Below are 115343 nucleotides of genomic sequence, written 5' to 3' on the forward strand. Positions count from 1 at the left end.
ATGGTACTGCCCTTTTAAGGGTGGGAGAGTAAGTCGACGCCACTTTTTAAAAACCTCATACATTCATTTGTGTGAGGTTTTTTGTTTTATATACTTTTTTTATTTGCGTTGATGATACTGTCCGTCAGCAGACGGATGGGCTAGTATTCCAATATAGATAACGAGTTTAGAAATCTTACATATTCTGATATAGGCGCTGATGAATTTGATACTGATTGGTCTATAATTTTTGACCTTTCTACGGACAGTATTATTAATCCGAATAATTTAAGTTGTAGTGATAACGATTCTATTTTGTTTATTTTCTCAAATAATTATACGGATACGATTACGAGCGCTATAATAGAATGGAGTATAAATGGAGGTACATCAAATTTATATAATTGGAATAATGTGCTTGCTCCTGGACTTAGTGATGCCGTATTTCTGGGCTTTGGAAACTTTATTCCAAATACTAATTATATCATAGATATCACTATTTCTGAACCAGACGGGATTGAAGACGCTTATTTTGCAAACAATGATTTAAGTGTACCTTTTTTATGCTATGTAAAACCTTCTATTGAATTAGATCAGAACTTTATTTGTGATGGAGATGCACTTGTTTTAAAGTCATCATTCTCCGATGCTACTTATAGCTATTCATGGTCGGGAGGCTCAACAAATGATTCAATAATTGCAAATGTAGGTGGAACTTATTGGTTAGAAACCATTGATACTTTTGGCTGTGTTGAGAATGACACCGTTGTTATTACAATATTTCCAGCACCAACACCTGTTTCAATTTTAGCCTCGGATACTGTTTTTTGTAGTGATGAATTTGCAACCTTAACAGCTGATCCCATCCTTTCAGGTAACACGCATACTTGGAACAGGAACTGGCCTGGAGGAAATCCAACAAGTATTACTGTGGATGAAGATGGCCGAAGTAATTCTCACAATTGAAGACCCGAATGGTTGTTTACAATACGATACAATTCAGCTAACGACTGTTCAGGTGCCCTATACCAATATATGGAGTGGTGGACCAAACATATATTGTGATAATATCCCTTCGGGTAGTACTTTTCAATGGTACTTGGATGGCGCTATAATTCCTGGGGCTGTTGGTCAAGTTTATACTCCAGTTGTTAATGGAGTTTATTCACTCGTGGTAACAAATGGAATTTGTTCATATACTACAGATAATTATCATTATTATAAGGTAGGTTTAACGGATGTAAATAAAAATGAAATATCCTTGACGCCTAATCCTGCAACTTCCAAAATCAAAATCAATACTTTGAATTTAAAATTCAGTTTTACGATATATGATGCGACAGGAAAAGTTGTAATGGAGGCAGAAGATGTTTATGATAACACGATTCCGATTATTGATTTAGTGAAAGGAATCTATATGATTGAATTGTTAATTGGTGAAGATTTTATAATGAAAAGATTTGTGAAGAATTGAGCTGGTTCCTTACAGGATTTTTTAAATACAAAAAAGGATTTGTCAATTGAATCTTAACAAACCCCTTCAATAAAAGTCATAATTTTTTATGATTTAGTATCACAATTATATGCTACAAAATATATTATATGTACCAAAAATAACTAACTGTATCCTTAAATATAAATAACTTCTTCCACCTTAATCACAGGCTTTAACTTGTATTGACCATTTCCAGTTTCTACGATTGAACTCCCTGCGTCAAAATCTAATGTTACAACCATTGTTTGATTTGAAACAACCTCTGAGTTTAAGTTAATTTTAATACCTGTTTTATCTTGACTAGATAATTCCAAAGGATGTTGCGTTGTGGTAGACGTAATACTGTCTTCTTCAACTGCATAATTTCCTTCTCCAAGGATAAGTCTAACCTGATTCACTTTCCCCGCTGGTATTGCAGTTGGATCTGCCAAAACATCTGTAACACCATTTTGTAATTCAAGTAAATCGTAAATTCCTGTATTTGCATCTAACTGAACCCAGTCTCCATCATAGTGAGCCCAAACTTCGATAATGTTAACATTAACTTCGGTAAAATCTGCAGGATCATCTGTAAGTAAAACCTTTATTTTACCTTCATCGTTTTTGTTACAAGAAAGTGTTAGACCTAATAGTATAATTAAAGAGATAATAAAAGTTGCTATGTTTTTCATAAGGGCATGTATTATATGATTTCTTTAAAACTATAACAAAGTAACTCTAAATCCAATTTATTTTTATTTGTTTAACAACTCTATTTAGAAAAACTCATTGTTAAGTTATTTTCCACCCCGGCGGAAACCGGTAGCTTTTTGAAACTCTTTTATTGTAGGAACATTTACTTGAGCGAGCGACCTTGTGAAGCTAACTCAAGAAATAAATTCCACATAAAAGAGTGAAGAAACTAAAGGATGTAGACGGATTAGGAGGCCAAAAAAAAGCCAGAAATCTCAATAAAGACCTGACTTTTTCAATGTTAAATTTAAATATATTGTTTAGAATGGATTTGTTGCATGTACCGTGACTTCTGGAATGTAAGCTCTTCTGTCCATTTGTAAAGTATTAATAATTGTTTCTGCAATGTCACTTGGAGTTAACTTGTTACTTTCCAATGGACGTTCCTCACGGTTTTCTTCATCTCCAAATGCTGTGGGTACTTCACTAGGATTCACTTGTATTACTCTAATGTTATTTTTTCGTAATTCTCCTTGCCATGCTTGAGTCATTCCTCTTAATGCAAATTTTGAAGAAGAATAAATTGATCCTGTTGGATAACCTTTGAGAGATGCAGTTGAAGCAATGTTAATGATATCACCATAGTTTTGATCAACGAATATTTTGGCAGCGCCTTGTGCAACCATTGCCGCACCGAAAACATTGACTTCGTAGACTTTTCTCAATTCTTCTCTTGTTAAGTCTACCAATTCATTTCTTAAGCCAATTCCCGCATTGTTCACCAAAACATCCAATTCACCTATTTCTGTTTTTATGTATTTATACAAAGCATCAATTTCTTCGTCTTTGGTAACATCACATTTGAAAGGCACCGCACCAATTTCTTTCGCTACAGTTTCTGTTTTTTCGTGATCTCGCCCAGTAATAATCACCTTAGCTCCTTTTTCAATGCAGGCAATTGCTGTAGCTTTTCCTAATCCTGAATTTCCTCCAGTTATAAGTATCACTTTATCTTTTAAGTCCATATTATCTGTTTTTATGCGTTTAAAAATATTAAGGTAACAAAAAAGGGAGTCTAAAAAAGACTCCCTTCAATATTTATAACAGAAAAGACTTACAATAGTTCAGCCATTTTTTCTCCAATTTTTGCAGGAGAATCAACAACGTGAATACCACAGTCTCTCATAATTGCTTTCTTTGCTTGAGCTGTATCGTCTGCACCACCAACAATTGCACCTGCGTGACCCATTGTTCTTCCAGCTGGAGCAGTTTCACCTGCGATAAATCCAACAACTGGCTTAGTACCATTTTCTTTGATCCATTTTGCAGCGTTAGCTTCTAAGTTACCTCCAATTTCACCAATCATAACGATTCCTTTTGTTTCAGGGTCGTTCATTAGTAATTCAACAGCTTCTTTTGTTGTAGTTCCAATAATTGGATCACCACCGATACCAATTGCAGTTGTAATACCTAATCCAGCTTTTACAACTTGATCAGCAGCTTCATACGTTAAAGTACCTGATTTAGATACAATACCGATTGAACCTTTTTCGAATACGAAACCTGGCATAATACCAACTTTTGCTTCACCTGCAGTAATTACACCTGGACAGTTAGGTCCAATTAATGTACATTCATAAGCAGAGATATATTCTTTTGCTTTAATCATGTCATTTACTGGAATACCTTCTGTAATACAGATTATCACTTTAATTCCCGCATTTGCAGCCTCCATGATTGCATCTCCAGCAAATGCCGGTGGAACAAAAATGATAGATACATCAGCAGCTGCTTTATCAACTGCCTCTTGAACTGTGTTAAATACTGGCTTGTCTAAGTGAGTTTGTCCACCTTTTCCTGGAGTTACACCTCCAACAACGTTGGTTCCAAACTCAATCATTTGACCTGCATGGAATGTTCCTTCGCTTCCTGTGAAACCTTGGACAATTACTTTTGAATCTTTATTTACTAATACGCTCATGTTCGCGAGTTTTCTACATTTGGTTAATGCCGTCAAAAATAGAATTTAGATTGGTTAATGGCAAGTAAATTGAATAAAATGTTTGTCAATAAGGACAGAAAATTGAATGAATTCTTTATTTCCTCCTTTTATATATATGGATATTGGATTCATTTATAAATTGAGTTATTTTCTTTAGAACTATTAAAAGGCGAGAAGTTTAATTCATAACCCAATTGTGTATAAAAACCGTCTTGAAGTAGGATTAAAAATTGAATAAAAGCATCATCTATACTTTATGAAATAAAAAAAATGAAAATAAATTGTTTTTCTTGCTTGATATTAGAATTATATCCTTAGATTTGTCACGAGATTACATAATGTAAAAAGTAATCAGGTTTTATAGTTTTAGCATGGTTTAGCAAAAAGAGGAATAAATGTAACGCATTTATTCCTCTTTTTAATTTATAGCTATTTTTATTTACACCTAATGAATGACACTTACTCGATTAGTAGCCATCATTCTTTGTTGATTATTTCTAAAATGAATAATGTAAATTCCACTTGCCCAATTTGAAACTTTTAATTGAGTCTTTTGACTATCTAAACTTACTTCCATCATTTTCTTCCCGTTCGTAGTGTAAATAATCGCATGCGTAATTTCTTTATTTGACTTTTCGATTGTAACGATATCCTTACTAGGATTAGGATAAATCACCAATTGGTTCTCCATTGCCTCATTCGTTGTACTAAGATTCAAGTCTTCAACCGTAACAGCTTTACATGTTACTGTTGTGTCACATGAACTCATCGCAGTTAAACATACGTTATAAATTCCCTCATTTGTATAGGTATGGGTAGGTTCAAAATCAATAGAAGAGTTCCCGTCGTCAAAATCCCATAAATATGCGATGGCATTTTGAGAGCTATTGTTGAATTCAATCGTTAAATTGTAATTATCATTGGTGAAATCCGCAATTGGTCGAATAACTGATGGGTTTTCGATAGTGAAGTTCTCAGTGATTTTACAACCTTGAACATCTTCTGCAGTGATTTGATAAGTTCCTGATGTAAGATTAGACCATGTATTTGAATTTGGTCCGTTTGCCCATTGATAAGTAAAGCCAGTACTTCCTGAAGCGCTTACAGAGATCTCTGCATCATTACTATTAACACAAGTAGGTGATGTGATGGTTTTACTTAAACTTAATTGAGTGACATAAGTTATAGGGAAATGTAGTGTTGTATCGCACCCAGTTGCATCGGTAATGGTTACTTGATAATTATTTGGAAATAGATTCGTAACAGTTGGTCCCGTCATTCCGTTATTCCAAGTGAAAGTATATCCAGGAGTTCCTCCAGTTACATTTAATGTGATGGAACCATTTTGTAATTCGTTACAGACAGGTTGATTTATACTTTCTGAAATATTGATGTTACAATTCAAATTTGATTTTATTTCAATACAATAATCTTCAACTTCACCTTGATCGAATATTCCACATGCCCCTGAAGTTCCTGTCGCAGTTGTTCCATTGTAAGCCATTTGGACCCTCATTCTAGTTTTACCCAGTGTTGCTCCTCCTGGAATTGTGAAATTACCACCAATAACACTAAGTCCAGCACTTGTTTGGTTAAATACAAGTTCGCTATTGTCAAATGTTCCATCCTGATTATAGTCAATCCAGATGTTTAACTTTTCCTCCAAAACTTGACCATCGAAACCTAAGGTGGCAACAAAAGGAATATTTTGATTGAGCTCTAAACTAAATGCGTTTTCATTAAAACGATAGCCATTATCATCTCCACTTGTAAATGTATTGCCATTGATTTGGAACTCCTCAATCCATTCATTTTGAATTCCTAAAATAGCTTCTGGTTGGTCACCGTTATTGATACTTGTTTTTAAAGTTAAGCCATCTGATTGTGAAATCATTACCGCAGGAATGGTTATTGAATTGTTGTTTCCTCCCATTTCTATTGTTCCTGCGACATTATTCACGACAATTACCGCAACCGCACCAGCATTTTGGGCATTCAATACTTTTGTTGTGAAGTTACAATTACCTCTGTCTACAATTGCAATGTTTCCATTGAGTTCAGTAGCGTTTAACAAAGTGTTGCAGCCTTCATTAGGAGATGCTGTTCCGTCATTAACCAAAATCAATTCACCTGTGACATAACCATTAGAAGGGTTTCCGCCGAAGTATGATGTGGCTTGAAAGGTGTAATTACCCGCTATTGAACTAGGACTATAAACCTGAAATTGGGCATTGGTATTGTTTGTCGCTTGATGATCACAATAGTTCAAATTGATGCAGTTTCCACAGCCATCTGTTTTAAATTTGTAGCTTCTTGAAGGAACTCCTATTTGTCCATTACAAATCGAAGAAACAGTATATTCATAAGTGGTACAATTGGTGAGTCCCGAGAAAACATAATTTGTGTCAGTTGTATTGTAACTAGACCAAATTCCTGATCCTTCAACTTGAATATTGATTTGATAGCTGCTGGCATTGCTGTTAGGATTGAATCTTATTTCGCTTGAATAATCACTTGTAGTTGCTGTAATTATTGAATCTGGAGGAATACATAAAGTACAAGTTGCATCCATAATGTTATCAAGTGCATTTTTTGAATTGATTCTTCCTCCAGTAATTGTTTTTGTTTGCAAATATGCTGTTTGATCAACACCGTCGAAGAGCGCTTTTTTAACGCGTTTTGCTGCTTCTTGAGGGTTGGTTCTGGATAGAGATTCTAATTTAAAACAAGGTATACTGTACATTAATCCGATTACGCCAGCTGTTAGAGGACAAGCAAAAGATGTTCCTGAAGTATATGTGTATCCGTTATTAGCTGCTGTAGTGTAAATTCCAGAACCCGGAGCAGCCACATCAATGGTTTGATCTCCATATCCTGCAAAGTCAACAATGTCTTGATTATTAGTCGCAGTAACGCTAATCATGTATTCACTTGCACAAGTTGTTGGGACATCACCGAATGTGTCAACATCTTGATCTTGATTCGTTGTTGCACCTACATTTAAAATTCCCGCTTCTCCTAAATCATCATAGAAACTACACCATATTGGATAGTTAGCAGGATCTCCACCATCAACACCCCATGAAGAACTTGTTGCTACAACAAAAGCCCCTTTATTTCCATTGCTTTGGTTGTATAATAGTCTTGCATTTAATGCATAATCGTAGGATGCAATGATATTTGCCTCTGTAAATGGATTTCCATAACCAGCAATATCCATAATTTTTATATTCCAATTGGCTCCTGTGACACCATTATCATTATTACCTATTGCTCCAATCATTCCTGCACAGTTAGTTCCGTGCGAGCCCGTTCCAATATTGTCGTCGTTTGAAGCTACATTCCATCCATTATAATCATCGATATAACCGTTACCGTCATCATCTATGCCGTTGTTTGGGATTTCATCTAAATTTTTCCAATGATTTCCTGAAAGATCATCGTGATTTAATAGGTCAGCGCTTTCTATTAAAGCCACCACAATTTCTTTTCCATTATCTGTTGTTCCACCAGTGGTAATATCCCAAGCTAATTCAGATTGAATCAAGTTATGATGCCATTGGTTGTTGAATTGTGGATCGTTCGGCGTAGCACGCAATTTGACAGGTCTGTTTGGTTGTGCAAATAAAATCTCTGGGTGTTTAATAAGTGATGAAATTACTTCATCTTTATTGGTAGTCAAACCATTAAAATTCAATAAATAGATGTCTGCATGTTTGGATAAACACTGTTCTATTTTTAATTCAAAACTTTCATGGACATTAAGAAGTAATTCTTCAGGTGAGTTGTCCTTTTGCATTTTGATTATGACTTGATCTTTATTGCTTTGATTCAGTTGGCCAAAAACGGAATGCGTAATTAAAAGAAAGAAAGTTATAAATCGTAAAATTGTTTTCATGAGTTATTTAATCTTTGTGCAATATACTTTAAAATAATGAATTAGAAAAAGCTATCATTTTGAATGATATTGTTTGTATAGATAATGTTGAAAATGCTAAAAAATCCTTTTATTGAATAATTGATTATCGAAACAACAAGAAGAAATTTATATATTTGTTCGCTCATGGACAAAAAAACTGAAATATCTATTGTTGTTCCACTCTATAATGAAGTGGAATCTTTACCAGAATTGCATAAATGGATTATTTCTGTAATGCAAAAGCATAATTTTTCTTACGAGATTATCTTCGTAGATGATGGAAGTAAGGATGGCTCTTGGGAGGTAGTTGAAAACCTTAAGGCGCAAGATGGCAATGTTCGTGGAATTAAGTTTCAACGTAATTATGGGAAGTCAGCAGCGCTCCAAAAAGGTTTTGAAGCGGTAAAAGGGGAGTATGTTATCACTATGGATGCAGATCTTCAAGATTCACCAGAGGAAATACCTGAAATGGTACGCATGATTAAAGAGGATGGTTTTGACATGATTTCTGGATGGAAAAAGAAAAGATACGACCCTTTATCTAAGACAATACCAACAAAATTATATAACTGGACAGCAAGAAAGCTTACAGGGATTTATCTTCATGATTTCAATTGTGGATTAAAGGCTTATCGTTCTATCGTTGTAAAAAGTATTGAGATTTATGGAGATATGCACCGATATATACCAGCCTTGGCAAAATATGCAGGTTTCAATAAGATTGGTGAAAAAGTTGTACAACATCAGGCCAGAAAGTTTGGTGTGACAAAATTTGGTTTGAATCGATTTATGAATGGACCTTTAGATTTACTATCAGTTGTCTTTATTGGAAAGTTTGGTAAAAAACCGATGCACTTTTTTGGTGCGATTGGTACATTGCTTTTCTTTATTGGTTTTGTTTTTGCACTTTATTTGGGGATCGACAAAATTGTAAGCTTTTTCTCAGATAGCTTGTCTCCTTTAATTGCGCAGCGAACTGAATTTTATATTGCGTTAACATCGATGATTATTGGAAGTCAATTTTTTCTTGCAGGGTTCATTGCGGAGTTAATCGGAAGAAATTCTTCTTCAAGAAATATGTATTTGATAGAAACTGAAATCTAGGCCATTGTTTTGGTTGGTCCAAAATTTAGAACTTCATTGACAATTTATTTTAAGAAGCGACGTTATGAAATTAACCTTGTAATTTTTCGCTGTATTCATTTGGAATAATCCTTGTTTTAAATAGCAGTGAATAAATCGAATTATGAAATCAAAAAAAAAGAGTTAACCTATGAATTTTATCAAGTTGAATATTGTTTTAAGCTTAATGTTTTTAACGAGTTCTTTTACTATTTTATTTTCACAAATTAATCAAGTCGATTCTCAAGGGAGGAAGCAAGGTAAGTGGGTAAAAACTTATGCAGATTCTGATGATATTCGTTATGAAGGCGAATTTAAAGATGATAAACCAGTAGGTAAGTTTGTGTATTATTATCCTGATAATAGTATTCGATCAATTATAAAGCACGACCCAAATAGTGATCGAAGTGAAGCTTATTTCTACCATCCATCCAAAGAGTTAATTGCGCACGGTATTTATAGAGGTAAAGAAAAGGACAGTGTTTGGTCTCATTTTTTAACTACTGGTCATTATAGTTATACTGAAACATACAAAAATGGAGTGCTTCATGGTGAGCGCATAACTTATTATGGTCAAGAAGCGGTAGAAGATCCAGAAGTTAAATTGGTTTTACGAAAAGCAAATTATGAAAATGGAAAGCCACATGGTGAATATGTAGAATACTTTGCTGATGGGTTAATTAAAGGGAAAGGTCAATATGTTCATGGCAAATTGAACGGTGTAATTATTAAGAATCATGCGAATGGTAACATTATGATTAAAGAACGATGGAAAAATAATGTGAAACATGGTTGGTGGGTTTCTTATGATGAAAGTGGTAAAGAAGATGGCCGTATTTTATACAGGAATGGAACTTTAATGGAAGGAAAGCAAAAGGATGAATATCTTGAAAAATTGAAAAAAGAAGGTGTTAGCCCAAATAAATAGTTTAATTTTATTTGCTCGTAGATTAAAATAAGATGTTGAAAAAACTTTGTTCTTCCTTATTCATCCTTTTGCTCATTGGATGTAAAGAATCTGAAACTGTAGATTTCGGATATGACTATTTTCCTCAAACTGAAGGGAACTTCGTAGAATATGATGTACTAGAGGTTTTTCATGACGTTAACGTAAATCCACAACACGATACGATGCAATACCGATTAAAAACAGTTGTTGGAGAAGAAATGATTGATAATACAGGTAGGGCTGTTCGAAAATTCTTTAGGTATAAATATGATCTTCAAAGTGGGGAGTTGTTTGATCAGCGCGTTTGGACTTCCGTGATTGATGATGGAAGGGGAGAACTCGTAGAAGAAAATCAACGTAAAATCAAATTGGTTTTTGCAGTGAAAGCAGATAAGGTTTGGGATGTAAATGCATTTAACGAATTTGAGTCTAAGGAGGTTTATTATAGTGGTGTTAATGAAGAAATGACATTTAACAATAATGAATTTGAACAGACGGTAACTGTAAATTATGAAGATTTTTTCTCATTGGTAGATTATCGAAAGCAATATGAGGTGTATGCCAAGGGAGTTGGTCTAGTGAAGAAAAGCTTCAAGGATTTTACGATAGAAAACTTTGATACCACTGCAATTCAAAAAGGAACAGAGCTTCATTATGAGTTGATTAATTATGGTGTAGAGTAGTCTTTTTAGTTTGGAAAATGTTAAAATCACATTTCAATAATAAAAAGTTAGTATGTTAAATGAATTTATGCTTGCATTTTATATATGATTGACTTATATTTGCAATCCATTAAGAAAAAGGGATTTGGATTTCTGTTTAAAAGCGAAAAAAAATCTTTTAAAACATTGGCTATTAAAGAAAAGTTTTCTTTCTTTGCAGCCGCTTTTGTAATTAGCATAAACTATTTTAAAATATGTCACGAGTTTGTCAGTTAACAGGGAAAAGAGTAATGGTTGGGAACAATGTTTCTCACTCCAACCAAAAAACAAAACGTAAGTTTTACCCTAATTTAGTAAAGAAGAAATTTTATCTTCCAGAAGAGAAAGAGTTTATAACCCTTCGAGTTTCAACTTCAGCGTTGCGTACTATCAATAAGAATGGTATTACAGCATGTGTTAAAGAGGCAAGAGCGAAAGGATATTTAAAATAGTAGATAGCCGAAAAGTTATACACTAGGAAAAAGAAATAAAATGGCAAAAAAAGGAAATAGAGTTCAGGTTATACTAGAGTGTACTGAGCACAAAGAATCAGGAAAGCCTGGTACATCAAGATATATTAGTACAAAGAATAGAAAAAATACGCCAGAGCGTTTAGAATTGAAAAAATTCAATCCTATTCTTAAGAAGATGACAATTCATAAAGAAATTAAATAGTTGAGTTATGGCAAAGAAATCAGTAGCATCTTTACAGACAGGTGGTGGTAAAGCCCACACTAAAGTAATTAAGATGGTGAAAAACGAAAGAGGATCTTACTCATTCCGTGAGGAAATGGTTCTAAATGGAGATGTTAAAGAATGGTTCGCAAAAACCAAATAGTATTCGCATTTTCAATTAAATAAATACTAATTATTAGCTTCTTGCCTTTCGGTAGGGAGCTTTTCTTTTTTTATATTATGGCATTATTTGGACTGTTTGGGAAGGATAAAAAGAAGAAGTTAGACCAAGGTTTGGAAAAAACTAAGGAAAGCTTTTTATCTAAATTAACGCGTACCGTTGTTGGTAAATCTAAGGTTGATGATGAGGTTTTAGATGATTTGGAAGAAGTGCTAATTACATCAGATGTTGGGGTAAAAACAACTTTGAAAATTATCGAACGTATTGAAGAACGTGTTGGAAGAGAAAAGTACGTAAGTACTTCAGAGTTGCAAAACGTCTTGCGTAGTGAAATAGCTTCTTTGTTGGAAGAGAATAACACCAGTGACGTTGAATATGATATTCCTAAACATCCCGATAATAATCCACATGTAATAATGGTGGTGGGTGTAAATGGTGTTGGTAAAACCACAACTATTGGAAAGTTAGCACATCAATTCAAAGGAATGGGAAAACAAGTGGTACTTGGTGCTGCAGATACATTCCGTGCTGCCGCCGTTGACCAATTAATAATCTGGTCTGAACGTGTTGGCGTACCAATTGTACAACAAGGTATGGAAGCAGACCCTGCATCTGTAGCTTTTGAAACGCTAGAAGTTGCTAAAGCAAAAGGAGCGGATGTTGCCATAATTGATACAGCAGGAAGGTTACACAATAAGGTGAACTTGATGAATGAGTTGACGAAGATTAAACGAGTAATGCAAAAAGTAGTACCTGGTGCACCTCATGAAATTTTATTGGTATTGGATGGTTCAACAGGGCAGAATGCTTTCGAACAAGCTAAACAATTCTCTCTAGCTACAGAAATTAACGCATTAGCAATTACTAAACTTGATGGTACTGCCAAAGGAGGAGTTGTTATTGGAATTTCTGACCAAATGAAAATACCGGTTAAATATATAGGTGTTGGTGAACAAATGAATGATCTTCAATCATTTAATAGAAGGGCTTTCGTTGATTCCCTATTTGGAGAGTAGATTTATTTCTTATCCACCTTACTTTTTTACCTTTGCATTGAATTTATAAATACAGTAAATAGAAATTTATACATGAAAAAATTATTGTTTATCCCATTGGCAGCACTTTTCGTGGGTTGTGGATCAAATCCAAAAAATGCTTCAGAAATTAATTTAGATGATTTCAAACAAAAGATTTCTTATTCGTTAGGTGCGGATATGGGAACGAACTTTTCAAATATACCAGAAAATATTTTCTCTGAATTAGATAAAAGTGAATTAGAAGAAGGATTCTATACTTTTTTGAAAGATGTAGAAATGTCTACTGATGATTGTAGAGAAGTACTAAGTACAGCACTTGGTAATCCATCTGGAATTGATACAACTGATTATAGTAGAGCTAGAGTATCACACTGTTATGGCGCTATTTTCGGAGAAATGTTGAGAAAGTCACTTGAGTCTAAAAATGCAATGGACGAAGTGAATTTTGATATTGCACGAATCGGTTTTGCAAATTCTTTGGTTCAAACTGATACTATAATTCCTCTTGAAGAACGTCACCAAATGATTATGGACTTTAACAATGATTTGAATAACATTGCTGGTGAAGACTATATGGTGGAATTATCTAAAAAGCATGAATCAGATGTTCAAGACGAAGGGTATATATTAATTGAAAATAAAGCTGGAAACGGTGAAGCAATTGATTTGTCAGGAGAATATAATATTGTTTATACAATGACAAATATTTCAGGTGATACTATTATTTCAACACTTCAAAGTCAAAAGCTTTCAGATCAAGAAAACGCTCAAATCGTTAATGTTGATGATATCGTTTTTCCAGAAGCTTGGAAATTAGCAGCAAAAAATATGGAAGTAGGTGGAGAATATACGATTCATACTTCTTATGATTTAGCATATGGTGAAGATGGGCTACAAGCTCCAAACTCTCAAAGTTATGTGATTCAACCATATTCTGCTTTAACTATTTATTCTAAGGTGTTGTCTCAAGGAGAGCGTTTTAGCTCTGTTAAAGAAAGTGGTGCCCAAATGCTTGAAGAAGCCAAAAATCAACCAAACACAGTGGTTGATCCTTCAGGATTTGTTTTAACGACTTTGGAAGAAGGAAAGGGAAATCAAGTGAATCCTGGTGATGATGTTCAAGCACATTACATTTTGTCTAACTCTAAAGGACAAGTGATTGAAAATAGTTATATGTCTTCTTCTCAAAATAATCAACCAGCACCTTCTTTTTCATTGAATGGTGTTGTGAAAGGATGGCAATTAGCTATTCCGAAAATGAAAGAAGGAGGGCGTTATAGATTAACTCTTCCATACGATTTAGCTTATGGAGCACAAGGAAACCAAACGATTCAACCTTATGAAACGCTTTCATTTGAGATTGAGGTATTGAAGGCTGGGGATCCGGGTACATTGGTTAAACCAAGACAACAACAATTTTCAGAAGAGCAATTAAAGCAACTTCAAGAAGAGTTTAAAAAACAACAACAGAAATAATATATTGAAGTGATAAGAACTTCTAATTCTATACTTGAAAAGGTTCGTCTTCCAATTGGAAAAGGCGAACCTTTTTCTTTTGAAGTCAAAAGAGATGACTTGATTCATTCTGTGATTTCAGGGAATAAATGGAGGAAATTAAAATACAATATTCTTCAAGTAGAACACCGTAAAAATCAAGGGGTACTTACTTTTGGTGGACCTTATTCAAATCATTTGATTGCTACTGCTAAAGCTACAAATATCGCTGGTTTAAAATCAATTGGAATTGTAAGAGGTGATGAGCTTAATAATGAAAGTAATGCAACTCTTAGACATTGTGCAGAATTAGGAATGCAATTGGTTTTTATTTCTCGATCAGAGTATCGATCAAAAGATGAACCTGCATATCTTAAAAATCTTCATTCACAATACCCTAATTTTTTCATTGTTCCAGAAGGAGGTAGGAATTATTATGGTGTAATCGGATGTCAGGAGATATTGACAGAAACCAATAATGATTATGACCATGTTTATTTGGCAGGAGGAACAGGTACAACAGGTGCTGGTTTGTTATTGGGTTCGAAACCAAATACAAAAATTCATGTTGTTTCTGCACTAAAGGGAGACTTTTTAAGGAATGAAACTAAACAATTGTTGTATTTAGTATTGAATGACTCAGAAATGGTTGAGTTGTACATGGACAGGCTGCTTGTACATAATGATAGTCATTTTGGAGGTTATGCAAAAGTCCCTTTAGAATTAACAGATTATATTAATAGTGTATATCATCGAAGCGCTTTAAAACTCGATCCTATTTATACCTCAAAAGCTTTTTATAAAATGGAGGAGGATTATAACTCAGGTTTAATATTAAATGGCGAAAAGGTGATATTTATTCATACAGGTGGTTTACAAGGGGCAGAACCATGGTCGAGTAAAATCGATTTTTTGTAATCCTAAGGTGAGAAGTGAAACTCCTTTTTTAATGAAGGTAATGTGATAAAAAAAAAGAGATTAACGCCGTTAATCTCTTTTCTGCTAAAATACCATAAAACTTTTGTTCCAATATCCTTCAAGTATCAAAAACATATCAGAATTATAGCGATAAACTGATTTAGGTGAGTTGTATCTTAAAATCATTTTGTTGCTCACTCTTCTACAAATGTAAGTTATTTTTTGTCAAAATGTAGCTAAAATGCTTGAAACTAGTGGTGTTCTTATCGAGTGACGTGTTTTAACCTGTGAAATGATGTTTTACAGCCTTGAATGACATTATTATCATAGATTCATTCAATTTTTCTATTGTCCTTGTTGTAATTCCTCAATAGAAGTCATTATTTCAGGGGCGTTTGTGGCAAAATACAAAAATGAAAGTACTGTTAAAGCAATCCCTATGGCTGTAACAATCCCTATGATTTTCCAGTATGTAACAAAGTTTTTAGCAAAGTTCGCTATATCAAAACTGTCTGATTTTACGTTGATGGACATATTAAGAAGTAGGGTGGATACATAGATTAATATTCCAAAACTAAGTATGTTAATGATTGTTTGAACAGGCAAAGCGAATAAGGCAAATAGTGAAATGAGTATACCTATTACACCGAATAAAACACCTAATATACCAACTAGTTTTAACCATATTGATGATTTCTCTAATTTTTCAATCACAGATTGATTGATCCTTTGTCCTTGAGGGATTTCTTGTAATTCTTGTTCTTCTATTGAGTCTGACATATTATTTTATTTTGAAGTTAATGCTCAAAATATAAATTATTCATCTCATAAAATATTTTATTTGAAAATCTTAGCATAAAAAAAGGCCGTCTATTTAAAGACAGCCTTCAATAATGATGTGTATTCAGAATTTAATCTTCTAAAATAACTACTTCTTCAATTTTATCACCAACTTTAATTTGATCAATTACATCTAAACCTTCAGTTACGATACCAAAACATGTGTGGTTTCCATCAAGGTGAGCTGTATTGTTTCTACTGTGACAAACGAAAAACTGAGAACCTCCTGTATTTCTTCCTGCATGTGCCATTGATAGAACTCCTCTTTCGTGGTGTTGTTTATCTCCATCTAGCTCACAGTCAATTGTGTATCCAGGTCCTCCTGTACCTGTTCCTTTTGGACATCCACCTTGAATTACGAAATCAGGAAGTACACGGTGCCAAGTTAATCCATTGTAAAATCCATCCTTTGCCAATTTTGTGAAATTCTCTACAGTTTTTGGTGCGTCTTTATCATAAAAGTCCACCTTCATTTCACCTTTATTCGTTTTTATTATTCCTTTCATAATCTTCAATTTTGCTGCAAAGATAATGAATGATATACTATATTCTAAATTTATCAACCATCAATTGATTACTTGACATATTTTAAGGGAGTTGAGTGATGAAACTATCATAAAATTGATGTCCATTTTAACTTGAGTTGGGTGGTGAATAGTTCACATTTTGAATACCATTTTTTCCATATCAATATTTCATTGAAATTTAAAACAATATCCTTTTATCTTTGTCATTATACAAAGTTAGACGATTAAGTAAATATGGAGAAACTAAAGATTAACCGTAGAAAAACCTCATTTTTTAGTGAATTAGCAAATCAAATTAATGATCAACAGAAGGATTTAAAAGAATTTGTGCAAGCACCGTTTAGTATTGAAAATTTTGGGGAAATCATTCAAACCAAAAAACAAGATTTCACTAGAGCTCAGCGTCAGGCTTTATCAGAAGTGGTCAATCAACAATTAGCGGATTATAAAGACTATTCTAAAGTGAAAAGTAATATTGATTTACTTGCTGAGGAGAATACCTTTACGGTAACAGCGGGACATCAATTAAACCTTTATGGAGGACCATTGTATGTGATTTATAAAATTATGGATGCCATTAAAATGGCTGAGGAATTAAAAGAAGCTTATCCTACAAATAACTTTGTACCTGTATTTTGGTTGGCTACTGAAGATCATGATTTTGAGGAAATTAATCACCTTCATTTATTTCATGATAAAATGACTTGGAATACTGATCAAAAAGGTCCTGTTGGAAGATTTTCTTTGGATGATATAGATACTTTTAAATCTGAAATACTAGATAAATTTGATAATAACCCAGAATATGCTAAGTTCTTAGATCAATTTTATAAAAAAGGTAATCTAGCAGAAGCGACTATTGAATTGATGATGTCTCTTTTTGGTGATTATGGTTTAATCGTTCTTGATGCCGATAACACCAAGTTAAAATCAACATTTAGTCCAATTGTTAAAAAAGAGATTGAAACACATTTTTCTGAACGAGAAGTTCTAAAAACCACAAATAAACTTGAAAATATTGGTTTTCACGGTCAAGCAATGGCCAGACCTATTAACTTGTTTTACATCAAAGATCAATTTAGAGAGCGTATAATTCCATTGGAAAATGAGACTTTCCAGATTGGAGAAGAAACAGTGTCAAAAGTAGATTTACTGAAAGACTTGGAACAAAATCCTGAGTGTTTTTCTCCAAATGTAATTTTGCGACCTTTATATCAAGAATTCATTTTGCCAAATCTATGTTACATTGGTGGAGGAGGAGAGATGTCCTATTGGTTGCAATTTAAGGCAATGTTTGAAGAGGTGAAAATTCCATTTCCTTTATTAAAAGTACGTAATTCTGTTCAATGGTTTGATAAAAGTACAACCAAAAAGTTTGATAAGTTAGGATTGAATTACTTAGATGTTTTTGAATCCATTCATGCGGTGAAAAAGCAGTATGTACTAGATAATGCAGAAGTAGAATTGGATTTCACCACATTGCAAGAGAAATCTGAAGCCTTGGTTACAGAATTAATTAAAACAGTTACCGATTTAGACAAAGGTCTGGAAGGATATTCGAAAAGTGAAGCCACAAAAATTCAAAAGCAGATTGATCAATTACAACAAAAGCTAATTCGTCATCAAAAGAAGAAAAGTGATGATGCGATGAAGCAAATTGATGGAATTTATAAGCGTTTATTTCCAAATAATGGCTTGCAAGAAAGGTATGAAACTATGGTTCCTTTTCTTGGAAAATATGGCGTTGAGGAATTTGTTGAAATGGTTTATAATCTAATAGAACCTTCCGAAGAAGATTTAATTGTAATGGTTGATAAATAAAAATATCGGACGAAAATTTTAATTATAAAAAAAGCTCCTTTGCTAAATGTAAAGGAGCTTTTTAGTTATCTAATAATGGTTAAATTTTACTCAACTAGTTTAAGGTCTAATACGATTTCGTCTTCCCAATCGTAACACGTTTCCTCACAATTTTTATAAGAAATCGCGCTTAATTTTTCACTGTCAATTACTGTGATTTCTTCTCCATTATCTTCGTATTTTGCTGTCGCGGTGTACCTTTGATCTACTGGCATTAAATAGTAAATTGCACCTTCAATTGTTGAGAATTCATCGATTATATTGCCCTCTTCATAGTAGCCTCTATAAAAGGTGACGTCGGCAGCATTATTTGGACTTGTAGATAATTCAAGTTTGACATATAGCTCATCAGGTTCCTCTGTATAACATATTTGATTATAATCGCAAATATCCTCTTTTCCTTTGCTACAAGCGTTAATAAGAAAAATAGATCCTAAGAGTACTGGTAAAATTATAAATCGCTTTTTCATTTTTTCTAGTTGTTATTGATGAACATACTGAATTTGATATTTATTGTATGTGGGTTAGAATAAGGATTTTGGTGGAGATTGAGGTAACCTAAGTTTAATCTTGATATCTTAGAAAACTGCCACGACAATCCAGCACCAGGTGTAATGGTATATAAATTATTACGTTCTTCTTTAAATCCTTTATACTTTCCATAAAAGTATCCAAGTTTTAAACCTCCATAAACACCTAATTTCGTATCATTTAGAAACTGAGTAAAGTAGAATCTTTTTTCTAGGTCAATTGAAAACTGTAATACTCTTTCTTGTGCTTGAAAAATGATACCATCACCTTCTTCGAATCTTACAGTTTTGTAATATGGTCTAAAACTTCCATTGAAAGTTGCACTGAAATCATATCCCAACTCTTCTAATCCAAGTCCAAAATCAAGTAGAAAATCTTCATGATTAAAGATTGTTCCCATATTAATTCCAAATGTTGGTTGAAAATAACTTACGTTAAATGGATTAACAAAAATAGCTTGTCCATTTGCTTTTTTTGCGTGTAAACTGAAGATACACAGTATAATAATTGGCGCCATCAATTGACGAATACTTGATTTAATCATAACAACTTGGTTAATACTTTAATTTGAATGTAAAAATATACAAAACAATTTATTTAAAATTATCAAAAGTTATACCAAGAATTAATTCTTGCTTTTTATGATGGATATATTATCAGGTTAAAGCTTAACTTCCTTTTAAAACAAAAAAATCCATCAAGAATTGCTTCTCGATAGATTCTGTTCCAGTTTTATACTTTACTTATGTTACGCTTATCTCTTTCTTTCTTTTCTAGATTCTAGTAGGAGTGAAAGCATCAAGCTCTTCAAGGGTTAAAAATCCATTTTCATCTGTGTCTATTGTTGCAAACTCTTTCGCAAGTGGACCTTTTACTTCTGATTCACTTAGTTTTCCATCTTTGTCAGTATCCATTTTTCAATTAATTCTGCACTTGTTGGAGGAGTTCTTTCCTGACCGTAAGCTGAAACAATACCTAATGATAATCCAAGGCTAATTATAAATGCTTTTTTCATGTTGTTATAATTTATTTGTTATCTACTTGTTTAGACATTCATTTTTTAGAAAACCTTCGGTTCCATATTGCTAACGAATGTTAATTAAAAATTGTTGTTTTTTTTTAATTGATTAAGGATAACAAAACATGGTTCTGCTTAATACCTTAGTATCGACCCTAAAACGGAAAAGAGTATAAGTATGAAAAATGAGATAAGAACAAGCCCAGTGATAAGGGAATAGGTTTTTAACCGTTTGTTTTGAGCATGTTATTTAATGATGTAAAATGTAATGAGAATTGCTTTATTCAATAAATGAAGTTAATTACTTGAATCTATAGGGTTAAGGTATTCCATTAATGCCAAGTTATAACAATGTTCTGAGCAATCTACTGTACAGCCTAATCCGATGGCGACAACCTCTACATTATATTTTTCCTTAAACTCTTGTTTAATCTCTTCTGAATCAATAGCGATTCCGCAAGAAAAGTAAGCGAATTTATTTTGCGTTTTGTCATATTCAAAACGTTCCAATAATTGGTCACAATTATTTTGGTGATAGTTGTTTGTAAAGCGAATTCTATTATATACTGCTACTGATCTGTAGGCTAAGATTAACTCAGAGAAAATTAAAGCAAGAGCAAAAATGAACAAGGTTTTTAAAAATAAAGGTTTTCTTAGTCTTGGAATGAAGCTAAGAAGGATAGAAAAGAGTAATACCGCCAACAATAAAAGCTGAATGTACATTATTAAAGCATCACTCTCAAAAACAAAAAGGTACCTTCTGTTAAAAGCTAACAAACCGATTCCAACAATAAGAAGTATGATAGAAATGATTGTCTTTCTCATTTTTAGTAGTTATTTAATTAATTGGTTTCGATTGTTTACCAAGTTAAAATAATTAGGTAAGAATTAAAGAGTAAAGTAAAATTAAGTTGGTAAATCTATTTCTAATCTCCAATTATTCTCTTTATTGCTTTTTTATATTCGCTTCCATATGTACTTTCTTCATTCTTATTTCCCTCCTCATAGACAATAATTTGATAATCAATAATGGAATCTCCTTGAATTTTATAAAAACTAGTCCAATTTCGTCCCGACATAACCTTATTATCAATAAGGTCATATTTTGGAAGGTAGTTTGGATTTTTTATTTTTTCAAAACCTCTAATCTTTTGAACTTTAGTTTTGGTTTTATCAACGAGATATAAGTTGTAAGTCCAATTACTTCTAACATCTGAAGAGTTTTGAATAAGAATATCCTTAATGTTATCGTTGTTGAAATCTATAAATTCAACTTTTTGGACTAGACTTACAATAGTGTCCCGGTATATTTCAACTTTTTGTTTGTTTTGCTCTTTTAATAATTGAAATATAAAAGTGTAATTCAGTTCATGATTGTTTCCTTTGTTTAAAGGAGAAAGCTTTATCTTCAGAAATTTATTCCTGTATATTGTATCGCAGTTTATTTCGAATTCATTAGACGAATTAGAGGTTGGTTGAATTATAGTTGTACTACTTTTAGATTCAAAAATATGATCTTCATGATGCACGTTTACACAGCCTGTTAAAACAGGGAAAAGGAAGAATATTAATATTAGATTTGAGTTCATTACTGAGTTGATTCAGTGCTAAAGTAACAAATAAAAGTTACTATTAAATAAATATATAGATGTCTAAATCAGTAATTTATGCCATTCCACGTTCCTTTTTGATATTTTCATAGGCTTCTTGAATACGTTGGAATTTTTCTTTGGCTCCTTTTTGATACTCTTCACCCATTTGAGCAACTTTGTCTGGATGGTAACGTACAGCCATTTTTCGGTATGCTTTTTTAACCTCCGCATCTGTAGCGTCTTTAGTTGTTCCTAAAACCTTGTAATCACTTTCCGTGTCTCTATGGAACATGTTTTGAACACTTGTAAAGTCCATATTTGGAACCCCCATCATTGTTGCAATACGCTGAAGAATTTGCATTTCTTCTGGAGAAACAGAACCATCAGCTTTCGCAATTCCAAACATGTAATGCAAAAGTTGAACCCGAACTTCTGGACGTGTGCGTGTACGTACATCATTACAGATTTCTTGCAATGGAATGTCTTGTGGTTGATCAAGAAAGGTCTTTAGGGTTTTAAGGTGATTTTTTGTGAATTGATTTCCAAATTGTTGTTGTAAAAAAGCTTTTACATATTCCAATTCTGATTTCATCGCTTTACCATCAGCTTTCATTACTGCTGCAGATAAGGCCAATAGCATCGTAGGGAAATCATAACGTTGGGTTTGACGTTGATAAAAATCGAAGATATCTTGTGAAGAACGGAAATTCTGCTGTCTTCCTTGTCCACCTTGTGCTTCATTGACAAATTCTGCTGCTCTAGAGAAATTATCAATAAAAGAACCAATTAAAAATCCGAAAAACGCAGCAAATAAACTAAAATCAGTTAAATAAAACGCTAATCCTGCTCCAATCCACTTAAAATATCCTGTCATAACAATAAATAAAAGGAGCAGGCTTTAAACCTGCTCCTCTGTGATTTTTTTATACTAATTCAATACTTCTATTCACAAAGTTGGTCAATTCTTCACCTTTTAACATCCCTTGTGCAAGCATTGCTAAATCAGTTAATTGTTTTGCTTTTTGTGATCTTTCGTCACCTGAAGCTTCTAGAATACTAGAAATTTTTGGATGATTACTGTTCACAATCATGTTGTATGTTTCTGGGAAGGCTCCCATAAATCCAGCACCTCCTACAGCTTGTTGCTCTTTCATTCTACGAATAAACTCTGGCTGCGTTACAACGATTGGTGCTTCACTTTCAGACATACTTTCGAATTGAATCTTAAACATATCTTTGTTTACTGTTCCTTCAAAAACAGGCTTCAATTCTTCTTGTTCTTTTTCGCTTAATTTAGATGGAATCTCTTCGTCTTTTTGAATCAATTTATCTAAAGTGTCAGCATCAACTCGAGCAAAAGAAACGTTTTCTAAAGTTGTTTCCATTTTTTGAATCCAGTGTGAAGCAAGAGGACCTTGTAATTCAAGAACTTTATATCCTCTGTCGTTTGCAGCTTTTACAAAGTTAAACTGCTCTTCTTTACTGTTTGTGTATAAGAAAACTGTTTTTCCGTCTTTGTCTGTTTGCGTTGCTTTAACTTCTTCTTTGAATTCTTCAGCAGTGTAAAACTTACCATCTGTAGATTCAATTAAGTGGAAAGCTTTCGATTTGTCAGCGAATTTATCGTCAGACAACATTCCGTATTCAGAGAAGATACGTAAATCTGGCCATTTCTCTTCAAAATCTTTACGGTCCTTATTGAACATTTGCTTCAATTTATCCGCAACTTTTTTAGTGATGTGTGAACTAATTTTCTTTACGTTGCTATCACTTTGTAAGTAAGAACGAGAAACGTTCAATGGAATATCTGGAGAATCGATAACTCCGTGCAGAAGTGTAAGGAATTCAGGTACAATTTCCTCAACGTTGTCAGTAATAAATACTTGGTTTGAGTATAATTGAATTTTGTTTTTCTGGATCTCTACATTTTCCTTAATTCTTGGGAAATACAAAATTCCAGTCAAGTTAAATGGATAATCAACATTTAAGTGAATGTGGAACAATGGATCTTCCATTGACATTGGGTAAAGCTCTCTGTAGAAGTTTGTATAATCTTCTTGATTTAAATCCGCCGGCATTTTCGTCCATGCTGGAGAAGGATTATTGATTTGATCTGGAACTACATTGTCAATTTTCTTAACGTTTCCATCATCGTCTTTTTCTCCTGAAGGATCGTCGATTTTTTCTGTTCTTGTTCCAAAAATTACAGGAATCGGTAAGAATTTACAGTATTTATTCAAAATTCCACTGATACGTGCTTCTTCTAAGAACTCAGCAGATTCTTCATTGATATGTAAAATGATGTCAGTTCCACGGCTTTCTTTTTCCGTTTCTTCTATTGTATATTCAGTTGTACCATTACTTTCCCATCTTACAGGTTTAGCATCGTCATAACGACCTAAAGTTTTGATTTCAACTTTTTCAGCAACCATAAATGCTGAGTAGAAACCTAAACCAAAGTGACCGATAATTGATTCTTTGTTGTCTGAATCCTTGTATTTTTGAACGAATTCTTCAGCTCCAGAAAATGCAATTTGATTAATATATTTGTCGATTTCTTCAGCTGTCATACCAATACCGTTGTCACGAATGGTAAGTGTTTTTGCTTCTTTATCTAATAAAACTTCAACTTTTAAATCTCCAACTTCTTTGTTGTATTCACCATTTTTTGATAATACTTTCAATTTTTGAGAAGCATCAACCGCGTTAGATACCAACTCACGAAGGAAAATCTCATGATCTGAATACAAAAACTTTTTGATGATCGGAAATATGTTTTCCGTCTCTACATTAATATGTCCTTTTTTCATTGTTTTTAATTTTTTTGTTGACGTTTTCCTATGGTCAATCTTTATGCCAGTAGAGTTAAACTGTCAAAATGGCAAGAACAAAGTATAAAACTGTTGGTCACACTGACTTTTTGAGTGTTTTTAGGTGAAATTAACTTTTATAAATTCGTTTGGTGTTCTTCTCCTTTTTTCATTGATTTCACTTTTATCGAGGCCATTTCGAACAACTTTATCGGAGAAATCTTATTCTAATTATGATAACAACCATAAAACACTTGTAAAGTTCCCGATATGCATTTGTTATATTAATTGCTTAGTTCATTTACTGGTTTTTTCCCAAGAATTTCAATTTCTACTGTGCAATAAGGATAAACACAAAAGATATGATTATTTTCGCATTCAATCAAAATGATGAGAAATGTCTGAAAAACGCCCATTAATTTTAGTCACTAATGACGATGGAATTCAAGCCAAAGGAATCAGAAGTTTAATTGAAGCAGTTGAGCCTTTTGGAGATGTTGTTATCGTTGCGCCAGATAAACCACAATCGGGAATGGGACATGCGATTACCGTAAACGATGTTTTGCGATTGAATCCGTCACCGCTTTATGATCAGTATGATGCATATACGTGTTCAGGTACACCAGTGGATTGTGTGAAGTTGGCCATAGCAGAAGTCATCAAAGGAAAACCAGATTTATTGGTTTCAGGAATTAATCACGGAGAAAATAGTGCTTCTAATGTACTATATTCTGGAACAATGTCAGCAGCTGTAGAAGGCGCAATGGAAGATATTCCATCAATTGGTTTTTCACTTTTAGATTTTGATAAAGATGCTGATTTTTCAGGTTCAAAGTGGGCTGTTCAAGAAGTGGTAAAACGTGCTTTAAATGGAGAGTTTCCAAAGAAAACGTGTTTGAATGTCAATATTCCACAATTAAAAGAAGAAGAAATCAAAGGAATTCGCGTGTGTCGTCAAGCGAAAGCTTATTGGAAAGATAGTTTTGATAAACGTTATGATAATTTCGGGAAACCTTATTATTGGTTGAAAGGAGAATTTAATCGAGATGATTGGAATGAAGATACTGATATTTGGGCACTTGATAATGGCTATGTTAGCATTGTACCAACACAATTTGATATGACCGCTTACCATGCGATAAGTGAAATCAACGAATGGGAATTTTAAGAAAAAATTAGTGAAATTGATATGGGAGTAATTGATAATTTAGGAAAGAAACTTGATAGCCGTCCAATGGGGATTGTATTTGGTTTGGTCTTGCCAGTATTCGGATTTGTTATTTTTTGGCAATGGAAACATGGTGCACGTTCATTTGATGAATTGTATCACTTTTTAGCAGCAAGTCCCAATAATCGAAATGATTTATTGGTTTTTTCAGTGATTCCAAATTTATTGCTGTTTTACCTCACAAACTTCCGTTGGAGATGGGATAAATTTACAACAGGTTTAGTTGGAGTAACCATCATTTTAAGTGTAGTTGTAGCATCATTAATTTTATTGTGAAAAAGTATTACATCATAACAGGAGAAGCATCTGGAGATCTTCACGCCGCAAATTTGATGCGCGGAATTTTGAAGGAGGATCAAAACGTTGACTTTCGTTATTGGGGAGGCGACAATATGGCGAATGTTTACGGGAAACCAGTAAAGCATATTTCAGAACTTGCTTTTATGGGTTTTGTTGAGGTTGTTGCCAATCTTGGTACTATTTTGTCAAACATTAAGTTCTGTAAGAAAGATATTCTTGATTACAAGCCTGATGCATTAATTTTGGTTGATTATCCGGGGTTTAATTTACGTATTGCCAAATGGGCAAAATCGCAAGGAATTAAAGTGATTTACTACATTTCACCTCAAATATGGGCGTGGAAACAAAACCGTGTACATACCATTAAAAAGGTGGTAGATAAAATGTTGGTGATTCTTCCATTTGAAAAGGAGTTTTATGCCAAATTTGATATGGAGGTTACCTATGTTGGTCATCCCTTATTAGATGCGATTGAACAGTTTAGAGCGAAAACAGATAAAGTCGATTTATATCAAAAACACAATTTAGATGAACGCCCAGTAATTGCACTTTTGCCTGGTAGTAGAAAGCAGGAGATCAATACAAAACTGCCAATAATGTTGGATAGTTTGTCAAGCTTCGATGATTATCAATTTGTGATTGCAGGAGCTCCCGCTTTACCCGATTCTTTTTATGAGCCATTTTTAAAACACTCGAAGAACGTTCGTTTAATTCATGGTGAAACATATGATTTACTTTCTATTTCTACAGCGGCTTTGGTAACCTCAGGAACGGCAACTTTAGAAACAGCATTGTTCGAAGTACCAGAAGTAGTTTGTTATAAAGGCTCTTCTATATCTTATCACATCGCCAAACGATTGATCAAAGTAGATTATATTAGTTTGGTCAATCTGATTCTTCAAAAAGAAGCGGTAAAAGAATTGATTCAGCACGAATGCAATGCGAAACTAATTGAAAAAGAATTAAAGTTGATCCTTCCTGGAGGAGCCAAGCAAGCCCAAATGGAAAAAGACTACGCTGAATTGATTTCGATTTTAGGGAAGGGCGGAGCTAGTGAAACAGCAGCGCTTGAAATAATTAATAGTTGATAAATCGAAATTGCTCACTGTCTATTCAACTTTGTATTAAATTGGTTTCAGATAATCACGAAAATAATCTCGCGTAGGTTGAAGGTTTTATACATATTGTATCTTTAAGTACTTTATTAAGTACTTTTTTGATTATCTTTACGATATGGAAACGGTAAATTATACAGAATTTCGTTCAAATCTAAAGCATTGGTTCGATAAAGTAGTTAATGATGTAAGTGATGTTATTATCAGACGTAAAAGTGGTAAAGATCTTGTTTTAATTTCATTGGACGAGTACAATTCTTTAAAGGAAACGGCCTATTTGTTAACAGGAAAGAATAGAGATGTTTTATTAAAATCTATCAAAGAACTTGAAACAGGAAATGGAATTGAAAAAGACTTAATTGAATAGATGAAATTAATTTGGTCTACTTCTTCTTGGGAAGATTATTTGTATTGGCAAAAAGTTGATAAGAAGATTTTAAAACGAATTAATCAACTCTTAAAAAGTTGTATGCGAACTCCTTTTGAAGGTATTGGAAAACCCGAAGCGCTGAAAGGAGATTTGCAAGGATGTTGGTCAAGACGAATAACATCAGAACATAGATTGGTTTATAAATATGAAAATAAGCAATTATGGATTGCAGCTTGTCGTTACCATTATGGAAAGTAAAACTCTTATCTTCCATGATATCCTCTTTCATGATTAGATGTTTAGGCTCAACTGAATATACGAAGTATTTAAAATTAACAATCAATAATTAATAATTATATCACTGATTTGTAAAAGGGAAAAGAATCTATTCTAATTTTACAAGATGAAGTGGATTTTCCTTCTTTTATTTATTTTTTCATGGTCATATTCTGTATTCGGAAATGATATGAAAATTGGTGTTTACCGTGACCATACCATACAAAGGATTGACTTTTCTTATAATGAAGGTAGTTACTTGATTTATGGAGATTCTACTCAATTTGGTGCATTATTACCCAATGAATTTGTATCAATAACAAGAAAAGGAAGCAAAGTAGAATTGAAAAAAGGTGTTCGTATTTTGGGCTTTTTCAAAGAAGTGACCTTAAAACCAACTTCTCCAAACAATGTTTTGCGTTTGAGACCTCGACAACCCTTGCTTAAAGAACGTAAGTACAATGATGGTTTTATCGTTTTCTCTAACCGTAAAGGATTAACGATTGTTAATGATGTTTCCTTTAAAAACTATTTGGGAGGTGTTGTGGAATCTGAAGGGGGAGGAGGAAAGCATATCGAATATTATAAAGCACAAGCTGTAATTTCACGAACCTATGCCTTAAAATACATGCAGAGACATGAAAAGGAAGGTTTCAATTTGTGCGATCGAGTACATTGTCAGGCCTATCACAATAAATTAATTTATACAGATAATATACGCAAAGCAGTAGATGCCACGGATGGATTGTACATCGTTGATTCAACCACAAATGAGTATGTCGAAGGTTTTTTTCATGCCAATTGTGGTGGGCAAACCAGTAGTTCTGATTATGTTTGGAAAGAAGAAATCCCATATTTACAACCCTTTAAAGATACTTTTTGTATTTATACAAGACAAGCTACTTGGGAAAAACGGATTTCTAAAGTTGAATGGCGAAGATTTTTAGTGAATAATTATTTCTATCCAATTGAAGATAGCGTTTACCGATCGTTAATTTACAACTTTAAACAAGAAGATAGAAAAGCATTTTTCATTAGTCCCCATTTAGGAATCCCCTTACGTGATATTCGTTATCATTTTAAATTGCGTTCAACCTACTTTTCTTGTGAACCTGAAGGACAATATGTTTTATTAAAAGGAAGAGGCTACGGGCATGGTGTCGGTTTTTGCCAAGAAGGAGCAATGGGAATGGCCAATAATGGTTTAGATTTTCAACAGATCCTTTCTTTCTATTTTGAAGGAATAAGATTTAAACATTACTTTGAAAAAATGTTTTTCAATCAAGGTCCTTATAGAATTGGAATGTTTTAGATGATTTAATCCACTTGGCTGAAAACACCAGCTTCGTAATGGACTAGATTTTCATCCATCATCCAATTAAGAATTCCATTCAGATAGTGTTTTTCAACACCTTTCAATTCAAAAATTAACTCCTCCATTGAATAGCTTTTAGTCCTCAATAATTGTTGAATAATTTCTTGTAGTTCTTCACCACTATAATTAGAGCGTTCTTCTGCTAAACAAACATCACATTTTCCACATGCTTTACCTTCTTGTCCAAAGTACTTGAGTAATAAAATTGAGCGACAAATCGGTTGTTGAATAAATCCTATTAAACTTTCAAGTTTTTTATTCGCAACGTCCTTTCTTATTTGATAAACTTTTTTGTCGATTTGCATGTAATCGTCTGGTAAACGTTCATGCAATAATGTAACTTGTGGAAGTTCACTTTGCCAAGAAATATCAGCCAAACCTTGTTTTTCGATATACTGCAATTGTTTATGAATGAGCGATCTTGACTTTTTTAATTTCGTAGACAAACGTGCTTCATCTACTTGGAAATAGTTTTCAAAAATTCCAGGATGACTTCTTGATAAATAAGAAATTATAGGATCATAATCTTTGTTTTTTAATTGAAAGTTGTAGAGTGTTTTATTACTTACAATAAACTTCAATTTAGTTGGATGGAAGACGGCCTCGTTAAATAAAATTGAACCATTTAATTCGAGTATTTTTAAGGCATTGTATGTTTGAACTGGATCAAAATCATACTTTTTTACCAAATCTCTTATGGACAAACCATAGCTTTCATTTGCACCTGAACCAATGGCAATCCCAAAGTGATTACATAGCGCACGATAAACGGTTTTGATAAAATCAATAGGAGGGAATTGTTTCTCAATTCGCTGACGCATTTTAACGAGGTCAACTTGCGTATAAAAGGCCATGTTACGAGAGGCTTTTCCATCTCTCCCAGAACGTCCAGCTTCTTGGAAGTAGGCTTCTAAATTATTAGGAATTTCATAATGTAACACAAAGCGTACATCTGGTTTGTCTATTCCCATCCCGAAAGCATTTGTAGCAACAACAATTCTAATTTCGTTGTTTAACCAAGCATTCAATTTTTTATCTCTTTCTTCTCCATTCATTCCTCCATGATAGACTCCTGCAGAAAAATTATGGGCAATTAAAAGTCGCGCTATCTCTTTTGTTTCTCGTCGTGTCTGGCAGTATACAATTCCTGTGTTTCCAGAAAAACGCTTACAAGCTTTGAGGATTGCATTCCGTTTGTTTTCAACGGCATAAACCTCGTATGAGATATTATCTCTGGTAAAATCCCCTTCAAAATAATTAGGATTTTTCATTTCAAGATGTTCGATAATATCTTGTCGGACTTCTTTGGTTGCAGTGGCAGTTACGGCAATGATTGGAACATCTGAATGAATTTCACGTAACTTGTATATTTCCAAATATGGAGGTCGAAAATCGTGTCCCCATTGTGAAATACAATGTGCTTCATCAATAGCAATTAATGAAATCTTCATTTGTTTGAATCTCGCAATGAAAATATCGGTTTTTAATCGTTCGGGAGATACATAAAGAAAATCTAATCCACCAAATTTTGCATTGTCGAGAATGATGTCGATTTCCCTTCTTGACATTCCCGAAGTTATTGCAGCAGCTTTGAGTCCTCTTGACCTTAAGTTTTTAACTTGGTCTTGCATAAGGGCAATCAATGGAGAAATAACCAAACAAATTCCTTCTCTGGCAATTCCTGGAACTTGAAAGCATATCGACTTTCCACCTCCAGTAGGTAGGAGGGCAAAAGTATCGTGACCGTTAATTGCACTTTGGACGATTTCCTCTTGTTGTTTCCTAAAGCTATCAAAGCCCCAATATTTTTTTAATATTTCGACTGCAGTCAATGGTATAAAAGTTTAGTAAACAAATGTAGTTAAATTTCAGTCATTTTTAAAGCTCAAGTGGTTTGTCTATTGAAAATTGAGTATATTCGCAGCATATCAAAAATAATATGGAAACATCACAATATACAATCAAAAAAACAAGAACAAAAAATAGTAAAATTGACCAAGTGGATTGGGACAATATCCCTTTCGGAAAGTTATTTTCTGACCACATGTTAATTATGGACTACAAAGATGGAAAATGGCAGGAACCAGAAATCGTTCCTTTCGAAAATTTATCATTGCATCCAGCAACTTCTGCAATTCACTACGGACAATCTATCTTCGAAGGAATGAAAGCCTACAGAACTGTGGATGGTGAACCAGTTGTTTTTCGTCCAGAGAAAAATGCACAACGTTTTAGAAAATCTGCTCACAGAATGTGTATGGCAGATATTCCAGAAGATTTGTTTATCTACTGTTTGGAAGAGTTGTTAAAATTTGATGACGAGTGGGTGCCTAAAAAGGATACAAACTCAATGTACATTCGTCCATTTATGTTTGCTACTGACGGATATACTGGAATTAAACCTTCAGATACATACCGTTTCATGATTTTTACTTGCCCTGTAGGTTCTTACTATACAGAAGCAATTAACTTGAAAATTGAAGAAAATTATACACGTGCAGCATACGGAGGAGTTGGAGCAGCAAAAGCAGCAGGTAACTACGCAGCATCTTTGTACCCAGCAAAACTAGCACAAGATGAAGGATTCCACCAATTGATTTGGACAGATGCTCAAACGCACGAGTACGTTGAAGAAGCAGGTACAATGAATATTTTGTTTGTAATCGATGGTAAATTGGTTACACCAAAAGAATCTGATACTATTTTAGCAGGAATTACAAAGAGAAGTGTAATTGAAGTTGCTCAAGATTGGGGAATGACTGTTGAAGAGCGTAAAATCTCTGTTAAAGAAATTATCGAGTCTATCGAAGATGGATCATTAACAGAAGCATTTGGAGCAGGAACTGCAGCAACGATCGCACCAGTTAAAATGATTGGTTATAAAGGAAAGAAATACGAACTTCCAGGTGAAGAAAAGCGTACTTTCTCTAAGAAAGTTGTTGAAGAATTAGATGGTATGAAATACGGAAAAATCGAAGATCGATTTGGATGGGTGAAGAAAATCAAATAATTCAACCGACAACATTAAAAAGAATACTTTAAAATAAAGTTTCGATATTTGAAAAACGACTCGATCTTATCGGGTCGTTTTTTTTTGTGTCTTACTTTTTAGGGTTTATCCATTATAATTTATTCAAGCAAATAAAAAAGAAGCGAAAACTCACTGGTTTTCGCTTCTGTATTAAGAAGAACAGTGGACTTAATAATTAAGCCTCGCCTTGTTCGTTGTTTCGTTTTCCTTGACTTGATTGGTCAGAAGCTTGTTGTTGATCAAGAACTTCATTCAATTTTTCTCCGCCTTTAATTCCAAAGTCCAAAGTTCGAATAGGGAAAGGAATCATAATGTCGTTATTGTCGAAGGCTTTCTTAATTGAAATGATAGCTTCACTTTGACTCTTTAAGAATTCGAGTTGACTTTTAAACTCAACCCATATCATAACTCTAAAATCTATTGAACTTCCTCCAAAGGCAAGATATACTAAATCAATATCTTTCTGCTTATTAATGTTGGGAACATTTTTTACGGCATCGATAGTTATTTCTCTTACTCGTTCCAAGTCCTCTCCATAGGAAACTCCAACATCCAAATCTATTCTTTTGTAAATATTTTCAGAATCGTTAACCAATGGATTTTGGAATAATAGTTTATTAGGAATTATAATTTCTTGTCCTTGAAAGGATGAAATTTCAGTTGTACGAATTCCAATATGTTTAATAACACCACTATGTCCTTCACAGTGAATTACTTGACCTATTTTAAATGGCCTTTTAACCGCCATGAAGAAACCAGCAATAAAATTTGTTGCGATATCCTGAAAAGCAAAACCAAGAGCTAAACCAATGATTCCTGCACCTGCTAATAATGAGGAAACTGTTTTGTCGAGATTGAGTAGGCTAAGAGCAGCAAATGTACCGATTGTTAAAATCGCAATATAAATAAGCTTTGAAATAATCGATGAAAGAGAATTATTGTGAATAGCTTTACCTATTAATTTTAATGAGAAGTTTTTTGCTACTTTAGCAATAAATACGAAGGCTATCAAAACTAAAATTGCCAGAATGAAATTTGGTAACATTTCGACTAAATTTTCTGACCAGTCTACTAATTTTTCTATTATAATGTTGTAGTATTTTGTGATTTCCATACAGTGATTTTGAATTTGCATTTAAAATAATAAAAAAATGACTTGGTCGAATATGCCTAATTATAAAAAACTCTAAATTTATATTCGCGATTTGAATTATAGATGATTAATAATTATGCCTTCCAAGGCAAAATCTCTATATTTTTTTTATTGGGGATTCCTTCATTTTTATTGTGTTGGATAATGCACATGATTTTTTTTATATCCTCTTTTTTAGTGTTTCGGCTTAAATGTAAACCAACGATTTGTCGAATCGGAGTATGGTTTGAAATTTTCTTAATATGCTTTTCTTCAATATTCAACTGCGGAACATAATATTTAGGAATTAAAGTGTAGCCACCTTCTTGTTCCACCATTTTTGTAAGTAAATGTAAATTTCCCCCTTCATAATTCCATTCAGTTTTGTTATTTTGATCAAGATTACAAAAACTGATCATTTGTGTGCGTAAACAGTTTCCTTGACTTAATAACCAAGGATGTTCGTTTTGTAAAACATCTAAGTCAATTTCTTTTTCTTTGATTTGAGTAGAATAGATTAAAATCTCTTCATTGTATAGCACTTGTTGCTCAATTGTCTTATCAAGGATAGGCCCTGCCATTATTCCAAAATCAATGGTTTTGTTTTTTAAAGCATCAATTAATTTTTCTGAGGTTAATTCACTTATATCTAAATGTACATCACCAATTTGAGTTTGCCACTTTGCATATAACTCAGGAATTAAGTAATTAGAAATGGTCGGTATAATTCCAATTCGAATTTCTGATTTATATGTTCCTTTTAATTTCTGTACCTGAATCTCTAATTCATCATAAGCCGTTTGTATAGAGGAAAGGTACGGTAGAAGCTTTTTACCGACTTCTGTTAATGAAATTGGATTCGTATCTCTATTAATAATAGAATAACCCAAAATGTCTTCTGCTTTTTTCAATTGCATTGAAAGTGTTGGCTGAGTTACGTGACAAGCTTCTGCTGCACGTTGAAAATTTTTGTATTTTAACAAAGAAAAAATGTATGAGAGCTGAACAGGAGAAATCATATAGAAAAAGTTTATGTAAATATAATAATAATTGATAAAAACAATTACTCCTTATTCAGTATCTTTGTAATGTAATTAAAACGGCTTATTTAAAACTTAATATCATGGAAAACAAAAAGAAAAAATTAACATCAGTATCAGGAAGACCGATAGCTGAGAATCAAAATGTAAAAACAGCTGGACGAAGAGGTCCAATGTTATTAGAGGATTTTTGGTTCTTGGAAAAACTCGCACACTTCGATCGTGAGGTAATTCCTGAACGAAGAATGCATGCGAAAGGTTCTGGTGCTTTTGGAACCTTTACAGTGACACATGATATTTCTAAATATACAAAAGCGAAGATATTTTCTGAAGTTGGAAAGAAAACAGAATTGTTTGCACGTTTTTCTACTGTAGCTGGAGAACGAGGAGCAGCAGATGCTGAAAGAGATATTCGTGGATTTGCTTTAAAGTTCTATACTGAAGAAGGGAATTGGGATTTAGCAGGAAACAATACGCCAGTATTTTTCTTAAAAGACCCTTACAAGTTTCCAGACTTAAACAAAGCAGTAAAGAGAGATCCAAAAACTAATCTTCGAAATGCAAATCACAACTGGGATTTCTGGACTTTGTTGCCAGAGGCTTTGCATCAAGTAACGATTACTATGAGTGAAAGAGGGATTCCAAAATCATATCGTCATATGAACGGATATGGAAGCCATACTTTTAGTTTTATAAATGACGAGCAAGAAAGATTTTGGGTGAAATTTCACTTTAAAACAGAGCAAGGAATTGAAACATTAACAGACCAAGAGGCTCAAGAATTAGTCGGAAAGGACCGTGAAAGTCATCAAAGAGATTTGTTTGATGCGATTGAAAAAGAAGATTTCCCAAAATGGAAGTTGAAAGTTCAAATCATGCCTGAGGCTGAAGCAAAAGACTATAGATTTGATCCTTTTGACTTAACTAAAGTTTGGCCTCATGAAGACTATCCACTAATAGATGTAGGAGTGATGGAGTTAAATAGAAATCCAGAGAATTATTTTGCTGATGTTGAACAAGCTGCTTTTAATCCAGCAAATGTAGTACCGGGGATAGGTTATTCCCCTGACAGAATGTTACAGGCAAGATTGTTTTCTTATGGAGATGCTCAACGTTATAGATTAGGTGTAAACCATTATCAAATTCCTGTAAATAAACCACAATGTCCATTTCATAATCCACATAGGGATGGTGCGATGAGAGTAGATGGAAATGAAGGTTCAACCTTACATTACGAACCGAATAGTTATGGTCAATGGGAGGAAAGTAAGGAGCACAAAGAACCTGCTTTAGGATTGGAAGGAGATGCATACCATTATGACCATAGAGAAGATGATGACTATTATACTCAACCTGGTAATTTGTTTAGAATAATGTCTCCAGAACAACAACAAGTGCTTTTTGAAAACACTGCAAGACAGGTTGGTGGAGCCGAACAATTTATTCAAGAACGTCACATTAAAAATTGTTACAAAGCAGATCCTGAATATGGAATTGGTGTGGCAAAAGCATTGGGATTAAATCCTGACGATTTAAACTTAGGTTAGTCATAAATTATAAAGCTTTAAAATAATCATGGATGAAATTGGTATGAAAAATAATTTTAATCTGATATATAAGTACTTATTCATTTATGGAATTATGAAAAGATTAAAAGAGTTTTAAAAGAGTGAAAAATCTCTAATAAATGGAAGGAAAAAGAATGAAAATTCTTAACTTCATAGCACAAATTAGTAATTAAATAAAAACAAAATAATATGTCAATAGTAGGAAAAAAGTTCCCAGATATCCAAGTGGATGCAATGAACGAAATGGGAGATACTTTTAAAATTAATGTACTTGAAGAAGCAAAGAAAAATAACAAGAAAGTTTGTTTGTTCTGGTACCCAAAAGATTTTACTTATGTATGTCCAACTGAGTTACACGCATTTCAATCGAAATTGAAAGAATTTGAAGACAAGAATACTATCGTTATTGGAGCTTCTTGTGATACTCCTGAAGTACACTTTGCATGGTTAAGCACTGCAAAAGACAACGGAGGAATCGAAGGTGTTACTTACTCACTTTTGGCGGATTCTAACCGTAACTTAGCAAACATGTTAGGTATTTTGGATATCCAATCAGAAAAATACAACGAAGAAACAGATTCTTTCATTTTAGAAGGTGACAACGTAACTTACCGTGCGACTTACCTTATCGATGAAGAAGGAACAGTATTCCATGAGGGTGTAAATCACATGCCTGTTGGACGTAACGTAAACGAGTACCTTCGTTTGATCGATGCATATTCACACGTACAATCTCATGGTGAAGTTTGTCCTGCCAACTGGGAAGAAGGAAGTTCAGCAATGAGCGCAGATGCAAAAGGGACAGCAGAATACCTTAAAAATAATTAATCATGGCTTTTGAAGAGTTAACTACAGATACTTTGCAAGATGAGGTTTCTAATAACGAAACTGTAATTGTGCAATACGCTGCCGGATGGTGCGGTAATTGCCGAATCATGAAGCCTAAGTTTAAGAAATTTGCTCAGGAACATGAAAATGCAAAGTTTATTGTAATTGATGCTGAAAAAAACCCAGAATCTAGAAAGTTAGCTAAGGTGGATAACTTACCAACTTTCGCAGCTTTTAGAAACGGGGAGCTTGTTCAGCAAACGCAAACAAACAAAACAGAAGTTTTAAAATCTTTTATCGATGAGACTACCAGTAATTAAACACATTTCAAATTTTATTGAAGAAAATGACGAGGATTTCGTAAATGAAACAATCGAAACATTGGAAAACCTAACAGAATTGTCTTCAATGAAAGATGAAGAACTTGATGTAATCGGAGAATTACTCTCTAATATGTATGGCGCAATTGAAGTCAGTAAAATGATGAGAGAAGAAGATATTTCTCAAAAAGAAGCAGCCAATAAGTTCATGAAACGTGTTACGGGTTCAATTGATACTTAACTTTAGGTTAAGCGGATTTTAAAAGTTTATCAATTTATAAAAGAGATCATTTTTATTAATGGTCTCTTTTTTTGGTTTGAATTATACCTATCATGACACTCAATATCCATTTCTATTAAAATGTCGAGAACGAATAAGTAATTAAAAAGTACTTTAGATACTATTTTGACCATAAAATCAGAAGAATATTATCATTTTGATTGGGTTAAGCTTACTACATTTCTATTTTTGCAAAAAATTAAATCTAGTTTAAAAACGTGAATTTATTGGACTATAAATGTGTGAAAATGATGAAAAAAGTTGCCTCAGTATTATTGATTTGTTTAATCTCTTTTTCAGGAATTTCCCAATCTTCTGATCTAGGGAATTGGATGATGTATTTCGGAAATAAAAATCTTAAAAATGGTTGGAACTGGCATCATGAAGTACAATATAGAAACTACAACTTTATTGGAGATCTTGAACAATTGTTGTTGAGAACAGGAATAGGATACAATCTCACTGAAAATAACAATAATCTTTTATTAGGATATGGTTTTATCAATGGACAGGTTTATAGTAATGCGCATGTGGATAAAGTTGAAATTAATGAACACAGAATTTATCAGCAATTTATTAATCGTCACGCCATCGGGAGAGTGAATCTACAACATCGTTTTAGATTAGAAGAACGATTTTTTGAAGACCAAGATTTACAATTAAGATTACGTTACTTTTTAGGTTTAACGATTCCAATTAACAATACCTCAATTGTGGAGAAAACCTTCTATGGATCAATTTATAATGAGCTGTTTTTAAACGGAGAAAAAGATTACTTTGATCGAAACCGACTTTATGCTGGAGTAGGGTATAAGCCTAATAGTAAAATAAAGTTTGAATTGGGATATATGAACCAATTCTTTCAGTCATCTGGGCGAGATCAAATCAATATAATGATGTTCCTTAATTTTTAAGCTATATATAATCCATTTAAAATGAAGTGTATAAAATCGTTGATGTGTTTGAGTTTTATTCTTGCAATATTTTCTTGCAAGAAAGTGGATGAGTATACACAATTTGAAATCAATAATGAGCAAACCATTGAAATCAAATCCAATGCGGTCATCAATGTTCCATTCGATATAGTTTCACCCGAGGTTGAAACAGATGCTGAATCAACATTTGAAAGTAACGATACCAGAAAAAATCTAATAGAGACAATTGAATTAAGGTCCTTAACAATGGAAATCACTACTCCTGAAGAGGGGGATTTTAACTTCTTAAATGAGATTAAAATTTATATTTCATCAGATAATCATACTGAAACGTTGATTGCATGGAAGGAGAATATTCCTGAAAACTCTAGTAGTACTCTTGTTTTAGAAACTTCAGGTGAGGACTTGAAGAAATACGTTAAAGAGGATACCTACAAATTGAGATTTAATACAATCACAGATCAATCCATCACAACTGATCACAAGATTAAGGTAAATTCAACCTTTTTTGTTGACGCTGAAATTTATGGAATATAAGTTCAATATTCACTTTTGATCTATTTACTATACTTCTCTCTTTTTAGAGAAAAAAGACGATTTTTATAAAAATTAGCCTCGAAAATTAAATTTACATTACTTTTTCACCAAAAAAATGTGAAAAACTATTGAATTTTTGAGAAAAATGATACATTTTTTGTTTTAACCCTATTATGCCTTATATTTGTATTGAATCACAATATATAGAGTTATCAAGTTAGTAAGCGTAAATAGAAAAAGTAAATTAGAAAATAGATATCATAGAAATATGGGGCGAATTTGTGTGCAGGTTACACGTATTCGTAAACATTTTTTAGGTATTCCTTATAAAACAGTTCACAAATACCGTCAGACTTATGGTGGAGAAGTGAAGGACTGTGAGGACTGTGTAATCTCAAAAAATGAATTAAGTTTTCAGTAAGAAATCAAATTATATAACATTAATTGAAGGTCGAGCATTAGCTTGACCTTTTTTGTGATTTCGGCAAGCTCAGTCACCACAACAAGCTCAGTCACCACAACAGGCTCATTGATAAGGGTAAATTTATTCACTGAGGCAGGTTCATTCACCAAAGAATTTTCAATAAAATAGTAACAAAAAAGAGGATTCCATTTCTGAAATCCTCTTTCGTATTTTTATTTAAATAAGTGTCTATCCTTTATAAAAAGGAGGCTTAACGATTTGTGCTTTAAGCGACTTTTTTCGAACTCCGATATAAATTTCTCCTGTTTCTTTCGCTACATCAATTGGAACATATCCCATTCCGATGGCTTTGTTTAAAGATGGTGACATTGTACCTGAAGTTACACGGCCAATTTCTTCACCTTCTGCATTTTGAATTGGGTAACCTTGACGTGGAATACCTTTGTCAATCAATTCAAATCCAACCAATTTATTTTTAATTCCAGCTTCTTTTTCTGCCTTTAAAGCTTCACTATTTGTAAAGTCTTTGGTGAATTTTGTAATCCAACCTAATCCAGCTTCTAAAGGAGAAGTTGTTTCATCGATGTCGTTTCCGTATAAACAGAATCCCATTTCTAAACGCAAAGTATCACGCGCTCCTAAACCAATAGGTTCAATTCCAAAATCAGCTCCAGCTTCTAGTACTTTTTCCCATACTTTTTTGACATCCTTGTTTTTTACATAGATCTCAAATCCACCACTTCCTGTATAACCCGTTGCAGAAATAATAACATCATTTACACCTGCAAACTCATTGATTTCAAAAGTGTAGAATTTAATCGTTTTTAAATCAACCGAAGTCAATGATTGCATTGCTTCAGAAGCTTTTGGACCTTGAATAGCCAACAAACTCCAATCGTCAGATTCGTCAACCATTTCAGCACCAACATCGTTTTTAGATGAAATCCAGTTCCAATCTTTTTCAATATTTGAAGCATTCACAACCAAAAGGAAGTTGTCATCCGCTATTTTGTAAATAATTAAATCATCAACAACACCACCAGTATCGTTTGGAAGGTAAGAATATTGTGCCTTTCCAGGAACCAATTTACTCACATCATTGCTTGTTACTTTTTGAAGTAAAGCTTCTGCATGTTCACCTTTTACGAAGAACTCACCCATGTGAGAAACATCAAAAACACCCACTTTCGTTCTCACTACTTCATGTTCATGTTTTAATCCTGCATAAGAAACAGGCATATTATAACCTGCAAAAGGAACCATCTTTGCTCCTAACTCTGTATGTACTGCTGATAACGCGGTTTCTTTCATCGAATTGAATTTTATTTTAGATTCTTTGCAAAATTAATAAATATTCAATGTTAAAACTGAATGGAAAGCTAAAAGTGGTTGTTGAATTATTCACTTTTACCTTTCCTGAAACCTTCTTTTCATTATAATTTTACAATCTTGAATGTTTTTTGATTTTCAGTGTTGTAGATATTCAGTGTGTAAATACCATTTTCGAATTTATGAATGTTAATAGTCGCTTTTTCAACATTATTCAATATTTGATTTTCAACTAGAATTACACGACCATTCATGTCTATCATTTCTATCTTTAACTCTGCAATTTGAGAAGGATTTAAAATTGTAATTTGATCTTTCGCTGGATTTGGAAACACAGAGAGTTCTATCAATTTATCTTGAGTGTTAGATAAATAATCACAGTTTCCTTCTACTTCAATGTAAACATGAGCGGTGTCAGCTTCACATGATCCTTCAGAAATAATTCGATAATATTTAATGACGTCATCAATTGATGGTGTTGTAATTACTGATTGTCCGAGTGGATTAAAAGATTCATCAAACCATTCACCAGGTGATGAAGCATTGGTTAAGGTATCTAAGTCTATAGGTTCATTGATACAAGCATAAATTGAATTATTACTTCCAGCATCGTTTTCATGATGAATTGTCAAATCCAATATCAAAGTTGAATCACATCCGTTTGAAGCGCCTTCAATAAAAGTATAAGTTGCTGAATTGTTTGAACTAGTATAAGTATTTCCATCAATCCATGTAAAACTTTCACAAGCTTCGTGTACATCTGGTTCTATAATTGTTGGACACGCCAATGTTGAAAAGGTAAATGGACCGGTCCATGTACTTTGATTAATTCCGCACTCAGATTGAATATAAAAGTCGTAGCTTTCATTTGGCGTTAATCCTGTAATCAAATATGGATTTGAATTGACTGAATCAAGCATTGTAACTCCAGAACCTTGGGTAAATCCAGTTGGTCCATACTCAATGTTCCAATAGTTGGCCGCTCCAGTACTCGTCCAACCAATCTCAATTGCTGTTTGTTCTATATGATTGGACATTAAATTTGTTGAAGTTGCACATGTTGGTTCTTGGACAATTGAAAGTTGAAAATCAATACTTGATCCTGAGCTAATAAGACCACAACTAGGAGGAGGTGTACCTTGTGATTTCTCCCCACGTATTCTCATTCTGTAATCATCAATGTTTACACCATTTGGCACTGTGATCAAGAAGGTTTTATTGGATGATGGTCCATTATCAGTTCCCATAAGTTCAGAAGGTTCAAAGGCTCTATTTTTGTTCCAATCTACCCATAGATTAACGGCACAAAATCCTCCGAAAAAATCAGTGGATATAAAGAATGATTGATCTTCGAAAGAAGTGAAGTTTTGTGAAGTTTCATCTGAATAGCCATTTTGTGGTGGAGTAAATGTTGAAAATGATATATTGTCCAAAGCCCCCATTGAATTAACAGAAGAAATGAATCTTGAATTAGACAAGGAATATGGATCACAATATCTGTATTCAAATGGTCCAGACCAACTGCTTGTATCACCAGGTCCACAAATTGAACGAACATAAAAGTCATATTCTTCACCAGGCGTTATGTTTAAAGTAAATGGATTAGTGTTGACCACTGATTGAGTAAACGTGTAAAATGGGGATGGAACAAATCCATGGTCACCATATCGAATCTCCCATTCACTTGCCCCGTTTGGATCAGTCCATCCAATGTCCACACTATTTGGACTTGCTGAACTTGCAACAATATCAGTTGGTCTTAAACAATTTGGTTGAGGGATTACTGATAGATTAAAATCGACTGTCGAGCCATATGTAAAATCTCCACATGTTGTGAGACTGGTTGTTGAAGATTCTTTACCACGAATTCTTACTCTATAGTCACCTATTGGTGTTCCATTGGGGACTGTGATGTCATGTGTTATCAGCGCACTGTTAGATTCGTCGCTTATTAATTCTGATTGGTCAAAAGTGAGGTTCCCATTCCAATCTATCCATATTTTTACATCACTAGGTGAATTATTAAAGGCTGTCAAAATTTCGAAACTTTGCCCTTCGTAAGCTTCAAAAGTTTGACTTGTTTCATTCGCATATCCATCAGTTGGATTTGTGCTTGTATTGTAATTAATATCACTGAACGCGCCTTCAGAATTTATAATACTTAAGTATCGTGAGGTAGAATAACCATAACCAATACAGTATTGATAACTAATCGGACCTACCCAAATGCTTGTATCTCCAATATTACAAATTGAACGAACATAAAAGTCATATTCTTCTCCGGGAGTAACAGGGACTAAGTAATTATTATTTGTTATATTAGAAATTCTATTTCCTGATCCTAGTGGCATCCCTAAATCTACATATTCAATTTGCCATTCAGATGCATTGTTAAAATCTGTCCAACTAAAATCCGCAAAACCTGTAGTGGCGTTATTTACAGTTAAAAAGTTAGGAGGTATACAGCTTGGTGGTGATAAAATAGTTAGATTAAAATCAGCTGATGCACCTGTGTTGATAGATCCACACGACGGAGGATTTCCATTTGCTTCTCCTCGAACTCTTACGCGATAATTACCTGGTAAGGTTCCTTGTGGTATTGTGTAGCTATAAGTATAAATAGAATAACCTGTCAACGAAACAATGTGCTCAGATGCGTCAAATGTATAATCATTATTCCAGTCTATCCAAATGTTTACAGTGGGATTAAGTCCATAAAAATAATATTTGAAATCAATGGTCTGAGTTTCATAAGATTCAAAAAGAAGTGTAGTGGCATCTTCATGACCTCCGGGAGGAGTTGTACTTGAGGTGTAAAGGAGATCTGTTTCAGCATTTATGGACTTGAAATAATAGAATTGGCTTCCGGAATTTACTGTGGATGGAGTACAATAAGATTGCGCTATTGCATTTACTCCAAAGATTAAAAAAAATAAAAGAGATTTTATAGTTGTAGTTTCCATAAATTAAAGTTGTAGTGTTTAAAAATACTAACGATCCTGGTTTTTAAAACGTTGCTTATTTTTTGACATAATTTTGACAAATTTGTTTCGAATCCTCATTATTGGTTTGTATTTATTTAAATTCTAATTTTACCTCAAATAGAAAATTATGCAACACAAACCAAATGCTGTTTTTAATTGGAGTGGAGGAAAAGATTCTGCATTAGCTCTTCATAAAGTGCTTGAAGAAAATCAATTTGATGTCATTGCTTTACTGACAACTTTTAATGAAATTGATGAAAGTTCATCTGGTCATTCTGTTCCAATTTCATTTATAAAAAAGCAAGCAGAAAGTATTGGAATTCCCCTGTATCCTGTGATGATCGATAAATCTCCGGGAGATTATGAACGTAAAATGATGGAAGTAGTTAGGCATTTTAAAACAAAAGATGTTCAACATTTTATTTTCGGAGACTTGTATCTTGACGAAATCAAAACGTACAGAGAAAGTAAATTAAATCCACACGGAATTGAAGTGGTAGAACCAATTTGGGGACAATCACCAGAAGAAACAATTCAAGCATTTTTAGCATCTGGTTTAAAAGCCAAGATTGTAACAATACAAGGAGATAAATTAGGAAAGTCTTTTGTAGGAAGAGATATTAATCAAACATTGATAGCGGATTTACCAAAAGAGGTTGATGTTTGCGGAGAGAATGGAGAATTTCATACTTTCGTTTATGATGGACCAATTTTTCGAAAAAAAGTAGATTTCGAAATAGAAGAGGTTTATCAACTCACTTTTGATGTGAAAATGGAATCAGGAGAAGTGAATACATATAAATATTGGCAGGCCAGGTTTGTTTAGTATTGATCTGTAGGGAATATGTTGTATGATTTTCCATTTAAGGTGAATTAATGAGCTTACTAAGTTTTTTTTCTTAATTCTTAAAAACATCGAATATTACTTCTTGAAACCTTCAAATTTCCTATTTTTATCACAATGTTTTTACTCCGCATAATTTTATTTCCATTTTCTTTAATTTATGGCTTAATCATGGCTATTCGAAATTGGCTTTTTGATCGAAATATCAAGCCAGTAATGAAGGTTGATTCTGCTGTGATTTCAGTTGGAAATTTATCTGTAGGAGGGACAGGGAAAACTCCACACGTTGAATACTTATTGAGAAGCTTATCACAACAATTTAAAACTGCTGCTTTATCGAGAGGTTATGGAAGGAAATCCAAAGGATTTGTTGAAGTTTTGTCAAGCGCAGAGGTGACTCAAGTAGGGGATGAAGCCTTGAATTATGCTCAAAAATTTGATGGAAAAATCAATGTAGCAGTCTGTGAAAAACGCGTTGAAGGAGCACAACAATTATTGCAAAATCATCCAGAAACAGAGGTTGTAGTTCTCGACGATGCCTATCAACACCGATACATCCATAGAGATTGTAATATTTTACTGACAGAATACAACAAGCCTTTTTTTAGGGATTTTGTGTTGCCTGCTGGACGATTAAGAGAGTTTAGGTCAGGAAAAAAACGTGCTGATGTTGTAATTGTCACCAAATCTCCTCAGTCGCTTGAACAACGCCAAAAAGATAGCTTCATTAAAGGTTTAGGTATGCCGAATAGTGTTCCGGTTTTCTTTTCTGAAATTGCCTATGGGGCTATGATTTCCTTACAAACAAAGGCTGTTAAAAAGGCGTCAGAAGAAGTGTTGTTGGTCACTGGAATTGGAAATCCACAACCCTTAATTGAGCATTTAGAATTAACTTCAAAAGTGACGCATTTAAAGTTTGGAGATCACCACGATTACACAATTAAGGATATTGAGAAAATTCACAAATTATTTGATACCTTTGTCTCTGCTGAAAAAATGATTGTAACCACAGAAAAAGATGCGGTGAGATTATTGAATTCAGCTTTGAAAACAAAACTTGCTGATTATCCTTGGTACTTCCAAGAAATGACAGTGAAGATAGATGATGAATCAAAATTATTAAAGAAAATATATAGCTATGTTAAATCAAATCAATGAAGCAGTAAAATATCTTCAATCTCAAACTGAAGTTAAACCACAAATTGGTGTAATACTAGGAACTGGATTAGGAGGATTGGTCGATGAAATAGAAATTACAAATAAGATTTCTTACGAAGACATTCCACATTTTCCTGTTTCAACAGTTGAGGGACATAGCGGACGATTGATTTTTGGTCAATTGGGAGGAAAGAATGTAATGGCCATGCAAGGTCGTTTTCATTTTTATGAAGGTTATACTTTACAACAATGTACATTCCCTGTTCGTGTCATGAAAGCATTGGGCATTGAGCGTTTGATGGTAAGTAATGCATCAGGAGGAGTAAATCCAGATTTCGAAATAGGAGAAATTATGTTGATTAACGACCACATTAATTTGTTCCCTGGGAATCCATTAATTGGAAAAAATCACGATGAGTTAGGACCTCGTTTTCCTGATATGAGTGATGCTTACGATGTTGAAATGATTGAATTGGCTGAGAAAATTGCTGGTGAATTGGATATTCGTATTGCAAAAGGAGTTTATGCAGGATTAACTGGACCGACTTTGGAAACGCCAGCAGAATATAAGATGATTAATATTCTAGGTGCAGACGCAGTGGGAATGTCAACAGTTCCTGAAATTATTGTGGCACGCCATATGGATATTCCTTGTTTTGCGGTTTCGATCGTAACAGACTTAGGTGTTGAGGGTAAAATTGTAAAAGTAACAGCCCAAGATGTAATTGATGTTGCAAAGCGTCAAGAGCCAAAAATGACAAAAATTATTAAAGAATTAATTGCTAGAGTTTAAACACATTTTTTAGAAAAGATGGTATCAGAGGAGGTAAAAGCAACGTATGAAGCGGTAATTGGGCTAGAGGTCCATGCCCAAATGTTAACAAAAACCAAAGCGTATTCAAGTGATGCAAATGAGTATGGTGCGCGACCAAATACAAATATTAGTGCAATTACATTGGGGCACCCAGGTACTTTGCCAAAAATGAATAAGAAAACGATTGAATATGCAATTAAACTTGGTTTAGCATTGAATTGTGAAATTGCAGAGAACCAGCATTTCGATCGTAAGAATTATTATTACCCTGATTTACCGAAAGGATATCAGATTACACAAGATAAAACGCCAATATGTGCAAATGGTTTTATCGACCTTAAAATGGAAGATGGTACGGTTAAGCACGTTGGAATCACGCGTATCCATATGGAGGAAGATACAGGGAAAAGTATTCACGATGTGGATGTTTATGATTCTCTTGTTGATTTAAATCGTGCAGGAACTCCTTTGTTGGAAATCGTAACAGAACCAGATATGCGCAGTGGTGACGAAGCTTATGTTTACCTAACAGAAATTCGTCAATTGGTGCGTTACCTAGAAATTTGTGACGGTAACATGGAAGAAGGTAACTTACGTTGTGATGCCAATGTTTCGGTGCGTAAGAAAGGTTCAAAAGAATTTGGTCGTAGAGTAGAGGTGAAAAACATGAACTCTATGCGAAATGTTCAACGCGCCATTAATTTTGAAATTGATCGTCACATTGAAGCGATTGAAAATGGAGAAGAAATTGCACAAGAAACACGCTCTTTTGACGCCGTGAATTTAAGAACAATTTCTATGCGTACGAAAGAAGATGCAAATGATTACCGTTTCTTCCCGGAGCCAGATTTACAACCTTTACATGTTTCGCAAGATCAGATTGATGCCATAAGAGCTGAAATGCCAGTTTTACCTAAAGCACTTTTTGAAAAATACACGAAAGAATTAAAACTTTCAGAATATGATGCAAACAATATTATTTCAACAAAACCATTTGCGGAGTACTTTGAAGAATTAATTAAATATACAAAAAACTATAAATCTGCTTCCAACTGGATGAACGGAGAAGTTCGTTCTTACCTTAACCAGCGTGGTGCGACGATCGAAGAATTTCCTATTCAACCAGGGAAATTAGCAGAATTGATAGAACTTATCGACAATGGACTTGTTTCAAACTCTGTAGCTGGTCAAAAGTTGTTTCCTGTTTTATTGGAGCAGCCAAATGAATCACCAAAGAAAATTGCTGAAGAGTTAAATTTAATTCAAGATAGTGATGAAGATTCAATTTCTGCGGTAATTAAAGAGGTAATAAAACAACACCCTGCCGAAGCTGAACGTTATAAAAACGGAGAGAAGCAATTGGTAGGATTCTTTATGGGTCAAGTAATGAAAGCATCAGGTGGAAAAGCCGACCCAAAATCAGCAAATAAACTGATGCGTCAACTTTTAGAAGAAAATTAGTATGATTAAAAAAAGTATTTATGTCCTTTTATTGAGTGCAAGCTTTATGGCATGTAGCTCAGAAGAAAATGAAGTGAAAACCAATGACGATTCGGCAGTTGAAACTTCAACCTCACAAGAAAATACATCAGGGAACTTAATGAAAGACCCTAATGAAGTACCAAATGTAACGATTAATGGAGTGTTGAAAAATGGAGCTAAAGCTACTTTAGTTCTAGAAGCCAATACTGACAGAGGTACAATTGTGATTAATAAAGTGACTACAGATGCTGATGGTAATTTTACTCTAAAAGGAGCTATCGAAGGAATGGGCTTGTATCAACTTCGTCTTGCTGAAAGATTGAAGGAAAATCAAGAACCTAAGGTTATTCCACTGACCTTAACTCCTGATGATGAGCTTTCGTTAACACTCAATTTCAATGATTTTAATAGATCAGTTGAGTACAGTGGAACGGAATGGGCTGAGCCATTAAATGGGTATATGACTGAGATGAATAAGTATATCGATTGGCAAATGTCAATTGTAAATCCACAGCAATACAAGCAAGAAGATTTGATGAAAATGGTGATGGAGAAAAAAGCACCAATGGATGCTTATATTGTTGAGGAAATTAAAAATGATCCAGATAATCCAGCACATATTTTGTTGATGACCAACCTAATGCCAATGATGGGATACGATAATTATGATATTGAGAATCTTAAAATGTTGAAAGAGGTTCACAAGGCATATGAAGAAAGTTATCCAGGACACCCAATGACAGCCAATATAGGAAGTCAGGTAGCACAATTGGAACAAGGGTATAAAGATTATAAGGACTTTAAGGAGAATAATATTGCTCCAGAAATTTCATTACCAAATCCTGAAGGAGAAACAATGAATCTTTCTGATTTAAGAGGAAAATATGTTTTGATTGATTTTTGGGCTTCATGGTGTGGACCTTGTCGCGTTGAGAATCCTAATGTGGTTAGACTTTACAATAAATACAAAGGAGATAAATTTGAAATTTTCAGCGTTTCTTTAGATAAAGACAAGGAGAAATGGAAAAAAGCAATTGATGCTGATGGCTTAATTTGGGATTATCACGTGAGTGAATTGACAGGTTGGGATACAGACTTAATTCAAAAATATCAATTCAATGGTATACCTCATACTGTACTCATAGATCCTGATGGTAAAGTTATCGCAGAAAAACTAAGAGGTCCAGGTTTGGAAAGAAAATTGCAAGAATTATTCGGAAAATAAACAACACAATAATATGATACGTACATTCACATTACTGGTATTTACACTACTTACGACATTAGGATTTACACAAGAGAAAGAGACGCTTTTATTGAAAGGTCAGATTTTTAATACAGAAAGTGATACCCTTAAATTGGTACAAAATGACGGAAAACAAAACACCGTTGTTGAACATATCTCTTTGGATGAAAAAGGCTTCTTTGAGAAATCTGTAGAACTTCCAAGTCATGATTTTTACGTTTTAAGCTTAGAGGATAACCAAGGAGTAAACTTTATTTACCAGGGGGAAGACACGTTGAAAATATATGGAGATGGTTCAAACTTACTGCAACACACAAATATTATAGGCTCGCCATCGAGTACAGCCTTGTTAGATTTTGTGCGTATCAACACAGCATATAAAGCTAAGCTTGATTCGGCTAATAAATATTTGCAGGCCAATAAATCTCAACAGAAACAAATTCAACAAGATTTTCAACCGGTTTACCAAGCCTTTATGGGGCAGAGAGAATTATTTATTCGTCAGAATGGAGATTCACCAGCACTGATAGGGGTAATTCCTTCCGTAAATACTGATCAAGAATTCGAGTTGTATGAATCTATTGTAAAGCAATTGGGAAATAGTTTTGGAGAAAGTCCAACCATCAAAAGAATTCAAGCAGAATTTGAGGTGAACAAACAAAAGAGAATTAAAAACATGCCAATAGCTCCTGGAGATCAAGCTAAAGAAATTGCTTTACCTAATCCAGAAGGCGATACTTTAAGATTATCAGATTACAAAGGAAAAGTTGTTTTACTCGACTTTTGGGCTGCATGGTGTGGACCTTGTCGTCGTGAGAACCCAAATGTTGTGAAATTATATAAGCAATATAATGAGCAAGGATTTGAAGTGTTTTCTGTTTCTTTAGATAAAGACATCGATAAATGGGAAGCAGCTATTGCCCAAGATAATCTAATTTGGGATGGTCACGTTTCTGATTTACAAGGATGGAGATCATCAGCAGGAAAAGACTATAAAGTTTCTTCAATTCCATTTACAGTGCTCATTGACCGTGAAGGAAAGGTGATTGGTACAAACTTTAGAGGTGAGGCACTAGGAGAAAAGTTAAAAGAAATTTTTGAGAATTAAGTCATCTAAGCATGCCAACATCGGGTAAAAAAATATACTTCGCCTCAGATTTTCATTTGGGTGTTCCAACATACGAAGCTAGTCTGAAAAGAGAGAAATTGATTGTTCGATGGCTCGATGAGGTAAGCAAAGACGCGGAAGCTATATATCTTGTAGGAGATATTTTTGATTTCTGGTTTGAATATAAGCATGCTGTTCCAAAAGGATTTGTTCGCTTGCAAGGAAAAATCGCAGAACTTACCGATAATGGAATAGAGGTTCATTTTTTTACAGGAAATCACGACATGTGGATGTTTGGTTACCATGAAAAAGAATTGGGAATTAAAATGCATCGCGAACCTATTTCATTTGAAGCACAAGGAAAGAAAATTTATATTGGTCATGGGGATGGATTAGGTCCAGGAGATCATGGATATAAATTTATCAAGAAAGTTTTCGCGAATAAATTCTTTCAATGGTGTTTTGCACGTTTACATCCAAACTTTGGAATTGGAGTCGCTGATTATTTTTCACGTTCAAGTAGGGCAAAAGCAGGAGACTCTGATGAGAAATTCCTTGGTGAAGAAAACGAATGGCTTGCAATTTACGCCAAAGAAATTCTAGAAAAAGAACATTACGACTATTTTATATTTGGTCACAGACACTTACCTATCGCGATGGAGGTTGGTGAAAAAAGCAAGTATTACAATTTAGGAGATTGGTTAAAATACTATACTTACGGTGTTTTGGAAAATGGAGCGTTTCATTTGAAAATTTATCCCGGGAATGAAAGGTATAAAATGAAAAATGAATAATGTAAAATTAAAAACGGTGTTAACGCAATTTTTAATTTTACATTCATTATAAAAACCAAAAAGATCAACCCTTTTTAGGGAAGTAAACTATTCGTAATTGACTATTTCGTAATTAACTATTCCGTATTTGATTCTTAAAATTTCCGAATCTCAATTCCTTTACCAATCCTTACCATGCGACTGATGATCATTCGAATGTCTCTGTCTTCCGGATAGTGGTCAATGCATTCCTTCCAATTTTTAATACTTCCATCATCATTTTGTTTTGATAAATAGCCAAATCCAATGAAGGTTCCTTTTTCTATGAGGATTAATCCCAATTCCATTTGATTTCTTCCGCGATCTACAATGAAAAAGTTATCCAATTCGAAATTCATTCTATTCAATAATTCTTCGACTCGAAGATTGTATTCGGCTGGACTTTCTTCTCCAATACACGCCCCTTTACATTCTTTCGTGTGGTATTGAAAACATGCTGTTTTTGTAGGGTAAAGACCAACAAGCTTTTTACATAATTGATGATTGATAACAGCATTCTCTAGAAAATTGACACCTTCTTTTTTATTGAAAAAAGTTGTGATTGGCGGTGTATTTCTATTTTTAATTAAATCTAAATGCAAATTGATATAAGCATTTCCATCCTCAAAAGTAAATAATCCATAAGGGAACTTATCCTTTCTCAATTGACGGTTGAAGGGTGGTTTGTATTTTTTTATAAGGTTTGATTCATGAATAAGGGCAATTGTTTCAGAACCTGTTAATTCATATTCAACACGTACAATTTCTTTAGACATGTTGATGGCCTTTTTAGATTTTGTGTTTTTTAAATGTTGTTGAACCCGACTCCGAATGTTCTTACTTTTTCCAATGTAGATTAACTTATTGTGTTCGTCATAAAAACGATAAATTCCGATGTCTTTGGGTAAATCTTCAATTACATGGTAATCTAGTCCAGGATGCAAGTGTTTTGGAATTAAATCAGACTGAATGTTTGTCTCTAATTTATTATTATCCGTTTCTACCAATAAATGAAAGAGTTCCACTGTAGCCAAAGCATCGCCACGCGCTCGGTGTCTTCCCACCAAACTAATCCCTAACTCGTTTGTAAGTTTCCCCAAACTGTAGGAGGCATGCCCAGGAATAATTTGACGAGAAGATTTAACGGTACATAAATATTCCTTTCTGAATTCGTAGCCTAATGAGCGGTATTCACTGCGTAAAACATTGTAATCAAATCCAACGTTGTGTGCCACAAAAATAGCGTCACCAATAAATTCAATAATTTCCTTCGCGATTTCATAAAACTTAGGCGCTGAATCCACCATTTCATCATTAATTCCGGTAAGCTGAGAAATGAAGTAGGGAATAGGTCTTTCAGGATTTACAAGAGAAGTAAATTCATCAATAATCTCATAACCGTCTGTTAGGAAAATGGAGATTTCTGTAATTTTAGAATTCTTGATACTTCCTCCCGTTGTTTCTAAATCTGTAATTGCATAAAGCATTTTGCAAAAGTACGGAAATTGAAAGAAAGCATTGAAATGGAATTCATTAAAATGTAATTATAGTTGACAAGAAATAAAAAACCTTCAAATATGATTCTTTAAATGGTAATTTTTAAAACTTAATTAATTCATTGTAGCTTGATGCCAAATTGTTTCTGTCTTATCTAACTTTCTTCCCTCTTCAAAACCGAGGAATTGATCATTACCGTGTTTTTCTGACCAAAAACCATGAAGGATTTCGTTATTTAAAAGTTTATAAACGACAACGCCTTTGAAAAGTTCTCCTTTAAATTCAGCTTCTCCTTCATAAAAGAAGTTGACAACGAGTGTGTCACCATGATAAAACCCACTTCCTTTTTGTATTTGTTCGCCATTGATCACCCATTCTGCATGTACTCTTATATCACTTATTTTAGCAATATGTAAGAATCCAAAATATCGACCATGTTCTTCATCTTGATTAAACCCAATAATGTTGTAAGAGCCTTCAAAATCTGAGATGATTTTAGAAGTATTGTTTGTTTTAAATTTGAATTGATCAACTATTGCTTCTCTTTTTAGTATTTCCTTTTGAATAGTTTGAATTTCCTCATTAGAGAAACGGTCTGTGTTATGTAATGCCTTTTTAGAATTTTCAAACCATTGAGCGATTTCTATTTTTAAATTTGACATTTCTTTATTTTGTTGATGGAAAAGTTGAGTTTCAGAATTCTTTATTTGAATCTTCTTAAGGTGTTGATTGTTATTTCTATCTCTGATTTTATAATATTTATCTATATTTTAGATAGAATATTGAAGCCATGTTGATTCCTTTTTTATCACCTTCTGTGGAAATCAATAAATCGCCATTTTCATGAAACTCTAATCCTTCTGGTTTATAGTAAACTTCTGGCGAAAGTGGGATAACATTGATTAACTTCTTATTCTGATAAATTGAAATCATTTGGTCTTCAGCAGAAAGAATAAACAAACTTCCTGTAATTGGATGTCTGGCAATTGCGGAAGGATTAAATTGTAAATTCACGCTGTTGATTTCAGGATAATGTTCCGAAATATATTTTCGCAATTCTGGGATTTTTATTTCCAAATAGGGTGTTGGTTTGATAAAACGATTTGCGCTCGTTTTGTAAATCATCCTCGAAGATTCTGGCTTGTCGAAAGATGGCCCTTTGCAAACCAAATACAAAGAGTCATTTTGATAGAATAATCCTTCAATATCTAAAGAATTGGTTTGAATCATGCGTTCAAATGCTAAAGTTTTGGTTTTTAGATTATTCACAAAAATATTCCCATCACTTCTTAAAACATAAAGTAAATCATCCATTCTTGCAATATCCTCGAAATCTCCAACATCAGTAAATCTAATGGTTTGAGTGATTTTTCGTTGATCAAAATTATATTCAAAAATAACACCCAACTCATCTTGAATCGCATAAACACTATTGTGATCTGAGCGTGTAATTCCAGAAATTTCTCTCAAGATATCGGGCATTTCATATATACTGTCAGGCTGATAAAAGTTATAATTTTCCACTTGAAAGGATTCACTTTCTTCTATGGCAGCATAATCGATGTGATGGTCTTTGTTTGGTGTTTTTACCTTATACTTTTCTCCATCATTGGTGAAGTAAATATTTTGTTCAATGCCTTCTTTAAAAATCTCAACTTTGATGTATGATGTGTCATTGGTTTTTACTTTCGAAAACTCTTCCAATTTCCAACCTTCGTATTTTTTTGATAATTTCTCTTTTATTTTTCCAAAAGGTACTTCTGTTTGACTCGCATTACTTTCTAAAAATAACATTTCATCATCAAGAATTCCAACTTCATATCTTTTACCTTCACATAAATACTCAACTTCAATGTAGCCATCAATCGTGGTTTCAACTTCAAGTATGTCAGGATTATTACATTGAGCGTAAACCGTTTTCATATATCCAGTGCTTTCTGTTTCTTCTTGAGAAGACTTTTGATCACCACATGCTGCAAGGAATAAAAGCGGAATGAAAATAAGGGATTTGTTCATCTTGATTGAGTTAATAATAAATTAAAATCAAAGCTGTTTATATTTCGAATTTTAAAGTTAAGAAAATATAGCATGTGATTAACATTCTCGTTTAATGAAATAGTTTTTACAACACAAATTAAATATAGTTGAAAGTGCTGATTTTTAATTAATAAGGTAAGCTATTGTATAAACGTTGAAACTGATTGAAGTCAATAAAATCAGGATCTAATTTTTTGTTTTTAATCAATTGTTTACCCGTGATTTTTTGACCGTTTTTGAGGAGGTAATTTAAATGTGGATCAACTACTTTGAAATCAACATAGGCACATTTTTTAACGCCTTTAAAGAAAAGCCACCTCTTTCCTTTCTTAATTTTACCGATTTTAGGATGAAGTAAATACCTATTTAATGGCATCACATTTTTATAGCTAGGACCAAATCTAGGCATAGGATCGGGATTCAAAGCCCCTTTATTTTGATAATATAAATCTACTATAGATTCATTTCCCTTGAGGATGATATTCTTTTTGTCATAATGACTTACAATGTTCTGACTATCTTTTTCTAATTGAATTTCAATGGGTGTGTATTCTTGATTTGATAAACTGGTTGAAAAATGGCCTCCAAGGTTTACTTTAGGAATAGTAACTCCTTGTCTGTTACCCTCTGAATTGGAGGTTACAACAGGTTTATTCTGGAAAAATAGATTTCGTCTTATCATGAAAAACACCTCTACTTTTTCAGCGTTTGTGAGTATAGCACAATGTCTCATTTGCGTACTGAGACCAGTGTAGCGCCCTACAATGGTATCTTTATCCCTCACTACTACTTGTAATTCATAGGGACGATTTTGATCGGGGAAATCATTGAATGTTCCTATTGTATCTTTCCATGATAAAGAATAGGAATTGATTTGTTCACCATTTACTTTGATTTTACCTTCAAAAATTACACTCAATTGTATTTCTAAATCCGGAATATAATGTGGAACAGTTGAACTGGTGTTTCGTTTTACAATCTGGGCATTTAGAGTAAAACAAAATAAAGTGATTTGCAAAATTAGAAGCAAACGAATGAAATATGGAAAGTGAATCATGTGATACCGTTTAATTATCATTCTAAAATTAATTATTAATTAGTTAATTTAAATCCTTGAGTAGTTTTATAATTTAATGCTTTTACAAGAAACCTAGGTAATGCAATAGGGGATTGATGACCATTGATAAAGATAGTTTAGGAAATTTTATGGTTTTTATAAAAAGCTATAAAATTTGACTGGTGAAATCTTTTATCTTTAAAAGGAATAAATTTTCTAATCAATAATACGCCAAATGATAAACAAAATAAAAGACTTTCTAAAACCTTTCATTGAAGTAGTAAAAACGATGATAGATGGTTTCGGAACTCACGGAGTAATGACCTTCGCTGCAGCCATTGGATTTTATACCATTTTCTCGTTACCAGGTTTGTTGGTTACGATTATAGTTGTTGCAGGTTTTTTTCTTGGAAAAGATGCTGCATCTGGTCAATTAACATCACAATTAGGAGAATTTATCGGAACAGATATTGCACAATCCATTTCTGACATTATTGTTCAAGTTGAGGTTGGAGGAGATGGAACACTTCAAACCATTATTGGTGTGGGAACACTTGTTTTTTCAGCAACAACTGTTTTTATGAGTTTACAGGAAGGACTCAATAGAATTTGGGATGTTGTCGCGAAACCCAAAAGAGGGATTGTTAAGTTTTTAATTAATCGTGTTTTATCTCTGGGGATGATCGTAGGAATGGGTTTCATTTTTATTGTTTCTTTAATTAGTGATACTATTTTGGAGATTTTCTTCAATCAAATTCAAAAATTAATCGGAGCGGAAACAAGTTTTCTTCTAGATATTGTTTCAACAGGTCTTTCATTTGCCATTATTTTTCTGATAATAGCCATGATCTTTAAGTTCTTACCTGATGTGAAATTACGTTGGAAAGATGTAGGAATGGCTGCTTTAATTACTGCTGGTCTATTTGTACTAGGTAAGTATGCAATTCAAGTTTATCTTTCAAATAGTTCCTTTTCAGAAACATATCAAGCCGCTGGATCAATTGTTGTTTTGTTAATTTGGGTTTATTATTCAACCGTTGTAATTTTATTGGGAGCGGAAATTACACGTGCCATTATGATTTATAAAGGTCGTCCAATTCGACCCGCAAATCAAGCTCAAAAAATCGAAATTAAACAAGTGGATTACGATACTTATAAGTCTCAATATTACCACACTGAAGAATCAGAGGAATAAATTAGAAGTTGATGGATATAAGTTTTTGAAGTAAGTGGTTGAAACCACTTTGGATGATACTCAAATATCTATTGAATGCGGGATGAATCCCACATCAATAGAATCTTATAAAATTCCTTTTCGACTTCAAGCGCATTTACTTAATCAATTCATCGAATTGACTAAAATATTGAACTTGCCATTCTTGAGTTTTAATGGCTTGTTTACTAGATAAATCCTTTTCCCATGGCGGATAAACACGAAATCCTCTTTTTCCATCATGGAGCTTAGAAGCCATGATTTTATTTTTTAGCAGCGCCTCTTTTGGAAAGGTGAAAACACCTTGAGCATTCTCCGTTATGGAGAGAATAATAAAATACGCAATGTCGTCTTTGTCATGATAAGGTGCAGTGATTCCTTCAGTATTGCGTTTCCAAACTGTTACAAATTGACCTTTCTTGGTTGGTGTAGACTTAGCCTTTCTGAAAATGGCTTTCTTCTGATTATACAAGGCTTGATGTGCCCAATACTCTTTCCCTTCTTGCTCAGCAATATTTATGTCAATTCGAGTGCCTGTCACTTTCGAAAGTTTCAACTCTAAATAGGAGATGGTGTTTTTCAATGTCATGATGATGAACTAAAAATTGAACATTTTCTTTTTTCTTGGAACAAATTCAATTTCATATTTCAATCTTTTTTGTCCTTGTTTATTGTAATAGACTTTCGATTTTTTGACATAATCTTGAGTCAGTTTATTACTGAGAAAGGAGCCAAAAATAAGGTAGGCTATAAATGGTAAAAGCAATAATAATGGATGAATTTGGATGAAGTCAAAAGAATCTCTCGGAATTACAATCATTATGAAAATGATTCCACAAAAATTGATCGCGTCAATGGCTCTTGGATAAAACTTAATTGCTCCGTAGGAGAGGACAGAAACTATAATAGGTATCAATAAAAATGAGATGAAACTTAGTATTCCATTTTGAATAAGTGATTGAATTGACAAGAATATTGTGGAAAGTATGAACAGAAAAGTTAAAATTAGATAGAAAGTCATTTGAGTTTTTAGTTCTTTTCGTTGCTCAAGTGTTGGAATGTTCTTAATGGTATCAGCAATGGTTTCATCATCAAGATTGCTCATTTGCTTCATCAACTCAAAAGTAGTTTGCTTGGATTCTCCAGAATTAATAAATTTATATGCTTCTCGTCTAATTTCCCTACGTTTCATTTTCTGCGGTAATAGTGTAGCCCAAATATAATATGAAATCTCGGAAATAAAGCTTCAATCTAAAAAGGATAACCAATCGCAAAATTAAAAACAGGAGCATCGTATTCGAATTCCCAATCTGCGTAAGGTCTCTTTATTGGTGCAGCAAAATCAAAACGAATTACGAATCCTTGAACATCTACTCTTAGTCCAACTCCTGGTCCAATTCCTATTTTATTCATAAAATCTGAAGTGAATTTTCCTCCTGGCAGAGCTTCGTTTTCATTTTTTAGCCAAACATTTCCTGCATCAACAAATACAGCTCCTTTTAAGACTGAAATTAATGGGAAACGGTATTCTAAATTGGCCTCCAAACGAATGTCTCCCGCCTGATCAAAATATCCATTTTCATCGTTTTCTGGCTGATATGATCCGGGACCAAGAGATCTAATTTGAAAAGCACGAACGCTGTAAGAACCTCCAGAAAAATATTGCTTTACAAATGGTAAGGCTGTTGAGTTTCCATAAGGAACTCCAATTCCTCCAAAAACACGACCAATAATTGTATTTCCTTTTCTGTCTATATCGTAGTGGTAACTAAAATCAACATCACCTTTAACATATTGTGCGTATTTCAATCCCATAAATGTTTTAATTCCATCATCCTGCATTTTACCAATTAGATTTACGGTATTTCCCGCGAGATCAAAATTCATTTTAAAATTGATTTTCCCTTTTTTCTGTGAAACGTTTAATTCATTATAAGTAAAAGAATAGGTGAGTCCAGCAATAAATTGTTGTTCGAAACTTCTTCTAAGAAATGGATTGTCATCTAAAATAGATTCAAATTGCTCACTCGTATTTCCTAATCTTACATAATCAATTTGAAATGGGTTTAATTGGTGAGTAACATATTTGTTGGCGTTCCATACATATCCAAATGAGGCAGAGTAGGAGTTCAAGGTATATAAATTACTTCTGCTGAAATAGTCAAAACCTAAACTAACTTTCGTTTTTGGAATCGAATATCTGAAGTATTTATCTAAATCTCCTGGAAATATTAATCGGGGAAAGCTTAATGAAGTTTTTAACCCCGTTTGTAAACTACTCGAGTTGTCAGTGTCTCTTCCCAGCTGCTTTTCATATCCGAAACTTCCAGTTATAGAGAAGTTTTCTCCACCTCTAAAAACATTTCTGTTGATGTACGTTAATCCTAAATTGGGTCCTGTAAAGTTGTTCGACTTTGTAACACCTTGTAATTCTGCTCTTAAGGATCGTTTGTTCAAAGGAGAAAGTGATATTTTAGCATTTAATTCCCGATGCCACAAACTGTCTTTTGTTGTAGGCTTAACTTCATTGTAATCTATATTTACAAATTTATATGTTCCAATAGAAGAGATTCGCTGACTTGTATATCTTGATTTCACAGGATCGTAGCGTTCATCAGGATTGATTAAAATAAAAGAATGCAATTTTTCGGGTTTAAAAAAGATATGTCCTTGAATAAATTTTACTTCCTCAATAGTTACTGTATCTATTCCAGGTTTTGAAGTGCCTGCAGCAGCATTTGGGTATACTTCAACTTTTTTAATTGTATATGGAACTTTAGACTTTTGAGGAACACCCTCTTTTAGTTTTAAATATAAATTATAAGTTTTGTTTTGATTTAAGTTGGTATCGGCTTGAAAGAGAATGAAGTTTGAGTTGAAATTGTAATATCCCTTGTTTTTAAGGTATTGATCTATTCGATCTCGTTCAGCCTTGAATGCACTCAAATCGTATCGACTACTGTCTTTTAATATGGTTTCTGATAATGCGTTTTCAAGTTCCTCATAAATTGGATAGTTTCTCGAGTCCTTTAATGAATCTACAATAATTGAATAATTTACCAATCGATATGGTCTACCAACAGTGGCTGAGAAATCTGTAATAGCTGTTCTTTTATTACTGTCCTTTTTGATGTTGGATGAAATAGTACTGTAGAAAAAGCCACTGTTTTCTAATCTGTTTTCAATTAATTCTGTAGTGTTTTCAATTCTTACATCCGAAAAATACGCTGGTTCTTCACCAATCTTTCTATTTAAGAAACGAACAATGAAATTAGGGTCTTCTTTCTGAGCTTTATAGTGAAAATAAAGTTTAGGGTACATTCCCAATACGCGTGTGTTGGGCTCTGGATATAGTAAACTCTGGAGTTCTCCTTCCAATCCTGAAGTATTCTCAAGTTCAACAGTGTCTTTCACACTCACAGTTCCACCGCGATAAAGATACTCTCCTTCAGGAATGAATTTCTTCACGCTACAACCGCTCAAGAGAAGAGCAATTAAAGCGAAAATGATATAATATGTTTTAGAATTAGTTTGCATTAATTTGAATCCGATTTTTCTTCTCTATTTGTAGCTTTATTATTATCTTCATTTTTAGGTTCTTCTTCCTTTCTAGGTTTTGAACCAAACAATTCATTGAAATGATTAAACTGTCTTTGGAAAATCAATGCGATTCCGTTAACAAATACCTGACCATCAATTACATTTTCATATTCACTATCTCTATATCCTTTTAGCCTCCATCTTCCATCTTCGGTTAATAAATATTGAATACTTGCATTTCCAACCACTGAATTCTCTTGTCCGGCTTCTCCTTCAACATTAACAGTACTTCCGACACTTACAATTAATCTGTCATCCAATAATTTCTTTTGAGCAGTAACATTTAAATCGGTACGTTGTTCAGCTGTTTCTCCTTGGTAATCGGTATAACTATTTAATCCAAAATTAAGCTCAACTCCAGTGTTCCCCATCAATTTATCAGAATATGTATTCAATTGATCGGAAATTGCTTGATTAATATTTTTACGTACAATACTAGCAGTACCACCAGAAGAACCATCTGATCCAGGATTTGGATAGAATTTTTTAAGTACTAATAACGAGAAAACTTGCTTATTTAAAGCGTCTTCTTCATTATTTAATTGTTTAATTCTACTGTAAACAGTTCCATCAATAGCACCTTGATAATCTTCAGGCATTCCTAAATTGAAATTTAACCTTGGTTGATCTATTTCTCCATTCACATTTAAATAAACCAAGAAAGGCAATTGCTGACGGTATTTGTTTTTAACCTCCTCACTTGAACCTGCAGTTTGCGTGGCCATTAATGATGTTGCAGAAGTTTCAACTGAATATTTAGCGGTAACATTCATTTCAGCATCCATTGGACCGCCTCCAGACCATGCAATATAACTACCTCTTTCAAGCTCAAATTCTCGTTTTACAAGGTTGTATAAACTCAAATTGTAATGCCCATCATTAATGTTATAACGTCCACTTAATGTTGTTCGACCGTTGTCTTCCATTTTGAAAATTAATTCTCCATTTCCTGCAACCTTTAGATTGTCACCTGTTTGAGGATCAACAATTACATTAAATGTAGCGCCTTTATCGATTTTTAATTTCGCATTTAAATCCATACCGCCAAATGCAACAACTTCAGTAGAATCATCTGTTCGTGTTAAAATATTATCTGGATTTTCCTTATTTACAAATTCAACAATTCCATCTCTACTTTCAAGTTGTGCTTGTGCATCAAGTAAAACATAAGTGAAGTTAGTGTTTTCATTAATACCTAAATTCACATCAACTATTGGCTTATTTAAATTTCCTTTAATCGTTCCATCAATGTCAAAGTTTAAGTCTCCATAAAACTCTTCATTGTCTTTCTTTGTTGAACTAATGGCTTGGAAATTATTCGCTTTTAATCCTAAATCAAATTCAGGATTGGCTAAATCTTCCGTTAAAATAGAACCGTCTAGTGTAAATTTATTGTTTTCCTCATCTTCAATTGTGAATTGGCTAAAAGCAATTTTTGTTTGATCTAATTCAATTTTATCCTTACTCAATTTAAATTTAGAATCTAATTGCGTTACGTTAAATGTTGCATCATTAAACTGAATGTCTCCTTTGTATTTTGGCTCGCTAGGACTTCCTTTCAAAGAAATATTTCCATTAATATTACCGCTAGCATCGTCTAAACTTTCACCAGCTAGACCTGCAATGGTCTTCATTCCAATTTTATTGAGATTAATTTTAAAATCTAAAGGATTAAGGGAATCGTTTAAGGCATAATCACCCAATACTTCTAAATTGACATCTTTTCCTTTTAAGCTTAAATCTATATTGTAAGTGTTGCTTTGAACCGACTTTGCTTGGAGTTCTAAATTTCCTAATTCAGTTTGTAAAGCTGCTAAATCCTCAATTTTGAAATCTGTATTGAGTCCAAGTTGGTCAAATGGATCGATTACAACAATTTTTCCTTGTAGCTGACCTGTTGCGATTAACTCTTCTTCATTCAATAAAGCCATGATGTTTTCTAATTTAAAGTTTTCAAATCCTAAACCGATATTGTTCTTTTCTGTTTGGATTAAATCATTGGCAATACGTACTTTTTGATTTCCTTGACTAAATACAAAGTTTTGAGCAACTATTTCTTGGTCTAAAAATTTAAGTTGGTTGTCTTCAGGAATAGACCAGTTTTGACCTTGGAAAATGAGTTTTTCTGAATCGAAATGTATTTTTAAATCTTGTCTCAAGTCCGATAATTCTGTTTTTACAACATAAACTTCTTCCTCGCCATCAAAGGATTTAAAGTTTAAGTTCAATAAGCTGTTTTTTAAATCACCATCGAAATAGGAACGTTTCATTTGAATTGGACCAGCGCTCAATTCAATAAACCCAAATTTGAATTTGGCATCTTTTGCTCCTGAAACAAGTGAGAAATCTAGACTGTCAATTGTGTTTTCAGAATAATTTATGAATGGTAAGTTTAAATTGGCTTTTAAATCTTTTTCTTCTTCATTGAATTTTAAATTAAAATCTAAAGTGTCCATTGTTTTAATCTCAGGAATGAAAAGGCGAGAAATGAGCTTCGTATTGGCAAAATTCATATCCATCTTTAACTTTACAGGGTCTTGAATAGAATCTTGTGCAATTATTGAATCTGTAAAGTAAGCCTGCAATTGATTTTGAATAGCTGTTGCAATTTGCTCTGGACCTGAGTTTGAACGTAAGTTTCCATTTAAGAAATTACTATTGATATCAAATGAAGTACTGTCCTTTCTGATGTTTGCCGCAATGTCAACTTTACCTAAGTACAAATTCTCCTTCTCATAGACTGCGACTCCTTCGGTTAACTGAGTGTCAAACTTGAATCTTTCCGCATTTCCTTTAAAATTGGCCTGCATCATTAACTTTGCCTTTATATCTTTATTGGTCACACCTAATGCCATTAAATCGGCTCCATTAAGGTTTAAATCAAGTGCTACTTCAGGTGAAATAGAATCCAATTCTATTTTTGAGTCAATAGCTAAATCTAAATTATCGTCTAAATAATTAATGTTAACTGTTCCTTTTCCACTGTTGAGATTACCATCCAATTCTAAAGCAGAAAAATCATATCCCGATAATTCTAATTTTGAAAATGTTGAATTTAATTCCGCATTCATAGTATTGATGGTACTTCCTTTTCCTTTGACATCCATATTGAAAGCTATGTTTCCTATTTCAGGATTTTTGAGGATATTACCAACAGCCAAATCTATTACTTCAAGTGTGGCATCAAAAGATATTTCATTTTTGTTTTTAAATCCACCATTTAAGCTCACTTTTCCTTCAGGTAAAATAAGATCTGTTTGTGTGGTAATATCTTCTAGGCTACCTTTCAACTGACTACGTAAAACAATACTTTGAGGAAGCTGAATTCCTAATTCTTCTTCAGCAATGATTTGATTAATGTCTTTTTTGTTTGATTTGAATTCGAAATTTTGAACATCTGCATATAAAGCATCTGGATCCGTGAGGTTTAAAAATTGACCTTTCGTTTCAATTGAAGTTTGATTTCCCCAATTGACGATAAAGTTGTTTAGGTCTAATTTTGATAATTTCCCTTCGGCATCAATCGCTCCATCAAATTTTTTAGCACTTAATTTCTTGATATATTCATCATCTTCTAATGCAGGAGAAAAGTAATAAGCGTCTTTTAAGTCGAGTGAAAAATCAGAAAGTTGTAATGTTAAGTATGCTTGTTCTGGAGCATCCATGAAATCTTGAAGTGAGGAAAATTGCGTTCCTAACTCAGCATTGATTTTACTATTGGGTGTTGCAACATTAAAATTTTGTATTTCAATTTGCTGATCGGCTAAACTTACTTCAAATCCAAAGTTGTTCAAAGTAAATCCACTGACTTCCTTAAAGGATAATGTATTGAGATTTAGAGTAGCAGCATTTTCTTTCGAAAGTTGAATGTCACTTGATTTAAAATTAAAATCTTTGAGTTCTATGTCATCTGGATTGAATTGATTTGGTGTGGCAACAGGATTTCCATTTTGATATTTAATGTGATTGTTTTCTAATGAAATTTCAGCAACTTGAACATTCCAATCTGGCCACACAAATGGTGCGTTTTCAAGATTTGTTGTATCACTTTGGCGCTCAGTTTTTGTTGTATCAACTGACTTTTTATTTACTGACGACATCATCAATGCTAAATCAGAATTGTTCAAAGTGAACTGTTCAACTTCAATCGCTTGATTTTCTAAATCGACCATGGGTACAGCAAGTTCAAGTTTTGATAAATCAATATTAGCCTCAATACCATCGGGGATAGAATTATATTCTGCCTTAACATTTTCAAGACTTAGGTTCCCTAAACTCAAATAGGGGAGTTGTGACGAAGTGGTATCTTCTTCACTTGGCGGGAATGCTTTGTTTTGAACATAACGAATTTCTGTGTTTGCAATTTGAATTTCTTCCACTTCAAATTTTATTTCAGCCAAATCAATATTGTCTCCTTCAAAATGAAGTTTTCCTAACTTTAATTCGGCATCCATTCCGGTAACTTCGTCTTTATATTTTACTTCAAAATTTGAAAAGTCAATATCACCTACTTGAATTTCCATAGATTCACTACTTGTGGTGTCTGTTGAAGCAGAAGTCGATGTTGTGTCTGAAGTAAAAGCGTCTATCAAGAATTGATAGTTGAATCCATTGATGGTGTCTTTTCTGTAAACATTTGCTGTTAGTCCATCCCATTCAACTCCGTCAATGGCAATTGGATTACCTGTAATAATAGGCCAAATAGGAATATCTGCTTGTAATGATTTTGAGTAAACAAGTGTATCTGACTTTTCATCTTCAACATAAAGTCCATCCAATAAAATATCTCCAGAAAATGTAATGTAAAGTTTATTGATGGAGAATTTGGTGTCTGTTTTTTTGGAAACAAATGAAGTAACTTCACCCACGATGAGGTTTTGTCCCCATTCACTCCGAACGATTAAAACAATAGCCATAAACAAAACAATAAGGATAGCGGCAAACCATGCCAAAATCCTTAAACTCTTTTTCCAAAATGGACGTTTTACTTTGTTTTCTTTCGTTTCTTTATTTCCCAAACAGGTAGTGTAAAAGTTACCCTTTAAAAATACGGTTTCTAGCGCTATTCAAGGGTGTACAGTAAATATGATTTGTTAAAAAGCATTAAGTTGTGAAATGAGCTCTTTTATCTCCTCTACAAATTCAAATATGTTATGTAAAGATAATATGTTTTGTGCTTCGTTTTTCCGTGAAGGTAAATTTAATACGGTCCAATGATTATGGCAATGAAAAAAGGATCAATTTCTCCATCTATTGTAATCAAACAATCAGTAAAACTCGTTGAATTACCGTAATAAACCTTGTCTTTTGAAACAGTGAAAAGTATATCTGTAAAACTTTGTGAGTCTCCTTTGAATATTTTTCCCTTATCAACAGTATATAACACATCAGTAAAGCTCGTTGAATTGCCTTTATAAATTTGATTTCCTTTAATTGTATATAAGATATCAGTAAAACTTTGAGAATCTCCTCTGTAGATTTTGTCATTTGAAATAGTTAACTCAAGTTCTGTGAAACTAGTGTTACTTCCGCGATAGACTTTATTGTCATCTACAGTATATAAAATGTCAAAATGATTATTTGAATTTCCTTTATGGAGTGTAGTTTGTGCTTTGACATTCCCAAAACAAAAAAGTAAAACCAAAGAAAAGAAGATTGTTTTCATGATACAAGTATTTTTATTTGCAAATTACTATTATTTAATTGTTTCTGTGATGACTTTTATAGATTATTCTAATTTCTCCGAGAACCGACAATATGAGTTGTTATTCCTAGATATTTTAATTCTTACATAATTATTATCCCAACCTAGAAAGCTAAAAATATAGAAGTTTATTAAGGATGAAAGAAGAAGAACAAACCGAAAATAATACCAAACCCTCAGCTATTAAATAGCTATCTTACATTATTTACACGTCCTAAAAGGGCAATTTATACTAGGCTGAGGACTATCCTCAGCCTAGTATGCTAAGTGTGAAACCGCGCCCTGAAGGGGCAGCTCAAAATTCACGCACAACTCCCATCTTTACGCAACACCCAAATAATTCCTCGAATTATGAGTAAAATTAAAAAACAATAAAATATCATCACTTTAATTTCCTTTAGCGGCCCCTTCAGCCCGCAACGGAATAATTAAAGAATACCCATAAGCTTCGGTTTTTAATCGTAAAATCTTAACCCGATTTGGAAATCTCAAAAAAGTCAATAAAATTTATATTTCTATAATTTATTTAGGATAAAAATGAATTACATATCTGAAAGTAGGAGTAGGGAGTTCCATTTCAATTTTGTTTTTGAATCTCAACTGACCTAGTTTCATGGCTTCGTATTCTTCTTTTGAAGGTAGAATGAAGTTTGTCCACTCATCTTTTTCAGTGATATTCTGAATTTTATTCTTCCAACGGTAAAAAGCTATAGCTTGTTCGTAAGATAGGCTTGAAACATCAATTTCACCACCTTTTTTGTAGTTTTTAGGTAGGATATTCGTTTGCTGTTGAACAATAAATCGATTTAAGTTTTCGTGTCCTCTTAAGCCATCAGTTACTCCTAAAGGATTGGTATAACTCAATAATAAGTCTTTCCCCAACTTAAAAGTTTTCTCTTTTCCTTCAAATCGTGTTATTGTGGTGTCGCTATAATTAAATGGCCATTTAGAAATAGAAGGTGTCCAATCATAGGCTTTTCCTGTAATAGCTTTTAAAGGGTGATCTATGTAATACCAGTCGTAAATCAATTGATTGTTATTTAAAATACGTTTGTTAATGAGGTCCGACTTTGATTTGTAATCACAATTTTTACAATATTTTTTGATGTAACGATTAATGTTTTTGTTGTAGTTCAAATTGAAAAGTGAAATATTTGTTAATCGATCTGCTGGATCAAATTCTATCCATTCCAAAATTCCTTCTCCAAAATACTCTTGTTTATTTTGAATTAACTTTGCTGCCGCTTCATCATTCTCCATTTCTTCATAAACAATTCGAATGGCGGTAGAGTCAATCACATAGTCGATAAACGACTGATATTCTTTAGGTGTTATTCTCCATTGATCTCTAAAATTCACTTCAGTTTCAATTTTTGTATCAATTTGATCTACTGCAGAAAGGTCTTGATTGCTAGGTAGCGTTACTTTTGCAGTATAGTTGACGTTAAACTTTGATAAGTAATTGTTGATTTGTTGTTCTTTCCAATGACAAAAAGCTTGGGCTTGAGTTCCTAATATCCCAACAATTGGCTGTTCTTTGAAATGTGTTGGATATACTTTTGATAGGATGCTTTTTTCATCAAAAGGATGGTTTGCATTGATTGCCCAATCAATATAATATGGAGCTACATTTTGTAAATCTCGAATGTAAAAAACCTTTTCTTTTCCCACTGCATTTGAATAGATAATAGCCGCTTTCTTTGATTCAAAAACTATTCTTCTCCTTTTTTCAGAAATATTAGATTTGTTGATCACTTTGTAATCTCCCGTTACTTTGAGTGCCTTGTATTGATCATTGTCCTTTAGAAAATAGGGAAATTCATAATAATGATGATCAAATCTATAGTTGAGTTTTCTTTGGTCTAAGATACTTTTACGATAAAATCTTTCATTTCTACGTAGGTAGAAAGTGTTTAATAAAGGAACGAGCATAGGATCTTCCCAAGAAAAATTCTTATTCCAATTTAAATTGAAAAGGTCCTTGTTTTGAAGTCTATCGGCGCCATTGTATTTCACCATTTTCTCCTTTTCAGCATGATAGAACTCTTTTTCATAATTAAGGTATTTATTACTTTCTGAGTCCTCTTCTAAATTGAAAAATATGCTGTGTCTTGCCATCGAATCACGCACCCAAGTCATGAATTCTTGATATTCATTTACCGATACAGGTGATTTCTTCACATATTTAAAAGCCTCCTTTTGCTTGAAATGTAAAAGTGGACTTCTATACATGATGTATTCTCCATTTTTAACCAGACCGGTTGTGTCACCGAGAATTACCGCTGACAGATCGGGAGTTCCGGTTTTGTAATTCGCTTTATGATAATAATCTTCTGCAGATCTTTTGATGAAATCATCTTTGTAGAAAAATTCAATTTTCTTTAAGTCGCTAATGATTTGAGCATTAACTGTTGTAGAAATTAAAATAAATAGAGTGAGTTGTAAAAAGGCTTTTAGAAAATACATCGACAGTAGAAATTAATTTTAAAAATTTATTTGCTCAAAATACATTCCGAAATTAGAAATAATTAAAAATGTATGCTTACTCTTTTTGAAAAATCATAAATTTTATTCCCTTGTATTTTAATGCATGAAAAATCATGTGCCTAGAATTTAACGTATCTTTGCACCAATGAAGTATCAAGAAGATTTAGAAATAGCAAAAGCGAATAAGGCTGAGAATAAGCAATTGGTGAAAAAATTGAAACGTTTTCAAGAACGTAAGTTAGACGAGATTTTCCATAATGAACACGATAAAGTTTTTGAAAATATCGATTGTTTAGAATGTGCTAATTGTTGTAGTACCACAAGTCCTATTTTTAGAGATATTGATATTAAAAGACTTTCGAAGCGATTACGCGTAAAACCAGTTCAGTTTATTGATGAGTATTTGCGTGTGGATGAAGACGATGATTATGTCTTAAAAAGTTCTCCATGTCCATTTTTAATGGATGACAATAAATGTTTTGTTTATGAGGATAGACCTCGAGCTTGCCGCGATTATCCACATACAGACCGCAAGAAAATGTATCAGATTTTGCCTTTAACTCAGAAAAACACTTTGGTATGTCCGGCCGTGAGTAGAGTGATGGAGAATATTAGAGAGGGAATGAATAGTTAGGTTTATTGGATTAAGTCATAATTGACTTCTTAAACTGCTGTGGTGTCATCATTTCCATTTTCTTAAACTGTCTATTGAAATAACTAGTGTTGTTAAACCCCGATTTAAAGGCTATTTCAGAGATTCTTAAATTTTTATATTCTTTGATAAGTTTTTTTGCAAATTTAATTTTTTCAGCATTGATATAATCTATAGGTGAAATACCTAATGTGTTTTTAAATAACTTGTGGAAATGCGAAGTACTCATATAAGCTTGTTTGGCCAATAATTCAACACTAATATCCTTATTTGTAAGGTTCTTTTTAATGTATTGAATAACTGTTCCTATGCGTGTATCACTAAATAATTGGTGAGGATCATTTATTATTAAAGTTTTTGCCTTCGTTTGTAATAACCTAACGATTAATTCTTGTATCATTAAGTCAAGTAAAACATCTTTAGATTTATTATTATTCGTGAAGGTGTAGGTGAGTCTCTGAATTAAATGATTGACATCTTTATTATTTAATAGGTGAGATGTAGTTTCATCTAAATTCCATTTGTTGTTTTCATTATCTATAGCCACATGCTGATTAAACTTCTCAACCACCTCATTGATTTTAAAAGCATCAATTCCAAGTGCGAGACATTGTGTTGGACTATCTTTTGTAGCAATTGGAAAATCAATAACCATTTCCTTGTTTGAGGGCATTACAACAGATTCACCTGGTGTAAAATCAAATGGTTCAAATCCGTCTAGGTGCATAATCTTTTTGCCAGTAAGCATGCTGGCTATAATTGGAAAGTTAAAAGTTAAAGAGACTTTTTCGGCAAAAGCATGTGTTTCATAGATGTTTAACTCTGCATATTCTGCATTATAAGTTGTTCTGTTTTCTACTAAAGTTGTTAGTTTTCTGTGTTTTCTATGCTGTCTCAATAATGGTTTCATATTCAATAATACTGATAATAGTAATACATAAGTAGTTGAATAGTAGATTTGTTCAAGAAAATGATAAGTATGTTCAATTTAGTCTGAATCTTAAAAAATAACTTTATCACAACTAAAGATAGTCTATTTTTTGAAAAAGTAAATTATCAAGCTATTAATTTTAAAACCTTACAAAATGAGTTATTCAAAACCAACGTTTAAAGAAAAGTATGGAAATTTCATAAATGGAAAATTTATTGAACCAATAGGAGGACAGTATTTTGAGAATACTTCACCAATAGACAATACGTTAATTGCTAAATACCCACGATCCCAAAAAGAGGATGTGGAACTTGCTTTAGATGCAGCAAATAATGCCAAAGAGGCATGGGGAAATACTTCCGCAACAGAAAGAGCAAATATGCTCAACAAAGTAGCAGATATTATTGAAGAGAATTTGGAGGAGTTTGCAGTTGTTGAAACCTGTGATAATGGGAAGCCAATTCGTGAAACATTAAATGCAGATATTCCTTTAGCAGCAGATCATTGGCGCTACTTTGCAGCGTGTATTCGGTCAGAAGAAGGTAGTGCTACAGAATTAGATCAACATACCTTATCAATGAATATTAAAGAACCTTTAGGAGTTGTTGGACAAATTATTCCTTGGAACTTTCCATTATTAATGTTGTCTTGGAAGTTACCACCAGCATTGGTGACAGGGAACTGTGTGGTGTTAAAACCTGCAGAACAAACGCCTTCATCTGCAACTTTGTTGATGGAAAAAATTGCTGATGTTTTCCCTCCAGGGGTAATTAATATTATTCATGGCTTTGGTCCTGAAGCTGGTAAGCCAATTGCTTCTAGTCCACGAGTAGATAAAGTTGCGTTTACAGGGGAAACCACAACAGGACAATTAATTATGCAATATGCTTCCAAAAACTTGAATCCTGTAACTATGGAGTTAGGAGGGAAGTCCCCAAATATATTCTTTAATTCAGTAATGGATGAAGATGATGCGTTTTTAGATAAAGCGATTGAAGGTGCAGTATTGTTTGCGTTCAATCAAGGTGAGGTGTGTACATGTCCTTCGAGAATACTAGTTCAAGAAGATATTTACGATGCATTTATGGAACGTGTAATTGAGCGTACTAATGCAATTATTCAAGAGAGTCCGTATGATGTAAACACACAAGTCGGTGCTCAAGCCTCTAATGATCAATATGAAAAGATTCAGTCGTATTTCAAGATAGGAGAAGATGAAGGAGCTAAAGTATTGACAGGAGGTTCAGCAAACAAACTTGAAGGAGACCTTGCGAATGGATTCTATATTAAACCAACTATTTTGGAAGGACACAATAAAATGAGGGTTTTCCAAGAAGAGATTTTTGGTCCTGTAGCCTGTGTAACGAAGTTTAAAGATGAGGCAGAGGCTATCGAAATTGCAAATGATACCTTATATGGATTAGGAGCTGGAGTATGGACAAGAGATGCGCATCAATTATATCAAATACCAAGAGCAATAAAAGCAGGTAGAGTGTGGGTGAATAACTATCATGCTTATCCTGCTCATGCACCATTTGGAGGATATAAAAAGTCTGGTTTCGGTAGAGAAAATCATGTAATGATGTTGAATTATTACCGTCAGACGAAGAACATGTTGATTTCTTATGACAAAAATAAATTAGGTTTCTTTTAGGGAGTAAATCAGCTGATTTGGTGAAATATAAACCGGAATTATAAAATTTAAAAGCTTGAATTATTTAATAGTTCAAGCTTTTTTTTAAAAACTATTTGAAATTATGGAAAGAGTTGCAATTACAGATAAAGCTGCCAAAGTTTTGGAACAGTTAAAAGAAAAGCATGGTGAATTAATCTTTCACCAAAGTGGAGGGTGTTGTGATGGTTCTGCTCCTATGCTTTTTGAAAAAGACGACATGTACCTTGATGACAGTGATGTTTTATTAGGAACATTAAATGGGGTGAACTTTTATATGAATCAAGATCAATTTGAATATTGGAAACATACACATTTAACTGTTGATGTTACAGAAGGTAGAGGTGCCAGTTTTTCATTAGAAATTCCGTTAGGACTTCGTTTTTTGATACATTCTAGGTTGTTAACAACTGAAGAAAATGAATTTTTGAAAAGTAAATAAAAACTGATTAATGATGCTGCTGAAATAAAAAATACTTCTTATAGATGTTAGTAATAGTGAGTGTTTTTGAATGTGGATCGATATAATTATTTAGCTTTTATTGGTTTAAATTGTGTTTAGAGGTGTAATTTATCGCCAATTTGTGTTGATTTGTCATTGATTTTTTTAACTTTGATTTAACATTTAAACACTTATACTATGAAAATTATCTATCTTATGATTACGGCGTTAATATTGTCGTCGGTTGCTTTCGGGCAATTACAAGCAGTTAACAAACATGTAGAAAACCCTAAACTTAGAACAAAAAGTGAGGCTTTAACAAGAACAGTCAGTTGTGGAGTTGATACTTTGCAATATACCATGTCTAAAGCTACATCCTCACAATTGATCAGTGTCAATAATGTAACCTCTGGTTATGCCATGGGACAATATTTTGATGCACCTCAATCAATGGATATTCATGGTATTGATTTTTATGGATATAAAGCTGATGATGTTAATGGAGTAACAATGTCAGTAACGGTAAATCTCTACAATGCATCGTCAAGTGATTCATTGCCTTCTGGAGGACCTATTGCGAGTACAACAGTTACTGTTGATACAAGTTTCGGAGGAGGTTCTTTAGATACCTTAAGAAAAACAGCCGTTTTTTCAACACCTGTAACAGTGACGAGTTCTTATTTGGTGGTAGTTGAAAACAATACTGCGACCGATATGGTAGTAGTAACGAATGACTATAATGTAGGTGATGGAAATCAAGAATGGCTAGGCGTTGTAAATATTGGTGGACTTTGGTATCGTTCATATAATATCAATGTAGGCGGTATTGCTTATGATGCAGATTTTTTATTTGAGCCTCATGTCTCGACAGATATTACAGCAGGCTTTATAAGTAACGCAGGTTGTTTACCCAATGCGAGATCAGTTAATTTCTTCAATACATCTTCTCCTGTTGTAGAAAATAAGATGTTTAGTATGAATGCGGCTTCAGGAAATGCTCATTTAAACTTCACTTATGATTATGGTGATGGTACACCAACAGAGAATGCTGTAGATGCAAACCATCCTTATGCAGCTGCTGGTCCTTATGATGTAACACTTACAGATACTTTATTTGGTTGGACAAGAGATTGTTTTACTGATACAATGGTAACAATAGGTGGCTTGAATCCAGATTTTTCTGCCGTAGATAATAACAGTCAAATCGATTTTACAGATATGTCGACAACCTTAAGTAGTGTTACTGACTGGGTTTGGAATTTTGGAGATGGAAATACTTCAACCCAACAAAATCCGTCTCACACTTATGTTGCTGCAGGTAATTATAATGTATGTTTAACGGTTACCGCAGAATGTGGTGATGCAACGATTTGCGATAGTGTAACTGTTACTTGTATTGATCCGGTATCTGGCTTTGAAGCGGTAGATAATGGTGCAGATGTTGCTTTTACAGATACTTCTACTTCCTACAGCGGTGTGAATTCATGGTTGTGGGACTTTGGTGATGGAAATACTTCAACACAACAAAATCCAACGCATACTTATATTGATGGTGGTGAATATACAGTTTGTTTAACTGTTACTGATTCTTGTAGCACAGATTCTACCTGTCAAACAGTAGAGGCTGTAGGAACCGCTGGACTTACGGAAAGTGAAATGGCGCATATCAAAGTTTATCCAAATCCAATGAAAGATGCATTAAATTTTACTTTTGAAAGTATTCCATCTCAAGTGAAATTTATTTCAATTACTGGTCAAGAAGTTGGAGTAATTTCCCCTTCTGGAAAGACAGCGAAACTTAATGTTTCAGAATGGGCGCAAGGAGTATATTTTGCACAATTCGAGTTTGAAGATGGATCAACCGTAACCAAGAAATTGATTAAAAAATAAACTGAATTTATATTATTAGTTGAAAAGGCTACCTATTGAAGGTGGCCTTTTTTTTATCTTTGGAAATGTATACTTTATAAACAGTTGTTGAAATGGGGTTTGGAGCAGGGCATATGCAAGATATGAATAATCGATTAAAGCAAAATCGGGCGCAACGGAGTTCAAAACGTTCCAAGTTTAAAGGAAACAACCGTGAAGTTTCAGTGAATAAAAAGAAAACGCCTTTACATTTTCATTTTGAATCAGGTTTAGAAGCGAAGAAGATTAAAAAAAGACTAAAGAGGAGGAATAGACTTCATACTTTAACTCAATTTCTAGTCTATGTTTTGATCATTGGCTTTATTGTAATTGTATCCCTTAGCTCGATTTAGCGGTTTTTGAATTAAAATCTTTAAATACTGGATAAATGAATTATAAATTTCTAAAACTTGTTTTTATACTTGCTTTAATTCAATATGGTTGTGAATCAACAAATGCTACCTCTGAAGTAAAAAGTAATTCCTTAGCACTTGATCAATATCAACAAAAGTCAAGTTTTCAAGAAGGTGATCTTATTTTTCAAAGTTCGAAAAGTAGACAAAGTAAAGCCATTCAATTGGCAACTGATTCAAAATATAGTCACATGGGAATGATTTACGAAGAGGAAGGGAATCTGTTTGTATTTGAAGCCGTTCAGCCAGTGAAAATAACTCCCCTTTCAAAGTGGATAAAGCGAGGTGAAAATGGTGATTTTGTATTAAAAAGACTCAAAAATGCTAATGAAATTCTGACAGATTCGGTTTTAGATAAAATGAAGAGATTTGGAGAACAATTCATCGGAAAGCCTTATGATATTCATTTTGAATGGACAGATGATAAAATTTACTGTTCCGAATTGGTTTGGAAAATTTATCGTGAAGTAACAGGAATTGAAATTGGCGAATTGGAAAAGCTTTCTGATTTTGATTTGTCAAGCGATGAGGTGAAAACAATCATGAACAAAAGATATGGAAATGAGGTGCCACTCAATGAAAAAGTGATTTCTCCTGTTGCAATGTTTGAATCGGATAAATTAGTTACAGTTACTACTGATTAAATCGTTTGTTTAGAATAGATTTCTATATCAACAGGGAAAAATGTTGGTATTATTATTACTTATATTTACTCTACGCTTTATAAAAAAAAAGATTATGAAAACACTACTTGCAACACTCTTTATCTTTAATTTTTCGATTTTGTTATTTGCACAATCTTGGGCTGATCAAGGTGCAAATTGGAAATATAATTATTCAAACGGATTCGGTTTAGAAGGGTATACTCAGATTAAATATGTTGGAGATACTGTGATTGGCGGACAAAATGCACAGATTCTTGATAAACATTTATATGGTTATGATCAAGTCTCTTCAGAAGATGTTGAGTATGATTTAGGTTCGGAATATACTTACGAAAACAACGGTGTAGTTTATTTACGTCACAATAATTCGTGGGATACCCTTTATCATTTTAATGCTGGGGTTGGTGATAGTTGGAGAGCAGCAAAGCAACCTCAAACAAGTGTTTGTGATTCAAATAGTAGATTACTTGTAATTGCAACAGGAACTAAAACTGTTAATGCAATATCATTAAATTATGTAGTTGTCGAACTTGAAAATTATAATGGAGTAGCTGATACAATTTTAGAAAAAGTTGGCTTTATCAATAGCTACATGTTTCCTTATGATGATTGTGATGGAGCTCTAGATGTTAATGAAGGTGGAGCATTCCGCTGTTATAGTGACCAGAATTTCCCGACTTATAAACCTCGTTACGGAGAAGAGTGTGATTACATTTTAAATGTTAATGATGAGTCAATTATAAAGTTATCTCTTGTTCCGAATCCAGCAAGTTCACAACTAGAAATTCAAGGAGTTAATCGTATTGATGAGGTAAGAGTTGGTGATCTTCAAGGAAAAAACTGTGCTTTTAATCGTCAAGGAAATACATTGTTGATAGAGCAGTTGCCAAAAGGTGTTTATGTAATTTCTATCAGAAGTCAAGGTAAATTGTTTCGCCAGAAATTCATCAAAGAATAAAAAAAACTGCCTGTGTTTAGTAATCAATTGAATGATGGTTCTAAAAACAGGCAGTTTATATAACTACTCTTAAGTCTATTTATGTTAAACGATAGCTTCCTCTTCTTCAGTTATTGGTTTTCTGAACACAATTTTTCCATCGAAAAGGTCTACAATTACATTTTTAGAAGTGTCAATTCTCTGTGCTAACAGGTCTTTTGATAATTCATTTAAAATGCTTTTTTGAATTACTCGTTTCACAGGTCTTGCACCAAAGTGAGGGTCATAACCAGTTTCTGCAATCCAATCAATGGCGTCCTCTTTAATGACCAAGTTGATGTCGTTAGCAACTAAGCGTTTTTTCAAACTGTTCAACTGAATCTCCACAATTCCACGTACGTTTTCTTTCGTTAATGGTGTGAATAAGATTTGCTCATCAATTCTGTTTAAAAACTCTGGGCGTATGTGCTGCTTCAAATGTTCAGCCATTTCCATTTTGGTTTTTTCTTTCACTCTTGGAATTTCAACGTCAGTAATGCCATCAAAATTCGTTTGTATAATATCAGCACCCATGTTAGTCGTCATGATAATTAAAGTGTTTTTGAAGTTTACCAATCGACCTTTGTTATCTGTCAATCGACCATCATCTAACACTTGAAGCAAGATGTTGAATACATCTGGATGTGCTTTTTCAATCTCGTCAAGTAAAACAATTGAGTAAGGTCTTCTTCGCACAGCTTCAGTTAATTGACCGCCTTCATCGTAACCAACATAACCAGGAGGTGCTCCAACCAAACGACTCACACTGTGTTTTTCTTGGTATTCACTCATGTCAATTCTCGTCATGGCGTGTTCGTCATTGAACAAGTAATCTGCCAATGTTTTGGCCAATTCTGTTTTACCAACACCAGTTGTACCCATAAATAAAAATGATCCAATTGGTCTGTCCGGATTTTGAAGTCCAGCTTTATTTCTTCGAACTGCATCTGAAACGGCTTCTATGGCTTCTTCTTGACCAACAACTCTTAATCTAAGCTCGTCTTCTAATCTTAGTAATTTCGCACGTTCACTTTCCAACATTTTGTTGACAGGAATTCCGGTCCATTTAGAAACAACATCAGCTATTTCTTCTGCATCGACTTCTTCCTTTATCATTTTAGAATTGGCTTGCAATTCAGCAAGCTTAGCTTTTCCATTGGAAACCTCAGCTTCTAACTCTTTTATTCTTCCATAGCGCAATTCAGCAACTTTTCCATAATCTCCAGCTCTTTCAGCTTGATCTGCTTCAAGTTTTACTTGTTCAATATCTTTCTTCGCATTTTGAACGGCATCAATTACATCTTTTTCTGCTTTCCACTTTGCGAGGAATTCATCTTTTTGCTCCGAAAGATTGGCTAATTCAGCTTTTAAACTCGATAACTTTTGTTTGTCATTTTCTCGTTTAATTGCTTCTCTTTCAATCTCGAGTTGCATTATTTTTCTTTCGATCTCATCTAATTCTTCTGGTTTAGAGTTGATCTCCATTCTCAATTTAGAAGCTGCTTCATCAATCAAGTCAATCGCTTTATCTGGCAATTGTCTGTCGGTAATGTATCGTTGTGATAACTCTACCGCTTGAATGATGGCGTCGTCTTTAATCAATACTTTGTGGTGATTCTCGTATTTTTCTTTAATTCCACGTAAGATTGAAATCGCATCCTCAGAAGTTGGCTCATCAATTAAAACCGTTTGGAATCGACGTACAAGTGCTTTGTCTTTCTCGAAATGTTTCTGATACTCGTCAAGTGTTGTTGCACCCACAGCTCTCAATTCACCTCTTGCTAATGCTGGTTTTAAAATGTTTGCAGCATCCATAGCTCCTTCACCACCTCCGGCACCAACTAGGGTGTGGATTTCATCAATGAATAAGATGATTTCACCGTCCGATTTAATTACTTCGTTTACAACAGCTTTTAATCGTTCTTCGAATTCACCTTTGTATTTCGCTCCAGCAACTAAGGCGCCCATGTCTAGGGAGTAAACAATCTTTGATTTTAGGTTTTCTGGAACGTCCTCCGAAACGATTCTTTGGGCTATTCCTTCAGCAATTGCGGTTTTACCAACACCCGCCTCACCAATCATAATTGGATTGTTTTTGGTTCTTCGCGTTAATATTTGTAATACACGTCTAATTTCTTCATCACGTCCGATGATTGGATCCAACTTACCCGTTTTTGCCATCTCATTGAGATTGTTCGCAAATTTATCGAGTGATTTATAGGTGCCGTCTTTTCCTTGAGAATCAACAGACTCGCCATCTCTTAATTTCATAATTGCATTTTTTAATGTTGATTTCTTGAACTTGTTGTCTTTCATCAGTCTCGCTACCTGATCATTTCCATCAAGAAGTGAATAAAGTAGTATTTCTAATGAAAGGAATTCATCCTTAAAATTACGCATTTCGTTCATCCCATAGTTGAGAACACGTTGTAAGGTGTTACTTAAATAGGGTTGTCCTCCTTCCACTTTAGGATAAGATTTTATAATGCTATCTAATGCACTTGTGAATAAAGGTAAATCGCTATTTATTTCTTTAAATATGAATGGGAGAACATTGTCATCAACTTGAATCATGCCGCGTAGCACATGTCCTGTCTCTATCGCTTGTTGACCTGCTTCTTGAGCAATTTTTTGCCCTTCATGAACGGCCATCTGCGTTTTTGTTGTCCATTTATTTGTATCCATAATTTTTGTTTCTTTTTTGGAAATGCTAATATCAAATCTTGCTCCAATTCAATTTAAAGTAAATATCACGACAAAATGACAGTTGTACTTTGTCTTTAGTGTCAAAATGTCTTGTGTTAAGCGGTTTTATCACTTTAGCATTGACAAAAATTCACTTTGAATACTTTCTCCTTTGTCTTTGTTGTACCAGTTTTGTAGTTCGATCTTCTGTTTTTCGAAATCAGCGTTTTCGTCTTTTAGCTTTTGAAATAAAGATTGACATTCAGCAGGACGAGGTCCCCAAACGTGAAGGTCGTTTTCTGCTTCATCACGAATTACAAGTTTTGGAATTGATTTCCCGCCATTGGTTAAATAATTTTCAATCATATATGGAGCAGTATCTCTCCAAACCATTTTCAAGGTGATATTAGGATTTATTTTCGACATTAAATATATGAAAGGAACATTGTGTGCAGCATCTCCACACCAAGGCTCTGTGATTAAATACCAAGTTTGTGGATCTTTAATCTCTGCAATAACTTTAGTTAGTTCTGCATTGATAGTTCCTGTTTTCAACCATCTCTTCTGTCTACTCTTATTTAATTTGAAATAATTATAATAGTCAGGATTATCGTAAGGTGCTTCAGGATTTGCTTGATTTTCGATGTCTTCAAACTTTCTTAAGTATTCTTCCCAAGTAACTGTATTTTTCATTTTCTATGTTTTTTTAATTTCTATGTATTCACAAACTATTGAGTTTCATATTTGTTCAAATATAATTGAATGATAGATTTAATAGGAATGTTATAATCCGTCATTATTGTTTTTTGACCTCATCAAGTACAAATGTGCTTTTAATTTGACTTACATTGTCAAGTGCTGCTAATTTTCCCGATGAAAATTGATGGTAGGCTTCAAGGTCTTTTACCATAACTTTTAAAAGGAAATCATTGACTCCTCCCATTAAATAGCATTCCAATACTTCTGGTAATTTACGGACTTCTTCTTTAAAAATTTCGATTTCCTTTAATTTTTGTACCTCCAATGAAACCGAACAAAAAACAAACATACCATTGATTAATTTCCTTTGATCTACAACGGCAATATATTTCTCTATGATTCCTGCTTTTTCTAGTTTTTTAATCCGCTCATAAACCGGGGTTTTCGTCATTCCAATTGAATGCGCTAATTCTTTTATGCTCTGTTTTGCATCTTTCTGTAAACGAGAAATGATCTTTCTGTCTATTGCATCTATAGTTTCCATGGGAAAATATTCTTTTTATAGGATGATTTAAACCGTGAAAAGTTTATTTGAACTTCATTTTATAAATTTAAAGATAAAATTCCTGAAATACGCATAAATTTAGAAGTGATGTTGTAAAATATTAACTTTGTAAGGAATAAATAAATGTGATATGAAAAAGAATTATAAGCCAGAAAGTTTGATGATGAGTCACGGTTATAAGCCTGAATTGTCTGAAGGATCGATAAAATGTCCAATTTTTCAAACCTCAACTTTTGTGTTTAAAACAGCAGAAGAAGGGAAAGCATATTTTGAATTAGCTTACGGTTTACGTGAGAAAAATCAAGATGAAGAATTAGGGTTGATTTACAGTCGTATCAATAATCCAAATCTTGAAATATTAGAAAATAGATTGACTTTGTGGGATAAGGCTGATGATAGTGCAGTTTTCGAAAGTGGAATGTCTGCTATCAGTACAGTTCTTTTAGAGTTTTTAAAACCAGGTGATCTTTTATTATATAGTTCGCCAACTTATGGAGGAACTGATCATTTTATTCATGATTTTTTGCCGAAAATTGGAGTAGATGCTGTGGCTTTTCACCCTGAAGATTCTCAGGAAGACATCGAAAAAATCTTAGCAGAAACTGGAAAAGCGGATAAATTAGGATTGATTTATATAGAAACTCCTGCTAATCCAACCAATTCAATTATCGATATTGAAATGTGTAATCGTTTGGCAAAGAAATATTCAAGCGAAGACCATAGAACTTATGTTTGTGTTGATAATACATATATGGGACCGGTTTGGTCAAAACCGTTAGAGATTGGTGCTGATTTAGTAGTTTACTCAGCAACTAAATTTATCGGTGGACACAGTGATTTAATCGCTGGAGCAGTAATGGGGAATGCTGAATTGATGATTCGTGTAAAAACATTAAGAACTTTCCTTGGAAATATGGTGAGTCCTCACACTGCTTGGTTGATGTTACGTAGTTTGGAGACACTAAAAATCCGTATGGAAAAACAATCTCAAAACGCACAGAAAGTTGCGAACTTCCTAAATGGTCATGAGAAAGTAGAAAAAGTACATTATCTAGGTTTAATTGATGAAGAATCACCTTACTATGAATTGTACAAGCGCCAGTATAATGCTCCAGGAGCAATGATTTCTTTCTTGATAAAAGGTGGAGAAAAAGAAGCGTTCCAGTTCTTAAATAGCTTGAATTTAATTCAGTTGGCAGTGAGTTTAGGGAGTACTGAAAGTTTAGCACAACATCCTCAAACAATGACACATTGTGCGATTGAACCAAAAGCAAGAGAAAGAATGGGAGTAACAGCAAACCTTGTTCGTGTTTCTATTGGAGTTGAAGATGCTGAAGACATTATTCATGATGTTTCTCAAGCACTTGATACTGTTAAATAATTTAACATAAGCGCCAGATTACACAGGGTTTAGTGTTTTCTGGCGTTAATATTTCCTAACTTAACTTTTCTTTAAAGTTTAAATTTCTTCTTCGTTACTAATAGTTGCAATTTTAATCTGAATCTAAAATTGTAATCAAATGAAAAGTTCAAAACTTAAAAGAATTTGGTTGCTTGCCTTAGTAGGATTTTTTACTTTAAATTCAGGAATTCAAGCGCAAACATCCATTAACTCTACAACTACTCAAAGAAATAGTCAATTTGCCTTTTTGATGTTCGATCGGAAAAATATTATTCTCCCAAAAAGAATTTTAGAATATATTGACACTCACTTTAATGATTTTTCCATTAAAGCAGTGGATAGAAAGTTTGTTCCAAATGGAGTAAATTATCAAGTGCAATTGGAAGATGGTGTTGAATTAGACTTTAACGAGGAGGAAAGATTAATCGAAATTAAATCCGAAAAAGATATTCCAGATAATGTCATTCCACCATACATTGAACTTTATGTAAAGAAAGAATATCCAAATGAAAAGATTTCAGAATGGACTGATAAGGAAGAAGGACATTTAATTAAATTAACTTCTGAAGAATGTTTATTATTGAATGAAAAAGGTACTTTCGTTAAAGTAAAATCTATTTAATATTCTTTCTTTAAAATGTTTAAATTATTTCTCAATTTAGGATTTTGTATATTGTTAACCACAGCAATTTTCGCTCAAAATGGAAGGGATTTGTCTCACGCTGCTTTGGATTTGACAAAAGAACAAGTCATTTACGATCCGAGTTATTTTTCTATAGATTATCCGAATGGAGATGTACCAAAGGGCAAAGGTGTTTGTACTGATGTGATTATTCGTGCTTACAGAAAATTAGATATAGATTTACAAAAAGAAGTTCATGAGGATATGCGTCAGAACTTTTCATCTTATCCGAATCATTGGGGATTGACCTCAACGGATAGAAATATTGATCATCGGCGCGTTCCTAATTTAAGAACCTATTTTAAAAGAAAAGGAGATGCGTTAACCGTTACGAATGATCCACGCGATTACCTGCCTGGTGATGTTGTGAGTTGGAAATTACAGAACGGCATGACGCACATAGGAATTGTTGTTGATGTGAAATCAGAAGATGGTAAACGTCCACTCATTGTGCATAATATTGGCGCAGGTCAAGTGGTTGAAGATTGTTTATTTAGATACGAAATTACAGGTCATTATCGGTCTTTTAATTAAAGAGGTAACTTCAGTCCTAAGTGGTTTGAAATTTCTTTAAAATGTTCAGGAACTTTTGCATTTATGATTAGTTCTTCCTTAGTGTAAGGATGTTTTAATTTTAAAGAAACTGCGTGAAGTAGCATTTTTTCTAGTCCAAATTTATTTAAGAATAAAGCGTTTTGCTTATTGCACCCATGAGGTCTATCTCCAATGATTGGGTGACGCAAATGGTTTAAATGTTTACGAATTTGATGCATTCTTCCTGATTGTGGAAAAGCTTCTATCAATGAGTAGCGAGAAGTATCAAACTTTCCAAAAGGTAAATCAATCTCGACTTTTTGAATTAACTTAAAAGATGTGCGGGCTTCCTGCTTTTTACCAGCATCATTAGTTAAAGGATGGTCAACTGAAATTTGGGCAGGAAAATATCCTCTTGTGACCGCTAAATAATGTTTTTGAGTTGAATCCTGCTGTAAGGTACTTTGAAACTCATGTACGAATTCTTGTTTCTTGGCAAATAATAGAACACCTGAAGTTTTTCTATCCAAACGATGAATTGGAGTAACTTGATAACCCACTTGATCCCTTAAAATCTGCATTGCAAATTCATGGACGTCTCTTGCTATTTTAGTACGATGAACGAGTAATCCAGCAGGTTTATTGATGGCCAAAATATAGTCATCTTCGTAAATGATTTCTAATTGATCAATCATTGTTCGTGCTCTGAGATGTTAGGATTTTCGTGTCTTCCTATGTTGAATAAAGCATCACCTTTGTTGACAAGTGGAATTTCATTTACATTAAATATAAAGCCATTTATTGGAGACTTAACAGACCTTTCGAATTTTCCGTAAGGATCAGATATTGTACCTAAAATCGTACCTTTTTCAACGTATTCACCATTTTGTACATTTAGGTTTAGCATCCCAGAATTACTGGCTCTAATCCATTTAGATTTTCGTATAGTGTAGCGTTCATATTCTGGTTCTTCTATGTCGAAATAACGCATGCCTAAATGTTTCATTACCCTTTTAGTTCCATTTACAGCTGTTTCAACTTGTATTTTGTCGATACGATTGGCTTTTCCTCCTTCATATAAGATGTATTGTTTACCAAGTTTTGTAACAGAGTTTCTTATTGATTTGGCCAAGACCGTTGAATCAATGGTAAAAGGAGCAGCAAAAACATCACATAGTTCTCTTGAGGCTTCATCTCTGAAGTCACATCTCGTTTGTGGAAAATTGTTTCTTTGCGAAGCACCAGTATGAAAGTCAATAATAACATCAGTAAGTGGTGCAATTTCCTTCATGAAAATATAGGCAAACTGACTGGCTAACGAACCGTTTTTAGTTCCTGGGAAAACACGATTTAAATCTCTACCATCAGGGAATTCTCTCGATAAGTTTAAAAATCCAAAAATGTTAAAAACAGGAATACATATTACAGTACCATAATTGGGTTTATGCCATCCTTTTTTAATGATTTGACGTACCGTTTCAATACCATTGATTTCATCTCCATGTAATCCAGCTAATAATAATAGAGTAGGGCCTGTTTTATTGGCGTGACTTACAATTACAGGAATTTGAATTGGAGTGTTGGTATGTAGCTTTGCAACCTCAAGCGTTAATCTTGTGGTTTTTCCTGGCGCAATTGAATTCCCAAGAAGTTCGAAAGGCTTACGTTTCTTCATTTTTTATTTTGGATTTCTTTCAATGTATTTAATGATTTCGTCAGCAATATTTAAGTGAGTAGCAGATTCAATTCCTTCTAAACCAGGTGAAGAGTTTACTTCTAATACTAATGGTCCACGGCTAGACTGAAGCATGTCTACTCCGGCAATCCCTAAATTCAATGCACTTGCTGATCGAATAGCAGCTTTTTCTTCTGCTTCTGAGAGTTCAATTACTTGTGAGGAGCCTCCTCTGTGAAGATTTGATCTAAATTCACCTTTTTTTCCTTGACGCTTCATAGCACCAACAACTTTCCCATCTACTACAAATGCTCTGATGTCTGCACCATCAGATTCTTTAATGAATTCTTGAACAATAACACGCGCTTTTAATCCATTGAATGCTTCCAAAACTGAAGTTGCAGCCTTTTTTGTATCTGCCAATACCACTCCTAATCCTTGAGTTCCTTCAAGTAACTTTATAACAATTGGTACTCCTCCTACAGAATCAATCACGCTTTCTACATTTTTTGAGTAGTTTGTAAACACCGTTTTAGGTAAACCAATTCCAGATTTTGTCAATAATTGTAATGAGCGTAATTTATCTCGAGAATCCGCTAAACCCCTTGACTTTACGGTTGTGAAAACGCCCATCATTTCAAATTGACGTACTACAGCTGTTCCGTAAAATGTAACCGAAGCTCCAATTCTTGGGATAATGGCGTCAAAGCCCTCTAGAAAATGATCCATGTAATAAACCCTTGGTTTTTCTTCCTCAATTACAATATTGCATTTAAGATGATCTATGACTTCAACTTGATGGCCATGTTTTAAACATGACTCTACTAATCTTCTAGTGGAGTATAAATTTGCATTTCTACTTAAGATTCCAATTTTCATTTCGTGATTTTATTTTTTATTTTGTAAGATTCATTTTTTAATGCTGTATCAATGATAAAGTGATTTGAAAGTAGTTTACGACCCAAAAGTACAGGAAAACGCATTAAGTCACGTTTAGATAATGTAAATTCTGTGTCGTATTTTTCACCGAACAACACAATGTCACCTTGGATGATATATCGCTGTTGCATTTCCCCACTCGATGAGCGAACTCTCTTTGTCTTGTATGATTCAAAGTAATGTGTTTTTCCAGTATATCCCTTTTCATTTTTATCCAAAAAAACAACTTTTAATCCTTTTTCGCTTTCTTCTATTACCGAACAATGAATTGTAGAAGTATAAGCGCCTGAATCTATTTTAACGCTAACTTCTTCTAATTCGAAAGCTGGCATTTCAGCAATGTCAACTTTTCCAATGGTGTGTTTGTTATTTTGATTGAATGCCTTACTGTTCATTAAAGCCATTTTTTTCGTTTAAAATAGATTATCATGAGTAAAGTTAATACTCCCATGGATATCATAGTGATTAAATATCCATATTTATATTCTAATTCATGCATATTTGTAAAATTCATTCCGTAAATCCCAGCAATAAAGGTGAGGGGAATAAATATTGTTGATACAATTGTGAGTACTTTCATCACGTTGTTCATCCTGTTTGATACGCTTGACATGTATAAATCCAAGAGTCCATTAACAGCATCTTTAAATACGGTTACGGTTTCTATAACTTGTAAAGTATGATCGTATAAATCTCGAATAAAAATTTTAGTTTCGATATTCATGTAATCAATTTCGAGCTTTTCAAATCGATTAACAGTTTCTCTCATTGGGAAAATAGACCTGCGGATATATGCAGCCTCCCGGCGCATTTCGTGTAAAGTTGGGAGTAAACTTTCAGATGGATTAATGAGAACTTCCTCTTCTAGCTCTTCTATATAATTTCCAAAGTGTTCTATCGCTAAGAAATAATGATCCACAATAGAATCGAGTAGGGCATACGCCAAATAATCACTTTTCCTTGATCTGATTTGACCTTTACCTTCCTTTAATCTTTCTCGAACATTATTGAAAACATCTCCCTCTTTTTCTTGAAAAGTAATCAGGACATTTTGAGTAAAAATAATTGTAACTTGTTCTTCCTCTATATCTTTATTATGTTCTTTAAACATCTTAGAAACAATATGGATGTAATGGTCGTAATCATCAAGCTTTGTACGTTGTCCGACACTCAAAATGTCCTCTCCTGAAAGATTATGGAAATTAAAATGTTCAACAATACTTCGTATAACCTGAGTATCATGTAAACCAATAATATTTAGCCATGATGTCTTTTCTGATTTTTCAATTTTTTTTAATGCGGTTGCAATATTTTTAAATTGAATTTCTTCAATGTTTTCTTTGTCATAGTTAATGAGTTGAATCTTAGTGTTGTCAACCTTACGCTCTCCAGTAAACAAGAACTGCCCCGGAGCCATTCCAGTTTTCTTTAAATGGCTACTCTTGTTTTTGGTCTTGTTTTTTAATTTCATCTATTTTTAAAGTAAGTAAAATTATAAGATTTATTTGAAATTTAATACAATTTAACGAATAGTCCTTAAGCTTAACCATTTTTGCTGTTTGTTTCAACGCTTTTTATGTTATCAACGTCTAAGGAATAGAAGTATGTGAACTTTATCACAGCATGAATGATATCATCGTTTGGAAATGAAGAAATATTTTTTATATTGATTTAAAACTTATTGATATTCAATGATATATGTTTGGTGTTTTTTGAAAGTTGAATTTATTCCCTTCGTTTAGTAAGAAATGTTAAATTGTATACTTATATTAGTTGAAACACTACGCCTTTGTAAAGAATTTATTTTCTTTGTATTAAGTGCATTTAGTTTTTTAAAAGGATAAATAATAATTAATGGCTAAACCTAATGAGATAAAATTAGATGCTAAATCCATCTATCAGACATTAAACGATGATTTCACAAGTCATCGTAAGGATGTGTTAATAATGTCTCATTTTGGTGAGTTTTCACAAGATTTAGTAAATAGTTTATCCGAAGGATTGGAAAATATCTTGAATCTCAACAATGTTAAACGTAATTTAATTAAACGCCTTTTTTCAATAATGATTGAAGGTCTCCAAAATATTCGTTTACACGGAGTGAGAAACAATAATAATAGGCAATGTGGGCATGTTATGATTTTGGAAGAACATCAAAATTATGCCTTTTCTTTTGGAAATATTGTTGATGAAAAAGGTAAAAAAACCTTAACCCAATATATGGAAAAACTAAACGCTATGAATCTTTCAGAAAAGAAGGCCTACTATTTAGATGTTTTAGGTAATGGGATAAGAACTGATAAAGGAGGTGCAGGACTTGGTTTTACCACCATCGCTTTGAAAGCAAAATCAGAAATCCTATATCAGTTTATCAACTTTGAAGGTGATAAATACTATTTTGAAATGAGAGCCGATTTACTCCCTTAAAACTCCATATTTATTTATTCAACAAGCTCTAACTTTTGATTTTGAGTAATAACTTTCTTAAAAAGTTTGCAGCGTATAATTGGGTTTTTTCTATGTTTCTACCACGATGATTACCAAAATGATGATGTTGTGTATAAACGCCTTCTGGTGTAGCTACTGCCATCCAAACCAATCCAACAGGTTTATCCTCAGTTCCTCCATTAGGTCCAGCAATTCCAGTAACAGCAATTACATAATCTGTATTGAGTACCTTTTGACCTCCTAAGGCCATGGCTTTTGCCACCTCCTCTGATACTGCTCCATAATTGTTCAATATATCTTCTGGTACGTTTGCAAGTTTGTGCTTTAGTTCATTTGAATAAGTAATCAGTCCACCTTGAAAATACTCTGATGAACCACTGTTGGCTACAAATGAATTTGAAATTCCTCCACCTGTACAGCTTTCTACAGTTCCAACGGTTGCATTATTTTGCTTTAGTAAATGACCAACAACTTCAAAAATATCCTCTCCATTTAAGCCATAAACATATTGAGGGTAATCTGTTTTAATTTCTTCTATGTAAGACTGAATTAATCCCGCATCTTCAATTCCTTTGTCAGAAGTAATCCTCAATTTAATGATTCCAGGAGAAGGTAGATAGGCTAAATGTAATTTGTCTTGATAAAGTCGCTTCTCCCAACGATTTATTTTTTCTGCTAAAAACGATTCTCCAATTCCTTGTAACATTACCGTTTGATGGAAGCTTCCTATAACGTGGAATTTACTTTTTAATAAAGGAAGCACTTCATCCTTCATCAAGGATTTCATTTCATAAGGGACTCCAGGTAAGGATATTAAAGTCTTGTTGTTTTGCTCAAACCACATTCCAGGGGCTGTTCCATTTTCATTGTGTAAAATTGTCGCGCCTTTTGGTAACATGGCTTGTTGAATATTCGAATCCAACATCTCTTTGTTTCTTCGCTTAAAAAAGCGTTCAACATGCGCTAAAACAGTCTTGTTTAATTCAAGGGAAGTTCCAAAATACTCAGTCAATGTTGCTTTAGTGATGTCATCGTTTGTTGGTCCAAGTCCACCTGTTACAATAACAAGATCAGTTTCTTGAAAAAAAGCATCCACGGTATCAATAATATCTTGCTTTACATCTCGTATAGTTGTTGCTTTATATACTGATATTCCTAGTTTTCTAAATGCTTGTCCTAACCAAGCTGCATTTGTATTTACCGTTTGACCGATGAGGAGTTCATCTCCAATGCATATCACACCAACTTTCATAAACTTCGTCTGTATTTTTTGAAATAAAAAAGTAAATTTATTCGTATGTTTGAAAAAAACAAATTGAAATGAATAAAGTTATTAAATCATTTGCATTAAGCGTCCTACTTTTATCGTTTTCTTCCTGCGATGTATTAAATAGTGCAGCAGAAACTTATCTAGAAACAAGTTCTACAGGTGAAGGGACTAAAAGCTTAACGAATCAAGAGGTTATTTCAGGATTGAAAGAGGCGTTGACTATTGGTATTCAAAATGCAGTAGATGTTACATCAGTAACAAATGGTTTTTTAGAAAATAGCGAAATCAAAATCCCATTTCCTGAAAGTGCTGAAGCAATGAAACAAAAAGCCATTGATTGGGGATTAGAATCTCAGGTTGATAAGGTGGTTACTACTTTAAATAGAGCAGCTGAGGATGCAGCAAAGGAAGCTACTCCAATTTTTATCGAAGCAATTAAGAACATGACTGTTCAAGATGGTTTTGCAATTTTAAATGGAGGTGAAGGTGCCGCAACAGAATTCTTAAGAAAGAATACCTCTGAGGAGCTGATTGTTGTATTTGCTCCAAAAGTTCAAAATTCAATTGAAAAAGTAAAGCTAACACAATATTGGGAGCCAGTGGCCAAACGTTATAATCAAGCCATGATTTTTACTGGTGGTGAAAAAGTTGACACTGATCTTAATAGATATGTTACAGAACAAGCAATCGATGGATTATTTACAATGGTTGCTAAAGAAGAAAATGAAATAAGACAAGACCCTGCAGCCCGTGTAACAGATTTACTTTCACGCGTGTTCGGTTCTAAATAAACTGAAATTTCAGTTGTATTCAATATTAAATTAATATTCGCATTTATGCCAGACTTTTTGCCTTCAGAACTAGTTGTAACACCAAAAGGAGGTGTGTATCATCTTGATATTTGTCCAGATGAATTAGCACATAAAATTATCATTGTTGGTGATCAAGACCGAGTTGAAGTTGTCTCCAATTATTTTGACGAGATTACTCACAAAAATCAACATAGAGAATTTGCTTGTCATACGGGATTGTATCAAGGAAAAGAAATCTCTGTTGTTTCGACTGGTATTGGAACTGATAATATAGATATTGTTATTAACGAATTGGATGCATTAGTTAATATAGATTTAGAAACAAGAAACGAAAAGAAGGAGAAGGTATCTTTGGAAATCATTCGATTAGGTACATGTGGAATTCTTCAAAATGAAATTCCAATTGATAGTTTTATACTTTCAACACATGCCTTAGGAATTGATAATGTTGGTCATTTTTATGAAAGGAATGTTGACATTGAAACCCAAAAGCTTGAAAAAGCCATTGATGAAGGTGTAAAACTTCCAAAATACATCAAACCTTACTTGACAAAGGCTTCCGAAGAACTGAACAATAAATTAGATTCAGCTGAAATTAAAAAAGGAATTACTGTAACGAGTTCTGGTTTTTATGGTCCTCAAGGTAGAAGACTAAGATTGCCTCTTGTTGAAAATGAGATGCTGGATTCTTTTAGTGACTTTGAATATAATGGACATTACTTTTCAAATTTAGAGATGGAATGTTCAGCTTTATTTTCATTGGGTTCATCCCTAGGTCACAAAACAACGGCAATTTGTTTAGGACTTGCCAATAGGAGAAAAAAGGAATTTACTAAAAACTATGAATCTAAAATAATAGAACTTATTGAATATGTATTGGATAAAATTTAAACTACTCAATCTAATTCTAGCATTGTTTATTCTTTCATCTTGTTCTGAAAACCGAAAAGAAACAGGGTTCGGCAATAAGTTAAAAGATGATACAGAAACTTCAAATTTAACGAACGAGGAAGCAATTATTCGTCAAGTGGAAAATCGCCTTTCAATTTCTGCATCAGAAAAATATGATATACAAATAGAGTATAAGTATATTAATCCAGATACTTTAATGGATGCATTAATTTTAGTTAACCGTAAGGATTACGCCTACACGAAGGCAAAGAATACGAATACTGAACGCTTCTTCGAATCTACAGGACACACGGGTTTATACAATTATGTTTTCGTTCAATTAGGAGGCAAAGATAAACTGATTACAACAAATCCAGTAGGGTCAAATGCCGACTATCCTTTAGATTTTGAATTTATGGAATTGACATCGAAGGCACATCAAGATTTTGCTTTGTCTTACCGCGTTCGAAACAGTATGTACAAAAGCTTTTACACGGTTCGTAATGATCGTTTATTCCTCACTTTTAGCTGTCCTGTTTTTGACAGTATTGGTGCTGAGAAACCACGTGTTTATGATATTCAATTTCCCGAAAGTGAAACGAGAATCGCAAAAGATATAGCATTGTATCATGGTGAAATTGTAGGATATAAGCCTGAAGAAATCGAAAATATAAATGAATATACACCTGAAGAAATAACGAATGATGATGAATTATATGTTTACTTTATCTTCGATGACAAGAAAATGAAGTATGTTACTCCAATGAGAGAAAAATAGTTTTAACTATTTATTCGCTTAGATACTTTCCCAATTCTTCTACCAAGGAATGAATTCGTGAAGGCTTAGTTAAAAATGAAGTAGCTCCATTTTGCAAGCTTCTTTTTTTATCATCAGGATTGTTGGATGTGGTGTAAATGATGATGGGTGTATCTTTATATTGCTCTTGATTTCGTAGATAGTTTAAACAATCAATTCCATTATATTTAGGCATATTCAAATCAATAAACAAAGTGTCAATGGCAGCTTCCTGAGCAAGGATGTTCGGTTTTGCTTGTTCGAAGCTTGAGTAGGTTTGCAATGAATATTGTGGAAAATGTTGCTTTAAGACAGTTTTAAAGATCAATTGATCATCTTTATCATCATCAATTAAAACGCAAGTTTTGGAATCAATCATTTTTACTTTGTTTAAAATCTTTTCAGTAAATGGTGTTTTATTTTCTCCATTTATCAAAGTCAGTTCGTAAAGTAATCATATTGTTGAATCCAGCACTAGAAAATATGAAGATTCCGTAATCTACTGTAAATCTTTTGAAGTTTAATCCAGCTCCAAAAGAAAAACCTCCCATGCCTGGTCTGTTTTGAACCAGCATCTCTTGACGTTGATTGTAGTCAAATGCTCCTCTTATTCTTAATGCATCACCTATTAAAGCTTCTACTTGAAAAATGAAGTGACGCCCTAGTTTTTCACCAAATCCAGCTTTCTCCACAGGAATAGTTTCTCCTGTTAATGGATCTATTGTAGGTACTGCAGAAGGGTCGTTATATGATAGGTCCCATTGATTTAGATGATGTGCTACAACTGAAAATCGAAATGGCGCATGTTCTAATTTGTGAGACATTCCAAGCATTGCTTGAATAGGTAGAGGAGATCGTGTGTCTGTAGTATATGTTGTTATTTGTACACCGGCATTTCTTACAATTGCTGAAACAGTTGTTCTACCATTTAAAGAACGATACATTCCTGCAATATCTACAGATAATCCCATTGAACTATAGGATTCTAGTTGTGACCAAATGATATTAAATGTTGCACCGATGGAAAGGTTTTTATTTAGAGTTCTTCCAATACTTCCACCTAATGCAAAGTCGCCCGCAGAAAAAGTACCAATTTTTTCACCATTCACATTTGTTCTGTCCATGTTTCCATAGGCAACATATCTTAAATGTAATGCTGCGGTACCTGCATCTTTAAGGTTTTTGGCATAGGCTACAGAACCATGATTGATTCCTCCGCCTAATAAGGCTTGACTAAATCCAATGGAATTATCCATTTCTGAATTAAACGAAGCAGGATTCTGAATTCCTGTCGTAACATCGTTATCAAAAGCAGTGATGAATTTTCTTCCTAAGGCTGCTGATCGAGCATTATCTGGCAAATCCAAAAAGGGAAAAGCGTTTTTACCTCCCGTTTGTCCAAACAAAGTAAAAGGAATTAAAGTGAGTATTGTTATTATTCTTACCATCTGATTCAATCAACGCTCGAATTTATAAAAAATTGTAAATGATGAATGTGTTTTGTGTTTAAAGTTGAAAAAAAACAAGCATTGAAAATTATAGGCTCAGGATGACTTTCCCCGAGAAGCTAATTCTATTATTTCCATATTTTTAATTTCTCCTTTCAATAAGTCAAACCTTATTATCGTTTTCTTTTGATGGAAGCCATGGTTTCCACAGGCACCAGGATTTACCCACAACATTTTAAATCGAGCGTCAAATTTGACCAATAGAATATGTGAATGGCCGCAAATAAATAGTTGAGGAGCACCATTTTCTTTGAGTTCCTTCAATAAGGGTTTTGAGTATTTCCCTGGTTTTCCAGCAATATGAGTCATTAAAATAGAAACACCTTCTCGTTCAAATCTTTGGAATTCTGGAAAATGTTCTTGAACCTCAATCGTATCAATATTGCCGTAAACACCAACTAGTGGTTTAAAGTCTGCCAATTGATGAATAATGTCTGGATCACCAACATCTCCGGCGTGCCAAATTTCATCGACATCTTTACAGTAATCAAAAATACTTTTGTCTAATACACTATGTGTGTCTGAGAGTAATCCAATTTTCATAATTACAAATAAACGAAATGAATAGGGAATAATGAATAAAAAAAGCCTCTGCTTACTAAAACAGAGACTTTTTAAAGTTGTATCTAAGATTGTGTTTTTTTCTACCCAAGCAAATTAAACTTTACCTAACATGGCTTTTTTGACAGCTTCATCTGCAGGTGTTTTTCCTAACCAAATTCCGTAAAGTGCTTTTTTAAACTCTAAACCTTTTGTTCCACCTAGATGTTTTCCGTTGAAGTAAACCTCAACACCACTTTCTGGCTTATACAATAAAATGACTTCGTCTCCTTCGCTAAACTCAACATTGAATAATTTCATGAAAGCTTCAATTTCACTTGGAGTTGCTTTCCCTTCTGAAGAAGTTGCAAATCCATCTTTTACAGTTTCAACAAACTTTTCACGTGTCACCTTATTAGATAAAATCTTAAGTCTAATCGCTGATTCTTTGTTTTGATCGATTATCGTTTGGGCATTGTTGGTTCTCGCTGGAACATATAGTGCTGCAACATACAAATCAAAAAAGTATTTTTGACGTAAACCAGCACCATTGTATTCTACAACTTGATTACTGATTTTAAATTTAGTTGGAAATGTAGCTCCAGCAACTGTAACTTCTTGCGCTGATGAATTCACAGAAAGAAATAATACAGTTAAGATTGATAATAGGAATTTTGATTTCATAGTTTTGTTTTTAATGAATAATATGTACTTTTAAACAATTGTTATACCAAATTTACAAAAAAATCTTATGAATAAACTATTTAATCTAATACTCGGTTCTTCTATTTTGTTATTTTCTTCTTGTGGAGGAGGATGGTCTGAAGACCAAAAGACAACAGTAAAAAATGAATGCATTACAATGGGAACTTACGATTGTGATTGTTATTTAGATAAAGCGACTTCTACTTTTAAGAATCCAGATGAATATAATCAAGAAGATTCTGAACTTCATAAAAAGTTTGAAACAGCAATAACGGAATGTGAAGTAGAGGTAGAGTCTAATGAAGAGACTATGGAATCGTTCTAGAATTTATCTTTAAATAAAATTAATCCAGAATCTTAGAATTTAAGATTCTGGATTTTTTTGTAATTCATTTTCTGGTTTTTTCATAAACCATTCGATTCTCCCTTGTTTAGCTTGATGCATTATATAATTCCATTCAATTGCTTCTTCAGGTATTAGAATGCTTTCCCACTGGGATTTATTTATATTTTTTTGATCGCTTGATAAATAGTAGATCGATGAATTGGAAACCCAAACAGCAAAGGCATCATAACTTCCATTGATATTTTCATTAATGCGAATTGATTTACATTGCTCCATGAAGCAATCCAACCAGTTGTAAAAAGCGTTCATAGTTTGAAGACTATCCTTAAATTGCCAATGTCTGTAATGATAAACAACGCTGTCGGCACTAAAAATGAGTTTTTCATTCTTAATATGACCCAAACGGTCAGGCATAAAGATTAATGCGTTCATGCCTGAAGTTTTATTGATTTCAAAACCTACTGCGTTGAAATTTGATTTGATTACTTTTTGAGTTGCGCTCAATTCCTTCTGAACTTCTTGAATAGTATCTTCCGAATAATCATATTCTCTTTGCGCTTTGGGTAAAAACTCTTCAGTACTGATTGTTTCAACCTCTTGCTCATGTTGACAAGAAGCTAAGGCTAATCCTAGAAATAAAAAAGAAATATGCTTTTTCATTTTTTGCCAAATATTGGAAATGTTATTAAAGATTTTTTAAAATGTCTATGGTGTACTCAATATGATCATCATTAACATCCAAATGTGTAACCATTCGAATGGTTTGTTCTCCAAAAGCCATAAAATGAATGTCTTTTTTAGCACATTTCGCAATTAATTCTTCAACAGAGACATGAGTTTTTAATTTGGCAACTACAATATTTGTTTGAACAGGAAGTACTTCTTCAACCCAATCAATATTGAGTAAAGCAGTTCCTAATTTTTGAGCATTTTGATGATCCTCCTTAAGTCTTGTTATATTGTTTTTTAGTGCGTAAAGTCCTCCTGCAGCAATAATACCAGCTTGTCTCATTCCTCCTCCCATTACTTTTCTAGCGCGTCTAGCGCGGTGAATAAAATCTTTAGTTCCAATTAATACAGAACCTACTGGAGCTCCTAATCCTTTTGATAAACAGATGGATATTGAGTCAAATTGAGTGGCATATTCTTTCGGAGGAATGTTGTTCTCAATCAAGGCATTAAAAACTCTTGCGCCATCTAAGTGGAGTGGAAGATTGTACGATTTGCACACATTACGAATTGCTTTAATCTCTTCAAAGTCATAAATTGCTCCACCACCACGATTCATCGTGTCTTCCAATGAAACCAAAGTGGTTAAAGGATAGTGTGGATTGTTTGGATCTTTGATGCCTGATGCAACATCTTTTGCTGTAATTCTTCCACGGTCACCTGGAAGTAAAAGTACTGAACTCCCGCTATTTTTGGCTATTCCACCTCCTTCATAGAAGTAGATATGTGCATCCTTTGAACAAATGACTTCGTCTCCAGGTCGGCAGTGTACATTGATTGCGATTTGATTGGTTTGTGTTCCTGAAGAGCAATACAAGGCAGCTTCCATTCCAAAATAGTCGGCTGCATATTGTTCTAATTCATTAACAGTTGGGTCTTCCTGGAAAACATCATCTCCCACTGGAGCGTCCAACATAAAAGCCTTCATTTCTTTACTCGGCTTAGTTACAGTATCTGAGCGTAAATCTGTGTACATTATCTATTTTTTACGAATGACCATTAAGCCATCACGGATTGGCATTAAAACATTTTCAACTCTATCGTCTTCCTGAATTTTTTTATTGAATATTTTTAATGCTTCAGTATCCACATCGTTCTTTTTTGTTTCTTCTAAAACTTTTCCAGACCAAAGTACGTTGTCTGCAATTAAGATTGCACCACTAGGAAGATCTTCAATCAATAAATCGTAATATTTTGCGTAATTTGATTTATCAGCATCAATAAATACCAAATCGAAATTCTTATTTAAATCTGGAATAATCTCTAAAGCATTCCCGACTTTCATTTCAATTTTATCTGATAAATCTGCTTCCTTGATATAACTATTCACCATTTCTTCCAATTCATAATTGACATCAATGGTGATTAGCTTTCCATTTTCTTTTAATCCTTCTGCTAAACAAATGGCAGAATATCCAGTATATGTTCCGATTTCAAGAATTCTTTTCGGTTGAAGCATCTTGCTGAACAAGCTTAAAGTTCTTCCTTGTAAATGTCCAGATAACATTCTTGGTTGAAGAACGCTAATGTGGGTTTGGCGGTTAAGTTTATTTAATAATTTTGATTCTGGTGAGGTGTGTTGGTTAACATATTCCTCTAGTTTTTCATCTAAAAATTCCATGCTACCAAAATTAAGAAAAAAAACAAAAAGGCAAATCATAAGCCGGGTCCTGTACACCATTTTAAGAAAAAATGGCTGTTTGTCATTTATCTAGTCCCGACTTCACAATCGGGATCAATCGACCTACCCTCCAAGTTGAGCGAGCAGCTCTTAAGCCTTGGTTTACATGGTCTTTCAGTCCGTAAGGTTTACCTAGCCAACAATGTCACCATTGATGCGGTGAGCTCTTACCTCGCCTTTTCACTATGACCTTAAGTTTGACCTCAAGGCTACTTATTTCTGTGGCACTTTCTGTATCCATCTTTCGATGAACCCTTCCCGTTAGGAAGTACGGTGCTCTGTACTGCCCAGACTTTCCTCTCTTTCGCAAGCGAAACAGCGACAAACTGATTTGCCTTTTGTGCAAAATTACGGTTTATTTAATAACAATAGGGTTAAAACTTTGTCCTTTTGATGAAATCAATTGAATTCGGTACATTCCTGGTGATAAGTGTGCTAAATTAAGACTAGCGGTTGTTCCAGAAACTTCTTTATGATAAACCTCACGACCATCTGTTGAGTATACAACAATACGCTGCAAATCTTCTTTTGTTGTAATTGAAACTTCTCCTGTTGTTGGGTTAGGATATAATTCTGAATTGAATTGATATTGAACTAGGTGAGTTGTTTCATTGTTTAAATATGTAATGCGTGTTGGTGATTCATTTCCGAAAACGGTTTCTGTTTCTACTTTTAGAACAGGTCTTTTCTTGTCCTTCGCCCACCATTCGTATTCATTGGTTGTTCTTTCTATAGGAATCCATTGCTGAATTGGACCAAATTCAATATAAAGAGAGTCCATTTCATAAATGCTATGTTTTACCCTTATTACTTCATAGGTTTCAAAAGGAGTGGTTAATTGTCCAAATCCATCAACTTCACTTTGTCTTTGTCTATTCATGATGACCCTCGCGTCATAAATCGGAGCAAAGTTTATGTCTGTATAACCTGATGAACTGTAACTATCTCCAAAGTTTAAAGGGAAACTATATGCTTTTTCAATGCTGTCACTTTTAAATCCAACAATTTGTCCATCAACATCTAGACTATATCCTGGAATGGTGAACTGGTTACTTTCAACTTTGATCATTCGATTTACAGAACTAATTTGAACAGGTAAAAAGCTAGTTAAGTCGTCTATCGGTAATCCATCAAATGACTGAAAATATGAAGCTCTATATTCTGAAGGAGCAAAAGGACCAAATTGAACGTTGATAATTATTCCACCACTTGAAATGCTTTGTGCTTTTTCAAAATATTGATCACTTTCAGTTAATCCAGAAAAATCCCAATTCATGTTTTGTCCAGTTGTACTATAGTTGATATTTAAATCTGAAGCAACTGATACACCAACACTATCTCCACTTTGTAAAATGTCGTTTTGGTCAATTGTAATTTGACCAAAAACAACTGGGGTAATCAATATCAGAAGAAAAATTAATTGAACTTTCATAAGTCTTAATTTTGTTTTCTGAAAATTACAAAAAATATGTCAATTGAAATAATTATAACGCCAGCCTAAAAACAAATACTTATTGATTATTTTTGAACAGCAATTTGAAGATGTAAATCACTAAGAACTGTTTGTCCTGTTGATTTATTTTGAAAAGGAATTTGTAATTGCCCAATGAGTTTTTTAACAACTTTGGGAGTATTACTATAGTCTTCAATACTTTGAACGGTTAATTCCGCATTGTTCATTGAGTTTTGCATTGATTCATAAGTGACACCATCAATGTCGAGGCTAATTTTAACTGTATTGTTCCAAACAATTTGACTAGAAGAAGAAGTGTTCGTCCAATCCTCAATACTTTTATTAGGATCATTTCTGTTTATGAATACAGTTCTTTCATACTGTGCTCCATTATCAAAATTAATTAATGCCTTTACTTTTATTCTATCATCGGTGCCATTGTAGTCTAGACTTAAGGAGTTTGTGGCAAATGTACCATTAACATACCAATCAATACTTGAAATGTTTTGATTACTCTGGTCTATATAACAATTAACACTATTGCTATTATTGGTCCATTTAATATTAAATTGTGCATTTCTTTCATAGCCCACAATAACTTGATTGCAGACTGTTGTGATTGTTGAATCATTTGTAAATAGTACAGATGCACAGATATTATACTTACCAGGTTCAAAAATTTCTAAAGTGTTACCATTTTGATCTATTCCATCAACTTGCCATTGTATGGATTGAATATATTGTGAATTTTGAAAGTCTGTTGGTGCTATTGTCAATAAGGCATTTCCTGTAAGATTTTCTGCAATAAGATATTGCGTCAATTCATTGAATTCGTTAGCCAAATTTGGAATGTCAGGCGCTGAACTATAAAAGGAGGTTGCAAATGAATTTGTTGAATTACCTAGTGTAGAATACGAATAATCAATATTATTTAAGGTTTGGATTTTCGTTTCCATGTAAGCGTTATTAACTCCCGCTTGAAGATTGATTTCCTTATTGTCAATTGTTCCTTGTACAGTAAATACAGGATCGTTTTCAATGGGCACATCTGGAATATCTTGTTTACTACAAGCCGAAATAATTATTCCGAAAAATACCAGTAAAGCAATATTTTGATTAAAATTTAAATTCATTTAAATAGATTATATCGTAAAGTTACTTGGCCATAAATAGGGTTTGTTGCCATAGATTGATTAAAGTAAGCATTGTCTTCAATTCTACCAGAGATATTTGTTCCAGCTTTCAATCCTAAGGCAATCGCATTTGTAAATTGATATTCATACCAAATATAACCCTGTGAAGAGAAGGTATTTAAACCATTTTTATATCCATAGAACTTTTCAGTTTCTGAAAGAAAGTTATTTTCATAATGGTTGAAATTCATACTTGTTGTTAAAAGGTAATTAATTTGTGCTCCAATCCCAAATGAACTTTTATTCAATTTATAACCAAATTCAAGTGGGACATAAATATCGAATAAATTTTGATATGACAGGTCTGTTTGGTGATTTGTAACACCGAAACCATAAACGGTAGCCCTCTTAGAGACAATTAAATCAGCATTTCCAGTGAATTGTGTTCCTACTCCCAATCGAATAAGAACATTTTTTAGATTTAACTCGGAATTCAATGAGAGGTTGAATAAACCAGATTCAAACGGTTTACTTGTTTTATAGTTCTCCATTAATCCTCCACTTAACTTTGCGTAATATATAATCCTTAGAGTATTGTTAGTATTAATGTCTGCAAGCGACATATTTGTTGGGTTATTTTGAGCTAATCGATTTACCTCTATATATGGTAGGTTTAAAATGTGTGTTGATGATGCTTTATCAACAATTGAACTACTTGTGTTCTTTTGGTTTGAATGAACTTTATTATTTTCTATCAGTGTTGCATTAGCTTCATTTTTAATTGTATTATTGTTTTTGGAGAGGTGAGGAGTAGTTGCTTTTTTCCTCTTTAGCGTATTGAAATTTGTATTATTTTTCTGCCCTCCAGATTTTACATGGGTAATTGGTGAAGTCAAGCGATTTTTGTTTTCATGACTTGCATTTTTTGTAAAATTACTTTCAATGTTTATGGTTGAAAGACTCGCATTATGTTTTTTGGCCTTAGCAGTGACAAGGGTATTCTCTTTGATTGAATTAATTTTTTCTAATTTGATATTGGTTTGCTCTAAAGTATACCTTTCTTTGATCATCAAATCAGAGTTGATGGCAAACAATGACAGGAAGAGAATAGCAAATGCAGCAGATCCTCCTAAAGTCCAAAATAATAAGACTCTTTTTTTACGGTCTCTTGCATTAAGCATACCGTTCATTTCTTTCCAATAATCCGAATTATATTGTGGTGCTGACTGTGATTGTGCGGCGTCACTAAATAATTGGTCTAAATTTTTATCTTCTATACTCATATTGCTAAATTCTGCAATTTAATTTTTTCTAACTTTTCCAAGAGCACTTTAAGTTCTTTCCGTGCTTTAGATAAATGCCATTTTGAAGTTCCATTAGACATTTCCATTATTTCACCTATTTCTTTGTGTGTATAGCCTTCTATTACATATAGTATAAAAACACGTTTTGTTGATGGATTCAAGTATTCAAGTAAGTCCATGATGCTCGATTCTCCAAAATTACTCTCGGCTTCATTTTTAACTCCTGTAGAATGATATTCTAATTCTCTTTCTTGATCTCTTTTACTTATTTTCTCTCGGTATTTTTTGTTTTTTCGATATTCATCAATTAATGAATTTGTCATTACTCGCTTTGCCCAAGCAGCAAAGGGAACTTCTTCTAAATCTAATTTATTAAGATTGTCAATGATTTTAAGAAAGGCCACGTTGTATGCAGCACGAGCGTCTTGCTCATTGTTATGATAACGCTTACATATCGGCATCAAAAAAAGAAAACATGCTTCATACAGTTTTTCTTGAGCTTTGCGCTTGTTTTTAGCACAAGCCTTGAGTAGTTTGACATCGATATGCATGTAGTTATTGACTCTTCTTATTTTTTCTTTATTCTGCAAATTACTAAGAATATTAATTCTGACCTATTTCAAAAAGTAAATTTCAATCTGCATCAAGATCTATTCTGACGCATTTAATACACCAAACGTAATTTTTATTGATAGGGTTGGAATAATTCAATAAAATTTTGAAACTTAGCTGCTTTTAATATTATACATAAACTCAATGAAATTATATTTACTTCGTCACGGTGATGCAGAAATTAACTCTTCTACAGGAAAGGATTTTGACAGAGGTCTTTCAGAACTTGGGAAGAAACAAGTTGATCGCGTCAAGAAAAGAATGGAAAAAGTGGCACCGAATGTAGAATTCACTGTTTTCTGTTCATCTGCTCTTCGAACGAAAGAAACATGGAAGGTTTTATCTCCTGTGATTGAAGAGCAAGAGTTGGAGTTTTTAGATGATTTATATTTAGCAGACAATAATCATTTACTTAACTTTTTATGGAATGTAAATCATCCAACGTCGGATGTTTTGTTGATAGGACATAATAATGGAATCTCTGATTTAGCCTCTTATTTGTTAGATCAACGCTATACAATTCCAACCAGTGGATTGTTGGTAATCGATTTTCCGGAAGCTAAAGACTTAAGTGAAGTGGGACTAGGAACAGGGGAGGAAGTGGTAAAATGTTTTCCTATTGATGAAGGTTAAAAACCTTTTTTTTAAGGAACATAGGTATATAAAAAACGTAAGAGGGAATCGAACAGGCGTCCGTATTCCCTCTTACTAATCAACCTAACCTAACCACCTAAATCAGTGCTAAGGTAATAAAACTTTATTAAAATAAAAGTTTATTTTCTTGTTCTTTTAGATTGAGTCTAAATAAATCTAGTTGAATTCACGCTATTATTGAGCTAGCTGTATTTGTTAAAAAAAATGAAAAGAATTTAACATTAATTTTTGATTAAATCTGATAGAGCAGTTAACTCCTGTAAAAAAGTTAATTTTGGCTTAATCTACAGCCCTGAGTTGATACATCATTTCTCTAAGCTTATCTCTGTTCTTTGCAACAAGAGAATAGTTTTGATGTTTTATGGCTTCTAATCTTTCTTTTTCTAAAGCTTCTATTTGATTTTCAATTTCCTTTTTATTCAAGGTAATGTTTCTTCTTTCTTTTGATTTATTTAATATGAGTATCATCTCCAATAGTTTTAGTGATTATGATACAAATGTATATCTCTAGAACGTAATTATTTTACGTTGTTAGTATGGTTTGAAAATGATAAAGTCTAATTTTATAAAAACTCTGGTGGTTTTCTTAACTCCAATTTAGCACTTTGGAATAGTGCCGAGGTTGCATTGAATCTTAGCATGAAACTCTGCTGTCCACCAATTGGCGTCCAATAAAATGACAATTGCCAACAGTGCATGTCTCTTGTTAATGTCATTCTGGTTTGTGTTAAATTTTTATTCTTGAGATCATAACTTGAGTTCAATCCTAATTTCCAACGTTGAGTAAAACTCACATCACCAGATAAAACTAAGTTATGGTTATTGTTATACCTTTCATCAATATCACTATTGTTTAAACTTAAAAAATAAGTGTGTGTTAGGTTTATTTTCCAAGGAATGTCAAAATTGATAACTTCATGTGGGTTCATTGAATAATATTGGAAATCGGCTCCCCAATAATCGCCCATCTTTTCTTGAGTTTTATCAATTTTGTCTCTAGATTCACTTGCTGTAAATGTATAAGTAGTTGAAATATTAGCACTACTAACACGTCCCCAACCTTGGTTGTTTTTAAATGCATATTTATCATAGGAAAGTCCATCTTCATCCCATGCATAAGGAGATAGCGTAGCACCTGATACCACACTTAATCCATTTAATGGTGAAAAACGTAAATTTACATTTACATCAGAAAATCTCATAGAGTCTTTAAAAATGTCATAATTTCCGTTGATGGTAAAGGCATCTATAATTCTTGTTTTTGTGAATTCTTCGGCTAAAGTATCATTCTTTGTTTTGTGTTTTAATTCAAATGTGTTGTTTAAGGAGTAGCTGATTAATCCAATTTTCCTTCCTGCGCTTTCTCTGTAAATACTGTTTTCATATGGAGAATAATATACTGGTTCGAGTTCTGGACCCAAGGTGTCATTAACAAAAGAACTTATGTCTGGTGAAAAACGTGCAGATATTCGTGGAGTAATCACATGTCTCATTTTCATTTCACTTTTTCCTACAAAGTCATAATAGGCATATAGATTTGTCGATAATTCTGTTTGAAATGAGGCGTCTTGTGAAAAACCTAATCCTTGTAATGTATCATTTCTAATGGTTCCCGTTAATGTATCGTATTGCTTATCGATGCTTTGGAAATTCATGCGTAAATTATAACTGGCTGTGGTGTTTAATGTTACCACTTTTTTGAATAATTGTAGGGGGTAGCTTAATACAGCGTTGTGTTTTATTCCGTTTTGAATTTGATCTCTGATTAAATCATACTCTTTTTGGTCTAATAAAGAATCTCCAAAAAATGCTCTGTTTTTGGCTTCCATCGCATAGGTTAAACCAATTTTTTCATAAAATCGCTCTTCTCCAATTGTGTTTTTTCGTAAACCTTTAAAAGGGTAAAATCTATTTACATTTACATTTAAAGTTGGTAGGTTGGCATCTATGTTTTGAGAGGTGGAATTTTGAATTACACCTGCTTTTAAACCTATCGTTATTGGTTTACCAGGAAAGGAGCGGATTAAATTAATATCTGAATTAAAGTTGTTTTGAAAATACTGTCCATTTAAAGGATCTAAATCTGTTTTTCCATTATTATCAGAAATGAAATTTACATTTGAGTTAAATCTCCAATATGGATTTGCGTTTGATGCTTGCGCATGTTGCCAACGAATGACATATTTCGATTCTCGAATCGAATCAAGCGGAAATGCTTGTCTAAAAGAACTGTACTCCAGATTTAAGTTTCCAGTGTATTTATATCTTAATTTATAATCTGTTTGATTTTTGATTTCAAATGTTCCTCTTGAGTATAAACTACCATAGAATGTTGTTTGAATATTCTCTGATTTTTTAATTGGAAAATAATATCCTAAATCTTGAAATCCAAAACCGTAATTAGAAACAGGTGTAATCATAGGAAAAATAAAACCATTTTCTGCTTCTTGATCTTTGGTTGGTATCACACTAAAAGGAAGCCCAAGGGGAGTAGGAATTCCTTTGACCCATAAATTCATAGGGCCTGTTGCAATTCTTTTGTTGGGAACCATTACTGCTTTAGAAAGTTGGAAATGAAAATGCGGTTCATCTAATTCACACGTAGTGAATTTCCCTTCTGTAAAGTGAATTTCTTCATTTTTTTGGCGTTTTGCAACTCCCATATGAAGGTACATTTCATCTTGTTTGGTCTTTAATTCTTCAATAAATCCTTTTTCTGAATCAAAATTATAGCGAATACTTGCAGCTGTGAATGATTGAGCTCCTTCTTCAAATTTTGGAATTCCCACACGATTTCCTTCTTCGTCAAGGGTGTAAATAGCATAGACTTCATTTTTTTCAAGGTCTAACTCGATTAAATCTGCCGTCATCCTAATGCCGTCATATTTTACTTCAGCCTCCCCAAAAATCGAAATTTTATTGGTCTTTAAATTGGCTACGATAGAGTCTGTACAAGAGTAGTAGACCCTTGAGTCTAAAATATCCTCACTTTTATAAATCCTATCTTTTTTGATAACTTTAAGTGAATCTTGAGCGTAAATGGAAGGAGTTAATAGAATTATTAACAATCCAACGACGAAAAAATGCGTTATGGAATATTTTTTGCTCAAAAGGAACTTGTAAATTTGTATATCATAGAAATATTAAACGGATGCAAATCTAAAAAATTACATTGTTGTGTGGTCAAAAAAATATAAAACAATAGTATTATTTATTCTACTTATCTTGAATTCAGCTATAATTGCTCAGGAAAATATAGATGAAGTGCTTTCGAATGGAATAAAAACCGTTGTGATCGATCCTGGACACGGAGGAAAAGATCCTGGTTGTCACGGTGGAATTACAAACGAAAAAACAGTTGTTCTAGCTATTGGTTTGAAGCTTGGTGAATACATTAAGAGTAAGTATCCACACATTGAAGTGATTTTTACCAGAGATGATGATCATTTTGTAGAACTTGATGAGAGAGCAAAGATTGCCAATGAAAATGATGCAGATGTTTTTATTTCAATCCATGCCAATGCAGCTGGTGCTGCTGCTTACGGAACAGAAACTTATGTGTTAGGACTTCATAGAACAGAAAGTCAACAACAAGTTGCTGAACGTGAAAATAGTACAATTCTTTTTGAAGAAAATAGCGAAGAAAAATACAAGGATTTTGAATTGACTCCAGATGCAATTATCGCACGACAATTGCAATTAAGTGTTTTTCTAAATCAGAGTATAAATCTGGCGTCCAAAATTCAAGGACAGTTTAAAATTATTGGTCGTAGAGATAGAGGTGTTAAACAAGCTGGATTTTTAGTGTTGTATAAAACAACTATGCCAAGTGTTTTGATTGAAACAGGGTTTTTAACCAATCATAAAGAAGAAAAGTTTTTGAATGATCCTGTGAATCAAATTAAAATGGCGAATGTAATTTTTAAAGCTTTTCAAGAATATGTTGCCGAAATTGAAGGGGTAAATACTTTGGTGGAGAATGGTGAAGGTTTTGAATCTTCGATTAATAAGATAGAAGAGAAGAAGGATAACGAGGAGGTCGTTTATAAAGAAGAAAAAGATAAGGTTTATTTTAAGGTACAAGTTGAAACTTCACGTACACCGTTGCCGCTGAATGATAAAAGATTTTTAGGTGTTGCTGTAAAAGAATATAGGCAAGATGGCTTGTATAAATATACAGCAGGTTTGTTTGAAGGAGATTTCGACGCTGCGAATAAATATAAGCGTGAATTGAAAGAACAAGGTTTTGAATATGCTTTTGTTGTTGGTTTTGTAAATGGTGAAAGAATACCGATTGCAGATGCAATAAAATTGGCTAATTAGTCGAATTTCCTGTATTTATTCGTGAATTTTATAATTTAAACTTTATTTTAGCACAAAAACAAGAGCATTGAAAGTATCAAAGGAATTTAAAATAGGTCTAGCTGTAATATTATCTACTGCACTCCTTATTTTTGGAGTAAACTATCTTAAAGGGAATAGTTTTTTTGGAGGAGATGATGTTTATTACGCGTATTTCCCAACTTCAGGGGCGTTAACTCCTTCATCTTCTGTTACTTTAAATGGAGTTGAAATAGGGAAGGTAATGACTGTGGATTTGGTTAATCCTAATAATTATACAGATCCAAACAAGAGGGTTTTGGTGAAGTTTAATGTACATAATGAAGGGTTGAGTCTTGCCAAAGGTTCTGGAATTAAAATTGTTCCTGGAGTTTTAAGTACTGGAGTTCAAATTGAACAAAATTTTATTGCGGAAGAAGGATATTATGAAGTTGGAGATACAATGGACGGTTCTGTAAGTCAAGAAATCACTGAGCAAATAGAATCTGAATTGTTACCGATTAAAAGGAAGATGGAAAATTTAATTACGTCCATTGACAACATTGTGAACTCAATTACTGTTTTTTGGGATACTTCTGCAGCACATACCTTAGATCAGGGATTAAATGAGGTGAAGATTGCAATTTCAAGATTTGGACGTGTAGCTTACAACATTGACAATATGATTTTGTCTGAAAAAGCTAAATTGGGACGAATTTTCGATAACGTTGAAAACATCACACATAACTTTAAAGAAACCAATACAGAAATTCAGAAAGTTGTTGGGAATATGGGAGAGTTAACAGATACTTTACTAACGGCTGATTTTAAGTCTGCTATTGGTCAAGCAACTGTAACAATGAAAAGTTTAAATTCAATGCTAGAAGATGCATCAGAAGGAAATGGTACCTTAGGGAAGCTGCTTAAAGATGAACAATTGTATAATGAGCTAAATGAAACGAATGAACGATTACAGATTTTAGTTGATGACATCAAAGCACATCCAGAAAGGTATATTCATGTTTCTGTTTTTGGAGCAAAAACAAAAGGAGTTCCAATTTCTAAAGATGATGAAAGAAAACTTAAAGATCTTCTAGATTCAATCCCTTAAAACGTTAAATATTTATTTATGATATCAATTATTATTTTTTCAATTTTATTAATTATTGGTTTTGGTTATTTCGCAGTTAATGCGAATAAAATCCGTACAAATATCCTTATGGGGCGTGATGTTGATCGCTCTGATAACAAAGGCGAACGTTTTAAAGTGATGTCTTTAATTGCTTTGGGACAAAAAAAGATGTTCAAACGTCCTATTCCTGCAGTTTTACACCTTTGTTTGTATGTTGCTTTTATCATCACGCAAATTGAGTTGATTGAAATTATTGCAGATGGTCTTTCTGGAGAGCACCGTGTTTTTCGTTCCTCTTTAGGAGCTTTTTATACTTTTATGATTTCATTTATTGAAATTCTTTCTGTTTTGGCGTTTGTCGCAACATTCATTTTCTTGTTAAGAAGAAATATGATCAAAGTACCGCGTTTAAATATGAAAGAAATGAAAGGATGGCCAAAACTTGATGGTAATATGATTCTTTTCATGGAGTTGATTTTGGTGACTTTCATTTTTATGATGAATGGAGCTGATGAAGTTCTGTATAACCGTGGATTGTCTCATGCCGAACAATTAAATGATGAGTCATTCGGTTTTGCCGTTTCTCAATTTGTAGGTCCAGCATTATTTGGTGGAATGTCAGAATCTTCATTGCATCTTATCGAAAGAATAGGGTGGTGGGGTCACATTGTAATGGTATTTACTTTCCTTAATTATTTGCCGTTCTCAAAGCATTTTCACATTATTCTGGCTTTTCCAAATACTTATTTTTCAAACTTAAATCCACAAGGACAGTTTACGAATATGGATGCTGTAATGAAGGAGGTTAAATTGATGATGGACCCTGATGCTGATCCATATGCTGAACCTGAAGAACCAGAAGGAGAACCACAAAGATTTGGAGCAAAAGACGTTGAAGATCTAACTTGGAAGAATCTCTTAGATTCATATACTTGTACTGAATGTGGGCGTTGTACTTCTAATTGTCCAGCCAACAGAACTGGAAAGTTGCTTTCACCTAGAAAAATTATGATGGATACGCGTGACCGTCTTGAAGAAAAAGGTAAAGGTATACGTAAAAACGGAAAAGATTATGACGATGGTAAAAGTCTATTGAATGACTATATTACGGAAGAAGAATTATGGGCATGTACAACATGTAATGCATGTGTTGAAGCTTGTCCGGTAAACATCGATCCTCTATCAATTATTATGGATATGAGACGTTATTTGGTAATGGAAGAATCAAAAGTTCCTACAGAGTTGGCAGGAATGACTTCTAACATTGAGAATAATGGTGCGCCTTGGCAATTTAGTCCAGATGATAGATTGAATTGGAAGGATGAAGATTAAATTATAAATTGATTACAAAGAATTTTTTATGAGCAATACAATGAAAGTGCCGACTATGGCTGAAATGACAGCGAATGGAGAAGTTCCTGAAATTTTATTCTGGGTAGGCTGTTCTGGTAGTTTCGATGATAGAGCAAAAAAAATAACGAAAGCTATCGTTAAAATCCTTAATAAATGTGATGTAAAATTTGCTGTTTTAGGCGCTGAAGAATCTTGTACAGGAGATCCTGCAAAACGTGCTGGAAACGAATTTTTATATCAAATGCAGGCAATGCAAAATATCGAGGTGCTCAATGGATATGAAATAAAGAAAATTGTAACTGGTTGTCCTCATTGTTTCAATATCATGAAAAATGAATATCCAGAATTAGGTGGAAACTATGAAGTTATACATCATACACAATTGATTCAATCTTTAATTGCTGACGGAAAGTTGCAAATGAAAGAAGGAGAAACATTTAAAGGTAAACGAATTACTTTTCATGACCCATGTTATTTAGGTCGAGGAAACAATGTTTATGAAGCTCCAAGAGAAATGTTGCAGAAATTAGATGCTGAACTTGTTGAAATGCGCAAGTGTAAAGCGAAAGGAACATGTTGTGGTGCCGGTGGTGCTCAAATGTTTAAAGAGGCTGAAAATGGAGACAAAGAAGTAAATGTTTTGCGTACAGAAGAGGCTTTGGAAACAAAACCAAACATTATTGCAACTGGGTGTCCGTTCTGTAATACCATGATGACAGATGGTGTGAAAAATAAAAACGAAGAGGAAAATGTTGATGTAATTGATGTTGCTGAATTAATTGCTACTGCAGCAGATTTGTAGACTATGGGACAAACTTTAGAAAATTTATTGCAAGACTTTCCAGATGAATCAAGAATTTGGTTGTATCAAAGTAATAAGGCGTTAAACAAGGAAGAAATTCAAAAAATAGAAACTGAACTTGTGGAATTTGTTTATGGATGGGCAGCTCATGGTAACCAATTGTTTGCAAGTGCTAAAGTCTTGAATCCATATTTCATCTTGGTAGCTGTAAATGATACAATGGTACCACCTAGTGGATGCTCAATAGACGCTTCTGTTCATAAAATGAAAGACTTAGGTCGATTATTGAATATTGATTTCTTTAATAGAATGAATGTTGTGATCTCTTCTGATAACGAGCCAAAGATGATTCATTTTTCAGAATTATCAGACCATAAAGAAAGCTTGTTGTATGATCCATTAATTTCTACATTAGGAGAATTGAGAAATAATTGGCCAAGACCAATAGCTAAAAGTAGTTTAGCACAAATGCTTGCTTAGTTTCTTATTTGAAATGAAAATATTATCAAAAAAAATAGACTGTTCTAAAAAGAGCAGTCTATTTTTTTATAGTGTGTTTTGTGACTAGTCGATATTTTCGATAACCATAGCAGAGGCACCTCCACCACCATTACAAATACCAGCAGCACCTATTTTACCACCGTTTTGTTTAAGTACATTAATTAATGTAACAACAATTCTTGAACCTGAACTTCCAAGAGGGTGACCTAAAGCAACAGCTCCACCGTTTACATCAACCTTATCTGGATCAAGTCCTAAAATTTTAGTGTTTGCTAAACCTACAACAGAGAATGCTTCATTTAACTCCCAGAAATCAACATTTTCTTTAGATACACCTGCTTTATCCAATGCGATAGGTAAAGCTTTTGCCGGAGCAGTTGTAAACCATTTTGGCTCTTGAGAAGCATCAGCATAACCAATAATTTTCGCAATTGGTTTCAAACCGTGTTTTTCAACAGCTTCTTTTGAGGCCAAAATTAATGCAGAGGCACCATCATTAAGTGTTGATGCATTTGCAGCAGTTACTGTTCCTTCTTTATTAAATGCTGGACGCAATCCTGGAATTTTATCCAATTTTACATTTTTGTATTCTTCATCTTCACTTACAATAACTGTCTCACCTCTTCTTTGAGGTACCTCAACAGGAACCACCTCGTCGTTAAATTTACCAGCTTCCCAAGCTTTGGCTGCTTTTTCATAAGATTTTACAGCGAAATTATCTTGGTCTTCTCTTGAGAACTCATATTCTGTAGCACATGCATCAGCACATGATCCCATGTGAACACGGTCGTAAACATCCGTTAAACCATCTTTCACCATTCCGTCAACCATCTTGATATCACCAAGTTTTTGACCTTTTCTTCCATTTACATAGTGAGGAACACTACTCATATTTTCCATACCACCAGCAACTACGATATCGTTGTCACCTGTCATTATAGATTGTGCAGCCAATGATAAAGATTTCATTCCTGATGCACATACTTTATTAATTGTTGTCGCTGGAACTTGATCAGAAATACCTGCAAACATTGCCGCTTGACGTGCAGGAGCTTGACCTAAATTTGCTTGTAAAACATTCCCCATAAAAACTTCATTAATGTTTTCAGGTTTGATGTTTGCTTTTGATATTGCACCTTTTATTGCAGTTGCACCTAATTGAGTTGCTGGAACAGTTGATAAACTTCCCATAAAACTCCCCATTGGTGTTCTAACAGCTGAAATAATATAAACTTCTTTCATGTTTCTTTACTTTTTGATTGCCACGAAAGTACAAAATTCTTAAGCTTTTTCAGAATTATTTGACGTTTAAAGAGTATAGTTATAAAACTTCTTGTTTAATCTTAAAAAAAACAGCAATTTTGCATCGATTTTAACTTTAAACAATTACGGAATGAATTTTAAACAAATTACTTTAATTGGACTATTAAGTATATTTTCATTTTCAACCCTGAACGCACAAGATGATTCAGAAGTCTCTCCAGATGAAATTTCAAAATGGAAATTAGAAAGCAAATATGCCTTGAACTTAACTCAGTCTACATTTACAAATTGGGCTAGTGGTGGTAGAAATAATATTTCTGGTCTAGGGTTTATCAATGCTTTCGCGGAATATAAAAGTGGAAGAATTAGATGGGCCAGTACCTTATCTACTGGTTTGGGTGGTGTTCAATATTTTGATGAAGAAATCGAAAAAACGGATGATGTTCTTGATTTACAATCTACGATTTCATATGGATTGAAAGATCCATGGTTTATTTCTTTGTTAGGAGGATTTAGAACTCAATACCTTAATGGATATGCCTCACCTGAAGATTCTTTACGTTCTTCAACTTTTATGGCGCCTGGTTATGTAAATATTTCACTAGGTATTGAATATATTCCTAATGACAATTTGAAGCTTTTACTTTCACCTTTATCAGGTAAGTTTACTTTTGTTCAAGATCAAGTTTTGGCAAATGCTGGAGCTTTTGGCGTAGAACCTGCTGAATATAATTCTTTAGGAGACTTGGTAAATCCTGGAGAAAACTTTAGAGCTGAACTCGGTGCGTACTTCCGTGTTATTTATAAAAAGCAATTGATGGAGAATATTGGAATGAGATCACGTCTTGAATTCTTTTCTAATTACATGGAAAATCCTCAAAATTTAGATGTTAACGGAGAACTAATATTGGATTTCAAAGTTAACGAATGGTTTTCTGCAAATCTTCAGTTGAACATGATTTATGATGATGATATTGATATTGAAGATAGAAATGGTAATGTTGGTCCACGTACGCAGTTTAAACAAGTAATTGGTTTAGGTATTGCATACAGAATGGCAAATTTTAAAGAAGAGAAATAAAACTTTTCATAGATGTTTATTAAAGCTTCAACTTTTAAGTTGGAGCTTTTTTTGTTTCAATATTTATGAAATTCAATAAAGAATAGTAAGCTTTTTGAAAATCTTCATTCCAATTTTGAATTTTACTACCTAGTCTTGATTATCTTCGTACTATGAATACTCAAAGAATTCAACCAAAATCAAAGGTGGATGGAGAAATCGCTGTTCCTTCATCAAAAAGTTATGCTCAACGTGCTATTGCTTTAGCAGGATTGAATAAAAATTCTACGCGTATTAAACATCTCACATCAAGTAGTGATGTAATTGCCGCCAAAGCAGTTATTGAAGAATTAGGTGCCAAGTTTGTTAGTTCTGAAAATGAAATTATTCTAAGTAAAGGCATTGATTTTAATCAAAATAATGAATTAAGCATCAATTGTCATGAATCTGGTTTAAGTACACGCTTGTTTAGTGCCTTTTCACTATTATTTCCACAAAACTTTCAGGTGTATGGAAGTGGGTCAATTCAACAAAGAACAATGGAAATGGTAATTTCAGGTTTGGAGGAATTTGGTAAAAAAGTGTCCAGTAAAAATTCGAAATTACCCCTTGATATTTCAGGTGAAATTCAAAACCAAATGGTCGAAATAGATGGAAGCATTAGCTCTCAATTTTTAACTGGATTACTAATTACTTCTCCATTCCTTGTACAAGATACTCATATTAAAGTCCACAATTTAAAGAGCATTCCATATGTTGATATGACCATAGAATTAATGGAAAGTTTTGGGTTAAAAGTAGCCCACAATAATTATGAGAACTTTTACATTAAAGGTAATCAAAGTATAGCAAATCAAATTGAGTACACTGTTGAAGGAGATTGGAGTGCAGCTTCGTTTCATATTGTTGCAGCTGCGATTGGTGGTAAAATGGAGTTGACAGGATTAATGCAAAACTCCCTACAAGGCGATCGCGCTATTTTAGATGCTGTGAAAACAGCTGGAGCTAATGTGTTTTGGAAAGAAGATCGTTTAAATATTGAACAAAATGAAATCCTTCCTTTTACCTTCGATGCAACAGAATGTCCTGATTTATTCCCACCATTAGTTGTTTTGGCAGCCTTTGCAAATGGTAAGTCAACAATGAAAGGAGTTCGCCGATTGGAACATAAAGAAAGTAATCGTGGAATTACATTGCAAAAGGAATTGGCCAAAGTTGGTGTAGTCATAGATTTGAATGACGATGAAATGATTATTCATGGAAAGGGACGTCCAGAAATTCAAGAAGAATTAGTTTTTTCGTCATACAATGATCACCGAATAGCCATGGCGATGAGTTTGTTTTCTATTGGAAATAAGAATGACCTTTACATTGAAAATCCTTTAGCGATTGAAAAGTCTTATCCTGATTTTTATAATGACTTTTTAACAATTTAAATTCCATTAGGATAAACGACAAAACAAAATTTTAAGATAATAGAGTTATGAACGCCATTAAAACAAAGGTTATAGAAGCAATTCGTGAAGAATTAAATGAAAGATTGGAAGTATCTACTCAAGCCTACAATGATGCTAAAGAATCACGAAACAATGATACAAAAAGTAGTGCTGGTGATAAATATGAAACGAGTAGAGCAATGATGCAACAAGAGATGGACAATGCTGAAGTAAGTATTCATCAAGTAAAAATGTTTAAAAATGAATTGCAACGTTTGCCTGTTGAGGAAGAGTCTGATATCGTGATTTCTGGTAGTCTTGTTGAGACAGATAAAGGCCTTTATTTCTTGGGACTTAGTTTAGGAAAAATCGAAGTTGATAATCAAATTATTTATGCGATTTCTACCGCATCTCCTTTAGGGAAGTTGTTATTGCATAAAAACGTAGGCGATGAAATTAATTTAAACAATATGAAGCAATCGATTTTAAGTATTTGTTAGAATGAATTCTCTAAGATATTTTTGAATTAACCGAGAAAACAAGCTATTGAAAGTAACTTCATTTTTTTATCAAGCTGAAGCCAAAAAACATCTATCTTAATGGCTCTGGTTGATCTGCTGTCGTTTGTAAAATCCCTTTTGGTGTTACAACAAAATGTAAAGGAACGTCATATTCATCGACTTCTTCAAAGTCATCGTGGATATCAAACATAGTTAAGCCAATGAATATGGTTTCAGGTGAACATTTTGCTAGAAATCTATCGTAAAAACCTTTTCCATAACCCAGGCGATTTCCATGTTGATCAACAGCTAAAAGTGGAACAATTACCACCTGTATATCCTTTACATCAACATCTTTTCCTGTCACTGGTTCTGGAATTCCATAAGCATTGTCTTGAAACTGTGTATGATCATCCAAAATTTTGTGGGTCATGTTATTCGAATCGAAATTAGAAACCGGAATACAAACCCTATTATTTTGTCTCAATCTTTTCACCAAAGGAATTGTATCAACCTCCCTCAATCTATGAATAGGAAGGAAGCAGTGGATTAATTTGTGGTTGAACATCCAATTTCTCAAGAAGTTATTGGTAATTTGTTGAGAATAATAAATACATTGTTCTGGAGTAAACTCCTTTCTCAATTTACGGTAGTGATTTCTAATTTCGTCTCTCGTCATTACATTCCTGGGATAAGTCCTTTTGCAGATTTGGCCATTTCTTTTTCATTTGCAGCATCGGCAGCCTGAATAGCACGATTTAAAGCGACACTTAATAGGTCTTCTAAATCTTCTTTGTCCAT

The 115343-nt window shown here is 33.4% G+C and carries 112 protein-coding genes and 1 other RNA gene (1 of these 113 running past the window's edge); 57 read left to right on the forward strand and 56 right to left on the reverse strand.

The window, feature by feature from the left end:
- Positions 1-294: 294 nt before the first annotated feature.
- Together DXU93_RS09865 and DXU93_RS09870 are read left to right on the forward strand one after the other, a co-directional pair.
- A complete protein-coding gene (locus tag DXU93_RS09865; RefSeq protein ID WP_116881125.1) occupies positions 295-945 on the forward strand; it encodes a hypothetical protein in 651 nt (216 codons plus the stop codon).
- Positions 920-1453 carry a T9SS type A sorting domain-containing protein gene (locus DXU93_RS09870; protein ID WP_165851382.1) on the forward strand — a complete coding sequence of 178 codons (534 nt, stop codon included), beginning with the start codon at positions 920-922 and terminating at the stop codon, positions 1451-1453. The genes DXU93_RS09865 and DXU93_RS09870 overlap by 26 nt, the downstream gene beginning before the upstream one ends.
- A gap of 155 nt (positions 1454-1608) precedes the next feature.
- Here the strand turns inward: DXU93_RS09870 and DXU93_RS09875 are convergent, their stop codons facing one another.
- The 4 genes from DXU93_RS09875 to DXU93_RS09890 form a co-directional block, all read right to left on the reverse strand.
- Complete coding sequence (locus DXU93_RS09875) at positions 1609-2145, reverse strand: DUF4382 domain-containing protein (protein WP_116881127.1); 537 nt, start codon at positions 2143-2145, stop codon at positions 1609-1611.
- Between the two features lie 321 nt (positions 2146-2466).
- Complete coding sequence (locus DXU93_RS09880; RefSeq protein ID WP_116881128.1) at positions 2467-3171, reverse strand: SDR family oxidoreductase; 705 nt, start codon at positions 3169-3171, stop codon at positions 2467-2469.
- A gap of 89 nt (positions 3172-3260) precedes the next feature.
- Positions 3261-4127, reverse strand: a complete 867-nt coding sequence (gene sucD / locus DXU93_RS09885) for a succinate--CoA ligase subunit alpha (RefSeq protein WP_116881129.1) — start codon at positions 4125-4127, stop codon at positions 3261-3263.
- A gap of 466 nt (positions 4128-4593) precedes the next feature.
- Positions 4594-8046: a S8 family serine peptidase gene (locus DXU93_RS09890; RefSeq protein ID WP_116881130.1), complete on the reverse strand. Its 3453-nt coding sequence runs from the start codon at positions 8044-8046 to the stop codon at positions 4594-4596.
- Positions 8047-8211: 165 nt separating this feature from the next.
- Here DXU93_RS09890 and DXU93_RS09895 point away from each other — a divergent pair, with 165 nt between their 5' ends.
- The 9 genes from DXU93_RS09895 (at position 8212) to DXU93_RS09935 (ending at position 15144) form a co-directional block, all read left to right on the forward strand.
- Complete coding sequence (locus DXU93_RS09895) at positions 8212-9171, forward strand: glycosyltransferase family 2 protein (RefSeq protein ID WP_116881131.1); 960 nt, start codon at positions 8212-8214, stop codon at positions 9169-9171.
- A 169-nt stretch (positions 9172-9340) separates the two neighbouring features.
- Complete coding sequence (locus tag DXU93_RS09900; protein WP_116881132.1) at positions 9341-10117, forward strand: toxin-antitoxin system YwqK family antitoxin; 777 nt, start codon at positions 9341-9343, stop codon at positions 10115-10117.
- Between the two features lie 32 nt (positions 10118-10149).
- Complete coding sequence (locus DXU93_RS09905) at positions 10150-10821, forward strand: hypothetical protein (protein ID WP_116881133.1); 672 nt, start codon at positions 10150-10152, stop codon at positions 10819-10821.
- Positions 10822-11054: 233 nt separating this feature from the next.
- The gene (rpmB, locus tag DXU93_RS09910) at positions 11055-11291 is read left to right on the forward strand and encodes a 50S ribosomal protein L28 (protein ID WP_116881134.1); all 237 of its coding nucleotides are present in this window, start codon (positions 11055-11057) and stop codon (positions 11289-11291) included.
- 40 nt (positions 11292-11331) lie between these two features.
- On the forward strand, positions 11332-11514 hold the full coding sequence (gene rpmG / locus DXU93_RS09915) for a 50S ribosomal protein L33 (protein WP_107039912.1): 183 nt from the start codon (positions 11332-11334) through the stop codon (positions 11512-11514).
- A 7-nt stretch (positions 11515-11521) separates the two neighbouring features.
- Complete coding sequence (locus DXU93_RS09920) at positions 11522-11677, forward strand: DUF4295 domain-containing protein (RefSeq protein ID WP_116881135.1); 156 nt, start codon at positions 11522-11524, stop codon at positions 11675-11677.
- A gap of 77 nt (positions 11678-11754) precedes the next feature.
- On the forward strand, positions 11755-12711 hold the full coding sequence (ftsY, locus tag DXU93_RS09925; protein ID WP_116881136.1) for a signal recognition particle-docking protein FtsY: 957 nt from the start codon (positions 11755-11757) through the stop codon (positions 12709-12711).
- A 72-nt stretch (positions 12712-12783) separates the two neighbouring features.
- Complete coding sequence (locus DXU93_RS09930; protein WP_116881137.1) at positions 12784-14208, forward strand: FKBP-type peptidyl-prolyl cis-trans isomerase; 1425 nt, start codon at positions 12784-12786, stop codon at positions 14206-14208.
- A 9-nt stretch (positions 14209-14217) separates the two neighbouring features.
- Positions 14218-15144 carry a 1-aminocyclopropane-1-carboxylate deaminase/D-cysteine desulfhydrase gene (locus DXU93_RS09935; RefSeq protein WP_165851383.1) on the forward strand — a complete coding sequence of 309 codons (927 nt, stop codon included), beginning with the start codon at positions 14218-14220 and terminating at the stop codon, positions 15142-15144.
- Positions 15145-15489: 345 nt separating this feature from the next.
- On the opposite strand, the gene DXU93_RS09940 is transcribed toward DXU93_RS09935, so the two are convergent.
- The gene (locus DXU93_RS09940) at positions 15490-15924 is read right to left on the reverse strand and encodes a hypothetical protein (RefSeq protein ID WP_116881139.1); all 435 of its coding nucleotides are present in this window, start codon (positions 15922-15924) and stop codon (positions 15490-15492) included.
- 131 nt (positions 15925-16055) lie between these two features.
- Positions 16056-16490 carry a peptidylprolyl isomerase gene (locus DXU93_RS09945; RefSeq protein ID WP_116881140.1) on the reverse strand — a complete coding sequence of 145 codons (435 nt, stop codon included), beginning with the start codon at positions 16488-16490 and terminating at the stop codon, positions 16056-16058.
- A 255-nt stretch (positions 16491-16745) separates the two neighbouring features.
- On the opposite strand from DXU93_RS09945, the gene bshC reads away from it, so the two are divergent.
- Positions 16746-18332: a bacillithiol biosynthesis cysteine-adding enzyme BshC gene (bshC, locus tag DXU93_RS09950; protein WP_116881141.1), complete on the forward strand. Its 1587-nt coding sequence runs from the start codon at positions 16746-16748 to the stop codon at positions 18330-18332.
- A gap of 86 nt (positions 18333-18418) precedes the next feature.
- Here bshC and DXU93_RS09955 read toward each other — a convergent pair whose 3' ends face one another.
- The 8 genes from DXU93_RS09955 to htpG form a co-directional block, all read right to left on the reverse strand.
- Positions 18419-18841, reverse strand: coding sequence for a hypothetical protein (locus DXU93_RS09955; protein WP_116881142.1), 423 nt, complete (start codon positions 18839-18841; stop codon positions 18419-18421).
- Positions 18842-18846: 5 nt separating this feature from the next.
- Positions 18847-19446: a hypothetical protein gene (locus DXU93_RS09960; protein WP_116881143.1), complete on the reverse strand. Its 600-nt coding sequence runs from the start codon at positions 19444-19446 to the stop codon at positions 18847-18849.
- A gap of 229 nt (positions 19447-19675) precedes the next feature.
- Positions 19676-19816: an EF-hand domain-containing protein gene (locus DXU93_RS09965; RefSeq protein WP_116881144.1), complete on the reverse strand. Its 141-nt coding sequence runs from the start codon at positions 19814-19816 to the stop codon at positions 19676-19678.
- The gene (locus DXU93_RS15275) at positions 19789-19917 is read right to left on the reverse strand and encodes a hypothetical protein (protein ID WP_262510726.1); all 129 of its coding nucleotides are present in this window, start codon (positions 19915-19917) and stop codon (positions 19789-19791) included. Before DXU93_RS15275 ends, DXU93_RS09965 begins: the two co-directional genes overlap by 28 nt.
- Before the next feature lie 300 nt (positions 19918-20217).
- Positions 20218-20745 carry a hypothetical protein gene (locus tag DXU93_RS09970; RefSeq protein ID WP_116881145.1) on the reverse strand — a complete coding sequence of 176 codons (528 nt, stop codon included), beginning with the start codon at positions 20743-20745 and terminating at the stop codon, positions 20218-20220.
- A gap of 101 nt (positions 20746-20846) precedes the next feature.
- Entirely contained in the window at positions 20847-21509 is a 663-nt protein-coding gene (locus DXU93_RS09975) for an XAC2610-related protein (RefSeq protein ID WP_116881146.1), read from the reverse strand.
- Between the two features lie 76 nt (positions 21510-21585).
- Positions 21586-22386: a TerB family tellurite resistance protein gene (locus DXU93_RS09980; RefSeq protein WP_116881147.1), complete on the reverse strand. Its 801-nt coding sequence runs from the start codon at positions 22384-22386 to the stop codon at positions 21586-21588.
- A gap of 49 nt (positions 22387-22435) precedes the next feature.
- A complete protein-coding gene (gene htpG, locus DXU93_RS09985; RefSeq protein WP_116881148.1) occupies positions 22436-24322 on the reverse strand; it encodes a molecular chaperone HtpG in 1887 nt (628 codons plus the stop codon).
- 397 nt (positions 24323-24719) lie between these two features.
- Here htpG and surE point away from each other — a divergent pair, with 397 nt between their 5' ends.
- The 6 genes from surE (at position 24720) to DXU93_RS10015 (ending at position 28923) form a co-directional block, all read left to right on the forward strand.
- On the forward strand, positions 24720-25490 hold the full coding sequence (gene surE, locus DXU93_RS09990; protein WP_116881149.1) for a 5'/3'-nucleotidase SurE: 771 nt from the start codon (positions 24720-24722) through the stop codon (positions 25488-25490).
- Positions 25491-25511: 21 nt separating this feature from the next.
- Positions 25512-25826 (forward strand): hypothetical protein, encoded by a 315-nt coding sequence (locus DXU93_RS09995; RefSeq protein WP_116881150.1) that lies wholly within the window; start codon positions 25512-25514, stop codon positions 25824-25826.
- Positions 25823-26938: a lipid-A-disaccharide synthase gene (lpxB, locus tag DXU93_RS10000; RefSeq protein ID WP_116881151.1), complete on the forward strand. Its 1116-nt coding sequence runs from the start codon at positions 25823-25825 to the stop codon at positions 26936-26938. Before DXU93_RS09995 ends, lpxB begins: the two co-directional genes overlap by 4 nt.
- Before the next feature lie 145 nt (positions 26939-27083).
- The gene (locus DXU93_RS10005) at positions 27084-27332 is read left to right on the forward strand and encodes a type II toxin-antitoxin system Phd/YefM family antitoxin (protein WP_116881152.1); all 249 of its coding nucleotides are present in this window, start codon (positions 27084-27086) and stop codon (positions 27330-27332) included.
- Positions 27333-27593, forward strand: coding sequence for a Txe/YoeB family addiction module toxin (locus tag DXU93_RS10010; protein ID WP_116881153.1), 261 nt, complete (start codon positions 27333-27335; stop codon positions 27591-27593). It abuts the gene before it with no gap.
- Between the two features lie 145 nt (positions 27594-27738).
- Positions 27739-28923 (forward strand): SpoIID/LytB domain-containing protein, encoded by a 1185-nt coding sequence (locus tag DXU93_RS10015; RefSeq protein WP_116881154.1) that lies wholly within the window; start codon positions 27739-27741, stop codon positions 28921-28923.
- 5 nt (positions 28924-28928) lie between these two features.
- Here DXU93_RS10015 and DXU93_RS10020 read toward each other — a convergent pair whose 3' ends face one another.
- A complete protein-coding gene (locus DXU93_RS10020) occupies positions 28929-30818 on the reverse strand; it encodes a RecQ family ATP-dependent DNA helicase (RefSeq protein WP_116881155.1) in 1890 nt (629 codons plus the stop codon).
- Positions 30819-30925: 107 nt separating this feature from the next.
- Here DXU93_RS10020 and DXU93_RS10025 point away from each other — a divergent pair, with 107 nt between their 5' ends.
- Positions 30926-31996 (forward strand): branched-chain amino acid aminotransferase, encoded by a 1071-nt coding sequence (locus DXU93_RS10025; RefSeq protein WP_116881156.1) that lies wholly within the window; start codon positions 30926-30928, stop codon positions 31994-31996.
- Between the two features lie 196 nt (positions 31997-32192).
- Here the strand turns inward: DXU93_RS10025 and DXU93_RS10030 are convergent, their stop codons facing one another.
- Both DXU93_RS10030 and DXU93_RS10035 read right to left on the reverse strand, forming a co-directional pair.
- Positions 32193-33131 carry a mechanosensitive ion channel family protein gene (locus tag DXU93_RS10030; RefSeq protein WP_116881157.1) on the reverse strand — a complete coding sequence of 313 codons (939 nt, stop codon included), beginning with the start codon at positions 33129-33131 and terminating at the stop codon, positions 32193-32195.
- Positions 33132-33244: 113 nt separating this feature from the next.
- Positions 33245-34168 (reverse strand): LysR family transcriptional regulator, encoded by a 924-nt coding sequence (locus DXU93_RS10035; protein ID WP_116881158.1) that lies wholly within the window; start codon positions 34166-34168, stop codon positions 33245-33247.
- Between the two features lie 104 nt (positions 34169-34272).
- Here DXU93_RS10035 and DXU93_RS10040 point away from each other — a divergent pair, with 104 nt between their 5' ends.
- From DXU93_RS10040 to DXU93_RS10070, 7 genes are all read left to right on the forward strand, one after another.
- A complete protein-coding gene (locus DXU93_RS10040) occupies positions 34273-35736 on the forward strand; it encodes a catalase (RefSeq protein WP_116881159.1) in 1464 nt (487 codons plus the stop codon).
- Positions 35737-35946: 210 nt separating this feature from the next.
- Complete coding sequence (locus DXU93_RS10045) at positions 35947-36585, forward strand: peroxiredoxin (RefSeq protein ID WP_116881160.1); 639 nt, start codon at positions 35947-35949, stop codon at positions 36583-36585.
- Between the two features lie 2 nt (positions 36586-36587).
- Positions 36588-36905 (forward strand): thioredoxin family protein, encoded by a 318-nt coding sequence (locus DXU93_RS10050; protein WP_116881161.1) that lies wholly within the window; start codon positions 36588-36590, stop codon positions 36903-36905.
- Positions 36886-37146 carry a DUF6952 family protein gene (locus DXU93_RS10055; RefSeq protein WP_116881162.1) on the forward strand — a complete coding sequence of 87 codons (261 nt, stop codon included), beginning with the start codon at positions 36886-36888 and terminating at the stop codon, positions 37144-37146. Before DXU93_RS10050 ends, DXU93_RS10055 begins: the two co-directional genes overlap by 20 nt.
- 287 nt (positions 37147-37433) lie before the next feature.
- On the forward strand, positions 37434-38099 hold the full coding sequence (locus DXU93_RS10060) for a DUF2490 domain-containing protein (RefSeq protein ID WP_205679255.1): 666 nt from the start codon (positions 37434-37436) through the stop codon (positions 38097-38099).
- Positions 38100-38120: 21 nt separating this feature from the next.
- The gene (locus tag DXU93_RS10065; RefSeq protein ID WP_123776108.1) at positions 38121-38657 is read left to right on the forward strand and encodes a hypothetical protein; all 537 of its coding nucleotides are present in this window, start codon (positions 38121-38123) and stop codon (positions 38655-38657) included.
- Between the two features lie 268 nt (positions 38658-38925).
- Positions 38926-39078, forward strand: a complete 153-nt coding sequence (locus DXU93_RS10070) for a hypothetical protein (protein ID WP_317126919.1) — start codon at positions 38926-38928, stop codon at positions 39076-39078.
- A 231-nt stretch (positions 39079-39309) separates the two neighbouring features.
- On the opposite strand, the gene gcvT is transcribed toward DXU93_RS10070, so the two are convergent.
- Together gcvT and DXU93_RS10080 are read right to left on the reverse strand one after the other, a co-directional pair.
- The gene (gcvT, locus tag DXU93_RS10075) at positions 39310-40392 is read right to left on the reverse strand and encodes a glycine cleavage system aminomethyltransferase GcvT (protein WP_116881165.1); all 1083 of its coding nucleotides are present in this window, start codon (positions 40390-40392) and stop codon (positions 39310-39312) included.
- A 122-nt stretch (positions 40393-40514) separates the two neighbouring features.
- Complete coding sequence (locus DXU93_RS10080; protein ID WP_116881166.1) at positions 40515-43373, reverse strand: GEVED domain-containing protein; 2859 nt, start codon at positions 43371-43373, stop codon at positions 40515-40517.
- A 148-nt stretch (positions 43374-43521) separates the two neighbouring features.
- Between DXU93_RS10080 and DXU93_RS10085 the strand changes: the two genes are divergently transcribed.
- The 7 genes from DXU93_RS10085 to DXU93_RS10115 all read left to right on the forward strand — a co-directional run bounded on the left by DXU93_RS10085 (position 43522) and on the right by DXU93_RS10115 (position 50840).
- Positions 43522-44220, forward strand: coding sequence for a Dph6-related ATP pyrophosphatase (locus DXU93_RS10085; RefSeq protein WP_116881167.1), 699 nt, complete (start codon positions 43522-43524; stop codon positions 44218-44220).
- A gap of 135 nt (positions 44221-44355) precedes the next feature.
- Positions 44356-45396: a tetraacyldisaccharide 4'-kinase gene (gene lpxK, locus DXU93_RS10090; RefSeq protein ID WP_116881168.1), complete on the forward strand. Its 1041-nt coding sequence runs from the start codon at positions 44356-44358 to the stop codon at positions 45394-45396.
- On the forward strand, positions 45377-46189 hold the full coding sequence (locus DXU93_RS10095; protein ID WP_116881169.1) for a purine-nucleoside phosphorylase: 813 nt from the start codon (positions 45377-45379) through the stop codon (positions 46187-46189). Before lpxK ends, DXU93_RS10095 begins: the two co-directional genes overlap by 20 nt.
- 18 nt (positions 46190-46207) lie before the next feature.
- The gene (gene gatB, locus DXU93_RS10100) at positions 46208-47671 is read left to right on the forward strand and encodes an Asp-tRNA(Asn)/Glu-tRNA(Gln) amidotransferase subunit GatB (RefSeq protein ID WP_116881170.1); all 1464 of its coding nucleotides are present in this window, start codon (positions 46208-46210) and stop codon (positions 47669-47671) included.
- Position 47672: 1 nt separating this feature from the next.
- A complete protein-coding gene (locus DXU93_RS10105) occupies positions 47673-48917 on the forward strand; it encodes a TlpA family protein disulfide reductase (protein ID WP_116881171.1) in 1245 nt (414 codons plus the stop codon).
- A 13-nt stretch (positions 48918-48930) separates the two neighbouring features.
- Positions 48931-50046: a TlpA family protein disulfide reductase gene (locus DXU93_RS10110; RefSeq protein WP_116881172.1), complete on the forward strand. Its 1116-nt coding sequence runs from the start codon at positions 48931-48933 to the stop codon at positions 50044-50046.
- 11 nt (positions 50047-50057) lie between these two features.
- The gene (locus DXU93_RS10115; protein WP_116881173.1) at positions 50058-50840 is read left to right on the forward strand and encodes a UDP-2,3-diacylglucosamine diphosphatase; all 783 of its coding nucleotides are present in this window, start codon (positions 50058-50060) and stop codon (positions 50838-50840) included.
- A 134-nt stretch (positions 50841-50974) separates the two neighbouring features.
- On the opposite strand, the gene DXU93_RS10120 is transcribed toward DXU93_RS10115, so the two are convergent.
- The 4 genes from DXU93_RS10120 to DXU93_RS10135 all read right to left on the reverse strand — a co-directional run bounded on the left by DXU93_RS10120 (position 50975) and on the right by DXU93_RS10135 (position 55449).
- Positions 50975-52345 carry an exonuclease domain-containing protein gene (locus tag DXU93_RS10120; protein WP_116881174.1) on the reverse strand — a complete coding sequence of 457 codons (1371 nt, stop codon included), beginning with the start codon at positions 52343-52345 and terminating at the stop codon, positions 50975-50977.
- A gap of 123 nt (positions 52346-52468) precedes the next feature.
- The gene (locus DXU93_RS10125) at positions 52469-53017 is read right to left on the reverse strand and encodes a hypothetical protein (protein WP_240623451.1); all 549 of its coding nucleotides are present in this window, start codon (positions 53015-53017) and stop codon (positions 52469-52471) included.
- A 97-nt stretch (positions 53018-53114) separates the two neighbouring features.
- Complete coding sequence (locus tag DXU93_RS10130) at positions 53115-54371, reverse strand: hypothetical protein (protein ID WP_116881175.1); 1257 nt, start codon at positions 54369-54371, stop codon at positions 53115-53117.
- A gap of 148 nt (positions 54372-54519) precedes the next feature.
- Complete coding sequence (locus DXU93_RS10135; protein ID WP_116881176.1) at positions 54520-55449, reverse strand: hypothetical protein; 930 nt, start codon at positions 55447-55449, stop codon at positions 54520-54522.
- A gap of 235 nt (positions 55450-55684) precedes the next feature.
- On the opposite strand from DXU93_RS10135, the gene DXU93_RS10140 reads away from it, so the two are divergent.
- A complete protein-coding gene (locus DXU93_RS10140; RefSeq protein WP_116881177.1) occupies positions 55685-56644 on the forward strand; it encodes a YihY/virulence factor BrkB family protein in 960 nt (319 codons plus the stop codon).
- Positions 56645-56780: 136 nt separating this feature from the next.
- Here the strand turns inward: DXU93_RS10140 and DXU93_RS10145 are convergent, their stop codons facing one another.
- From DXU93_RS10145 to DXU93_RS10170, 6 genes are all read right to left on the reverse strand, one after another.
- On the reverse strand, positions 56781-57251 hold the full coding sequence (locus tag DXU93_RS10145) for a MepB family protein (protein ID WP_116881178.1): 471 nt from the start codon (positions 57249-57251) through the stop codon (positions 56781-56783).
- Positions 57252-57260: 9 nt separating this feature from the next.
- Entirely contained in the window at positions 57261-57854 is a 594-nt protein-coding gene (locus tag DXU93_RS10150; protein WP_116881179.1) for a hypothetical protein, read from the reverse strand.
- Positions 57855-57913: 59 nt separating this feature from the next.
- Positions 57914-60199 (reverse strand): translocation and assembly module lipoprotein TamL, encoded by a 2286-nt coding sequence (gene tamL, locus DXU93_RS10155; RefSeq protein ID WP_116881180.1) that lies wholly within the window; start codon positions 60197-60199, stop codon positions 57914-57916.
- On the reverse strand, positions 60199-65280 hold the full coding sequence (locus DXU93_RS10160) for a translocation/assembly module TamB domain-containing protein (protein WP_116881181.1): 5082 nt from the start codon (positions 65278-65280) through the stop codon (positions 60199-60201). The genes tamL and DXU93_RS10160 overlap by 1 nt, the downstream gene beginning before the upstream one ends.
- A 182-nt stretch (positions 65281-65462) precedes the next feature.
- Positions 65463-65927, reverse strand: coding sequence for a hypothetical protein (locus DXU93_RS10165; RefSeq protein ID WP_116881182.1), 465 nt, complete (start codon positions 65925-65927; stop codon positions 65463-65465).
- 561 nt (positions 65928-66488) lie between these two features.
- The gene (locus DXU93_RS10170) at positions 66489-68432 is read right to left on the reverse strand and encodes a hypothetical protein (RefSeq protein ID WP_116881183.1); all 1944 of its coding nucleotides are present in this window, start codon (positions 68430-68432) and stop codon (positions 66489-66491) included.
- Positions 68433-68598: 166 nt separating this feature from the next.
- Here DXU93_RS10170 and DXU93_RS10175 point away from each other — a divergent pair, with 166 nt between their 5' ends.
- A complete protein-coding gene (locus tag DXU93_RS10175) occupies positions 68599-69087 on the forward strand; it encodes a YkgJ family cysteine cluster protein (protein ID WP_116881184.1) in 489 nt (162 codons plus the stop codon).
- A 10-nt stretch (positions 69088-69097) separates the two neighbouring features.
- Here DXU93_RS10175 and DXU93_RS10180 read toward each other — a convergent pair whose 3' ends face one another.
- A complete protein-coding gene (locus DXU93_RS10180) occupies positions 69098-70015 on the reverse strand; it encodes an AraC family transcriptional regulator (protein WP_116881185.1) in 918 nt (305 codons plus the stop codon).
- Positions 70016-70190: 175 nt separating this feature from the next.
- Between DXU93_RS10180 and DXU93_RS10185 the strand changes: the two genes are divergently transcribed.
- From DXU93_RS10185 to DXU93_RS10210, 5 genes are all read left to right on the forward strand, one after another.
- Positions 70191-71690, forward strand: coding sequence for an aldehyde dehydrogenase family protein (locus tag DXU93_RS10185; protein WP_116881186.1), 1500 nt, complete (start codon positions 70191-70193; stop codon positions 71688-71690).
- Positions 71691-71793: 103 nt separating this feature from the next.
- Positions 71794-72150 (forward strand): DUF779 domain-containing protein, encoded by a 357-nt coding sequence (locus DXU93_RS10190; RefSeq protein ID WP_116881187.1) that lies wholly within the window; start codon positions 71794-71796, stop codon positions 72148-72150.
- Between the two features lie 198 nt (positions 72151-72348).
- Complete coding sequence (locus tag DXU93_RS10195) at positions 72349-74040, forward strand: PKD domain-containing protein (protein ID WP_116881188.1); 1692 nt, start codon at positions 72349-72351, stop codon at positions 74038-74040.
- A gap of 406 nt (positions 74041-74446) precedes the next feature.
- Positions 74447-75115 carry a YiiX family permuted papain-like enzyme gene (locus tag DXU93_RS10205; protein ID WP_116881190.1) on the forward strand — a complete coding sequence of 223 codons (669 nt, stop codon included), beginning with the start codon at positions 74447-74449 and terminating at the stop codon, positions 75113-75115.
- A gap of 94 nt (positions 75116-75209) precedes the next feature.
- A complete protein-coding gene (locus DXU93_RS10210; RefSeq protein WP_165851385.1) occupies positions 75210-76094 on the forward strand; it encodes a T9SS type A sorting domain-containing protein in 885 nt (294 codons plus the stop codon).
- A gap of 84 nt (positions 76095-76178) precedes the next feature.
- On the opposite strand, the gene clpB is transcribed toward DXU93_RS10210, so the two are convergent.
- From clpB to DXU93_RS10225, 3 genes are all read right to left on the reverse strand, one after another.
- Positions 76179-78797 carry an ATP-dependent chaperone ClpB gene (gene clpB, locus DXU93_RS10215; protein ID WP_116881192.1) on the reverse strand — a complete coding sequence of 873 codons (2619 nt, stop codon included), beginning with the start codon at positions 78795-78797 and terminating at the stop codon, positions 76179-76181.
- Between the two features lie 129 nt (positions 78798-78926).
- Positions 78927-79490 carry a thioredoxin family protein gene (locus DXU93_RS10220; RefSeq protein ID WP_116881193.1) on the reverse strand — a complete coding sequence of 188 codons (564 nt, stop codon included), beginning with the start codon at positions 79488-79490 and terminating at the stop codon, positions 78927-78929.
- 103 nt (positions 79491-79593) lie between these two features.
- Positions 79594-80040, reverse strand: a complete 447-nt coding sequence (locus DXU93_RS10225; RefSeq protein ID WP_116881194.1) for an Lrp/AsnC family transcriptional regulator — start codon at positions 80038-80040, stop codon at positions 79594-79596.
- Between the two features lie 151 nt (positions 80041-80191).
- Here DXU93_RS10225 and DXU93_RS10230 point away from each other — a divergent pair, with 151 nt between their 5' ends.
- The 3 genes from DXU93_RS10230 (at position 80192) to DXU93_RS10240 (ending at position 82679) form a co-directional block, all read left to right on the forward strand.
- Complete coding sequence (locus DXU93_RS10230) at positions 80192-81442, forward strand: cystathionine gamma-synthase family protein (protein WP_116881195.1); 1251 nt, start codon at positions 80192-80194, stop codon at positions 81440-81442.
- Positions 81443-81581: 139 nt separating this feature from the next.
- Positions 81582-82085, forward strand: coding sequence for a PepSY-like domain-containing protein (locus tag DXU93_RS10235; protein ID WP_116881196.1), 504 nt, complete (start codon positions 81582-81584; stop codon positions 82083-82085).
- A 15-nt stretch (positions 82086-82100) separates the two neighbouring features.
- Complete coding sequence (locus tag DXU93_RS10240) at positions 82101-82679, forward strand: DUF1287 domain-containing protein (RefSeq protein WP_116881197.1); 579 nt, start codon at positions 82101-82103, stop codon at positions 82677-82679.
- On the opposite strand, the gene DXU93_RS10245 is transcribed toward DXU93_RS10240, so the two are convergent.
- The 5 genes from DXU93_RS10245 to corA are packed head-to-tail and all read right to left on the reverse strand — an operon-like array spanning position 82676 to position 86764.
- Complete coding sequence (locus tag DXU93_RS10245; protein WP_116881198.1) at positions 82676-83374, reverse strand: pseudouridine synthase; 699 nt, start codon at positions 83372-83374, stop codon at positions 82676-82678. The two genes, DXU93_RS10240 and DXU93_RS10245, sit on opposite strands and share 4 nt — an antisense overlap.
- Positions 83371-84354: a succinylglutamate desuccinylase/aspartoacylase family protein gene (locus DXU93_RS10250; protein ID WP_116881199.1), complete on the reverse strand. Its 984-nt coding sequence runs from the start codon at positions 84352-84354 to the stop codon at positions 83371-83373. The genes DXU93_RS10245 and DXU93_RS10250 overlap by 4 nt, the downstream gene beginning before the upstream one ends.
- A gap of 3 nt (positions 84355-84357) precedes the next feature.
- Complete coding sequence (gene rimK / locus DXU93_RS10255) at positions 84358-85233, reverse strand: 30S ribosomal protein S6--L-glutamate ligase (protein WP_116881200.1); 876 nt, start codon at positions 85231-85233, stop codon at positions 84358-84360.
- Entirely contained in the window at positions 85230-85688 is a 459-nt protein-coding gene (locus tag DXU93_RS10260; RefSeq protein WP_165851386.1) for an ATP-dependent zinc protease family protein, read from the reverse strand. The genes rimK and DXU93_RS10260 overlap by 4 nt, the downstream gene beginning before the upstream one ends.
- Entirely contained in the window at positions 85688-86764 is a 1077-nt protein-coding gene (gene corA / locus DXU93_RS10265; protein WP_116881202.1) for a magnesium/cobalt transporter CorA, read from the reverse strand. Before corA ends, DXU93_RS10260 begins: the two co-directional genes overlap by 1 nt.
- Positions 86765-87147: 383 nt before the next feature.
- Between corA and DXU93_RS10270 the strand changes: the two genes are divergently transcribed.
- Positions 87148-87720: a SiaB family protein kinase gene (locus DXU93_RS10270; protein WP_116881203.1), complete on the forward strand. Its 573-nt coding sequence runs from the start codon at positions 87148-87150 to the stop codon at positions 87718-87720.
- A gap of 28 nt (positions 87721-87748) precedes the next feature.
- Here DXU93_RS10270 and DXU93_RS10275 read toward each other — a convergent pair whose 3' ends face one another.
- The gene (locus DXU93_RS10275; protein WP_116881204.1) at positions 87749-88993 is read right to left on the reverse strand and encodes a competence/damage-inducible protein A; all 1245 of its coding nucleotides are present in this window, start codon (positions 88991-88993) and stop codon (positions 87749-87751) included.
- A gap of 68 nt (positions 88994-89061) precedes the next feature.
- Between DXU93_RS10275 and DXU93_RS10280 the strand changes: the two genes are divergently transcribed.
- Genes DXU93_RS10280 through DXU93_RS10290 form a run of 3 tightly spaced genes read left to right on the forward strand, consistent with a single transcriptional unit; the run spans position 89062 to position 91492 of the window.
- Positions 89062-89802 carry a DUF4197 domain-containing protein gene (locus DXU93_RS10280; RefSeq protein WP_116881205.1) on the forward strand — a complete coding sequence of 247 codons (741 nt, stop codon included), beginning with the start codon at positions 89062-89064 and terminating at the stop codon, positions 89800-89802.
- 45 nt (positions 89803-89847) lie between these two features.
- Positions 89848-90714 carry a nucleoside phosphorylase gene (locus DXU93_RS10285; RefSeq protein WP_116881206.1) on the forward strand — a complete coding sequence of 289 codons (867 nt, stop codon included), beginning with the start codon at positions 89848-89850 and terminating at the stop codon, positions 90712-90714.
- The gene (locus tag DXU93_RS10290; RefSeq protein WP_116881207.1) at positions 90695-91492 is read left to right on the forward strand and encodes a hypothetical protein; all 798 of its coding nucleotides are present in this window, start codon (positions 90695-90697) and stop codon (positions 91490-91492) included. Before DXU93_RS10285 ends, DXU93_RS10290 begins: the two co-directional genes overlap by 20 nt.
- A 10-nt stretch (positions 91493-91502) precedes the next feature.
- Here the strand turns inward: DXU93_RS10290 and DXU93_RS10295 are convergent, their stop codons facing one another.
- The 4 genes from DXU93_RS10295 to DXU93_RS10310 all read right to left on the reverse strand — a co-directional run bounded on the left by DXU93_RS10295 (position 91503) and on the right by DXU93_RS10310 (position 94242).
- Positions 91503-91889: a response regulator gene (locus DXU93_RS10295; RefSeq protein ID WP_123776109.1), complete on the reverse strand. Its 387-nt coding sequence runs from the start codon at positions 91887-91889 to the stop codon at positions 91503-91505.
- A 37-nt stretch (positions 91890-91926) separates the two neighbouring features.
- Positions 91927-92958 carry a type IX secretion system protein PorQ gene (porQ, locus tag DXU93_RS10300; protein ID WP_116881209.1) on the reverse strand — a complete coding sequence of 344 codons (1032 nt, stop codon included), beginning with the start codon at positions 92956-92958 and terminating at the stop codon, positions 91927-91929.
- A 96-nt stretch (positions 92959-93054) separates the two neighbouring features.
- The gene (locus DXU93_RS10305) at positions 93055-93561 is read right to left on the reverse strand and encodes a metallophosphoesterase family protein (protein ID WP_205679256.1); all 507 of its coding nucleotides are present in this window, start codon (positions 93559-93561) and stop codon (positions 93055-93057) included.
- A 114-nt stretch (positions 93562-93675) separates the two neighbouring features.
- The gene (locus tag DXU93_RS10310; protein ID WP_116881211.1) at positions 93676-94242 is read right to left on the reverse strand and encodes a chalcone isomerase family protein; all 567 of its coding nucleotides are present in this window, start codon (positions 94240-94242) and stop codon (positions 93676-93678) included.
- 67 nt (positions 94243-94309) lie between these two features.
- On the opposite strand from DXU93_RS10310, the gene DXU93_RS10315 reads away from it, so the two are divergent.
- Complete coding sequence (locus DXU93_RS10315) at positions 94310-94588, forward strand: hypothetical protein (RefSeq protein ID WP_116881212.1); 279 nt, start codon at positions 94310-94312, stop codon at positions 94586-94588.
- A gap of 39 nt (positions 94589-94627) precedes the next feature.
- Here the strand turns inward: DXU93_RS10315 and DXU93_RS10320 are convergent, their stop codons facing one another.
- From DXU93_RS10320 to DXU93_RS10355, 8 genes are all read right to left on the reverse strand, one after another.
- Positions 94628-95269, reverse strand: coding sequence for a hypothetical protein (locus DXU93_RS10320; RefSeq protein WP_116881213.1), 642 nt, complete (start codon positions 95267-95269; stop codon positions 94628-94630).
- A 25-nt stretch (positions 95270-95294) separates the two neighbouring features.
- Positions 95295-96314, reverse strand: a complete 1020-nt coding sequence (locus tag DXU93_RS10325; RefSeq protein WP_116881214.1) for a threonine aldolase family protein — start codon at positions 96312-96314, stop codon at positions 95295-95297.
- Between the two features lie 3 nt (positions 96315-96317).
- Complete coding sequence (locus DXU93_RS10330) at positions 96318-96959, reverse strand: O-methyltransferase (RefSeq protein ID WP_116881215.1); 642 nt, start codon at positions 96957-96959, stop codon at positions 96318-96320.
- A gap of 23 nt (positions 96960-96982) precedes the next feature.
- An RNA gene (gene rnpB / locus DXU93_RS10335) (RNase P RNA component class A) lies at positions 96983-97357 on the reverse strand.
- Between the two features lie 17 nt (positions 97358-97374).
- Positions 97375-98451 (reverse strand): T9SS type A sorting domain-containing protein, encoded by a 1077-nt coding sequence (locus DXU93_RS10340; protein ID WP_116881216.1) that lies wholly within the window; start codon positions 98449-98451, stop codon positions 97375-97377.
- Positions 98452-98537: 86 nt separating this feature from the next.
- On the reverse strand, positions 98538-99605 hold the full coding sequence (locus DXU93_RS10345; RefSeq protein ID WP_116881217.1) for a hypothetical protein: 1068 nt from the start codon (positions 99603-99605) through the stop codon (positions 98538-98540).
- Positions 99602-100888 carry a hypothetical protein gene (locus tag DXU93_RS10350; RefSeq protein WP_116881218.1) on the reverse strand — a complete coding sequence of 429 codons (1287 nt, stop codon included), beginning with the start codon at positions 100886-100888 and terminating at the stop codon, positions 99602-99604. Before DXU93_RS10350 ends, DXU93_RS10345 begins: the two co-directional genes overlap by 4 nt.
- Positions 100885-101499, reverse strand: a complete 615-nt coding sequence (locus DXU93_RS10355; RefSeq protein WP_123776110.1) for an RNA polymerase sigma factor — start codon at positions 101497-101499, stop codon at positions 100885-100887. Before DXU93_RS10355 ends, DXU93_RS10350 begins: the two co-directional genes overlap by 4 nt.
- A gap of 166 nt (positions 101500-101665) precedes the next feature.
- Here DXU93_RS10355 and DXU93_RS10360 point away from each other — a divergent pair, with 166 nt between their 5' ends.
- Positions 101666-102154, forward strand: a complete 489-nt coding sequence (locus DXU93_RS10360; protein WP_116881220.1) for a SixA phosphatase family protein — start codon at positions 101666-101668, stop codon at positions 102152-102154.
- Between the two features lie 300 nt (positions 102155-102454).
- Here DXU93_RS10360 and DXU93_RS10365 read toward each other — a convergent pair whose 3' ends face one another.
- Both DXU93_RS10365 and DXU93_RS10370 read right to left on the reverse strand, forming a co-directional pair.
- The gene (locus DXU93_RS10365; RefSeq protein ID WP_116881221.1) at positions 102455-102643 is read right to left on the reverse strand and encodes a hypothetical protein; all 189 of its coding nucleotides are present in this window, start codon (positions 102641-102643) and stop codon (positions 102455-102457) included.
- A 95-nt stretch (positions 102644-102738) separates the two neighbouring features.
- Positions 102739-105285, reverse strand: a complete 2547-nt coding sequence (locus DXU93_RS10370) for a putative LPS assembly protein LptD (protein ID WP_123776111.1) — start codon at positions 105283-105285, stop codon at positions 102739-102741.
- A gap of 67 nt (positions 105286-105352) precedes the next feature.
- Between DXU93_RS10370 and DXU93_RS10375 the strand changes: the two genes are divergently transcribed.
- The 5 genes from DXU93_RS10375 to DXU93_RS10395 all read left to right on the forward strand — a co-directional run bounded on the left by DXU93_RS10375 (position 105353) and on the right by DXU93_RS10395 (position 110262).
- Positions 105353-106498 (forward strand): N-acetylmuramoyl-L-alanine amidase family protein, encoded by a 1146-nt coding sequence (locus DXU93_RS10375; RefSeq protein ID WP_165851387.1) that lies wholly within the window; start codon positions 105353-105355, stop codon positions 106496-106498.
- 67 nt (positions 106499-106565) lie between these two features.
- A complete protein-coding gene (locus tag DXU93_RS10380) occupies positions 106566-107606 on the forward strand; it encodes an MlaD family protein (protein ID WP_116881224.1) in 1041 nt (346 codons plus the stop codon).
- Between the two features lie 18 nt (positions 107607-107624).
- The gene (locus DXU93_RS10385) at positions 107625-108959 is read left to right on the forward strand and encodes a (Fe-S)-binding protein (RefSeq protein WP_116881225.1); all 1335 of its coding nucleotides are present in this window, start codon (positions 107625-107627) and stop codon (positions 108957-108959) included.
- A 28-nt stretch (positions 108960-108987) separates the two neighbouring features.
- On the forward strand, positions 108988-109782 hold the full coding sequence (locus DXU93_RS10390; protein WP_116881226.1) for a (Fe-S)-binding protein: 795 nt from the start codon (positions 108988-108990) through the stop codon (positions 109780-109782).
- Positions 109783-109785: 3 nt separating this feature from the next.
- The gene (locus tag DXU93_RS10395) at positions 109786-110262 is read left to right on the forward strand and encodes a hypothetical protein (RefSeq protein ID WP_116881227.1); all 477 of its coding nucleotides are present in this window, start codon (positions 109786-109788) and stop codon (positions 110260-110262) included.
- A gap of 84 nt (positions 110263-110346) precedes the next feature.
- On the opposite strand, the gene DXU93_RS10400 is transcribed toward DXU93_RS10395, so the two are convergent.
- The gene (locus DXU93_RS10400; RefSeq protein WP_116881228.1) at positions 110347-111525 is read right to left on the reverse strand and encodes an acetyl-CoA C-acyltransferase; all 1179 of its coding nucleotides are present in this window, start codon (positions 111523-111525) and stop codon (positions 110347-110349) included.
- A 151-nt stretch (positions 111526-111676) separates the two neighbouring features.
- Between DXU93_RS10400 and DXU93_RS10405 the strand changes: the two genes are divergently transcribed.
- The 3 genes from DXU93_RS10405 to DXU93_RS10415 all read left to right on the forward strand — a co-directional run bounded on the left by DXU93_RS10405 (position 111677) and on the right by DXU93_RS10415 (position 114542).
- Complete coding sequence (locus DXU93_RS10405) at positions 111677-112627, forward strand: DUF3078 domain-containing protein (RefSeq protein ID WP_116881229.1); 951 nt, start codon at positions 111677-111679, stop codon at positions 112625-112627.
- A gap of 152 nt (positions 112628-112779) precedes the next feature.
- Positions 112780-114042, forward strand: coding sequence for a 3-phosphoshikimate 1-carboxyvinyltransferase (aroA, locus tag DXU93_RS10410; protein ID WP_116881230.1), 1263 nt, complete (start codon positions 112780-112782; stop codon positions 114040-114042).
- Between the two features lie 47 nt (positions 114043-114089).
- Positions 114090-114542, forward strand: a complete 453-nt coding sequence (locus DXU93_RS10415) for a 3-oxoacyl-ACP synthase (protein ID WP_116881231.1) — start codon at positions 114090-114092, stop codon at positions 114540-114542.
- Between the two features lie 91 nt (positions 114543-114633).
- On the opposite strand, the gene DXU93_RS10420 is transcribed toward DXU93_RS10415, so the two are convergent.
- Entirely contained in the window at positions 114634-115221 is a 588-nt protein-coding gene (locus tag DXU93_RS10420; protein ID WP_116881232.1) for a 5-formyltetrahydrofolate cyclo-ligase, read from the reverse strand.
- Positions 115221-115343, reverse strand: partial view of a YbaB/EbfC family nucleoid-associated protein gene (locus tag DXU93_RS10425; protein ID WP_116881233.1) — the final stretch only. Its footprint extends 177 nt past the window's final position; only the last 123 of its 300 coding nucleotides appear in the window; the start codon falls outside the window, past its right edge; it ends in the stop codon at positions 115221-115223. Before DXU93_RS10425 ends, DXU93_RS10420 begins: the two co-directional genes overlap by 1 nt.

Source organism: Brumimicrobium aurantiacum, assembly GCF_003402975.1.
Taxonomy (GTDB): domain Bacteria; phylum Bacteroidota; class Bacteroidia; order Flavobacteriales_D; family Crocinitomicaceae; genus Brumimicrobium; species Brumimicrobium aurantiacum.

Coding starts and splice junctions, on each gene's coding strand:
- DXU93_RS09870 (WP_165851382.1), top strand. CDS start 920: ATGGCCGAAGTAATTCTCACAATTGAAGACCCGAATGGTTGTTTACAA.
- DXU93_RS09875 (WP_116881127.1), bottom strand. CDS start 2,145: ATGAAAAACATAGCAACTTTTATTATCTCTTTAATTATACTATTAGGT.
- DXU93_RS09880 (WP_116881128.1), bottom strand. CDS start 3,171: ATGGACTTAAAAGATAAAGTGATACTTATAACTGGAGGAAATTCAGGA.
- sucD (WP_116881129.1), bottom strand. CDS start 4,127: ATGAGCGTATTAGTAAATAAAGATTCAAAAGTAATTGTCCAAGGTTTC.
- DXU93_RS09890 (WP_116881130.1), bottom strand. CDS start 8,046: ATGAAAACAATTTTACGATTTATAACTTTCTTTCTTTTAATTACGCAT.
- DXU93_RS09895 (WP_116881131.1), top strand. CDS start 8,212: ATGGACAAAAAAACTGAAATATCTATTGTTGTTCCACTCTATAATGAA.
- DXU93_RS09900 (WP_116881132.1), top strand. CDS start 9,341: ATGAATTTTATCAAGTTGAATATTGTTTTAAGCTTAATGTTTTTAACG.
- DXU93_RS09905 (WP_116881133.1), top strand. CDS start 10,150: ATGTTGAAAAAACTTTGTTCTTCCTTATTCATCCTTTTGCTCATTGGA.
- rpmB (WP_116881134.1), top strand. CDS start 11,055: ATGTCACGAGTTTGTCAGTTAACAGGGAAAAGAGTAATGGTTGGGAAC.
- rpmG (WP_107039912.1), top strand. CDS start 11,332: ATGGCAAAAAAAGGAAATAGAGTTCAGGTTATACTAGAGTGTACTGAG.
- DXU93_RS09920 (WP_116881135.1), top strand. CDS start 11,522: ATGGCAAAGAAATCAGTAGCATCTTTACAGACAGGTGGTGGTAAAGCC.
- ftsY (WP_116881136.1), top strand. CDS start 11,755: ATGGCATTATTTGGACTGTTTGGGAAGGATAAAAAGAAGAAGTTAGAC.
- DXU93_RS09930 (WP_116881137.1), top strand. CDS start 12,784: ATGAAAAAATTATTGTTTATCCCATTGGCAGCACTTTTCGTGGGTTGT.
- DXU93_RS09940 (WP_116881139.1), bottom strand. CDS start 15,924: ATGTCAGACTCAATAGAAGAACAAGAATTACAAGAAATCCCTCAAGGA.
- DXU93_RS09945 (WP_116881140.1), bottom strand. CDS start 16,490: ATGAAAGGAATAATAAAAACGAATAAAGGTGAAATGAAGGTGGACTTT.
- bshC (WP_116881141.1), top strand. CDS start 16,746: ATGGAGAAACTAAAGATTAACCGTAGAAAAACCTCATTTTTTAGTGAA.
- DXU93_RS09955 (WP_116881142.1), bottom strand. CDS start 18,841: ATGAAAAAGCGATTTATAATTTTACCAGTACTCTTAGGATCTATTTTT.
- DXU93_RS09960 (WP_116881143.1), bottom strand. CDS start 19,446: ATGATTAAATCAAGTATTCGTCAATTGATGGCGCCAATTATTATACTG.
- DXU93_RS09965 (WP_116881144.1), bottom strand. CDS start 19,816: ATGGATACTGACAAAGATGGAAAACTAAGTGAATCAGAAGTAAAAGGT.
- DXU93_RS15275 (WP_262510726.1), bottom strand. CDS start 19,917: ATGAAAAAAGCATTTATAATTAGCCTTGGATTATCATTAGGTATTGTT.
- DXU93_RS09970 (WP_116881145.1), bottom strand. CDS start 20,745: ATGAGAAAGACAATCATTTCTATCATACTTCTTATTGTTGGAATCGGT.
- DXU93_RS09975 (WP_116881146.1), bottom strand. CDS start 21,509: ATGAACTCAAATCTAATATTAATATTCTTCCTTTTCCCTGTTTTAACA.
- DXU93_RS09980 (WP_116881147.1), bottom strand. CDS start 22,386: ATGACAGGATATTTTAAGTGGATTGGAGCAGGATTAGCGTTTTATTTA.
- htpG (WP_116881148.1), bottom strand. CDS start 24,322: ATGAAAAAAGGACATATTAATGTAGAGACGGAAAACATATTTCCGATC.
- surE (WP_116881149.1), top strand. CDS start 24,720: ATGTCTGAAAAACGCCCATTAATTTTAGTCACTAATGACGATGGAATT.
- DXU93_RS09995 (WP_116881150.1), top strand. CDS start 25,512: ATGGGAGTAATTGATAATTTAGGAAAGAAACTTGATAGCCGTCCAATG.
- DXU93_RS10005 (WP_116881152.1), top strand. CDS start 27,084: ATGGAAACGGTAAATTATACAGAATTTCGTTCAAATCTAAAGCATTGG.
- DXU93_RS10010 (WP_116881153.1), top strand. CDS start 27,333: ATGAAATTAATTTGGTCTACTTCTTCTTGGGAAGATTATTTGTATTGG.
- DXU93_RS10015 (WP_116881154.1), top strand. CDS start 27,739: ATGAAGTGGATTTTCCTTCTTTTATTTATTTTTTCATGGTCATATTCT.
- DXU93_RS10025 (WP_116881156.1), top strand. CDS start 30,926: ATGGAAACATCACAATATACAATCAAAAAAACAAGAACAAAAAATAGT.
- DXU93_RS10030 (WP_116881157.1), bottom strand. CDS start 33,131: ATGGAAATCACAAAATACTACAACATTATAATAGAAAAATTAGTAGAC.
- DXU93_RS10035 (WP_116881158.1), bottom strand. CDS start 34,168: ATGATTTCTCCTGTTCAGCTCTCATACATTTTTTCTTTGTTAAAATAC.
- DXU93_RS10040 (WP_116881159.1), top strand. CDS start 34,273: ATGGAAAACAAAAAGAAAAAATTAACATCAGTATCAGGAAGACCGATA.
- DXU93_RS10045 (WP_116881160.1), top strand. CDS start 35,947: ATGTCAATAGTAGGAAAAAAGTTCCCAGATATCCAAGTGGATGCAATG.
- DXU93_RS10050 (WP_116881161.1), top strand. CDS start 36,588: ATGGCTTTTGAAGAGTTAACTACAGATACTTTGCAAGATGAGGTTTCT.
- DXU93_RS10055 (WP_116881162.1), top strand. CDS start 36,886: ATGAGACTACCAGTAATTAAACACATTTCAAATTTTATTGAAGAAAAT.
- DXU93_RS10060 (WP_205679255.1), top strand. CDS start 37,434: ATGATGAAAAAAGTTGCCTCAGTATTATTGATTTGTTTAATCTCTTTT.
- DXU93_RS10065 (WP_123776108.1), top strand. CDS start 38,121: ATGAAGTGTATAAAATCGTTGATGTGTTTGAGTTTTATTCTTGCAATA.
- DXU93_RS10070 (WP_317126919.1), top strand. CDS start 38,926: ATGGGGCGAATTTGTGTGCAGGTTACACGTATTCGTAAACATTTTTTA.
- gcvT (WP_116881165.1), bottom strand. CDS start 40,392: ATGAAAGAAACCGCGTTATCAGCAGTACATACAGAGTTAGGAGCAAAG.
- DXU93_RS10080 (WP_116881166.1), bottom strand. CDS start 43,373: ATGGAAACTACAACTATAAAATCTCTTTTATTTTTTTTAATCTTTGGA.
- DXU93_RS10085 (WP_116881167.1), top strand. CDS start 43,522: ATGCAACACAAACCAAATGCTGTTTTTAATTGGAGTGGAGGAAAAGAT.
- lpxK (WP_116881168.1), top strand. CDS start 44,356: ATGTTTTTACTCCGCATAATTTTATTTCCATTTTCTTTAATTTATGGC.
- DXU93_RS10095 (WP_116881169.1), top strand. CDS start 45,377: ATGTTAAATCAAATCAATGAAGCAGTAAAATATCTTCAATCTCAAACT.
- gatB (WP_116881170.1), top strand. CDS start 46,208: ATGGTATCAGAGGAGGTAAAAGCAACGTATGAAGCGGTAATTGGGCTA.
- DXU93_RS10105 (WP_116881171.1), top strand. CDS start 47,673: ATGATTAAAAAAAGTATTTATGTCCTTTTATTGAGTGCAAGCTTTATG.
- DXU93_RS10110 (WP_116881172.1), top strand. CDS start 48,931: ATGATACGTACATTCACATTACTGGTATTTACACTACTTACGACATTA.
- DXU93_RS10115 (WP_116881173.1), top strand. CDS start 50,058: ATGCCAACATCGGGTAAAAAAATATACTTCGCCTCAGATTTTCATTTG.
- DXU93_RS10120 (WP_116881174.1), bottom strand. CDS start 52,345: ATGCTTTATGCAATTACAGATTTAGAAACAACGGGAGGAAGTATCAAG.
- DXU93_RS10125 (WP_240623451.1), bottom strand. CDS start 53,017: ATGTCAAATTTAAAAATAGAAATCGCTCAATGGTTTGAAAATTCTAAA.
- DXU93_RS10130 (WP_116881175.1), bottom strand. CDS start 54,371: ATGAACAAATCCCTTATTTTCATTCCGCTTTTATTCCTTGCAGCATGT.
- DXU93_RS10135 (WP_116881176.1), bottom strand. CDS start 55,449: ATGATTCACTTTCCATATTTCATTCGTTTGCTTCTAATTTTGCAAATC.
- DXU93_RS10140 (WP_116881177.1), top strand. CDS start 55,685: ATGATAAACAAAATAAAAGACTTTCTAAAACCTTTCATTGAAGTAGTA.
- DXU93_RS10145 (WP_116881178.1), bottom strand. CDS start 57,251: ATGACATTGAAAAACACCATCTCCTATTTAGAGTTGAAACTTTCGAAA.
- DXU93_RS10150 (WP_116881179.1), bottom strand. CDS start 57,854: ATGAAACGTAGGGAAATTAGACGAGAAGCATATAAATTTATTAATTCT.
- tamL (WP_116881180.1), bottom strand. CDS start 60,199: ATGCAAACTAATTCTAAAACATATTATATCATTTTCGCTTTAATTGCT.
- DXU93_RS10165 (WP_116881182.1), bottom strand. CDS start 65,927: ATGAAAACAATCTTCTTTTCTTTGGTTTTACTTTTTTGTTTTGGGAAT.
- DXU93_RS10170 (WP_116881183.1), bottom strand. CDS start 68,432: ATGTATTTTCTAAAAGCCTTTTTACAACTCACTCTATTTATTTTAATT.
- DXU93_RS10175 (WP_116881184.1), top strand. CDS start 68,599: ATGAAGTATCAAGAAGATTTAGAAATAGCAAAAGCGAATAAGGCTGAG.
- DXU93_RS10180 (WP_116881185.1), bottom strand. CDS start 70,015: ATGAAACCATTATTGAGACAGCATAGAAAACACAGAAAACTAACAACT.
- DXU93_RS10185 (WP_116881186.1), top strand. CDS start 70,191: ATGAGTTATTCAAAACCAACGTTTAAAGAAAAGTATGGAAATTTCATA.
- DXU93_RS10190 (WP_116881187.1), top strand. CDS start 71,794: ATGGAAAGAGTTGCAATTACAGATAAAGCTGCCAAAGTTTTGGAACAG.
- DXU93_RS10195 (WP_116881188.1), top strand. CDS start 72,349: ATGAAAATTATCTATCTTATGATTACGGCGTTAATATTGTCGTCGGTT.
- DXU93_RS10205 (WP_116881190.1), top strand. CDS start 74,447: ATGAATTATAAATTTCTAAAACTTGTTTTTATACTTGCTTTAATTCAA.
- DXU93_RS10210 (WP_165851385.1), top strand. CDS start 75,210: ATGAAAACACTACTTGCAACACTCTTTATCTTTAATTTTTCGATTTTG.
- clpB (WP_116881192.1), bottom strand. CDS start 78,797: ATGGATACAAATAAATGGACAACAAAAACGCAGATGGCCGTTCATGAA.
- DXU93_RS10220 (WP_116881193.1), bottom strand. CDS start 79,490: ATGAAAAATACAGTTACTTGGGAAGAATACTTAAGAAAGTTTGAAGAC.
- DXU93_RS10225 (WP_116881194.1), bottom strand. CDS start 80,040: ATGGAAACTATAGATGCAATAGACAGAAAGATCATTTCTCGTTTACAG.
- DXU93_RS10230 (WP_116881195.1), top strand. CDS start 80,192: ATGAAAAAGAATTATAAGCCAGAAAGTTTGATGATGAGTCACGGTTAT.
- DXU93_RS10235 (WP_116881196.1), top strand. CDS start 81,582: ATGAAAAGTTCAAAACTTAAAAGAATTTGGTTGCTTGCCTTAGTAGGA.
- DXU93_RS10240 (WP_116881197.1), top strand. CDS start 82,101: ATGTTTAAATTATTTCTCAATTTAGGATTTTGTATATTGTTAACCACA.
- DXU93_RS10245 (WP_116881198.1), bottom strand. CDS start 83,374: ATGATTGATCAATTAGAAATCATTTACGAAGATGACTATATTTTGGCC.
- DXU93_RS10250 (WP_116881199.1), bottom strand. CDS start 84,354: ATGAAGAAACGTAAGCCTTTCGAACTTCTTGGGAATTCAATTGCGCCA.
- rimK (WP_116881200.1), bottom strand. CDS start 85,233: ATGAAAATTGGAATCTTAAGTAGAAATGCAAATTTATACTCCACTAGA.
- DXU93_RS10260 (WP_165851386.1), bottom strand. CDS start 85,688: ATGAACAGTAAGGCATTCAATCAAAATAACAAACACACCATTGGAAAA.
- corA (WP_116881202.1), bottom strand. CDS start 86,764: ATGAAATTAAAAAACAAGACCAAAAACAAGAGTAGCCATTTAAAGAAA.
- DXU93_RS10270 (WP_116881203.1), top strand. CDS start 87,148: ATGGCTAAACCTAATGAGATAAAATTAGATGCTAAATCCATCTATCAG.
- DXU93_RS10275 (WP_116881204.1), bottom strand. CDS start 88,993: ATGAAAGTTGGTGTGATATGCATTGGAGATGAACTCCTCATCGGTCAA.
- DXU93_RS10280 (WP_116881205.1), top strand. CDS start 89,062: ATGAATAAAGTTATTAAATCATTTGCATTAAGCGTCCTACTTTTATCG.
- DXU93_RS10285 (WP_116881206.1), top strand. CDS start 89,848: ATGCCAGACTTTTTGCCTTCAGAACTAGTTGTAACACCAAAAGGAGGT.
- DXU93_RS10290 (WP_116881207.1), top strand. CDS start 90,695: ATGTATTGGATAAAATTTAAACTACTCAATCTAATTCTAGCATTGTTT.
- DXU93_RS10295 (WP_123776109.1), bottom strand. CDS start 91,889: ATGATTGATTCCAAAACTTGCGTTTTAATTGATGATGATAAAGATGAT.
- porQ (WP_116881209.1), bottom strand. CDS start 92,958: ATGGTAAGAATAATAACAATACTCACTTTAATTCCTTTTACTTTGTTT.
- DXU93_RS10305 (WP_205679256.1), bottom strand. CDS start 93,561: ATGAAAATTGGATTACTCTCAGACACACATAGTGTATTAGACAAAAGT.
- DXU93_RS10310 (WP_116881211.1), bottom strand. CDS start 94,242: ATGAAATCAAAATTCCTATTATCAATCTTAACTGTATTATTTCTTTCT.
- DXU93_RS10315 (WP_116881212.1), top strand. CDS start 94,310: ATGAATAAACTATTTAATCTAATACTCGGTTCTTCTATTTTGTTATTT.
- DXU93_RS10320 (WP_116881213.1), bottom strand. CDS start 95,269: ATGAAAAAGCATATTTCTTTTTTATTTCTAGGATTAGCCTTAGCTTCT.
- DXU93_RS10325 (WP_116881214.1), bottom strand. CDS start 96,314: ATGTACACAGATTTACGCTCAGATACTGTAACTAAGCCGAGTAAAGAA.
- DXU93_RS10330 (WP_116881215.1), bottom strand. CDS start 96,959: ATGGAATTTTTAGATGAAAAACTAGAGGAATATGTTAACCAACACACC.
- DXU93_RS10340 (WP_116881216.1), bottom strand. CDS start 98,451: ATGAAAGTTCAATTAATTTTTCTTCTGATATTGATTACCCCAGTTGTT.
- DXU93_RS10345 (WP_116881217.1), bottom strand. CDS start 99,605: ATGAATTTAAATTTTAATCAAAATATTGCTTTACTGGTATTTTTCGGA.
- DXU93_RS10350 (WP_116881218.1), bottom strand. CDS start 100,888: ATGAGTATAGAAGATAAAAATTTAGACCAATTATTTAGTGACGCCGCA.
- DXU93_RS10360 (WP_116881220.1), top strand. CDS start 101,666: ATGAAATTATATTTACTTCGTCACGGTGATGCAGAAATTAACTCTTCT.
- DXU93_RS10365 (WP_116881221.1), bottom strand. CDS start 102,643: ATGATACTCATATTAAATAAATCAAAAGAAAGAAGAAACATTACCTTG.
- DXU93_RS10385 (WP_116881225.1), top strand. CDS start 107,625: ATGATATCAATTATTATTTTTTCAATTTTATTAATTATTGGTTTTGGT.
- DXU93_RS10390 (WP_116881226.1), top strand. CDS start 108,988: ATGAGCAATACAATGAAAGTGCCGACTATGGCTGAAATGACAGCGAAT.
- DXU93_RS10395 (WP_116881227.1), top strand. CDS start 109,786: ATGGGACAAACTTTAGAAAATTTATTGCAAGACTTTCCAGATGAATCA.
- DXU93_RS10400 (WP_116881228.1), bottom strand. CDS start 111,525: ATGAAAGAAGTTTATATTATTTCAGCTGTTAGAACACCAATGGGGAGT.
- DXU93_RS10405 (WP_116881229.1), top strand. CDS start 111,677: ATGAATTTTAAACAAATTACTTTAATTGGACTATTAAGTATATTTTCA.
- aroA (WP_116881230.1), top strand. CDS start 112,780: ATGAATACTCAAAGAATTCAACCAAAATCAAAGGTGGATGGAGAAATC.
- DXU93_RS10415 (WP_116881231.1), top strand. CDS start 114,090: ATGAACGCCATTAAAACAAAGGTTATAGAAGCAATTCGTGAAGAATTA.
- DXU93_RS10420 (WP_116881232.1), bottom strand. CDS start 115,221: ATGACGAGAGACGAAATTAGAAATCACTACCGTAAATTGAGAAAGGAG.